The sequence below is a fragment of the Sporofaciens sp. SGI.106 genome (genome assembly GCF_050314255.1).
GTDB lineage: Bacteria > Bacillota > Clostridia > Lachnospirales > Lachnospiraceae > Claveliimonas.
This window is the reverse complement of the sequence record NZ_JBNPMZ010000003.1, coordinates 57,672-173,014: the sequence shown is the minus strand read 5'-3', so window position 1 is coordinate 173,014 and position 115,343 is coordinate 57,672. Positions and strand designations below refer to the sequence as shown.

Genomic DNA, 115,343 nt, shown 5'->3' with positions numbered 1-115,343 from the left:
GTTCTACTATGAAGCCATTTACTGTGGCGGCAGGATTGGAGGATGGAGCACTTACAGGAGAAGAGTATTTTTATTGCGGAGGTATGCTTCATATTGGAGATCATGACATCCATTGTATCAACAGGGATGGACATGGAAATCAGTCTCTTAGTGAAGCAGTCCAGAATTCCTGTAATGTGGCATTGATGCAGATAGCAGAGATGGTCGGGGCGGAAGAATTCTGTAAATATCAGCATATATTTGGATTTGGTGAGCTTACAGGAATTGACCTTCCCGGAGATGCATCTACGGAAGGACTTTTGTATACACCGGAAAATATGGATGCTGCCAGTTTGGCAACCAATGCATTTGGACAGAATTTTAATGTGACCATGACCCAGCTTGCAGCCGGCTTCTGTTCTTTGATCAACGGAGGGGATTATTACCAGCCTCATATCGTTAAGCAGATTCAGGACAGTAATGGAAATGTCATTGAAAATAAAGATCCGGTGCTGGTGAAACGTACGGTTTCCAGGGAAACCAGCGAGCTGGTCAAGCAATATATGCGGGGAGTTGTACAGAATACCAGTGGTAAGCTTGCGAATATCGAAGGATATGAGGTGGGAGGCAAGACCGGTACGGCAGAGAAACTTCCACGTTCGGAAGGAAAGAACCTTGTTTCCTTTATCGGCTATGCTCCACAGGAAAAACCGGAGATTATGGTATACGTGGTAATTGATGAGCCGAATGATTACGATCAGGCACAGAGTTCTTTTGCAGTTCAGATGGCAAGTGACATTATGCAGGAAATTTTCCCGTATCTTGGGATTACAAAGTCTGAAACGGCAGATGCCGGTACAGCGGATACAGAGGATGTTTCTTCAGAAGAATACTACGAGGAATAAAGAATAACCTTGCAGAACCGTTAATAAGTTATAAAAACGGATTCTGTGAGGTTTTTTTTGAAAAATAAAACATATAACAGGAAAAAGATTCTGGTGGTTTTCCTGTGTGCCATGTTCATTATTTTTTTTCTGATCGGCAGGCTGGTATATCTGATGGTGTTTGATGCGGAATACTATCAAAAGAAGGCAGAAGCTCTGCATGAAAGGGAAAGGGAGATTAAGGCGGCGCGTGGAGAAATCATAGATGCCGGCGGAAATGTCCTGGCTACCAATCGGACAGTGTGCACTATTTCCGTGATCCACAGTCAGATTACGGATCCGGAAGGGGTGATAAAGGCTTTGTCAGAGACTCTGGAGATGGACGAAAAGACGGTCAGAAAAAGGGTGGAGAAGGTATCATCCATGGAGAGGATCAAGACAAATGTGGATAAGGAAACAGGAGATGTTATCCGTAACATGGAACTGGATGGTGTGAAGGTGGATGAGGATTTCAAACGTTATTATCCTTATAATGAACTTGCTTCCACAGTATTGGGATTTACCGGGGGAGATAATCAGGGAATTATCGGTCTGGAAGTTCGGTATGAGGATGTGCTTAAAGGCAAGAATGGCAGGATACTTACTACAACGGATGCCAGAGGAGTAGAGCTTGATCAGGTGGCGGAAGACCGGGTGGAGCCTGTAGCGGGAAATACTCTCCAGATCAGTCTGGATTACAATATCCAGATGTATGCACAGCAGATGGCAGAGAAGGTTATGGAGGAAAAACAGGCGGATGGAGTTTCTATTTTGTTGATGAATCCTCAGAATGGAGAAATACTTGCCATGGTAAATGTGCCGGAATTTAATCTGAATGATCCGTTTACCCTGAATACAGGAGTTGATGAATCCACACTGACGGATGAGCAGAAACAGGATGCTCTGAATCAGATGTGGCGCAATCGGTGCATCAATGATACTTATGAACCGGGCTCTACTTTTAAGATTATTACCGCATCTGCCAGTCTGGAGGCGGGGGTGGTGAAGCTGGATGACGGGTTCAGCTGCCCGGGTTACCGGGTGGTAGAAGACAGAAAAATCCGGTGTCACAAGGTGGGAGGTCACGGAGCTGAGACCTTTGTGGAAGGGGTACAAAATTCCTGTAATCCGGTGTTCATAGATATTGGGCTGAGGCTTGGTGTGGACCGGTTTTGTGGGTACTATGATCAGTTTGGCCTGATGGATCTTACTGGAATAGACCTGCCGGGAGAGGCATCTACCATAATGCATAAAAAAGAAAATATAGGGCTTGTGGAGCTGGCGACTATGTCCTTTGGGCAGTCTTTTCAGATTACGCCTGTCCAGCTTGCCACTACCGTGAGCTCTCTGATCAATGGAGGACGGAGAGTGACCCCTCATTTTGGCGTGAGGGTTTTAGATAAAGAGGGGGAGGAAGTGAAAACATTTTCTTATGGGAAGGGAGAGAGAATTCTCTCAGAGGAAACCTCTGCAACCATGAGGACAATACTGGAAAGCGTGGTTTCGGAGGGGTCAGGAAAAAATGCAGCTGTAGAGGGATACCGCATTGGCGGTAAGACGGCTACATCTCAGACACTTCCCAGAAGTGCCAATAAATATATCTCTTCATTTGTTGGATTTGTACCGGCAGATGATCCTCAGATTCTGGGCATGTGTGTGATATATAATCCTCAGGGAGTATATTATGGTGGTACCATAGCAGCCCCCGTAATCGGAAATATTTTCGAGAATATCCTTCCCTATCTTGGCATTGAAAAAGAGTAGAAAATGCAGTATACTATTGTAGGTTAAAAAAGAAAAAACGAAAGAGACGAAGAGGTGTGTTATGGATTATAAAGTGTTTATACCGGTGCTGATATCGTTTACAATCAGTGTGATTCTGGGACCGCTGGTCATTCCGGTTCTGCGCAGGCTTAAGATGGGCCAGACTGAGAGAGAAGAGGGTGTGCAGTCCCATCTGAAGAAAGCGGGAACTCCGACGATGGGCGGAGTGATCATTCTTTTGAGTGTGGTTGTGACATCCGTGTTGTATATTAAGGATTATCCGAAGATTATCCCGATTCTGTTTGTGACTCTCGGATTTGGACTGATCGGATTCCTGGATGATTATCTGAAGGTTGTTCTGAAACGTTCAGACGGACTTTTTCCGAAACAGAAGATGGCGCTTCAGATTCTGGTTACAGCTGTTTTTGCGTTTTATATCGTGAAGTTTACGGATGTGTCACTGGAGATCCTGATACCGTTTTCCGGAGGCAAATTCCTGAATATTGGCTGGCTTGCAATTCCGGTTCTTTTCTTTGCGGTGATCGGAACAGTAAATGGTGTGAATTTTACGGATGGTCTGGATGGTCTTGCTTCCAGTGTGACCGTGCTGGTAGCGACCTTCTTTACAGTGGTTGCAATCGGAACCCAAAGCGGTATTGAGCCTGTCACTTGTGCGGTAGTAGGCGCCCTGCTTGGATTTTTGCTGTTTAATGTGTATCCGGCCAGTGTGTTTATGGGAGATACCGGTTCTCTGGCACTTGGAGGCTTTGTAGCATCTACGGCCTATATGCTGCAGATGCCGCTGTTTATTATGATTGTTGGACTGATTTATCTGGTTGAGGTATTATCTGTAATCATCCAGGTGACCTATTTTAAGAAAACCGGAGGCAAGAGAATCTTTAAGATGGCTCCGATCCATCATCATTTCGAGCTGTGCGGCTGGTCAGAGACAAGGGTAGTGGCTGTATTTTCAATTATTACTGCGATTCTCTGTCTGATTGCACTGATGGCAATGTAGAAGGTATTTTCCCGAAAAAAGGGATAAAATTAGGAGGATGACATGTTAGTGGAAGGAAAAAAAGTTCTGGTATTCGGTTCCGGTATCAGTGGAATCGGGGCTGCAGGACTTCTGGAAGAACGTGGAGCGGATGTTGTACTTTACGATGGAAATGATAAGCTTAACAGGGAAGAACTTCGGGCAAAGCTCGGAGCGGAAAGTAAGGCGGAAATCGTGCTTGGTGAGTGCCCTGAGGAACTGATCAGGAGTCTGGATATAGTGGTTATCAGTCCGGGTGTGCCGACAGATCTTCCGGTGGTTAACCGGATGCGGGAGTGCGGTATTCCGATTATTGGCGAGATTGAGCTCGCTTATGAACTGGGTAAGGGCGAGGTCCTTGCAATCACTGGAACCAATGGAAAGACTACAACGACTGCACTTCTGGGTGAGATTATGAAACGTGCCTCAGACAGTGCATTTGTGGTAGGAAATATCGGGAATCCGTATACTACGGTAGTGGATGAGACCAGAGAGGATTCTGTAATTGTTGCGGAGATGAGCAGTTTCCAGCTGGAAACGATCGTGACATTCCGTCCGAGAGTGTCCGCAATCCTGAATATCACACCGGATCATCTGAACCGTCATCATACGATGGAGGCTTATATTGAGGCGAAGATGAATGTGGCAAAGAATCAGACGAAGGATGATGTCTGTGTCCTGAATTATGAGGATGAGGTTCTGAGAAAATTTGGTGAAGAAGTGACGGCAGAGGTTCTATATTTCAGCAGCCGGCGTAAACTGGAGAAAGGCATTTATCTGGAGGATGGTAATATTATCTATAGGAATCCGGAAGAATGTCTGGTATGTAATGTGGAGGAACTGAAGCTTCTGGGAACCCACAATTATGAAAATGTAATGGCGGCAGTGGCTATGGCAGCTTCCTATGGCGTAGATATGGATGTGATCCGTGAGACCATTCGCGATTTTGCCGGAGTAGAACACCGGATAGAATTTGTGGCAGAAAAGAACGGAGTTGCCTATTATAATGATTCGAAGGGAACGAATCCGGATGCTGCGATTAAGGGGATTCAGGCAATGCGCCGTCCAACCATGCTGATCGGAGGAGGATACGATAAGGATTCCTCTTATAAGGAGTGGATTGAAAGCTTTGACGGCAAGGTAAAGAAGCTCGTACTTCTGGGCCAGACAAAGGAAAAAATAGCTAAAGAGGCCAGAGAATGCGGCTTCTATGATATTATTCTGGTGGACACCTTTGAAGAAGCTGTGATGACATGTGTAAAACTTGCAGAACCAGGAGATGCAGTTCTCCTCTCACCGGCGTGTGCAAGCTGGGGCATGTTTAAGAATTATGAGGAACGCGGGGATAAGTTTAAAGAAATTGTAAATTCCTTATAAGGAGTGGAGGCATATTGCCGGGTTCTAAAAAGAAAAAGTATGATTATACCCTTCTTGCAGCACTGTTTCTGCTTTTGATCCTGGGACTTGTAATTCTTTACAGTACCAGTTCATATAACGGAGAAGTTAAATTTCATGATTCACTTTATTATCTGAAGAAACAGCTGTTTGCTACCAGCCTCGGGATTACGGCAATGTTTGTGATGGCCAACACAGATTATCATGTCTGGCGGCGTTTTGCTGTTCCGGCATATCTGGCGGCAATTCTGTTGTCAGTGGCTGTGATATTTGTGGGTGATGAGTATAATGGGTCCAAAAGATGGCTGTCTTTGGGCCCCTTTTCTTTTCAGCCGTCTGAATTTGCAAAAGTGGCGGTCATTCTGTTTCTTGCCCATTTAGTGACGAAACACGTGAAGAAGATGGGCAGTGTGAAGATGCTTTTTGGGATTATGCTGAGCATTCTGCCAATCGTGGGACTTGTAGGTGCCAGCAATTTAAGTACTGCTATTATAATTCTTGGAATCGGAGTCATCCTCGTATTCATTGCCAGTCCCAAATATGCTCAGTTTATCTGGATGGGAGGTCTGGGTGTCGGATTTATGGGGATTTTTCTGGCGCTTGAGAGCTATCGTCTGGAACGGCTGGCAATCTGGCGTAATCCTGAAGCCTATGAGAAAGGATATCAGACACTTCAGGGGCTGTATGCCATCGGTTCCGGCGGATTATTTGGCAGGGGACTCGGTCAGAGCGTACAGAAGCTGGGCTTTGTGCCGGAGGCGCAAAATGATATGATTTTTTCGATAGTCTGCGAAGAATTGGGGTTGTTTGGCGCGGGATTTGTACTGATCCTGTTTTTGATACTGATCTGGAGATTCTTTGTGATAGCTACCCATGCCAGCGATTTGTTTGGAGCCCTGATTGCGTCCGGAGCGATGGCACATATGATGATTCAGGTAATATTGAATATTGCCGTCGTTACAAATACCATTCCCAATACGGGGATTACCTTACCCTTTATCAGTTATGGAGGTACGTCGGTAGTATTTCTTCTATTAGAAATGGGGCTTGTCTTAAGTGTGTCATCTCTGGTAGAATGAACCCTAGGGAGAAATGGACACAAATCGGATGTTTACATTCGATTTTGTGTCTATGGGGACCGCTAAATCATGAAGAAGTAGCCATTTTTGTAAAAAATGAGCGGATTCTGAATGATTTCATCGATTTTGGGAGTGCGATAGCACGTAAAAATCGATGTTGGGTTCATTCGTTGCCTAATTCATAGTATAAAATTGGAGGAAACCATATGAGTGGTCAGAAAAAAATGAGCCATAAAATATATGCTCTGGTGGTTATCGTACTGGGGATCATTATTTTCGCGCTTTCGTTTTTTCTGCTTTTTTATGTACAGAAGATGGAAGTCAGTGGAAATGAGTATACGGAAAGTCAGGCAATCATCGATGTGGTGAAAAAGGATCCCTGTTCAGTGAATTCTCTGTATCTTTATGGAAAATATCGTCTGAAAAAAGATACGGGTATGCCTGGAAGCCTGGACGCTGTGAAAGTAAGCTTAAAAGCTCCATGGTCTGTTAATATCAAGGTGACAGAAAAGGAAATTGTAGGCTATATATTGGCGGATGAAGGTTATGCATATTTTGACAAAGATGGAACGGTTGTTTTAGAATCTTTGGAAGTGAGAGAGAATGTGCCTTTCATACAGGATCTGGAAGTAGAAGAAGTGACATTATATAAAACACTGAAATGTAAGGATGAAAAGCTTCTGAAGGCTGTTCTGGATGTGACGAAAGAACTTCAGAATTATGAACTGACGCCGGATAAGATTACCTGTACGGATTCAGGTGTATGCCTGTATTTTGAAAATATCTGTGTATCTCTTGGGAAAAAGGTGACTTCCGATAAGATGGCACAGATTGCACCGATTCTTGCAAAACTTTCCGGGCAGACGGGAACCCTTCATCTGGAGCATTATGAGGATGAGGGTAGTGGAACCATTACATTCAAGGTGGGAGAACTTCCGGGAGTGGAACCGCAGGAACCTGCACCAACGGATGAGCAGCAGGTACAGGAAGAAGGTACCGGCGATGAAGAGGATGGATATTATGATGAATCCTATGGAGAATATTATGATGAGTCCTATGATGAATATTATGATGAAAGCTACGATGAGTCCTACAATGACGGTTATGGTTACGATGAAAGCGATGATTATTAAAAGAAATTGAATAAAATGAGTGAAAAACCGTAAAAATAGGTAAAATTCTATTGATATTTCAAACGAAAACTTATATTATATACTATATATGGCGGGTTCTGTAAACCGTGACAGGTGTTGGGCGCGTCAGCGGCATTCGATGAGACGGTTGTCGTTATTGGGATGTATAGATAATAAGGATAACAAAGGAGGAGAAACCCTTGCTAGAAATTAAAACAAACGAATCAGAAGCAGCGGCAAAGATAATTGTTGTTGGAGTGGGCGGAGGCGGAAATAACGCTGTAAACCGAATGATTGATGAACAGATTGCCGGTGTTGAATTTATTGCAATTAATACAGATAAACAGGCTTTGCAGCTGTGTAAGGCTCCAACCCTTATGCAGATCGGTGATAAGATTACCAAAGGACTTGGCGCCGGTGCAAGACCGGAGATTGGTGAGAAAGCAGCAGAAGAGAGCGCAGAGGAAATATCTGCAGCATTGAAAGGTGCAGATATGGTATTTGTTACCTGTGGTATGGGAGGCGGTACCGGTACCGGTGCAACTCCTGTTGTAGCACGTATCGCGAAGGAACAGGGAGCACTCACAGTAGGTGTTGTTACAAAACCTTTCCGTTTTGAGTCCAAAACACGTATGAATAATGCGCTTGCAGGAATTGAAAAGTTAAAAGAGAGTGTAGATACACTGATTGTTATCCCGAATGATAAACTGCTGGAAGTTGTAGACAGAAGAACTACTATGCCGGAAGCATTGAAGAAGGCTGATGAGGTTCTTCAGCAGGGTATTCAGGGTATCACAGACCTGATTAATGTTCCGTCTCTGATTAACCTTGACTTTGCCGATGTTCAGACCGTTATGACGGACAAGGGTATTGCGCATATTGGTATCGGACAGGGCCGAGGCGACGATAAGGCACTTGAAGCAGTAAAACAGGCTGTTGCCAGCCCGCTGCTTGAGACAACTATTGCAGGTGCATCTCATGTTATTATTAATGTATCCGGTGATATCACACTTATGGATGCATCTGATGCGGCAGAGTATGTTCAGGAACTGGCAGGAGAAGATGCTAATATCATCTTTGGTGCTATGTATGACGATTCCAAAGCTGATGAGGCTACTATTACTGTAATTGCCACGGGATTACATAACGTAGGTGGTTCTTCTTCCAAGCTGAAATCCAGACTGGAAGGTGTACAGCGCCAGACTATGGTTCCGCCGGCATCTAATTATGATAGACCTGTACATGCATCTAAAGTAGATATGGGAGCAGCTCCGACTATGGGTGGAGGAACAACGCAGGTTCCGAGAAGACCGGTTGGAGGCACAGTGCCTACATTGGACACACCAAGAACACCGACTGCGAAAGTAAAAGAGCAGTCTATTAAGATACCGGACTTTTTTAAGAAGTAAATAAGGTGATACAAGAGTTCCGCTTGCGGAACTCTTTTTTTGAACTATTTTTGGGAACAATCTCTTTTTCTGTCGAGCGAATCTTTTTTCTTTTCCCCATCTTCTGACAAATTCCTTTTTCTCATTCTCCTATAATAAATCATGCCAGTGGCATTCTTGAATAAGAGAGAAGGTGGAATGTGTACTATGAATTGTATATAGACGTGCTGTTTCTTGTGAATTTTATGATGGATTTTATTCTTTTGCTTCTGGTGCGGCGAATACTGAAATTTTCTGCTTCGTATGGAAATATCTGTCTGGGAGCATTAGCGGGATCCATTCTTACCTGTGCAGCAGTGGCAATTCCGATTCCTTACTCGTTTATTAAATTTATATGGTTTCATGCAGTTGTGAATGTGGTAATGCTTATGACAGCTTTCAGAACAGGATGGAGAAAAAAGCTGTGGAAAGGGCTGGGGGCGCTCTATATCTGTGGATTTATACTGGGAGGAATACTGGAATTTCTGGGTCAGTATATCAGTCCTTATATAAAAGCCGGAAGTCTTTTTTTTGCGGTGGCAGTAGCAGGTTATTACATTTCGTCGGCAGTGCTGAATCTAATGACGTCATTTTTGCATTTTGGCGAATTCCATTGTCCGGTGACGCTTTACGTCGGAAATAAGCGGTGTGAGATTCAGGCGATTGTAGATACAGGGAATCATTTAAAGGATGGTCTGACAGGGAAGGCAGTTAGTGTGATGGGCCGTCAGACTGCCGAAAATCTTTTCGGAGGGAAAATGCCGGAAAAATTTCGCTATATCCCCTATCACTCGATAGGAAAAAAATCCGGAGTAATTCCAGTAGTAACGCTGGACTGGATGTGTATCGGCGGGGAAGAAGAACAGTGGATAGAGAGCCCCCTTGTGGGAATCAGTGAAACAGATATTTCATCAGATGGGGAATATGATCTGATCATAAATCCCGATGTATAAGAAGGAGGATGGAGACATGGTAATTAATATGAGTGCACCAAATCAGTTTAAATTAAAAATGATGCCGGGATTTCGGACAATATTATTTCAGGAAAAAAAGGATGTTCATTATATCGGAGGTTCGGAAATTCTTCCGGCTCCTCTGGAAGTTGAGGAAGAGGTGGAAATGATACATAAGCTCGGGACAAAGGAGGATGAAGATGCGAAGAAAATATTGATTGAGCATAATCTCAGACTGGTCGTGTATATTGCAAAGAAATTTGACAATACGGGCGTAGGTGTGGAGGATCTGATTTCTATTGGGACAATTGGACTGATCAAGGCAATCAATACATTTAATCCCCAGAAAAAGATTAAGCTGGCTACTTACGCATCCCGCTGTATTGAAAATGAAATATTAATGTATCTTCGCAGAAATAATAAGACAAAGATGGAGGTATCTATTGATGAACCTCTGAATGTGGACTGGGATGGAAATGAACTTCTTCTGTCAGATATACTGGGGACGGAAGAAGATACGATTTATAAAGATATGGAAAATGAAGCAGAAAGGAAGATTTTGATAAAGGCTCTTGGGCGCCTTACGGGAAGAGAGCAGACAATTATTAAAATGAGATTTGGAATCGGAATGCCGGATGGGGAAGAGAGAACACAAAAAGAGGTGGCTGATCTTCTGGGAATCTCACAGTCCTATATTTCCAGGCTGGAAAAGAAGATTATGCAGCGCCTGAAGCGGGAGATGGTAAAGTATTCATAAAAGTCCGTAGTCACAGAGTGGGAAAGGTGGTACAATAAAAGAAAAAGGGGTTGTGCGTATGAAACTTGAATTTATTGGTGCTGCCCACGAAGTGACCGGAAGCTGCCATCTTCTGAGGGCGTGTGGAAAAAATATATTGATTGACTGTGGAATGGAGCAGGGGCCGGATCTGTATGAGAATCAGGCAATACCAGTTACTGCCGGGGAGATTGATTATGTGCTGCTTACGCATGCTCATATCGATCATTCCGGAAAAATCCCTCTTCTTTGTAAACAGGGATTTCAAGGAGAAATCGTGACGACATTTGCTACCTCAGATCTGTGTAGTATCATGCTTCGTGACAGTGCGCATATTCAGGAGTTTGAAGCAGAGTGGAGAAACCGGAAGGCGAAGCGAAGCGGAGAACCGGAGTATGAGCCGATGTATACCATGGCAGATGCAGATGCGGCAATCGGGCTTCTTGCCCCCTGTGATTATAATCAGAAGATTGAACTTTGCCCGGGTATTGAGGTTAGATTTAATGATGTAGGTCATTTGCTGGGCTCCGCCAGTATAGAGGTGTGGGTGACAGAGGACGATCTGACGAAAAAGATTGTATTTTCCGGAGATGTAGGCAATGTGAATCAGCCGATCATCCGGGATCCTCAGAGGGTAAAGGAAGCCGATTATGTGGTAATCGAATCTACATACGGAGACCGTACTCACGGAGATGAGATACCGGATTATGTGTCAGAGTTTACCAGGATACTGAGAGAGACATTTCTTCGAGGAGGAAATGTGGTGATTCCATCTTTTGCAGTGGGACGTACTCAGGAAATCCTGTATTTTATCCGGGAAATAAAGGAAAAGAATCTTCTGCCCGAATATCCGAATTTTGAGGTGTATGTGGATAGTCCGCTTGCGATTGAAGCAACGAATGTATTTAATAAGAATGTAAAATCCTGCTTTGATGAGGAAGCAATGGAGCTGGTTGAGAAAGGAATCAATCCGCTGATTTTTCCGGGACTTAAGACGACCATCACAAGTGAGGAATCGAAACTGATTAATTTTGATGATAAGCCGAAGGTGATCGTGTCTGCATCAGGTATGTGTGAGGCGGGCAGGATCCGGCATCATCTGAAGCATAATCTGTGGAGACCGGAATGTACTATATGCTTTGTGGGATATCAGGCTGTGGGAACGCTGGGAAGAAAATTGATTGAAGGTGCGGATTGTGTGAAGCTTTTTGGAGAGAATATTACAGTAAATGCGAAAATTGAATCTCTGAAGGGTATCAGTGGTCATGCGGATATGAATGGACTTCTGAACTGGCTGAAGGGATTTGACAGAAAGCCGGATCGGGTTATGGTAGTGCATGGCGAGGATACGGTGACAGATCATTTCGCAGAACTTGTGCAGGAGACGATTGGTTGCCCGGCATTTGCACCGTATTCCGGAGGCTGCGTAGACCTGGCTGCTAATACGGTGGTAAGCGAAGGAATCCGGATGCCGAAGAAGGCGGTGGAGAAGCCTGCAAAGGCAAGGGCATCCATGGCATTCAACCGTGTTGTTGCGGCTGCAAAACGGTTGATGGCTGTTGTGCTTAAGAATGAAGGGCTTGCCAATAAGGAGCTTGCCAAGTTCGAGACCCAGATTAATAATCTGGCAGATAAATGGGACAGGGAAGATTAGACATGAAGAGATTATTAAAATATTTAGGAGAACACAAAGTGAAGGCGGTGATTGCACCGCTCTTCAAATGTCTGGAGGCGTGTTTTGAATTGTTTGTTCCGCTGGTAGTAGCGAGCATGATTGATGATGGAATACGCCGTTCAGACAATGAGCATATTATAAAGATGGCGGGACTATTGCTTTTGCTGGCACTGATTGGGCTTGCCTGTTCAATTACGGCGCAGTATTTTGCGGCAAAGGTAGCGATTCAGTCCGGAACGGGCATGAGGCGTGATCTGTTCGGACACATTATGAGTCTGGAGTATTCCAATATTGACGAGGTGGGAACATCTACGCTGATTACGAGAATGACGGCAGATATCAATCAGGTGCAGACAGGAATTAACATGTTTCTGCGTCTGTTTATGCGTTCTCCTTTTATTGTATTTGGAGCCATGATCATGGCATTTACGGTGGACAGGGAAGCGGCACTGGTATTTGTGGTAGCTATACCGGTGATGGCAGTCATCGTATTTTCCATTATGTTGTATTCCATGCCTCTTTATAAGAAAGTGCAGAAGCAGCTGGATCGGGTTATGCTGATTACAAGAGAGAATCTGCAGGGGGCCCGGGTGGTGAGAGCTTTTAACCGTCAGAATCAGGAAATGGAGACGTTTAAGGAGGAAAATGATGCGCTGGTATCCTTCCAGGTATTTGTGGGAAAGATTTCTGCGCTGATGAATCCACTGACTTATGTGGTGGTTAATGTGGCTGTCGTTGTTCTGCTCTATATGGGAGGGCAGAGAGTTCAGATTGGCAGTCTGACACAGGGGCAGGTGGTAGCACTGGTGAATTATATGTCGCAGATTCTGGTGGAGCTGATCAAACTGGCCGATTTTATAATTCTTATGTCCAAGGCCTTTGCCTGTCTGTCCAGAATTAATGCTGTGTTCGATATGAAGCCGGCTGTCGATGATGAAGAAGCTGCAACCGGCAAAACGGAAATTCTGTCTTCTGGTAGCAGGAAGCCGATTCTGGAATTCAGTCATGTAGGCTTCACATACAGGGGAAGCGCCCAGCCGGTGCTTCAGGATGTGGATTTTTCTGTGAATCCGGGAGAAATGATTGGTGTCATCGGTGGTACCGGAAGTGGTAAGTCTACGTTGATCAATCTGATTCCCCGTTTTTATGATGTGACAGATGGAGAAATTCGTTTTGGCGGAATGCCGCTCTCGAAAATGAAGATTTCTTCACTCAGAGACAGAATAGGAGTAGTTCCACAGAAGGCGGTTCTTTTTAAAGGAACGCTGCGGGAAAATATGCAGTGGGGAAGAGAAGAGGCGACAGATGGAGAGATTCGGGAAGCACTTGCGGCAGCCCAGGCTTTGGCCTTTGTGGAGGAAAAGCAGGAAGGGCTGGATATGAAGATCGAGCAGAACGGCAGAAATTTAAGCGGAGGCCAGAGACAGAGGCTTACTATAGCAAGAGCACTGGTTCGCAGACCGGAGATCCTGATTCTGGATGATTCGGCGTCTGCTCTGGATTTTGCAACAGACGCAGCCCTCAGAAAGGCAATTCGGGAACAGACCGGACAGATGACGGTATTTGTAGTATCTCAAAGGGTTTCTTCTGTTCAGAGTGCGGATAAGATTATTGTCCTGGATGATGGAAAAGTTGCAGGTGTGGGAAGTCACGAAGAGCTTCTTGAAGATTGCGAGGTTTATAAAGAAATCTGCCTTTCACAGATGTCAAAAGAGGAGGTGGAGTCCCGTGGATAAAACAAAAAAGAACAGGACAACTTTGAGAAGAATACTGCGGTATATCTCCCGATATAAGATACTGGTATTTCTGTCGATCTTTTTTTCTGCAGTTGCAGTGGGACTGACTCTGTACGTACCGATTCTCACCGGTCATGCGGTGGATCAGATTATCGGTCCGGAACAGGTGAATTTCCCGGCGCTTATGAGAATTTTACAGAAAATCCTTATCGTTACAGCGGCGATTGCGGTAGCCCAGTGGCTGAAAAATCATATTAATAATAAAGTGACTTATCACGTGGTGGAAGATATCCGTACCCGTGCTTTTAATCATATTCAGAAGCTGCCTGTAAGCTATGTGGACAACCATCCTTCCGGAGACATTGTCAGCAGGATCATTACTGACACGGATCAGTTCTCGGAGGGACTTCTGATGGGATTTACCCAGCTGTTCAGCGGTGTGGCAACCATTCTGGGGACCCTGCTCTTTATGCTGAGTATTCATCCGATGATTACACTGGTTGTAGTGGCAGTGACTCCTTTATCTTTCTTTGTGGCAAAATTTATTGCAAAAAAGACATTTACCATGTTTAAGTGCCAGTCACAGACCAGAGGAGAGATGACCTCCCTCATTGATGAGATGATTGGAAATCTGAAAGTGGTGAAAGCATTTTCACATGAAAAAGAGGGAAAAGAAGCATTTGAGAAAATCAATGAGAAGCTGGCCGGATATTCCATGAGTGCCACTTTCTTTTCTTCCATCGTGAATCCTTCCACCCGGTTTGTAAATTCCATTGTGTATGCAGCAGTTGGATTCTTTGGAGCGTTGATGGCGGTTAGAGGGCATATTACGGTCGGACAGCTAACCAGTTTTCTGAATTATGCAAATCAGTACACCAAGCCATTTAATGAGATATCCGGGGTGGTCACAGAGCTTCAGAATTCCCTTGCTTCTGCTTCCAGAGTATTTGAACTGATCGATGAACAGAAGATGAAGGAGGATGCTCCGGATGCAAGAGTGCTTACAGATGCCCGGGGCAATGTGGACATAGAGCATGTCTATTTTTCCTATACGGCAGACCGGAAACTGATCGAAGATCTGAACCTGAAAGTGAAGCCGGGACAGAGAGTAGCCATTGTAGGGCCTACCGGATGCGGAAAGTCTACGCTGATCAATCTGCTGATGCGGTTCTATGAGGTGAATCAGGGTGCGATTCGGATTGACGGAACAGACAACCGGGATATTACCAGAGAGAGCCTGAGAGCTAATTTTGGAATGGTGCTGCAGGAAACATGGCTTAAGTCCGGTACTGTGGGAGAAAATATTGCTTATGGCAAGCCGGACGCAACCAGGGAAGAAATCATCCGGGCAGCAAAAGAGGCACACTGTCACAGCTTCATCATGCGAATGCCTGATGGATATGACACGGTGCTGGGAGAGGACGGCGGTATGCTGTCACAGGGGCAGAAACAGCTGCTCTGCATCGCGAGAGTCATGCTTTGCCTGCCGCCGATGCTCATACTGGATGAGGCTACATCCTCCATCGATACCAGAACCGAGCTGAAAATCCAGAACGCCTTCGCCAAGATGATGGAAGGTAGAACATCCTTCATCGTAGCCCACCGGCTCTCCACAATCCGGGAAGCCGATGTCATCCTGGTCATGCGGGACGGCAACATCGTAGAACAGGGAAAACACGAAGACTTGCTCCGCCAAAACGGATTCTACGCAAAACTATATCAGGCCCAGTTTGCACGTTAGACATGAGGCATGCAATAACAGAAAACCGCCACCTGCTGTGTGCTCGCACACAGGCAGGGAGGCGGTTTTCTGTTATTATAGGACGAAGTCCGTGACCGAGATGAAGCGGAGCGGAATCGAGGTGCATGCCGGAGGAGGGTGAAGCCGGTGGCAGTCCTACGTGTCAGAATGCAAAAATTATAAATCCCCACGTAGAAAAAACGCAGTCCTACGTGTAAGAATGCAGAAATTCCAAATCCCCACGTAGAAAAATCGCTGTCCTACGTGCCAGAATGCAGAAATTCCAAATCCCCACGTAGAAAAAACAAAATCCTACGTGTCAGGCAGAAGAAATTGTGATTTCCCGCGTAGTAAGTGTTAAAAAGCTACGTGTCAAATAGAAAAATTTGTGATTTCCCACGTAGGAAACCTCAAAATCTACGTGTCAGATAGAAGAAAAAGGAATTTTCCGCTAAAAAAGTTCCACTGAACTTTTTTGGCGTATGCATGGCAACGTAAAAAGGGGGATGGGCGAGTTTTGAACTTGCCATCCCCCTATATCGACGGGTTAATTCAGATAGATTAATTCATCCCTGCACAGATTTCTGCCAGGTTTCTTGCGTTGTCTCCGATTCGCTCGAAGTCTGTCAAAAGTTCGGAATACAGGATGCCTTCTTCTGCCTTACAATCACCCTTCCGCGCACGTTTTAACTGCCGCTTCAGGAATTTTTTCTGCATATCGTCCATGAGAGTCTCATATCTTATGGTCTCGTAAAGCATGATATGATAATCTGCATTTACAGAGAAATGAATATGTTCCAGTATTTTCATGCTGATATCCTTCATTTTTTCAATCTCAGCCAGGGCACTGTCAGAGAAGCTGACGGACCATTTCTGCATGGAATTCAGATACTCGGCAATGTTCATTGCATGATCTCCGATTCGCTCAATGTTCCCGATAATCATATAAAAGCTGTTGATTCGTTTGGCGTCTTCTTCCGACATTTCCATCGGCATCAGACTGACAATGTATCTGGCAATCTGTTCATTCAGGAAATCGATATAGGCCTCCCGGTCAGTGATTTCTTCCAGAGATTTCATGTTTCTTGTCAGCAGTGCGTCGTAAGCTGATTTTACATTTTCTACTGCCATCTGATACATGCGGGTAACCTCCTGTTCCAGCTGGGAGATAGCGACAGCTCCATGACCCATGACATACATGCCATCAAAGGGAGCGATATACTTAAGAATTCGGTTCGGTGTTTCAGGAACTTCGCTGTCAGGAAGAATCCGCTGGGCGATTTCGGCCATCATGTTTCCAAACGGGAGTAGTAGAAGAGTGGTTACAATATTGAAGGTAGTATGTACATTTGCAACCTGCGCTACCGGGTTTGGATTTAACATTTCCATCCAGCTTACAAATGGAGTTGCCATACAGATAACGGTAAAAATTATGGTTCCGATTATGTTAAACATCAGATGGATAACGGTAGTACGTTTCGCATTTGCTTTTGTTCCGATGGAAGCAAGGACCGCTGTAATACAGGTTCCGATGTTCTGTCCAAACAGGATGAATACGGCGCTGGAGAGTGGAACCATTCCCGTCGCAGCAAGTGCCTGCAGAATTCCGACGGAGGCGGAAGAGGACTGGATAATGGCGGTAAATACAGCACCGACCAGTATGCCAATCAGAGGATTGGATGCACTGGTCATAAAACGCAGAAAAGTCTCTGAATTTTGCAGAGGCTCCATGGCATTACCCATCATTCCCATACCGATAAAGAGGACGCCAAGGCCGGCGAAAATGGAAGCGATATGTCGGGCCTTTTCGTTTTTGGAAAATAGAATGACAGTAACGCTTACAAAAGCAATTAGCGGAGCAATGGATCCGATGTCCAGTGCAATCAGCTGTCCGGTAATGGTAGTACCGATGTTGGCACCCATGATGACCCATACTGCCTGATTCAGAGTCATCAGCCCGGAATTTACAAATCCGACTACCATAACCGTGGTGGCGGAGGAAGACTGAATAACGGCAGTGATCAGAGCACCTGCCAGTACTCCTTTGATGCGGTTCGATGTTAATTTTTCCAGTATTTCTTTCATTTTATTTCCGGCGGTGGTTTCCAGACCATTACTCATCATCTGCATTCCATACAGAAAGAGTGCCAGGCCGCCAAGAAGCAGCAATACATCGCTTGTGTTCATTTTTTATTTATTATCTCCTTAACTTACAATTTCTTCTGCTCTCTGAAGAGCTGCTTCAATATTCGGCCGGAAATTCTCCTGACCGATTCTGTCGGCAAATCCGGCCTTTTTCATAGCCTTCTCCGGCTGTGGATTCACATGAGACAGAATCATGGTGATGCCAAGCTTCTGGCATTTGTTCTGTAATTCCACCAGTGCATTCAGTGACGTGGTATCAATAGAAGGAACTGCACGCATACGCAGTACCAGACATTTGGTGGAATCTTCTACGATAATCTGTTCAATAATATTGGCTGCACCGAAGAAAAGAGGACCGGTGATCTCATAAACCCGTACGCCTTTCGGAAGCTTGCGCAGGTGCTCATTTACTTCTGCGCTGTCGTCATCCACATAAGTCCAGCCGCGCACGGAGGTTTCGTCGCTCATTCGCTTTAAGAATGTCATGCAAGCCAGAACCATACCGAATTCGATTGCGATTACCAGGTCAAACACGATCGTAAGAACAAATGTAATCAGCAATACGGAAATGTCGCTCTTTGGAGAGGTCTTCAGCATATGTACAAAGGTACGCCACTGGCACATGTTGTAGGCAACCATGAAAAGGATGGCTGCGATGGTCGGCATCGGAATCAGACCGGCATAAGGCATCAGAATCACAAGGACCAGCACCAGAGTGACAGAGTGAACGATACCGGCAATCGGGGTACGTCCGCCGTTCTTAATGTTGGCTGCGGTTCTTGCGATAGCCCCCGTTGCCGGGATTCCGCCGAAGAATGCAGAGGCCATGTTGCCGGCACCCTGTGCGACAAGTTCCATGTTGGAGCGGTGTTTGCTGTTGATCATTCCATCTGCCACTACGCAGGAGAGCAGAGATTCAATCGCTGCCAGAAGTGCAATGGTAAATGCATCCGGAAGAGCGGTCTTCACCAGTTCATAGTTCACGGACGGAAGATGAAAGGTGGGAAGACTGTTACTGATGCTGTATAAATCTCCGATGGTATTTACCTGAAGAGGCAGAAGCTTTACCATGGCGATACCGCCGATGACTGCCAGCAGGGAACCGGGGATTTTCTTTGCAATGTATGGGGAAATGATGAGGATTGCAAGACTCACGATTCCCACGATCAGTGCATCCTTATTTACAGTGGAAATGCATTCTCCGAAAAGTTTCAGCTTTTCCATGGTTTCTACCGGTTTCGCCCCTTCCGGATAGGTGACACCGAAGAAATCCTTCAGCTGCCCGATGACGATGGTCACGGCGATACCAGAGGTGAAGCCGGTAGTAATACTGAAGGGGATAAATTTGATCAGGCTTCCAAACCGGCAGAATCCCATAATGATCAGGATGATTCCTGCAAGGATGGTGGCAACCATCAGGCCGTCGGTTCCGCTTTTTGCGACGATTCCCGCAACAATTGTTGCAAATGCTGCCGTCGGTCCGGCAATCTGAACTGCGCTTCCTCCCAGCGCAGAGATCACAAATCCGGCTACGATAGCAGTGAAAATACCTGCCTCCGGACCTACGCCGGAAGCCAGGGCAAGAGCAATGGACAGGGGCAGTGCGATGATGGCTACAATGATTCCTGCGGTTACATCTTTGACGAACTGTTCCCGGCTGTAGCTCTTTAATGTTGTCAGTAACATTGGTTTTAAAGTTTCCATTCCTTTTAAAAACTCCTTTTGAAATAATAGAATTATATCGTTTTTTATTCAGACACGCAAAGTATATCATACTGCCAGTTTATGGAAAAGGGAAAATGCTTGATGTGTGGAAAAAAATGCATGAATGGTATGTCAAGGGATAAAACTTTATTAAATTTTTCTATGGAACGAATACCTGAAGAATACTCGGAGCATCATTTTTACTAGATAAATCATAAATACATCTAGGAGGTTCTGATTATGGCACAGGGAAAAGTAGAAATCTGCGGAGTGAATACTTCAAAGCTTCCGATTCTGAGTGAGGAGGAGAAAGAAGAACTGTTTGCCCGCATTAAAGAGGGGGATGAGGAGGCAAAGGAGCGGTATATTAAAGGCAATCTCAGACTGGTGCTGAGCGTAATCAAGCGTTTTTCAAACAGCAATGAAAATCCGGATGATTTATTTCAGATTGGATGTATCGGTCTGATTAAAGCGATCAATAATTTTAATACAGAGCTGGATGTAAAATTCTCGACTTATGCGGTTCCTATGATCATCGGGGAAATACGCCGGTATATGAGGGATAATAATTCCATCCGGGTCAGCCGGTCTCTTCGGGATACGGCATATAAAGCTATTTACGCAAAAGAAAATTATGTGAAACAGCATCAAAAAGAGCCGACTGTCCAGGAAATTGCAGATGAGATCGGCATTTCCAAGGAGGACATTGTATTTGCACTGGATGCGATCCAGGTGCCTATGAGCCTGCAGGAACCGGTGTACAGTGACGGAGGGGATGCTTTGTATGTGATGGATCAGATCAGTGACAAGAAGAACCGGGAAGAGAAATGGATTGAGGACCTGTCCCTGGAGGCGGCTATGGAGCGACTGGGAGAAAGGGAAAGGTATATCATAAAGCTTCGTTTTTTTGAAGGAAAGACTCAGATGGAGGTTGCACAGGAGGTTCGGATATCTCAGGCTCAGGTGAGCCGGCTGGAAAAGAATGCATTAAAGCAGATGCGGCAGTACCTGTGCTGAAGAAAAATATGGCCGAAGAAAAATATGTGGACATTCCTTTGATTTTCCTGTTCCATATGGTTGCATTTTCTAATCGTTCATAATATGATATATGCATAAAAGAAAAGGAGTGAGCAGGAACGTTATTATGAGAGCTTGTATTTTTGACTTGGATGGAACACTTACAGACACTTTGGAATCCCTGACCTATTCAGTGAATCTCACACTGGAGGAGATGGGATTCCCAAAGATAACCCCGGATCAGTGCAGGAGCTTTGTTGGAAATGGAGCAAAAGTTCTGATTGAAAAGGCGCTGAAGGCATCAGGCGATGAGGGCGCATCACGGCTTAATGAGGGTATGGAAGTGTATCGGCGTATATTCGGTCAGAACTGTACATATCATGTAGCACCTTATGATGGAATCTGTCACATGCTGGAAGATCTGAAGCGTCAGAATGTGATGCTTGGAGTGCTCTCCAATAAGCCTCATGGACAGACGGTAGACGTGGTGAAGACTATTTTTGGCGAAGATGTGTTCACCTGCGTTCAGGGGCAGTGTGACGAGATCCCTAGAAAACCCGATCCGGCAGGCGTGTATCTGCTGATGGAACAGATGGGAGTCTCGAAGGAGGAATGCCTGTACGTGGGAGATTCTGAGGTAGATATCTTTACCGGGAAGGCGGCAGGTGTCAGATGCGTAGGTGTATCATGGGGCTTTCGTTCCAGAGAACTTCTGAAAGATGCCGGTGCAGAATATGTAATTGACAGACCGGAAGAATTACTACAATTCATACTATAAAACACAAGGGAGGATGTCTGAGATGTATGAATATGATGAAGAATGCCTGAAGACATTTCTGGAGAATCAGGGACAGTTATTTGATGAACCTGTGGCGGAGACGCTGGAGGAAGCAGAGGCTTTTCTGGAGGACTGCATGGCTGTTGTAGTGAACAGTATCCAGCAGGTACAGGAATTTCTGGAAGAAGAGGGGCTGGATGTGGATGGAATGTCTCTGGAAGAGATTGAAGAGGCAGCAGAAGTCTTTCCACTCCCGAGCGGACAGTATCTGATCGTGGAAGGGTAGTATACGTTCTTTGAAAATGAGATGAGGGACAATGAAGAAGCCGCAGCTATTTGACTGCGGCTTTTTTCAGGGCATCATCGATGGCATTTATGATGACTTGGGAAGTATAGGGAGTCTGTTCAGAATACTGGACGTCATTCAGGGACTGTTTTTCGCAGATCTGCTGCGCAATTTCTTCCATGGTCGGCTGAATCAGCGGGAACATGGTGGTAACCGTTTCATCCAGATTGGCAAATCGAATAGAGTTAATATGGGATTCGTCCACAGTTACTTCTACTTCAAGGGCCGTGTTGTTTAACGAGACGGTGGAAGTATAGACGCCCGGGGTAAACTTTTCTGTATTTCCTGCATCTTTTTTGGCTCCGGGACGAAACATAAACACCAGAAGCAGAATCAGAATTATAGCCAGCACAGCGAATATGGCTGTGTAAATGATTTCTTTCATATGTAGTACAACAATTTTTGTTTTGGAACCCATAATATCCTCCCATAGGCTGAATCATATTCTTACTTTATATAATGTATGACAGGCCGGAAAGAATTATGCTAAAATGCGTGACAAAAGAATCAGCTTCCTGTAGAATGGGTATGCAAAAGGAAAGGTGGAATAGGTATGTTTATTATTGCTGGACTTGGAAATCCTACACTTCAGTATGAGGGAACACGTCATAATGTGGGGTTTGATGTGATAGATGCGATTGCGGATGCATATAATATTTCTGTGGATTATAGAAAGAACCGTGCATTTATAGGTAAGGGGATCATTGGAGGACAGAAGGTGATCCTTGCAAAGCCGCAGACTTATATGAATCTGAGCGGTGAGAGTATCCGCGGTCTTGTGGATTATTATAAAATAGATGAAGAATCGGAGCTTCTGATCATATACGATGACGTGAGTCTGGATGTGGGACAGCTCCGCATCCGGAAAAAGGGCAGTGCCGGAGGACACAATGGAATTAAAAGTATTATTTCCCATCTTGGTACGGATGTATTTCTTCGTATCAAGGTGGGAGTAGGAGAAAAGCCGAAGCAGTATGATCTGGCAGATTATGTGCTGGGACATTTTTCCAAAGAAGACAGGGAACTGATGGAGGAAGGATACAAACGTGCAGTAAAAGCGGTGGAAATGATGGTCACCGGTGATACGGAGGCTGCCATGAATGTATTCAATAAGAAGATAAAATCAAAGGAGTCATAGAATATGCAAGCCCTAATCAGGCCGTTATACGAACTGGCAGAGTTTGAAGAGATCCGGAAAAAACGCGGGAAACAGTCGGGAATGATACAGATATCCGGCTGCGTGAATTCACAGAAAACACATATGATGTATGCTCTTGGCGATGGCTTTCCTTACAGAGTCATCGCCTGTTCCAGTGAGTCAAAGGCCAGGCAGGTTTATGAGGAATACCGCTTTCTGGATAAGAATGTGTGGCTGTATCCGGCCAAGGATTTCCTGTTTTATCAGGTGGATATCCGGGGAAAGGAGCTTTTGAAGCAGAGAATGGCGGTGGTGCAGGCACTTCTGGAGCTGGAAGAGCTTACGGTAGTTACAAGCTTTGATGGGTTTATGGATGCCCTGCTCCCGAAAGAGGAGATAAAAAGCAGGATGATTTCCATTGAAAATGGAATGGTGATAGATTTTAACGCGATTCAGAAGCGGCTTGCAGTCAATGGGTATGAGAGAGAGGAACAGGTGAATGGTCCGGGGCAGTTTGCTGTCCGGGGTGGCATTCTGGATATTTATCCCCTGACGGAGGAATTGCCGGTTCGAATAGAACTGTGGGGAGATGAGGTGGATTCTATCCGTACCTTCGATGTGGACAGTCAGCGTTCCATAGAGAATCTGGAGGGGGTGGATATCTATCCTGCAGATGATTTCCCGACAGAAGAAGCGAAGAGAGTATCCTTTCTGGATTACTTTCCTGTGGAGGATACGATCCTTTTTCTGGATGAGCCGGTGAGGCTTGTGGAAAAGGGAACAGCGGTAGAGGAAGAATTTGTTGAGGCCCAGGCAAAGCGCCTGGAGAGCGGCTGTGAGATTACAGGAGAAGAGATGAAGCTCTATCACAAGTCGGAAGTCATAAAAAAGATGAACAGATATGGCTCCGTCGGGTTCTCGGCTCTGGATACCCGTTGTGGAGAGTTTCATATCTGTCAGAAATATCAGATTCATGCAAAGAGTGTAAATCCTTATAATAACAGTTTTGAAATGCTGACCAGAGATCTGAAGAGGCTAAAGCGGAACGGAAGCCGCGTGATTCTTTTGTCCGGTTCCAGGACAAGGGCGAAACGGCTGGCGGAGGATTTAAGGGACTATAATCTGAGCAGCTTTTACAGTGACGAGATGGACCGGGAAGTGAAACCCGGAGAGATCATGACTACCTACGGTCATGTAGCGGAAGGATATGAATACCCTCTTTTAAAATTTGTGGTAATATCCGAAACAGATATTTTCGGAAAAGGCAAAAAAAAGAAAAAGAGAAAAACCTATGAGGGGCGGAAGATTCAGAGTTTTTCTGAATTAAAGCCGGGAGACTACGTGGTTCATGAAAATCACGGCCTGGGTATTTATCAGGGAATTGAAAAGATTGAAGTAGATAAAGTAGCCAAGGATTATATGAAGATTTCCTATGATAAAGGAGGAAATCTCTATATTCCGGCGACTCAGCTCGATCTGATCCAGAAATATGCAAGTTCGGATGCGAAGAAGCCGAAGCTGAACCGGCTGGGAACCCAGGAGTGGACCAAGACCAGGAACCGCGTGCGGGGAGCGGTCAGAGCCATTGCGAAAGATCTGGTGGAGCTCTATGCTGCCAGACAGGAAAAAGAAGGATTTGTATACGGAGAAGATACGGTCTGGCAGAAGGAGTTTGAGGAAATGTTTCCGTTTGAGGAGACGGAGGACCAGCTTCTTGCCATTGAGGCAGTGAAGAAGGATATGGAAAGCACGAAGATTATGGACCGTCTGATCTGTGGGGATGTGGGATATGGAAAGACAGAGGTTGCTATCCGCGCGGCCTTTAAGGCAGTGCAGGAAAATAAGCAGGTCGTGTATCTGGTTCCCACAACCATTCTTGCCCAGCAGCATTATAATACCTTCCTCCAGAGAATGAAGGAATTCCCGGTGCGGGTGGATCTGATGTGTAGATTCCGTACGGCTGCCCAGCAGAAAAAGACTATCGAAGATACCAAAAGGGGACTGGTGGATATTATCATCGGAACCCACCGGGTACTGAGCGATGATATCAAATATAAGGATCTTGGTCTTCTGATTATCGATGAAGAGCAGCGGTTTGGCGTGCAGCATAAAGAGAAAATCAAGAAGTTAAAGGAAAATGTGGATGTTCTGACCCTTACGGCTACTCCAATACCAAGAACACTGCATATGAGCCTGATCGGTATTCGTGATATGAGTGTACTGGAAGAGGCGCCGGAGGAACGTATGCCGATCCAGACCTATGTTATGGAATATAATGACGAGATGGTCCGGGAGGCTATTGAACGGGAATGTGCCAGACAGGGACAGGTCTACTACGTATATAACCGGGTGGAGGATATTGATGAAATAACCGACCATATTCAGAAGCTGGTACCGGATGTAAATGTGGCATTTGCCCATGGACAGATGCGGGAAAATCAGCTGGAGAGGATTATGTTTGACTTCATAAACGGCGAGATTGATGTGCTGGTCTCCACGACCATTATTGAGACGGGGCTGGACATTTCCAATGTAAATACAATTATTATCCACGATTCTGACCGGTTGGGACTGTCCCAGCTTTACCAGCTTCGGGGAAGAGTGGGACGCTCAAACCGGATGGCTTACGCATTCCTGCTCTATCGCCGGGATAAGCTCCTGAAAGAAGTGGCGGAAAAACGTCTTGCGGCTATCCGGGAATTTACAGATCTCGGTTCCGGTTTCAAGATTGCCATGAGGGATCTGGAGATCCGTGGAGCGGGAAGTCTTCTGGGAGAGGCACAGCATGGACATATGGAGGCGGTCGGATACGACCTTTATTGCAAGATGCTGAACGAAGCGGTTCGGCATCTGAAAGGGGAGACGGATGAAGAAGCCTTTAATACTACCATGGATCTGAATGTGGATGCTTACATTCCGGATTCTTATATTCCAAATGAATATCAGAAACTGGATGTATATAAACGAATTGCTGTGATTGAAAATGAAGAAGAAATGGATGATATGATCGAAGAGCTGATAGACCGGTTTGGTGATATTCCGCGGAAGGTACAGCAGCTTTTGAATATTGCCAACCTGAAAGCAATGGCACATCAGGCTTATGTGACAGCGGTAGAGCAAAAAGGCGAACAGTACACATTTATTATGTATGAAAAGGCAAAAGTACATCCGGAACGGATTCCGCAGTTGATTGCGCAGTATAAGGGAAGTCTGGTGTTTAAGCCGGAGGAGCCGCCCTGCTTTGTGTACAAAAAACAGGGTAAAAATAAAAAAGAGAAGGATGAGGATGTCCTTGAAGTTGTGAAAAATGTGTTAATTTCTCTGAAAGGATTGCTTGAGTAAGGGAAAAAGGTTATAATAAACAGGTTAAAATACGAAGGAGGGTATGGTAAGACCATGAAGAGAAGATTAGCAGTTCTTGCACTTGCGGGTGCTATGACGGTAACGTCACTGACCGGATGTGCAGGCGGACTGAGTGATAAGGATGTAGTCGCAACGGTAGATGGAGATGAGATTACTGCTGATATTGCGAATTTTTATGCAAGATTTACTCAGGCTCAGTATGAAACCTATTATGCCGGTTATCTGGGTGAAGATATGTGGAGCAGTGAGGCAGAAGAAGGAAAAACCTATGAAGAGTCTGTCAAGGATTCTGTTTTAGAGGCTCTGGAGGATATGTATCTTCTGGAAGACCACATGGAAGAGTATGAGGTTGAGATAACCGAAGAAGATGAAAAATCTATTAAAAATGCAGCTACAGATTTTGATGAGGCAAATGGGCTGGACGAGAAAGACAAGGTTTCCGGTTCTGAGAAGACGGTAGAGCGACTGCTTACACTCTTTACTATTCAGGTAAAGATGGATAATGCAATTAAGGCAACTGCTGACCTGGAAGTATCTGATGAGGAAGCGGCACAGAAGAAGATGCAATATGTGGTATTTCCGTTTACAACAACAGATGAGGATGGAAATTCTGTGGAACTGACAGATGACGAGAAGGCTGAGCTTAAGAAAACAGCAGAGGCATTTGCAAAAGGAGCGAAAACAGCTAAGGATTTTGCAGCATATGCAACGGAACAGGAGCAGGAAGCAAAGGATGCTACCTTCGATGGGGAAGAGACTATGACGATTCCGGAACAGCTTGCCAAAGCGGCAGATGCTCTGAAAGAGGGAGAAATCACAGACGTTGTAGAAGGTGATAACGGTTACTATGTTGCGAAGCTGGTAAGTCTGTTTGATAAAGAAGCGACTGAGACTGAGAAAGAAAATATCCGCTCCCAGCGTAAACAGGAAAAGATGGATGAAGTTCTGGAGCAGTGGCGTAAAGATGCGAAGATTGAAGTGAACGAGAAAGTATGGAAAAAAGTTGATTTCAATGAGCTGAGCGTCACCATGAAGATTGAAGAGTCAGAACCCTATGCAGATGAGGCTCAGACAGATGATGTGGCAGATGCTGCAGGAGAATAAAGTGAGCAAAAAGAGACCCGTTTTTGATACGGGTCTCTTTTTTATTGCATGAAGGTAGTCAGAATCTCGTTGACCAGCTTGCCGTCAGCTTTGCCTTTCACCTTCGGCATCAGGCTCTTCATGATACGTCCCTTGTCTTTGCCGGTAGGAGCATCAATTCCAAGTTCTGCAAGAGTAGCGCTGATGACATCCTTAATCTCGGATTCATCCATCATCTTCGGTGCATACTGTTCCAGAACAGAAAGGCGTTTATTACACTCTTCAATGATCTCAGTGCGGTCTGCCGGAGTCATTTCCAGAGTTTCTTTTGTCTGTTTAATTTCTTTTAAAATTACCTGAATCTCTTCTTCGGGTGTCAGGTCACCACGTTTGTCAATGGCCTTATTCTTAAGAGCAGCCAGAAGCATGGACAGAGTTTCTTTTGTTTCTTTGTCGCCGGACTTCATTGCTGCGACCATGGCACTTCTTACTTCGTCGATTTTACTCATGATGATTCCCTCCATATGATGTTATCTTGATATTTTCCTATTGTAGCAGATGAAAGTGAGGATTTCAACCTTTCAGAAGGCGGGTTGACAAGTTTAAATCCTCCTGCTATAGTCATTTTGTTTGAAAATAAGATATTTTGATATTCAAAATGAATAGGAAAGGTGTGGATACTATGAATACAGGTAGAAAAATATATTGCAGAACATTTCAGATGGCTTTTAAGCTGGCCCTGCCGTTTTTGCCCTATCGAAAACCGGAGATTGTAAAGAGTGTCAAGCTTCTTCCGGAAATTATCCGGAAAAAGAAATGTGACAGTGTTCTGATTATCACGGATGCGGGCGTGCATGGGCTGGGACTTACGGCACGGTTGGAAAGTGCACTCCAGGAAGATGGAATCTCCTATGTAATATATGATAAAACAGTGGCAAATCCTACGACGGATAATGTGGCAGATGCACTGGATATGTATTATGAATACGATTGTAATGCGATTATCGGATTCGGCGGAGGCTCCAGTATGGACTGCGCCAAGGCAGTGGGAGCCCGGGTGGCAAAGCCGCACCAGCCACTTTCCAGGATGAAGGGAATCCTGAAAGTACATAAGAAGCTGCCCCTTCTGATTGCAATTCCGACTACAGCGGGAACGGGAAGTGAGACCACGCTGGCAGCAGTGATTACCGATGCTCAGACCAGACATAAATATGCCATCAATGATTTTCCGCTGATTCCCAGATATGCAGTGCTGGATCCGAAGGTAACAGTGAGCCTTCCGCCACACATTACAGCAACCACCGGAATGGACGCGCTGACTCACGCGGTGGAGGCATATATCGGTAATTCGACTACACCGGGAACCAGGAAGGATGCTTTGATGGCGGTGGAACTGATTTTCGAAAATCTGGATCAGGCATTTGAGGATGGTACGAATATAGAGGCAAGGAGAAATATGCTGAAGGCTTCTTACTTTGCGGGCTGTGCTTTTACGAAATCTTATGTGGGATATGTGCATGCAGTGGCTCATTCCCTGGGAGGAGAGTACAATGTGCCCCATGGTCTTGCCAATGCAGTGCTCCTTCCATTTGTGCTGGAGGCCTACGGGGAGAAGATACATAAAAAGCTGCACAGGCTTGCGGTTGCGGCGAAGCTTGCCGATAAAGATACTCCGGCTGATGAAGCGGCAGAGCTGTTCATTGATGCAATTAAGGATATGAAGGAAAGGTTCGGTATTGGGAATAGGATACCTGAAATCAGAGAAGAGGATATTCCGAAGCTTGCCCACTATGCAGATAAGGAGGCCAATCCCCTGTATCCGGTTCCTGTACTGATGGATGAAAAAGAACTGGAAGAGTTTTATTTTCAATTGAGAGGGTAGTTTTCTTGACAGGAGTATGTGCATATTATATAATTAATTATAGATTATCAATAATTTATAATCTATAATACACAATTTCTAATGAAGTGCCTTGTATCAAGAAGCTGATGGAATGTAATTGAGAAAAGGTACAGGGAAAAAGGAGGATGAGTAAATGAGTACTCAAAAACAAAAATACCCACTTGGGTTCTGGGCATGTTCTACGACAGAAATTTTTGAACGTTTTTCCTATTATCTGGGACGTTCGATTCTTCTGGTATTCGTAGCTACAGCTGTTGCACAGGGAGGACTTGGTCTGTCTGATGGTGTGGCTGCCAATATGCAGTCTAACCTGACCGCATTTTCCTACGGTCTTCCGATTGTGTGTGCGATTGTCTGTGACCGTCTGATTGGTGCAAGATATACGACACCTGTCGGCATGGTTCTCTGTGGTATCGGTTACTGGCTTGGTTCCATGGCAACAGACAGTACAATGATGTATGCTATGATATGGTGTATCAGTATCGGTCTTGCATTTTATAAGACTGGTCCGTTGATCGGACGTATTGTGCCGAGAGAACAGCTCAATGCAGCATATTCTATCCGTTATGGACTGGTTAATATTGGTGCATGTGCCGGACCGTTTCTGGTTGGTATTCTGTATCAGGATGTATTTGCTAAAGGTGAAGTTCTCGGATTCAGACCATGCTTTAAGGTGGCAGCAGTCCTGATGTTCCTGGGAGCAATCTGGTTTGCAGTTGGATCACGCTTCATGGGTGATGCCGGTAAGAAACCATTTAAGAAAGAAAAGACTGCTGAAGAGCTTGCTCAGGAAGCAGAAATGAAAGCAAAGAACAAAGAGGCGAAAAAGATTCCTTACACTGTACTGGAGAAAAAGAGAATTGCAGCAATCGTTCTGGTATCTGCGTTCGCGATTATTTTCTGGATCTTCTGGTATCTGGCTTACCTGCCGGTATACTATCACTGGGGCGAGAATGCGAACTGGGTAGTTGCAGGATATAATGTGCCGCTTACATGGTTTGATGCATCTAATGCTCTGTTCTGTGTACTGGTTGGTACATTCGTTACACCGAAACTCTGGAACTATCTGCAGAACAGACCAAAGGGAGATATCAGTATTTATAAGAAATGTGCACTGGGTATTGGTACTCTTGGTGTTGGTTATCTGTTCTTCGCATTGCTTGATGTTATGCGTGGCGATGGTCAGATCAGCTGTCTGTGGCTGTTAATCTTTTCATTACTGATTACCTTTGGTGAGATGTTCTTCTCTCCTCTGGGTAATGCGTTTATTGCAAAATATGCACCGAGCCGTATTTATTCAACCATGCAGTCTGTATGGGGACTTGCAATCTTCTTTGCAGCGAAGGGCTATGGATACCTGTACAATGGATTGTTTGCAGGATCACTGAAATTTACGACTGGATGCTTCATTGTTGCAGTAGTTTCAGCTGTTGCGGTAGTTCTTTTGATCGTTTTGGATAAGCCATTATCAGCTTTGGTAGAGAAAAAAGAAGAAAAGTAGAAAAATCATGTGGATTATTGGATTATAATCATGTAAAATAGTATTAGGATTGCGGGGAGACATAAGGAGTACCTGTCAATCCTAATATTAATTGGAGAAAAATTTATTTTTAGAAATGGAATTAGGAGGCGTAGGATAATGAGTATTCCTGAGAGATTGGCAAATTTACGTGCAAAAATGGCAGAGAAAGGAATCGACGTTTATATCGTTCCGACGGCAGACTTTCATCAGAGCGAATATGTTGGGGAATATTTTAAGGCAAGAAAATACATTACAGGATTTTCCGGTTCAGCCGGAACCGCTGTGATTACAAAGGATGAGGCTCGTCTCTGGACGGATGGCCGTTACTTTATTCAGGCGGCAAAACAGCTGGAAGGTACCACTGTAGAATTGATGAAAATGGGTGAGCCGGGCGTGCCGGAGCTTACAGCATATCTGGAGGAAACTCTGAAAGCCGGAGAGACTCTTGGATTTGACGGACGTGTGGTATCTGTTGGAGAAGGACAGGAATATGCAGATATTGCAGAGAAAAAGGGCGCAAAAGTTGCTTATCATGATGATCTGATTGATCTGATCTGGACAGACCGTCCGGAGCTTTCCAAAGCACCTGCATTTTCGCTGGGAATTGAATATGCGGGAGAATCTGCCGAAGATAAGTTAAAGAGAATCCGTGAAGAGATGTCAAAAGCAGGGGCCAACACACATGTACTTACGACACTGGATGATATCTGCTGGACACTTAACATCCGTGGAGATGATATTGAGTTCTTCCCGCTGGTTCTGTCCTATGCAATCATCACAATGGACGGCATGGAGCTTTACATTGATGAGAGCAAACTGAATGAAGAGATGAAAGCGCAGATGGCAGATCTGAATGTCATCCTTCATCCATATAATGATATCTATGAAGATATCACAAAGCTGGGTGAGGATGCTGTAGTGATGATGGATCCGGATAAACTGAATTATGCCCTTTACAATAATATACCTGAGAATGTGAAGAAGGTAGAAGAGAGAAACCCGTCTATTCTTATGAAAGCGATTAAGAATCCGGTAGAGATTGAAAATATTCGTAAGGCACAGATTAAGGACAGTGTTGCACATGTAAGATTCATGAAATGGCTGAAGGAAAATGTAGGCAAAATGAAGATTACCGAGATGAGTGCTACAGAGAAACTGGATGAACTCCGTGCAGAGATGGGGAACTTTATCCGGCCGAGCTTTGAGCCTATTGCTTCCTATGGTGAACATGGAGCAATCGTTCATTATACCTCTTCCCCGGAGACGGATGTAGAGCTGAAAGAAGGAAACTTCTTCCTGACCGATACAGGTGCAGGATTCTGGGAAGGCTCTACAGATGTTACGAGAACTTATGCACTTGGCGAAGTTACACAGCAGATGAAAGATGACTTTACACTTGTTGCTATCAGTAATCTTCAGCTCGGAAATGCAAAATTCCTGGAAGGATGCACCGGTATGGTACTGGATATTCTCTCCAGAAAACCGTTCTGGGATCGGAATATGAACTTTAATCACGGAACCGGACATGGTGTCGGATATCTTCTGAATATTCATGAAGGGCCTGCAGGTTTCCGTTGGAAATACCGCAAAGGTGAGACAGAGGTTCTCAGAGAAGGTATGATTATTACTGACGAACCGGGAATTTATATTGAAGGTTCTCATGGTGTTCGTCTTGAAAATGAGATTCTTTGCCGCAAGGGTGAGAAGAATGAATATGGACAGTTCATGTACTTTGAGGCGATTACTTTGATTCCGATGGATCTGGATGCAATCAATCCGGATATTATGACAGCGGAAGATAAGATGCTTCTGAATGATTATCACAAGAAAGTATATGAAACAATTTCTCCTTATCTGAATGAGGAAGAGAAAGAATGGCTTGAAAAATATACAAGAGCCATTTAATACCAGATAAAAAGTACCGGGGTGCGTATCGGTGGGATGATGCACTCCGGTATTTTTTATGTAACAGGAAATTCCTCCTACTCGATTCTTATGGTTTAAGAATATCAAAAGAAAATGGAAAATCATTTTCCGACATATGGTTGTCCGACAGCATCTTTGCGATGGAGGCATGATAATGTGTATAAATCGTATCGCATATTGCCTGGCAGTCTTTAGTGAGATAAATGTCATAGAGCTTTTTATGAACTCCATATTGCTTTCCAGCCACAGTGGAACAGTCATCTTTCTGCCGGTAAAATGAAAAGAAAGTGGCAAAGTCCAACGCGTCCCAGGCATTGACCAGATAAGGCATATGGGCTTCCCGAATCAGTATTTTGTGGAATTCGTTATCATTGATAATGGATTCGGTGTAGTCTGAGTCGTCAATCTGTTTCATGGATTCCAGTACATCTGACATCTCCTGAAGGGCATTATCTGAGATATTACCGTTGCATGCCCGGGCGGCGGTAAGTTCGTAGGTCCCGCGAATCAGCAGGGCTTCAATAATATCGTTCAGCGAGAGGTTCCGAACGGAACAGCCTACATTCCGCGTGTATTCTACCAGTCCCTCCTGCTCTAACTGACGAAGCGCTTCCCGAATAGGACCATGACTGACACCAAATTCGGAGCAAAGATCTGATTCGGTAATCCTCATGCCGGGCTCAAGCTCATGGTGTAATATTTTTTTCCGTACGGCATCTGCAACCTGTTCCCGCAGTGTCTTACGATGAATGATGTTTTTCATAGCAATAAATCCTTTTCAAAGAGTATATGATTAATCATACCACAAAATAAAATGAAAGTGTGAAAAAGAATTATAAAAGACGAAAAACCTGTTCAACCGTTTCTCTCATGTTTGATTTTGCATGTTCAGGTTCCATTGCCTCTTCTAACGTTGTGATTCCACGCACAATTGGGAAGAATGCGTCAATTCCGGCCCGATTACATGCGGATGCCTCCGAAGTGACGCTTCCGGCAAATGCAATGACTTTGATTCCGTATTTTTTGGCAAGTCTGGCAATGCCAACAGGTGCCTTTCCCATGATTGTCTGGTAATCCAGTCGTCCTTCACCGGTTACGACGATATCTGCGTCTCTCAGTTCATTTTCCAGTCCGGAAACCTGCATGATCAGGTCGATGCCTGGAATAAGCTCAGCGTGAAGGAAGCCAAGCAGTGCAAACCCAAGGCCTCCTGCCGCCCCGGCTCCCTTGACGTCGGAATAATCACTGCCAAGTGTTTTACTGGCGATTCGGGCATAGTGAGCCATATCCTGATCCAGCTTTTCCTTCAAATCTTCAGTGACGCCCTTTTGAGACCCGTAAATATAGGTGGCACCATTTTTTCCACAAAGGGGGTTGGCTACATCGCAGGCTACCTGAAAGTGGCAGTCTGCCAGAAGAGGATTCTGATTATCGGTTTTTATGACATGGATTTTCCCAAGTGCCTGTCCGCCTTCTCCAACGTCATTCCCGTTTTTGTCCAGAAATTCAAAGCCAAGAGCTTTCAGCATTCCGATACCGCCGTCGTTAGTGGCACTTCCTCCAATTCCGATGATGAAATTCCGGCAGCCTTTTTCGACGGCATCGTTTATCATTTCTCCGACCCCATATGTAGTTGCCAGAAGCGGATTCTTCTTATTAATCAGCGTAATTCCGGCAGCAGATGCCATTTCGATGATGGCAGTCTTCGTTTCCTTCAGATATCCGTAATAGCAGGAGACCGGATCGCCGAGGGGGCCGGTAACGGTGACATTTACCCGTTCACCATGCAGTCCTTCGATAAGAGCATCGACGGTGCCTTCACCTCCGTCAGCAAGAGGTTTAATAACTACTTCCGCATCCGGCTTTGCAGCCAGAATCCCTTCCCGTATGGCTTTTCCGGCGTCCATAGAAGAAAGACAGCCCTTTAGTGAATCTATTGCAACAACAACTTTCATTTCCTTTTAAATTCCTCCCATAATATTGATTAATCAGTAGTATACCATATGAATTATTGTTGGAAAATATGGAAAAAGGTCTTGTTGCTTGAATGTACAGGATTATGATGATATAATGTTACGAAATGAACAGTGGGATAAAAAGAGAGGTATAAACGGTATGGATAAAAATATTTTTCTGGAAGAGCTTCCGGAGATTACATTTGAGGATTATATGAAATATGATAAAGACTCCAGAGGAAATATGGGGGAGATGATTCCGGTATCCGTGTATCGTCTGTTGGAGTATTCTCTCAAGGAAGAACTGGCGGAGTGTTTTGGAAAGGAAAAACAGGTTGAAATTTTCCGAAAAGCCGGGTATCGTGCCGGAAAATATTTTACTGACCATATGCTGGACCGGACGCTTCCTCTGAACGAATTTGTTTCACAGCTTCAGACGCGCATGGAAGAGATGAAGATTGGTATTCTTCGTCTGGAAAGAATAGAGGAGACAGGAAAGATGATCCTTACTGTTTCTGAGGATGCAGATTGTTCCGGCCTTCCACTTTTGGGAGAGACGGTATGCAATTATGATGAAGGTTTTATCGCGGGCATATTGTCTACATATACAGGAAAGGAATATACGGCTACTGAAATAGATTGCTGGGCAACCGGTGACAGGGTGTGCCGTTTCCGTGCGGAAATGAATGAATAAAGGAATTGTTGCTAAAATGGAAGAAAAAAATTGTGAGATTCTTTTCGAGTACCTTAGAAGTATTCTGTATGATTCGGAACCGGAGGAACTGAATATAGCGTTGCTGGATGAGCCTTTCAGAAAACTGGGGATAGGGATGCAGTATCTGGATAAGGCAGTCCGTGAGATGAAGAGTTATTCGGCAGATTTATCCACTGGTAATTTGTCAGGTCCCTGCCCGGGGCGGGATAATTTCCTGTGTGAGAATCTGAAAAATCTTCATGCAAATCTGAATCACCTGACCTGGCAGGCCAAGCAGGTGGCAGCCGGAGATTATTCGCAGCATGTATCTTATCTGGGAGAGTTTTCAGAAGCATTCAATACCATGACGGAACAATTGCGAGAGAGAGAGAAACTTCTGAAACGGGAGGCTGAGAGGCTTTCAGATCAGGCATATACGGATTTTCTTACCCATATCGGCAATCGATTATATTTTATAAAGCAGATGGAAACGCTGCTGGAAGAGAAAAGACCCTTTGTTTTTTGTTATTTTGATCTGGATCATCTAAAATATGTGAATGATAATTACGGACATGCGGAAGGCGATCACTATATCAGAAAATTTGTCTGTCTGGTGAAGAATAGAATCCGGAAGGATGACATTTTTGCCAGAGTCGGGGGAGATGAATTCTGTATTGTTTTCTGTGAAAGCAGACAGGATGTAATTCGGGAAAAAATAGAAAGGATTTTTCAGGAATTTGTCAGCGATGACGGACGGGATTATCCATCCAGCTTCAGCTGCGGTATTATTTCGGTTGATGGAACAGAGGGATTTACCATTAATGAAATTCTGGACCGTGCAGATGAGGCTATGTATGAACAGAAGAGAATGCATAAGAAAAAATATGAAGAGATTCTTATAAACGTATAAAAATCCTCCATTTACAGATACTATTTCCAGATACGGAAAGTTTAGTTGAAAGGTACAGTAAATGGAGGAATAATTATATGAAAGCAACAGGAATTGTGCGCCGTATCGATGACCTGGGAAGAGTAGTGATCCCAAAGGAAATCCGGCGTACCTTAAGAATACGGGAGGGTGATCCTCTGGAAATATTTACAGACCGTGAGGGAGAGATCATCCTGAAAAAATACTCCCCCATCGGTGAATTGTCTGCATTTGCAAGGCAGTATGCAGACAGCCTGTCCCAGACGCTGGGCTGCCTGGTATGTGTCTGCGATATGGACCAGATTATTGCGGCGTCGGGAAGCGGGAAAAAAGATATGCAGGACCGATATATTACAAAACAGATGGAGAGTATCATTGACGGAAGAGAATGCGTACTTGCTGCCTCCGGTGACAAGAACTATACGAAAATTGTGAATGATCAGGAAGAAGAGTTTGCTTTTGAAGTCATTCATCCGATTCTGTGTGAAGGAGATGTGATAGGAGCAGTTATTTTCCTGACCAGAGAGGAAAAAAAGAAATTTGGGGAACTGGAACGGAAGGTGGCAGCCTGTGCCGCCGGCTTTCTGGGACGTCAGATGGAACAGTAGAGATTGTGTGTATGCGCAATTTCTACTGTTTTGATAATGATTCGCAATCTATTTCATGGGTATAATCCGGGACACAGCTACATATGCATTAGATATGATATGATGGGACGGGAGGAAGAGTGCATATGGACAGGAATGTGGAGAAAAACGGGAAAGTATTCTGGATCTTGAAGGCGCTTTTGATTGCGTATGCCGTGACGGGAGCTTTACTGCTTGTACTGGCAATGCTTCTGTATAAGCTGGAACTGGATGAAAAAGCTGTTTCGGCAGGTATCATTGCTATTTATATTACATCGACTCTGGTGGGAGGAATCGTTATTGGGAAAATGGCAAAGATGAGGAGGTTTTTCTGGGGGCTGTGTCTTGGAATAATTTATTTTTTGCTTTTGCTCCTGATTACACTCGGTGTATACCGCACATTAGACAGCAGTGGAGTGAATATGCTGACTACATTTGTTTTATGTGCGGGCGGAGGAATGATAGGTGGAATGATTTCCTGAAAAAACACTTTCCAAACCCTAATGCGTGTGATATAATGTAGTGCAAGCAATAAGCCGTCTGTTTTGATACATATGACGGGACGCAGATAAAATAATAGGAGGGTGTTCAAGATGAAACACGTAAAGACATTAAATACACAGACACTGAACAATACAATGAAAAAGGGCGGATGCGGAGAGTGCCAGACATCCTGTCAGTCAGCATGTAAGACTTCCTGTACAGTAGGAAATCAGACTTGCGAACAGAAAAAATAAGGATTGAAATTAAAAAAGAATTACGTGGAGCAGCGGCTTTACCGGTCGCTGTTTCTTATTGTATAAGGAAAAACTGAAAGGAAAGGGGTACGTGAAAGTGATTCATCAGTACCGTAATAATGGATATAATATCGTGCTGGATGTATACAGCGGGGCAGTACATGTTGTAGATGATCTGTGTTACGATGTGATTGAAAGACTGAATGGACAGAATGAGAACCATACGGCAGATACCCTGAAGGAACCGGCGGTTCTCGAAGATCTGCGCAGTACGCTGGGAGACAAATACACGGCAGAGGATCTGGAAGATGCGCTGGCGGATGTAATTGAGCTTACTGAAGAAGGAAGGCTTTTCGTTCAGGATGCCTATGAAGCCTATATAGGAGAAGTAAAGAAGAGAAAGACGGTTGTGAAAGCACTTTGTCTTCATATCGCCCATGATTGTAATCTGGCATGCAAATACTGCTTTGCGGAAGAAGGAGAATATCATGGAAGAAGAGCGCTCATGAGTTATGAAGTGGGCAAAAAGGCTCTGGATTTTTTGATTGCCAATTCGGGAAGCAGACGCAATCTGGAAGTGGATTTCTTTGGTGGTGAGCCGTTGATGAACTGGCAGGTGGTCAAAGATCTGGTGGCATACGGAAGAGAGCAGGAGAAGCTGCACGATAAACATTTCCGGTTCACGGTTACAACGAATGGAGTACTTCTGAATGACGAGATTCAGGAGTTTGTGAATAAAGAGATGGACAATGTGGTCCTGAGTCTGGACGGAAGAAAAGAAGTGAATGACAATATGCGGCCATTTCGTAACGGTGCAGGCAGCTATGATCTGATCGTTCCGAAGTTCCAGAAGCTTGCCGAGAGCAGGAATCAGGAAAAGTATTACGTCCGGGGAACATTTACCAGAAATAATCTGGATTTTTCCAAGGATATCCTTCACTTTGCAGATCTGGGCTTCAAGCAGATGTCCATTGAGCCTGTAGTGGGAGAAGAGACAGACCCATATGCGATCCGTGAGGAGGATCTTCCACAGATATTTGAGGAGTATGACAAGCTGGCGAAGATCATGATCGAGCGGGAGAAAGAGGGAAAAGGTTTCAATTTCTTCCATTTTATGATCGACCTGGAAGGCGGACCGTGTGTGGCTAAAAGATTGTCCGGATGTGGTTCCGGAACGGAATATCTGGCTGTGACTCCGTGGGGAGATCTGTATCCCTGCCATCAGTTCGTGGGTAAAGAAGAATTTCTCATGGGAAATGTTGATGAAGGAATTGTGAAGCCGGAGATTGCAGATGAATTCAGGGGCTGCAGTGTATATTCCAAAGAAAAATGTAAAAAGTGTTTTGCAAAATTTTATTGCAGCGGAGGCTGTATGGCGAATGCGTATAATTTCCATGGCACGATTCATGATGCTTATGATATTGGATGTGAGATGCAGCGCAAACGCGTGGAATGTGCAATTATGATGAAGGCGGCATTGGCCGAGTAAATATAGCGAAAGGGAAGAAAGGAAGTTAAGCGATGAACAAGAAAAAAGGCATAATCAGCCTTGTTGTCACCGTTCTTCTGGCTGTTGTCCTTGGATTTACGACAATTCAGGGATTTGGAGCAGGTCAGACCGGTGCGGCAAAGAATATTACACTTGGTCTGGATCTGGCAGGCGGTGTAAGTATTACCTATAAGGTAAAGGACAAGAATCCTACCAGTGAAGAGATGAGTGATACCATCTATAAGCTGCAGAAACGTGTGGAAAATTACAGCACAGAGGCAACTGTTTATCAGGAAGGCGATGACCGGATCAGTATCGAGATCCCGGGTGTGACAGATGCCAATACCATTCTGGAAGATCTTGGTAAACCGGGTTCTCTGGAGTTCCAGACAGAGGATGGAACTACCGTTCTTACCGGATCTGATGTAAAGACAGCATCTGCAAGATCCGGTCAGGATGACATGGGTAATAACAAGTATTCCGTGGAGCTGGATCTGACAGAAGAGGGAACAGAAAAGTTTGCTGAGGCAACGACTGCAAATGTGGGAAAACAGATCGCCATTATTTATGACGGTGAGACCATCAGTGCGCCGAGCGTTGATGAGGCAATCACAGGCGGTCAGGCATATATTACCGGTAGTTTTACATTTGAAGAGGCGGAAAATCTTGCATCTACCATCCGAATCGGTGGTCTGAAGCTGGAGCTTGAGGAACTGCGTTCTAACGTGGTTGGAGCCCAGCTTGGAGAACAGGCAATCAGCACCAGTGTGAAAGCAGGTGCCATTGGACTTGCTCTGGTGATTCTCTTTATGATCGCAGTCTATATGCTGCCGGGACTTGCTTCCGGAATTGCCCTGATTATTTATATTGAAATTGTACTGGTAATTCTGAATGCATTTAATGTAACACTGACCCTTCCGGGACTTGCCGGTATTATCCTGGGTATTGGTATGGCAGTAGATGCCAATGTCATCATTTTCGCCCGTGTGCGCGAAGAAATGACAAAAGGAAAGAGCGTGAGAAATTCCCTGAAGACAGGTTTTCAGAAGGCAATGTCTGCTATTGTTGATGGTAACGTTACAACTCTGATTGCGGCAGCCGTTCTGTGGTTGATGGGAACCGGAAGTGTGAAAGGATTTGCCCAGACACTTGCAATCGGTATTCTGGTGTCCATGTTCACAGCTCTGGTTATTACCAGAATGATCGTATATGCATTCTATGCAGTGGGCTTCAGAAAAGAAAAATTATATTACAAGCCGAAGAAAGAGAGAACACCAATCGATTTCCTTGGAAAGAAGAAAATCTGTTTCCTCCTTTCCGCAGTGGTTATCCTTGGAGGAATTGCTGTGATGGGCGTACATTCCGTGGGTGGAAAGGGAGCATTTGCATACAGCCTGGAATTTGAAGGCGGTACTTCTACCAATGTGACATTTAACGAGGATTACTCTATTGAAGAAATCGATTCCAGGATCGTTCCAATTGTTGAGGAAGTAACTGGTGACCATAATGTTCAGACACAAAAGGTTGCAGGAACCAATCAGGTTATTATTAAGACAACCACATTGGATCTGGATACCAGAGAAGCTCTCAATCAGGCAATGGCAGATAATTTCGGTGTAGACGAGGCGACGATTACAGCTGAAAATATCAGTTCTACCGTAAGTAAAGAGATGCGCCAGGATGCGATTATCGCGGTAATCGTGGCTACCATCTGTATGCTGATCTACATCTGGTTCCGGTTCAAGGATATCCGTTTTGCGGCAAGTGCAGTAATCGCACTTCTGCACGACGTATTTGTTGTTCTGGCATTCTATGCAGTGGCACGTATTTCTGTTGGTAATACCTTCATTGCATGTATGCTGACGATCGTAGGTTACTCCATCAATGCGACCATCGTCATCTTTGACCGTATCCGTGAGGAGATGCGTCTGAAGACGAAAGAGGCAGAACTTGCAGAGGTTGTAAATAAGAGTATTACACAGACCCTTACCAGAAGTATCTATACTTCTCTGACAACATTTGTAATGGTTGCAGTTCTGTTTATCCTGGGTGTAAGCTCTATCCGTGAGTTTGCCCTTCCGCTGATGGTTGGTATTATATGCGGTGCTTATTCTTCTGTATGTATTACCGGTGCATTATGGTATGTAATGAAGACGAAATTAGGAAAGAAAAAATAAGAAGAAACAGGCAAATAAAACAGCCGCGCCATGATAAATGGCTGTGGCTGTTTTTTGCTCTGTAGAAAACTTTGTCTCTACAGGGCAGCCTGAAGGTAAAAGGGAGATTAGGATGGAACAGTGGGTTTTGTTGAGAAAGGGTGCAGATTTTGCGGCTATAGGTGAAAAGTTCCATATCAGTCCCAGACTTGCCTGCCTGATCCGCAACAGAGATATTGTGGGAGATGCGGAGATTCAAAATTATCTTTACGGAACGATTTCCGATCTTCATGACGGAATGCTGATGCGCGATATGGACCGTGCGGTGGAGATACTGATGGAGAAAATACAGTCGGGTGATAGAATCCGTGTCATCGGAGATTATGATATTGACGGCGTATGTGCGACCTACATTTTGCTGGAAGGACTGGAAGGGCTTGGGGCAGTTGTGGATATGGACATCCCTGACCGGATTGCGGACGGATATGGTCTGAACCGGAATCTGATTGACCGTGCGATTTCGGATGAGATTGATACGATTGTAACCTGTGACAACGGAATTGCAGCAGCAGAGGAGATTTCTTACGGGAAGGATCTGGGGATGACGATTGTGATAACGGATCATCATGAGATTCCTTTTGAAGAAAATGGGGATGGAGAAAAACACTATATCCTTCCTCCGGCAGACGCCGCGGTTGACCCAAAGCATCCTCAGTGTGCATATCCGTTTAAGGGACTTTGCGGGGCTGCGGTGGCTTATAAACTGGTGGAGGCTCTTTATGAAGCAATGGGAAGAGATTCTTCGGATATGGACTATTTGCTGGAAGAGGTGGCCATTGCCACAGTGGGAGATGTTATGGATCTGGTGGGAGAGAACCGGATCTTTGTAAAGCAGGGCCTGGAGATGCTTAAGCGTACCGGAAATCTGGGACTCAGGGCACTGATTGCATGCAATGAACTTGGCGGGAAAGAAATTACAGCTTATCACATCGGGTTTGTGCTGGGACCGTGTCTCAATGCCAGCGGAAGACTGGATACAGCCAAACGGGCACTTTCTCTTCTGCGTGCGAAAACAAAGCGGGAAGCGGATATAATTGCCGGAGATTTGAAGGCTTTGAATGACAGCCGGAAAGAGATGACGGAAAAAGCAGTAGAAGATGCAGTGAAATTGGTAGAAGAGACCGGGATAGGAAAGGACCGGGTTCTGATTGTTTATCTGCCGGATTGTCATGAGAGTCTGGCGGGAATTGTGGCAGGAAGAATCAGAGAACGGTATTTTAAACCGACCTTTGTGCTGACAGATGCGGAGGATGGTGTTAAGGGATCCGGGCGTTCGATTGATGCCTATCACATGTATGAAGAATTGAATAAATGCAGGCATTTGCTGACCAGGTTCGGCGGTCATAAGCTGGCAGCGGGATTGTCAATGAGAGCCGGGAATGTGGAAGAATTTCGCAGAGCTATCAATGAAGTCTGTACTCTGGAAGAAAAGGATCTGAGAGAAAAGGTATCTATCGATATGCAGATGCCATTTTCCTGTGTGACCGGGAAACTGGTTGGAGAGCTTAGACTTCTGGAGCCTTTTGGAAAAGGAAATCCCAAACCTGTATTTGCAGAGAAAAATGTGGCAATCCTATCTGCAAGAGTGATTGGAAAGAACAGAAATATGCTGAAGCTTCTGGTCATGGATGCGCAGGGGACAACCATAGATGCACTGTATTTCGGAGACGGGCAAAGATTTATGGAAAAGATTGCAGAGAAATACGGGAAACTCCAGGCCGAGAGCCTTTTGCGCGGGCGGGGGAGCGGTATTTATCTGTCAATTACCTATTATCCGGGAATTAATGAGTATATGGGACATCTGACGCCTCAGATTGTGATTACTCATGTACAGTAAAAATATTTGAAAAACTACTCAGTGAGTGGTATACTGAAAAATAGATTTTATACAGCTTGATAGAATGGAGAAAAACGATGAAAAAGATAGAAGATTATGTGGTTAGTATTCCGGATTTTCCGGAAAAAGGGATTATTTTCCGGGATGTGACCAGTGTTCTGCAGGATGCAGATGGACTTCATCTGGCGATTGATCTTATGCAGGAAAAACTGGAAGGTGTAGATTATGACCTGGTGGCAGGATCGGAGGCCAGAGGGTTTATTTTCGGCATGCCGATTGCCTATAATCAGAAAAAAGCTTTTGTACCGGTGCGCAAGAAAGGAAAACTTCCGAGAAAGACTATTTCAACAGAATATGATCTGGAATACGGAAGCGCAGTAATCGAAGTTCATGAGGATGCAATAAAGCCGGGCCAGAAAGTGGTCATTGTTGATGATCTGATGGCAACAGGAGGAACCACGGAAGCAATTATCCGACTGATAGAGGAGCTTGGCGGTGAAGTAGTGAAAATTATTTTCCTTATGGAGCTTGCAGGATTGAATGGAAGAGAGAAACTGAAGGGATATGATGTAGATTCGGTTATCATTTATCCCGGAAAATAATTGTTACCAAGGAAGAGAGAAAGGAGGGCGATGATATGGCAGATGTAACGACCTATGAATCAGATGTGCTTAACAGAATTGCACCGGAGTCCATTATGACAAATTCGGCAGAGGGGCTGAAGATAGAAGATGGTCATGCGGTGAAGGCACCTGCGGATTATCAAAACCCGGAAGAACTTTATAACTTATTGATTGCCCGTATCCGCAAGTACCATCCGTCTGCGGATGTATCGATGATTGAAAAAGCGTTTTCTATAGCGAACGAGGCTCACAAAGATCAAAAAAGAAAGTCCGGGGAGCCATATATTATTCACCCTCTTTGGGTTGCTATTATTCTGGCCGATCTGGAGATGGATAAGGAGACTATCACGGCGGGAATCCTGCATGACGTGGTAGAAGACACAGTGATGACAGATGAGGAGATTCGGCAGGAGTTTGGTGAAGAGGTAGAACTTCTGGTGGACGGAGTCACCAAATTGGGACGCCTGTCCTATTCCTCCGATAAGCTGGAGCTTCAGGCAGAAAACCTGCGTAAGATGTTTCTTGCAATGGCAAAGGATATCAGGGTAATCATTATCAAGCTTGCAGACCGCCTTCATAATATGAGGACACTTCAGTTCATGAAGCCTGAAAAGCAGAAGGAAAAGGCAAAGGAGACCATGGATATTTATGCGCCTATCGCTCAGCGGCTTGGTATTTCCAAGATTAAGACAGAGCTGGATGACCTGGCACTTAAATATTCCCAGCCGGAAGTATTCTATGATCTGGTAAATCAGATTAATGCAAGGAAAACAGAGAGAGAAGAATTTGTACAACAGATTGTGGAGGAAGTTTCAGCCCATATTAAACGAGCGGGAATCGAGGCAGACGTAAACGGCCGTGTAAAGCATTTCTTCAGTATTTATAAAAAGATGGTCAATCAGGATAAGACGGTGGATCAGATTTATGATCTGTTTGCAGTCCGGATTATTGTGGATTCTGTAAAAGACTGTTATGCGGCGCTCGGTGTGATCCATGAGATGTACACGCCGATTCCGGGACGTTTTAAGGATTATATTGCCATGCCAAAGGCAAATATGTATCAGTCTTTGCATACAACTCTTATGAGTTCAGTGGGTCAGCCTTTTGAGATTCAGATCCGTACTCATGAGATGCATAAAACCGCGGAATATGGTATCGCTGCGCACTGGAAGTATAAAGAGTCTAACGACGGAAAGAAGAGCGTGGCTGCGCAGGAAGAGGAAAAACTGAACTGGCTGCGTCAGATTCTGGAGTGGCAGAGGGATATGTCGGATAACCGGGAGTTCTTGAATATGCTCAAGGGTGATCTGGATCTTTTCGCGGAAGATGTCTATTGTTTTACACCGAATGGCGACGTGAAGAATCTGCCGAACGGTTCTACTCCGGTGGACTTTGCCTATGCGATCCACAGTGCGGTAGGAAATAAAATGGTTGGGGCCAGAGTCAATGGAAAGCTGGTGAATATTGATTATAAAATTCAGAATGGTGACAGGATCGAGATCCTGACCTCACAGAATTCCAGAGGACCCAGCCGTGACTGGCTGAATATAGTGAAGAGTACTCAGGCGAAGAATAAAATCAACCAGTGGTTTAAAAAGGAATTTAAGGAAGATAATATTATTCGCGGAAAAGAAATGATCTCTGCTTACTGTAAGGCAAAGTCAATCGTGCTCAGCAACATTCTGAAGACGAAGTATCAGGAGGTTGTTCAGAGAAAGTATGGTTTCCGTGACTGGGATGCCGTTCTTGCAGCTATCGGGCACGGTGGACTGAAGGAAGGTCAGGTAGTTAACCGTCTGGTGGAAGAGTATGGCAAAGAGCATAAACAGGAGCTTACGGATGAAGTAGTACTTGAGAAGGTGGCGGAGGCTGCGAAGAATAAAGTGCATATTGCCAAGTCCAAGAGCGGAATTGTGGTGAAGGGAATCGATGATGTGGCTGTGAGATTCTCCAGATGCTGTAATCCGGTACCCGGAGATGAGATTGTCGGTTTCGTAACCAGAGGTCGGGGACTTTCCATTCATCGAACGGATTGTGTGAATATGATCCATCTGACCGAGGCAGAGAGAGCCAGACTTATCGATGCTGAGTGGGAAAGCGATGTAACTGAAAAAGACGGAGGCCAGTATCTTGCAGAGATTAAGATGTTTGCAGATGATCGTCAGGGACTCCTGATGGAGATGTCCAAGATCTTTACGGAATCCAAGATTGATGTGAAATCTTTGAATGTGCGTACCAGCAAACAGGGAACCGCAACGATTGAGGCGGGATTTATTGTACATGGAAGAGAAGAGCTTGCCCATATAATTGAAAAATTCCGTCAGCTGGATGGGGTGCTTGATATTGAACGTGCAGTCGGTTAACCGATTATGGGAATGGATTCGAGTACTTCTCGGCAGACGCAGAACGTTTATAGGAGAAAACATGAAGGTAGAAAAATTTGTAACGGGGATTATCAGTACGAATTGTTATCTGGTAATCAATGAGGATACGAAGCAGGCAGTGATCATTGATCCGGCTGCCTGCCCGAAATATCTGTTGAATCATATAAAGAGTGAAGGGCTGGAGATTCAGGCAATTCTTCTGACCCACGGACATTTCGATCATATTATGGGAATTGACGGATTCCTGGCGGAATTTGATGTACCGGTTTATGTACATGAGGGAGACCGGGAAACCATGGTTGATATTTCCCTGAATCAGTCCGGAACCTATACCTCCGGCTATACATTTGCCGGAGCCAGATATCTGAAGGATGGCCAGAAGCTGAATTTTGCAGGACTGGAATTTCAGGTATTGCATACACCGGGTCATACACCGGGAGGTGTGTGCTATTATATTGAATCAGAAAAGGTGCTGTTCAGCGGAGATACTCTGTTCCAGAATTCTGTGGGACGTACGGACTTTGTGAACAGCAGTATGTCGGATCTGATAAGAGGAATCCGGGAAAAATTATTCGTGTTGCCGGATGATGTTCTGGTTTATCCGGGACATATGGGTGAGACAACGATTGGGCATGAAAAAGTCCATAACGTTTATGTGGGGACGTAGTAAAGGATGCTTTACTACGTCTTTCGTTGCAAAAGCAAAGTCGAATAAAAAGAGAGGTAGAAGAAGCGGGTATGATTACGATAATCTGTAGAGACGAACTGTATACTTATAATGTTTATCACCTTGTGAAGGCCTTTTTCCCGGGAGAGGAAGTACGACAGCAGGTGGATGCGGAAGCTGACAGGCTTTTGAAAATTACGCTTCCGGATGGACAGCAGATGGAAGTAAATATAGAGGATCTGGAACAAAACAGGGAAATACGGCAGGAAGAGCCTGGGGCTGAACGTTCAGAGAATCTGCGCAGACAGCGTAAATATCTGATCGATACCTGGCTGTATCAGAATTTGGAGGAGAAGACCGGCCGTTCTCTTGCATGGGGAATTCTGACCGGCGTCCGTCCCACCAAAATTGCCATGCAGAAGGTGGAAGAGGGGATGGATCGGGAATCCTTTATCAAATGGTTCCAGAGTGATTCGCTGGTCAGTGAAAAAAAGGCAAAGCTGGCTTACGAGATTGCCCTCAGAGAACGGGAAATTCTCCGGCCTCTAGATTATCAGAACGGCTACAGCCTCTACGTCGGGATCCCTTTCTGCCCGACCGTGTGCAGCTATTGTTCATTCAGTTCCGGTGCCATTTCCGAATGGAAGGATTATGTGGATGCATATCTGGATGCATTGTGTAAGGAGATTGCCTTTATCGGAAGTGTATCTGAAAATAAGAAACTGAATACGATTTATATCGGAGGCGGTACTCCGACGACGCTGACTGAAAAACAGCTGGACAGACTTCTATCCTGCATCGACCGGACATTTTCCAGAGAGCATCTTCTGGAATATACGGTGGAGGCGGGGCGTCCTGACAGTATTACGGAAGCAAAGCTCCGGGTTCTGAGAGAGCATGATATTACCCGTATTTCCATCAATCCGCAGACCATGCAGCAGAAAACGCTGGATGTGATCGGAAGGAAACACACGGTGGAGGACATCAGAAGAGTCTATGAGATGGCCCGTTCGCTGGGCTTTGATAATATTAACATGGATCTGATTGCCGGGCTTCCGGGAGAGAATGTCACGGATATGGCTGATACGCTGCGCCAGATTAAAGAAATGAGGCCGGATAGCCTGACGGTTCACTCTTTAGCTATCAAACGGGCGGCGAAGATGGGGCAGGAGCAGACGGTCAGAGGATTTGTAGAAGGAATGGAAGAACTTAAGAGGCAACCGCAGAAAATGGCCCGTTCGCTGTCTGATATGATCGAGCTTGCGTATGAAGCGGCCGGGGATCTGGGACTGGTGCCCTACTACCTGTATCGTCAGAAAAATATTGCCGGTAATTTTGAAAATGTTGGTTATGCAAAGGTTGACAAAGCCGGAATATACAATATACTTATTATGGAAGAAAAGCAATCCATTGCTGCGGCAGGAGCAGGGGCCTCTACGAAGATCGTGCTGGATGAGCCGATGGAAGTTCCGGGCAGCAAAAATAAGCGAAAGACAACATTAATGCGTGTGGAGAATGTGAAGGATATCAGATCCTATATTTCCCGTATTGATGAAATGATAGAGCGAAAAGGAGAATGGTTATGGCGTTAAAGAAAAAACCGGTCACAGGAATGAAGGACATCCTTCCAAAGGAGATGGAGATTCGCGATTATGTAATTCACCTGATTAAGGAAACTTACAAAACATACGGATTTTCTTCTATGGAGACCCCTTGCGTAGAGCATATTGAGAATCTCTGCAGCAAGCAGGGCGGTGACAATGAGAAGTTAATTTTCAAGATCTTAAAGCGTGGAGAGAAGCTTAAGATTGCTGAGGCAAAAGAGGAAAATGATCTGGTGGACGGCGGACTTCGCTATGACCTGACCGTTCCGCTTGCAAGATATTATTCCAATCATGCCAATGAACTTCCTTCACCATTTAAGGCGATGCAGATCGGAAGCGTATGGCGCGCAGACCGTCCGCAGAGAGGAAGATTCCGCCAGTTTACCCAGTGCGATATCGACATTCTGGGTGAGGCAGGAAATCTTGCGGAGATCGAGCTGATCCTGGCAACGACTGCCATGCTTGGTAAATTGAATTTCAGGAACTTTACTGTGAACATCAATGACAGAAATATCCTGAAGGCAATGGCAGCATACTGTGGATTCAGGGAAGAGGATTATGATGAAGTATTCATTATCCTGGACAAGATGGACAAGATCGGCAAAGACGGCGTTGCTGCAGAACTGGAAGAAATGGGTTATGCAAAAGCCAGTGTGGATGCATATCTCGGACTGTTCGATGAGGTAACTCCGGATATAGCCGGTATCCGTTATCTGAAGGAGAAGCTCGGCGACTGCCTGAAGGATGAGACCGCAGATGGTATGGAGATGATCATTTCCAGTGTTGAGGCGGCAAAAGAGGCAGAATTCCAGATTCGTTTTGATCCGACCCTTGTACGCGGTCAGTCCTACTATACAGGAACTATTTTCGAGATTACCATGGACGACTTCGGAGGCTCCGTTGCCGGAGGCGGACGATACGATAAGATGATCGGCAAATTTACCGGACAGGATACGCCGGCATGTGGATTCTCCATTGGATTTGAGCGTATTGTCATGCTGCTTCTGGAAAATGGATACGAGGTGCCAAGTGCAGGTAAGAAGAAAGCATATCTGATTGAGAAGAAGATGCCGAAGGAAGGCATGCTGAAGGTGCTTTCACTGGCAAAGGCAGACCGTGAAGCAGGATGTCAGACTCTGATCGCAAATATGAAGAAGAATAAGAAATTCCAGAAGGAACAGCTGGAAGCAGAAGGATATACAGAGATCGTTGACTGTTATGCAGATTCCGTGGATCGTCTGTAGAATAGAAGAGAGAAGAAAGAGGAGAAAATCATGGCTGAAACAATGCAGGGATTAAAGAGAACTCACCGCTGTGGCGAATTATCTGCAGCAAATGTGGGTGAGACTGTAACCATTATGGGATGGGTGCAGAAGAATCGTAACAAAGGTGGACTGGTCTTTGTAGATGTAAGAGACCGTTCCGGTATTATACAGGCAGTATTCGAGGAGGGAAGCTGCGATGCCGCATTAATTGAGAAAGCGGCAGGCCTCCGTTCTGAATATGTTGTGGCAATGGTGGGAAAAATAGAAAAGCGCTCCGGTGCAGTGAATACGAATCTGGCAACCGGTGAGATCGAGATTCTGCCGACAGAGCTTCGTGTTTTGTCCGAGTCCGAGACACCACCGTTCCCGATTGAGGAGAATTCCAAGACAAAGGAAGAACTTCGACTGAAATATCGTTTCCTGGACCTTAGAAGACCTGACATTCAGAGAAATCTGATGATGAGAAGTCAGGTGGCAACTCTTACCCGTCAGTTCCTGGCAGAGGAAGGATTCCTGGAGATCGAGACTCCTTTCCTGATTAAGAGTACACCGGAAGGCGCAAGAGACTATCTTGTGCCGAGCCGTGTTCATCCGGGGAATTTCTATGCGCTTCCGCAGTCACCTCAGATTTTCAAACAGCTTCTGATGTGCTCCGGATATGACCGTTATTTCCAGATTGTAAAATGTTTCCGTGACGAGGATCTGCGTGCAGACCGTCAGCCGGAATTTACCCAGATTGATATGGAGCTGTCCTTCGTAGATGTGGACGATGTTATTGATGTAAATGAAAGACTTCTTGCAAAATTATTTAACGAGGTTCTCGGTCTGGAAATCGAGCTGCCGATTCCGAGAATGACCTGGCAGGAGGCAATGGATCGTTACGGTTCTGATAAACCGGATGTCCGTTTTGGAATGGAGCTTCAGAACGTAACGGAAACAGTAAAAGACTGTGAGTTTGTTGTATTTAAAAATGCAATTGAAAATGGAGGAACTGTCCGTGGTATTAACGCGAAGGGCCAGGGCGCAATGCCAAGAAAGAAAATTGACAAGCTGGTTGATTTTGCTAAGGATTACGGTGCAAAGGGTCTTGCTTATATCGCAATTCAGGAAGACGGTACTGTGAAATCTTCTTTTGCAAAATTTATGACAGAGGAAGGCATGAAGGCGCTGATCGAGGCCATGGGCGGAGAAAATGGAGACCTTCTGTTATTTGCAGCTGATAAAAATAAAGTAGTATGGGATGTGCTGGGAGCACTTCGTCTGGAGCTGGCACGCCAGATGGATCTTCTTGATAAGAATGAATACAAGTTCCTGTGGATTACCGAATTCCCGCTTCTGGAGTGGAGTGAAGAGCAGAACCGTTTCACCGCAATGCATCATCCGTTTACCATGCCGATGGAAGAGGATTTACAGTATATTGACAGTGATCCGGGACGTGTCCGCGCAAAGGCTTATGATATTACATTAAATGGAAATGAGATTGGCGGAGGAAGTGTGCGTATCTTCAATCCGGAGGTTCAAAGCAAGATGTTCGAGGTGCTTGGATTTACACCGGAACAGGCACAGGAGCAGTTCGGATTCCTTCTGACGGCGTTCAAATATGGCGTACCGCCACATGCAGGACTGGCTTATGGACTGGATCGTCTGGTTATGCTGATGGCAAAAGAGGACAGTATCCGTGATGTCATTGCGTTCCCGAAGGTAAAGGATGCATCTGACCTGATGACGGAAGCACCTGCCAGAGTGGATCAGAAGCAGTTGGATGAACTGGGACTTACAGTTGTACCAGAGGAAGAGTAAAAGGAGAAAAATATGAAGAGAAGCAGAATACTATCTATTATTCTGGTCCTGGGGCTTGCGCTTACAGGCTGTTCCACGACAAAGGCACAGAAGGTTACCATTGAACTGGAGTCAAATCCGACAACGGGGTACGAGTGGGATGACGAACAGAAAGAGGTATCCGGTGAAGAGATTTTCGAGATTGAGGATGAGATGATTCCGTCAGAGTCCGATGAACTCGGTGCTCCGGGAGTGCAGAAATTCGTTCTTTCCCCGGAACATGCCGGCAGCACGGTTGTGGATTTTTATTACGGCAGAGAGTGGGAAGAAAATGAGTATCTTTATGCTGTGTCCTATGAGTTTGAAGTCAGTGAGGATATGCAGGTCACTTTTGTACAGAAGACAGTTACACCGGGACCTGATATGGATGAAAGTGATATGCCGGAATTCCCTGATCCGGTTATAGAATAGCAGGAAAATAATAAAAGCAAAAAAAATAAAAAAAGTTTAAAAAAGATGTTGACAAACATGAGCCACTGTAGTATAGTATGTATTGTTCTGAGGAACACAAAATAAGAAATGCGACAGTGGCTCAGTTGGTAGAGTACGACCTTGCCAAGGTCGGGGTCGCGGGTTCGAACCCCGTCTGTCGCTCTTGGTAAAGACTTCTTGAGAAATCAAGAAGTCTTTTGTTTTTGTCGTACATTCGACAAAACCTTCCGGGGGATACGCACTCCGGCGTGAGCAGAAGATGTCGCAGGCTACCGCCGGAGGCGCGAGAGTTCCGCGAGCGGAACTCTTTGTTCATGTAACGGGAAAGTTGAGAAAAGAAAGAGAGATTGTTATGGAGATGAAAAACGGGCAGACGACGAATCCACTTGCCACAGAGAGGATTAGCCGCCTGATTGCAAAATTTGCCATACCGGCAATTATCAGTATGCTGGTTAGTTCATTGTATAATATAGTGGATCAGATTTTTATCGGTCAGGGAGTCGGAATGCTGGGAAATGCGGCAACAAATATTGCATTTCCGATTTCCATTATCTGTACGGCAACAGCTCTGCTTCTGGGAATCGGAAGTGCATCTAATTTTAATCTTGAGTCGGGGGCAGGCAGAAAGGAAGAGGCGGTCCGCATTGCCGGAACAGGGCTTTCCATGCTGGTGATCTGTGGATGTATTATCGCTGTAATCGTACTTCTTTTTTTGAATCCGCTGTTACAGCTGTTCGGAGTAACGCCGGAGGTGCTTCCTTTTGCGCAGGATTATACGGGGATTACGGCATGGGGAATTCCCTTTCTGGTGCTGACTACCGGTGGGAATCATCTGATCCGCGCGGACAGAAGCCCAACCTATTCCATGACATGTATGCTCACGGGCGCTATTATCAATACCATACTGGATCCCCTGTTTATATTTGGATTTCATTGGGGAATTCAAGGTGCAGCATGGGCGACGGTGATCGGACAGGTGATATCCGGCATGATGGTCATATTTTATTTTGCAAAACGCTGTAATATGGAATTGAAGGCAGAGATGCTGATCCCCAGGGGACATGCCCTGAAAGCAATTGTATCTTTGGGAATGGCATCCTGCATCAATCAGATTTCAATGGCTGTGGTTCAGATTGTGATGAATAATACGCTTCGGCATTACGGAGCTATGTCCATGTACGGCACGGATATCCCTCTCGCCTGCGTCGGCGTAATTTCCAAGGTAAATATGGTGTTCATGGCAATCTGCATTGGAATATCGCAGGGATGCCAGCCTATATGGGGGTTCAATTACGGGGCGGAGAATTATGGAAGAGTAAGAGAAACCTACCGGAAGGCAGCAACGGTATCCCTTATGGTGGGAATAGTCTTTTTCGGGTGTTTTCAGACATTTCCAAGGCAATTGGTGAGCATCTTCGGAACAGGAAGCGAAGCCTATTTTTATTTTGCAGAGCGGTATTTTAAAATTTACATGTTCATGACGTTCATCAATGGAATTCAGCCCATGTCTTCCGGATTTTTCACTTCTATCGGTAAGGCGAGACTGGGAATCGTTGTTTCACTTACAAGACAGGTGCTGTTTCTGCTTCCGCTGATTGTGATATTTCCAATATTTATGGGAATTGACGGTGTGATGTATGCGGGACCTATTGCAGATGGTGCATCGGCAGCAGTTGCTGTTGGATTTGCGCTGCGGGAACTGAAAATAATGCGGACGGCAGAAGATTGAAAAATCTTCTGTTCCCACTTGTTTTTTTGATAAAAATATAGCATACTATCTTTTAACAGGGGACTATTAAATGAGAGTGGTGGGGCGTCAGATGTTCCTGATAATAAGGGAAGGGTGAGAAATATGCAGGAGAGACTGCCAATAGGATTTCTGTTCAAGCAGATTAATAATGTATATGAGAAGGATTTCAACAATCGACTGCGGAGGCTGGGAATCACGTCATCCCAGTGCGAAGTGCTGGATTATCTCTTCAACTGCCAGAAAGAGGAAGTGAATCAGAGAGACATCGAGAAGGCATTAAGCCTGAAGAATCCTACGGTAACCGGAATCCTGAAAAGGCTGGATGAGAAAGGGTTCATACTGATCGTTCCAAATGCTAAGGACAAGAGACGCAAGAATGTGTATCTGACAGAGAAAGCCTACGACATTCAGAAACGTATGGAGTCTGACCGCAGGAAAATCGATAAGAATCTGACGATTGGAATGACCAAAAAAGAAATACAGGCATTGCAGAAAATGCTTAATAAAGTGCTTTATAATGTGGCTGAGCCTTGAGATTGTCAATTGGGTACAGGGTGTGATACAATTGGGTACAGGGCAAAATGCAACTGGGGACGTAGCAAAATGCGTTTTGCTACGTCCCCAAGGAGGTTAAATATGAGTTATGCAGATAAAATATTTATAGACATGTGCCGCGACATTATCGACAACGGCACGGACACCAGAGGTGAAAAGGTGCGCCCGGTCTGGGAAGACGGCACACCTGCCTATACGATTAAGAAATTCGGTGTGGTGAATCGCTACGATCTGAGCCAAGAATTCCCGGCGCTGACACTTAGAAGAACTGCTATTAAGAGCTGTACGGACGAGCTTTTGTGGATATGGCAGAAAAAATCGAATAATATCCATGATCTGAACAGCCATATCTGGGACAGCTGGGCCGACGAGGAAGGTTCAATCGGAAAAGCCTACGGGTATCAGATGGGAGTCAAGCATCAGTATAAAGAAGGAATGTATGACCAGGTGGATCGTGTGATCTATGACCTGAAAAATAATCCTTACAGTCGGCGGATTATGACCAATATATATGTGCATCAGGATCTTCATGAGATGAATCTGTATCCCTGCGCATACAGTATGACATTTAATGTGACGAAGAAGCCGGGACATGAGAAGCTGACCTTAAACGGAATCCTGAATCAGCGTTCCAATGATGTGCTGGCGGCAAACAGCTGGAATGTATGCCAGTACTCTGTGCTGATGCATATGCTGGCGCAGGTGTGTGACATGGAGGTGGGTGAATTTGTTCATGTGATTGCAGATGCCCATATTTATGACAGGCACGTTCCTTTGATTGAGGAATTGATCAGTAGAGAGCCGCTTCCGGCACCGAAGTTCTGGCTGAATCCGGAAGTGAAGGATTTCTATGATTTTACGCCGGATGATGTGAAACTTATCGACTATCAGACGCATGAGCAGATTCGGAATATTCCGGTAGCAATATAGAACAGAATGGAGAATTTTTATGAAATTAATCGTTGCAGTAGATAAAAACTGGGCAATTGGAAAGGACAATAAACTGATGTGGAGTATCCCGGCGGATATGAAGTATTTCCGGGAGACGACAAAGGGAAATATCGTGATCATGGGTCGAAAGACTCTGGAGAGCTTTCCGCAGGGGCAGCCGCTGGCAAACCGGGTGAATATTGTTATTACGAAGAATCCGGACTATAAAGTAAAAGGAGCGGTTCTGGTACACAGTATCGAAGAGGCTATTGAAGAAAGTAAAAAATATGAAGGAGAAGTGTTTGTAATCGGTGGCGAGAGTGTTTACCGGGCAATGCTTCCGTATTGCGATACGGCTCTGGTGACGAAGATTGATCACGCTTATGATGCAGATACCTATTTTCCGAATCTGGATGAGGATGAGGGATGGAGGATGACAAAAATCAGTGAGGAGCAGACCTGCTTTAATCTGGAGTATTATTTTACGGTATATGAGAGGATAGTTAAATAGCATGAAAATATTAAGCATTACAGCTCAGAAGCCGAACAGCACGGGGAGCGGGGTATATCTGACAGAGCTCGTAAAAGAGTTTGCCGGGCTTGGACATGAACAGGCAGTGATCGCAGGTATTTATCAGGAGGACACAGTGGAATCCCCGGAAGGAGTGAAGCTGTATCCTGTTTATTTTAAGACAGACGAGCTTCCATTTCCAATAGCCGGAATGTCGGATGAGATGCCCTATGAAAGCACGGTGTATGGCCAGATGACACCGGAGATGACAGAGGCTTTTGTGAGAGCATTCAGACGGGTAATCCGCAAGGCGGCGGAGGAGTTCGGACCGGATCTTGTTATCTGCCATCATCTGTATCTGGTAACGGCACTTGCCAGAGAGGAGTTGGAGGGATACCGGGTATTTGGATTCTGCCATAATACAGATCTTCGCCAGATGCAGAAGACGGATTTTCAGCGGAAATATATCCGTTCCCAAATTCCGAAGCTGGATGCAGTTTTTGCAATTCATGAAGAGCAGAAAGAGGAAATCTGTCAGATATATGACATGAGCGGAGAGAAAATTTTCACAGTCGGAACGGGATATAATCACCATTTATTCCGAATGGCGGAGAAAAATGAGACCGCAGAAGAAAATAAGAATCAGTCGGAGAAGAAAAAGCTTCGTCTCATTTTTGCAGGTAAGCTGTCAGAGAAGAAGGGAGTCATAAGCCTTCTTCGGAGCCTTTCCTATCTTCCATGGAAGACGGACGAGGCAGAGTTGGTTCTTGCAGGCGGATATGGAAATGAGGAAGAGTACGCACAGATTCGAAGTCTGGCAGCAGAAGCACCTTATCCTGTGAGATTCACAGGGCGGATCTCACAGGAAGAGCTGGCTGAAGAATATCGAAGCAGTGACATCTTTGTGCTCCCGTCTTTCTTCGATGGGATGCCTCTTACGATGATCGAGGCCATGGCCTGTGGAGACAGGGTAGTGATCACTGCTCTCCCGGGAATCCCATCCTGGGTAGAAGAGCATGTGCCGGATGCACCGATCGTCTACGTGCAGCCGCCAAAGATGTATAATACAGATGAGCCGGTACCGGAGAGCCTCCCGGGGTTTGAGCGGGAACTGGCAGAGAAAATTCAGGAATGTGCACAGATGAGAGTGACGGAAAGTCCGGATCTCACACAGATATCATGGGGAAATATCTGTAGCATCGTTCTGAGGGAAAATGACAGATGTCAGAATCAGATGGATACAGAAAAGAAAAATTGAGAGGGTAAGGAGGACACCAATGTTTATCGACTTACATATGCATGAGATGCGTTACTCAGGGGACAGCTTTCTTCCTCTGGAAGAAATCGTAGAGATTGCGAAAGAAAAAGGGCTGGATGGAATTTGCATCACAGACCATGACAGTATGGGACTCAGGGAATTTGCGGCGTCTTATTCGAAAAAAGTAAATTTCCCGATTTTTGTTGGGATTGAATTTTTCTCTCTTCAGGGAGACATTATTGCATTTGGTATTGATTCCTATCCGGATCACAGGATCAGCGCACAGGAATTTATCGATTTTGTGAAAGCACAGGGCGGCGTCTGTTACAGCGCTCATCCATTCCGTAATAACCGGCGTGGTCTGGAAGAGCACTTAAATGAAGTGCGTGGGCTGGATGGCATTGAGGTCCTGAATGGAAGTACGCTGAAAGCCGCATGCCAGAAAGCGGCAGAATATGCCCGGGCACTGGATCTGGTTCCGGTAGGGGCAAGCGACTGCCATGTGCCGGAAAAAGTGGGCGTCTATGCGACTTATTTTCCGGAAGAGGTGCATACGGTGGAAGAACTGGTTGCTGCCTTTACGAAGAAAAATCTAAAACCGGCATATTATAAAGATGGAAAATATCATGTCCTGGATGTGGATAAATTTCTGAAAGATATATAGAAATAGGTATCGGACAAATTTCTAACAATGGTTGACAGAGAGGTACTTCATCAACTATAATATTTACAATTATCAGAGAAATGCTATGACAAGGAGGAGTACATAAGTATTCGGAAGCAAAGAGAGAGGATGGCCGGTGAGAATCCTTATGAAGTGCTTATGGAAGTAGCCTTTGAGCAGTGAACCGAACACATCTGCCTGTAGAATCGTAGTGGATGCCAGTAGACTTCAACGCAGTCCCAGCGTTAAAGGGGAGCAGTATCGGAGTGGCAGCTGTATAAGGAAAGAACAGCAGGCAGATTCCCGTATTGGCAGAGTGCAGAGAAGACATTCTCTGAATTTAGGTGGTAACACGGATTGTAAGATTCGCCCTAAGCTATATCTGGCTTAGGGCTTTTTATGTAGCAGGAAATTCTTCTGGAATTTCCTGCTACATAAAAAAGCACTTCGTGCGATGATGCGCAGCTTGCGGAGATGAAAACACTGCTTTGCAGTCCGCTCGCGCGCAAAGATTGCGCATTCACGCAATCTATATACGTAATAAGGAGGTTTTTGCATGAAAAAGATTTCAGGAAACAAATTGTTGGTAAAAGCGCTGAAAGAAGAAGGTGTTGATACAATCTTCGGTTATCCGGGTGCATGTACCATTGATATCAGCGATGAGCTTTATAAGCAGGACTATACGAAGGTCATTCTTCCGAGACAGGAAGTGGCACTGGTGCATGAGGCGGATGCCTATGCACGGTCTACGGGAAAGGTGGGCGTTTGTCTGGTAACCAGCGGTCCGGGAGCGACCAATCTGGTAACAGGACTTGCGACTGCATATTATGACAGTGTGCCGCTGGTGTGCTTTACCGGTCAGGTGGCAAGACATCTGATCGGAAATGATGCTTTCCAGGAGGTTGATATCGTAGGAATTACGAGAAGCATTACCAAATATGGTGTAACCGTCCGCAGGAGAGAGGATCTGGGAAGAATTATAAAGGAAGCATTTTACATTGCCAGAACAGGACGTCCGGGACCGGTTCTTGTGGACCTTCCAAAAGATATGATGGCGGAGATGGGAAGCAATGAGTATCCGGAGGATGTAAATATCCGCGGTTACAAACCGAATACCAGCGTCCATATCGGACAGCTGAAGCGTGCCATCAAGATGCTGAATAAGGCAGAGCGTCCGGTATTTCTTGCAGGAGGCGGCGTAAATATTTCCGGTGCAAATGCAGAATTTAAGAAGCTGGTAGAGCTTACCAATGTTCCGGTTATTACAACCGTCATGGGACGTGGGGCAATTCCTACTAACCATCCGCTGTTCATTGGAAATCTGGGTATGCATGGTGCCTATGCGGCAAATATGTCTGTGGGAGAATGCGATCTTCTGTTCTCCATCGGTACCAGATTTAATGACCGTATTACCGGTAAGCTTCATTCATTTGCACCAAATGCGCAGATTGTACATATTGATATTGATACAGCTGCAATTTCCAAAAATGTACAGGTAGATGTACCGATCGTTGCCGATGCAAAAGAGGCCATTACCAAAATGCTGGAATATGTGGAAGCGTGTGATACAAAGAAATGGCTGGATGAGATCGGAGAGTGGAAACACAGATATCCTCTGACCATGAAGAAAAAACCGATCATGACACCACAGGATATAATTGAGACGATTAATACAATGTTTGATAAAGCAATTGTGGTAACGGATGTAGGTCAGCATCAGATGTTTACAGCTCAGTTCCTGGAGCTGGATGAGAATAAGAAGCTTCTGATGTCCGGTGGACTGGGAACCATGGGATACGGCCTGCCGGGAGCAATCGGAGCCAGGATCGGCAATCCGGATACTCCGGTTATCTCTATTTCCGGTGACGGTGGTATGCAGATGAATATCCAGGAGCTGGCAACAGCGGTACTTGAGGAATTGCCGATCATTTGCTGTATTTTTAATAACAGTAATCTGGGAATGGTTCGTCAGTGGCAGAAACTTTTCTATGGAAAGAGATATTCCATGACCTGTCTTCGTTCCGGTGCAGCCTGCAGAGGAAAATGTGGAGAAGTCCCATGTCCTCCGTACACTCCTGATTTTATCAAACTCGCAGAAAGCTATGGCGCGAAGGGAATCCGGGTAACACAGAAGGAAGAAATCGTACCGGCATTTGAAGAGGCAAGAAAGAGTACAAAGGTGCCGACCATTATAGAATTTGAGATCGATCCGGAAGATCTGGTTTATCCGATGATTCAGCCAGGTGGAACACTGGAAGACATGATTATGGATTGTTAGGAAGGAGCGGGAGAAGATGAGTAACGGAATGAAAAAAAGATGGATATCCCTGTATGTGGAGAACCAGGTGGGTGTTCTCTCGAAGATTTCCGGATTATTTTCCGGCAAATGTTATAACCTGGACAGTCTGACTGTTGGAACAACAGAAGACCCGACTGTATCCAGAATGACCATTGCTACAGTCAGTGACGATGAGACATTTGAACAGATTAAAAAGCAGCTGAATCGATTGGTGGAGGTAATCAAAGTTATCGACTTCACAGATGTGTTTGTAAGAATGAAGGAGATTCTCTATGTAAAGGTACGTAAATGTACACCGGAGGATAAGGTGGAGCTGTTCCAGATCGCAGAGACATTCAAGGCCAAGGTTATTGATTACGGAAAAGACAGCCTGCTCCTGGAATTTGTTCAGACAGCAACGAAAAATGACGCGGTTATCAAGTTGATGAAGGAAGAATTCCGCAGTATTGAGGTTGTAAGAGGCGGAAGCGTGGGAATCGAGTCTATCAGCATGATGGAACGATAGAGAGACATGAAGAGGGCTTCCATGTTTTTACAGAAAAAACAGAGCGCACTCTTGAATTTTAAAAATAATCGTATTATAATGACACTAGAATGAAAAAGTCATCAAAGAACGGAGGAATTTTCGATGGAAAAGAAGAATATTGACTGGAAGAACCTTGGGTTCGGTTATGTACAGACAGATAAGAGATACGTTTCCAATTATAAAGATGGAGCGTGGGACGAAGGCGTGCTGACCTCCGATGCAAATGTAGTAATTAACGAATGTGCAGGCGTGCTTCAGTATGCACAGACCTGTTTTGAGGGATTGAAGGCATATACAACAGAAGATGGACATATCGTAATGTTCCGTCCGGATCTGAATGCATCCAGAATGGCAAGTTCTGCAGAAAGACTGGAAATGCCGGTATTTCCGGAGGACAGATTTGTAGAGGCAGTTCATAAAGTAGTAGAGGCTAATGCAGCGTATGTTCCGCCGTTTGGTTCCGGAGCAACACTTTATGTTCGTCCGTACATGTTTGGTTCCAATCCGGTTATCGGTGTAAAACCTGCAGATGAGTACCAGTTCCGTGTATTCACCACACCGGTAGGACCATATTTCAAGGGCGGCGCAAAGCCGATTACCATTAGAGTGTGTGATTTTGACCGTGCAGCTCCGCATGGTACCGGCCATGTAAAGGCAGGACTTAATTATGCTATGAGCCTTCATGCAATCGTAGATGCTCACAAGCAGGGATATGATGAGAATATGTATCTGGATGCAGCTACCAGAACAAAGGTAGAAGAGACAGGCGGAGCAAACTTTATCTTTATTACAAAAGACAATAAAGTGGTAACACCGAAGTCCAGCACAATTCTTCCATCTATTACCAGACGTTCTCTGATGTATGTGGCAGAGAAATATCTTGGGCTGGAAGTGGAAGAGAGAGAAGTATACCTGGATGAAGTGAAAGACTTCGCAGAGTGCGGCCTGTGTGGTACAGCAGCCGTTATCTCACCGGTAGGAAAGATTGTTGATCATGGTACAGATATCTGCTTCCCAAGCGGAATGGAAGAGATGGGACCGACAATTAAGAAATTATATGATACACTGACCGGAATCCAGATGGGACGTATCGAAGCTCCAGAAGGATGGATTCATGTAGTTTGCTAGGATATGGAAGCAGGAAAACAGGAGCAGATGAAATACCGGCTGGCGGAAGCCATGAAGAAGTGTATGAAGGATACACCGGTGGAGCGAATCACGGTAAAGGAAATTGTTGAAACATGTGGGACAACGAGACAGACCTTTTACCGGAATTTTCAGGATAAATATGATCTGATCAACTGGTATTTTGATAAGATCCTCCAGGAATCCTTTGAGCATATGGGAGAGGGAAGAACCGTCTACGAGGGGCTTGTAAAGAAGTTTGAATTTATTTCGCAGGAGAGACTGTTCTTCCGTGCGGCTTTCAAATCTGATGAACAGAATTGTCTGAAGGATCATGATTTTCAGCTGATCACAGAATTCTACACGAATAAGATAGAATCGAAGTCCGGAAAGAAGATGACGGAAGAACTGAAATTTCTTCTGGAAATGTATTGTCAGGGATCGATTTATATGACAGTACAGTGGGTGCTTGGAAGAAAGAAGGCAACGCCTCAGGAGCTGGCCAGGTCGCTGGTGGAAGCGATGCCCATGGAGCTTGCCGGTGTTTTTCGAAGTTTGCATTTAATATAATGATGTCGCAGGCAACCGCCGAAGGCGCGAGGGAGTATCGCAAAATCACCAGTGATGATGTGACACTCTCTTTTTTATTATGCAAGTGACAGATTTGCTGTTTTGTAACTTTCCATTTACATGTGAGATTGTTAAAATATAGACATAGAAACTGATCGATATTAAAAAAAGGAGAGAACAAAAATGGCAAACAGAATTATGTTGAATGAAACTTCTTACCATGGTGCCGGAGCAATCAAGGAGATTGCTGCAGAAGCGAAAGCAAGAGCATTTCGCAAAGCGTTCGTATGCTCTGACCCTGATCTGATTAAGTTCGGAGTAACAGGTAAGGTAACAGATGTGTTGGACGAGGCAGGTCTTGCTTATGAGATTTATTCCGATATCAAGGCAAATCCGACTATCGAGAATGTACAGAATGGTGTTGCAGCATTCAAAAAAGCTGAGGCAGATTATATTATTGCAATCGGCGGCGGTTCTTCCATGGATACAGCAAAAGCAGTAGGAATCATTATTGCAAATCCGGAATTTGAAGATGTAAGAAGTCTCGAGGGTGTTGCACCGACAAAGAACCCATGTGTACCGATTATTGCAGTGCCGACAACAGCCGGAACAGCAGCAGAGGTTACGATTAATTACGTTATCACTGATGTTGAGAAGAAAAGAAAATTTGTGTGCGTAGACCCGCATGATATGCCGGTTATCGCAGTGGTTGACCCGGATATGATGTCTTCTATGCCAAAGGGACTGACAGCTTCTACAGGAATGGATGCTCTGACTCATGCGATCGAAGGATATACAACTAAGGGAGCATGGGAGATGACAGATATGTTCCATATCAAAGCAATTGAGATCATTTCCAAGTCCTTAAGCGGAGCAGTTGCCAACGAGAAAGAAGGTCGCGAGGGAATGGCATTGGGACAGTACATTGCAGGTATGGGATTCTCTAACGTAGGTCTTGGAATCGCACATTCCATGGCACATACTCTGGGAGCTGTTTATGATACACCACACGGTGTGGCATGTGCAATGATGCTTCCAATCGTAATGGAGTATAACGCTGAGTGCACCGGTGAGAAATATCGTGAGATTGCCAGAGCGATGGGAGTAAAAGGTGTGGACGAGATGTCTGTAGAAGAATACAGAAAGGCAGCAGTAGATGCTGTTCAGCAGCTTTCTGTTGATGTAGGAATCCCGACAAAACTGGAAGCATTAAAGGAGGAGGATTTACAGTTCCTTGCAGAATCCGCATTTGCAGATGCCTGTGCACCGGGAAATCCGAAAGACACAAGCGTAGAAGATTTGAAAGATTTATTTAGAAAACTGATGTAAAAATATATGAAAGGCGCAGCTTCGGTTGCGCTTTTTTCACTTATCTATTTTGCAATGCCCTTTTTACGTGGGATAATTACTTTTCTTACATTTAGCACGTATATTTTGGAGTTCCTTACGTGGAAAATCTCATTTTCTTCCATCTGACACGTAGTTTTCGGCTAACTCTACATGGAAAATTACTATTTTTTTTCTTTCACACGTAGCGTTTGTTATTTTTTACGTGGAAAAATGGCCTTTTTCTCATCTGACATGTATATACTAGTTTTTTCTACATGTAAATAATGAAAAATAAAACTTTGACACGTAATTATTGTGTAAAAGCTCGCTTTTTCAGCAAGCACAATACCACTTTTTAAAAAAATCAAATAAACACCATATAACAGTTGACAACAGTTATAAACTGTTATATACTGTTTACAACGAAGGAGGGGTAACATGAAGTTGATTATCAATAATTCTTCCATGCAGCCGATCTATGAACAGATTGTTACGCAGATGAAGTCGAAGATCATGCATGGGGAATTGCGGGAAGAAGAGATGCTCCCATCAGTTCGTACTTTAGCTAAAGAATTAAAGGTCAGTGCCCTGACCGTGAAGAAGGCATATGATGCTCTGGAGACGGAAGGATTTGTCGTTACCGTCCATGGCAAGGGAAGCTTTGTTACTCTGGCCAATCAGGAGTTGATGCTGGAGGAGAAGAAAAAGGAAGTAGAAGCTGATTTGGAAATGGCCATCCGAAAAGGCAGAAGCTGCGGAATGAGTAATCAGGAGATTACAGAGTTGTTTCAGATTGTTTTGGAGGATTGAGAGCAATGTTAAAATTGAAGAACGTTAAAAAGAATTATAAAAATTTTACACTGGATTGTACGATGGAAGTTCAGGAAGGTTCTGTAACCGGATTGATCGGTAAGAATGGAGCTGGCAAGAGTACGACTTTTAAGGCACTGCTTGGATTGATTTCCACTGATGGCGGTGAGATTGAGATGTTTGGAAAGCCTGTATCACAGCTGAAATCCAAAGATAAGGAAAATATTGGTGTGGTACTTGCGGATTCCGGGTTCAGCGGCTATCTGACGATTAAGGATCTGATTCCGGTTATGGATAGTCTGTATAGCCGGTTTGTGAAAGAAGATTTTGTGAGAAAATGTGAACAGTTCGGTCTTCCTCTGGATAAGAAAATCAAGGATTTCTCAACAGGAATGAAACGGAAGCTTCAGGTGCTGGCGGCTCTTTCCCACGATGCGAAGCTACTGGTTCTGGATGAGCCAACAGCGGGATTAGATGTGATTGCCAGAGATGAACTTCTGGAGATGCTGCGGGAATATATGGAGCAGGGAGACAGATCCATTCTTGTCAGTTCTCATATTTCCAGTGATCTGGAGAGTTTCTGTGATGATATCTACATGATAGATGACGGAAAAATCGTGCTCTATGAGGAAACAGATGTACTGCTTTCCGAATATGCAATTCTGAAAGTGACGGCAGAACAGTATCAGACACTGGATAAAGAATATCTTCTGCGCCATAAGAAAGAAGAATACGGATACAGCTGCCTGACCAATCAAAAGCAGTTCTATCTGGAAAATTACCCGGGTATTGTGGTGGAAAAAGGAAATGTTGATGAATTGATTATGATGATGATTCGAGGTGAAAAGTAATGAAGGGTATGTTGATTAAAGATGTAAAATTAATGAAGAATCAGATGATGTTTTTTATTGCGATTATTTTTATGAGCATTGCATTTTCTGCCATGTGGGAAAACCCGTTCTTTGCTATAGGATATGCTACCTCTCTGGTTTCCATATTTACAATTAGCACGATCAGTTATGATGATTATGAAAATGGAATGGCTTATCTTTTTACGCTTCCCATCAGCCGCAGGGAATATGTGATGGAAAAGTATCTTTTTGGAGTCTTGTCTACGTTTCTGGCTCTTGTGGCGGCAGCAGCAATTGCTTTCGGAATCGGAGCTGTCCAGAAGATTGAATTTAGCATGGATGAGTTCGTATCGGTAGCAGCAATGAGTCTTGTGATGGCAAGCTTTATCCTCGCGTTTTCTTTACCTGTTCAGCTGAAATTCGGGGCAGAAAGAAGCAGAGTTGCCCTTTTACTGGTGATGGGTATTGCCGTGCTGATCGGATTTCTGACAGTGAAAGCTACGGAAGCTGCAGGTGTGAATCTGGAGGCTGTCTTAGATGGTCTCTTTCAGGATAGCCTGGCAAGAACATTTATCATACTTGTTCTTATTGGGATAGCCTTGCTGGTAATTTCCTATCAGGTATCTGTCCGTATCATGGAGAAAAAAGAACTTTGAAGTAAAGGGGACGGTTCTTGGTCCTGGCTTGTCGGCAGCCGGGACAGAGAACCGTCCCCTTTTTATCAACGGCGGTGGCTTTCTATTATGAGTCGTACTGTCCGATACAGAAATGGCTTGTACTCTTCGATGGGAAGGGGCTCGGAGTATATGATGGAATTGTAGGCGGTTGAACCGGCCAGTTCTACGATGGTAAAAAGCATGACATCTACATCGTTATACTCGTGTTCGTCCTGGCTGACCATGGTGAGAAAGCGGTCGTAAATATCTCTGTCGGAATTTTCACCGGTTAACAGGGCTGATTTCAAAGCGCCCATTACCAGATTTTTGGAAATAAAATTCAGAAGTTCTTTATTTTCCATCAGTGTCTGTATAATTTGATCAATAATAAAGATAAGCTGGTCCTCCAGACCCCTGATGCCGGATGCGTCCAAAGCAGTCCAGGCAGCGTCAAAGAGTTCATGGGTCTTGTGAGCGACCAGTTTATTTTTTATATCATATTTATCTTTAAAATACAGATAGAAGGTTCCCTTGGCAACTCCGGCTTTCTGTACAATATCGGAGATTGCGGTAGAATTCAGTCCCTTGGTGGTAAATAATTCGTATGCCGTATTGAAGAGGGCTTCTTTCTTTTTTTTCTTATTATCATCTACTTTTCCCATAACCACAATTCCCTTCTTTATTCAAGATTGATTAGTTGTAATTATAACGGATTTTAATGGAAATGCAAGTACCTGGAAATAAAAAATGACCAAAAGTCATAAAATATATTGACTAATAGTCATTTATGGTGTATAGTGCCTAATGTGATAAATGACTAATAGTCATTAAATGAATTAGATAAAAGAAAAGGAGCTGAAATTATGGTTGCATTCGGAAAGAAAGTGGTGAAATACAGGATACCGATTCTGATCATCAGCATTCTGCTTTTGATTCCTTCGGTATTCGGCTATGTGAACACCAGAGTAAACTACGATGTACTGACCTACCTCCCGGAAGATATTGAGACAATGAAGGGGCAGGAGATCATGATAGACGACTTCGGAACAGGAGCATTTTCCATGTTCATCGTTGATGGTATGGAGGATAAAAATGTCGCGAAACTAAAAGCAGAGATTGAGCAGGTGGATCATGTGACGAAGGTGCTCTGGTATGATTCTGTTGCAGACATTTCTGTTCCGGAGAGTATGCTGCCGGATGAAATTTACAAAGTATTTAATTCAGATACCGGAACGATGATGGCAATCTTTTTTGATGAGGGAACATCCGCGGATGCTACCATGGATGCCATTGCCGATATCAGAAAGCTGGCAGGGAAGCAGTGCTTTTTAAGCGGGATGTCGGCAATCGTTACAGATACCAGAGACCTGGCAGAAAAGGAGACACCGATTTATGTACTGATTGCGGTAGCGCTTTCCACACTGGTGCTTGGCCTTACCATGGATTCCTTTTTTGTACCGATCTTATTCCTGCTGAGTATCGGTATGGCAATTTTATATAATCTGGGAAGCAATTATTTCCTGGGAGAGATTTCCTATATTACAAAAGCGCTGACGGCGGTTCTTCAGCTTGGAGTTACCATGGACTATTCCATTTTCCTGATGCACAGCTATGAGGAACAGCAGGTTCGCTATGACGGAGATAAGAAAAGAGCAATGGCACATGCCATCTCCCAGACATTTTCATCGGTAATCGGAAGTTCGGTTACCACAGTGGCAGGCTTTATCGCCCTTTGCTTCATGAGCTTTACATTGGGAAAAGATATCGGAGTTGTTATGGCGAAGGGAGTTATTTTCGGAGTCATTACCTGTGTGACTATTCTCCCGTCCATGATCCTCTGCTGTGATAAGCTGATCGAGAAGACAAAGCACAAACCATTGCTTCCGGATATCAGCAAGATATCGGAAAAGGTTACCAAACGGTATCTGGTGTATGTTGTGATATTCCTGGTTCTTCTGGTTCCGGCAATCTACGGAAACAGTCATACGAAAGTATATTACAACCTGGATGAGACGCTTCCAAAAGATCTGCCCAGTATCATTGCAAATGAGAAGCTGAAGGAAGATTATGATATGAATACCACTCATATGCTTTTGATAGACAGCGCTGTTCCGTCTTCGGATGTCAATAAAATGCTGAAGAAGATTGAGAATGTAGATGGTGTGAAATGGGCTCTTGGTCTGGATAAACTGGTAGGACCGGGAATCCCCTCGGATATGATTCCGGATTCTGTGACAAAGATGCTGAAAAATGATAAATATCAGATGGTCCTGATCAATTCGGAATACAAGGTGGCAAGTGATGAGGTCAATGCACAAATTGCAGAGATTAACGATATTATGGATCAGTATGACGAAAATGCCATGCTGGTAGGAGAAGGACCGCTGACCAGCGATCTGATTTCCATCACAGATAGAGATTTTAAGACAGTCAGTGCCGTATCCATCGGAATTATATTTGTGATTATTATGATTCTGTTCGGTTCGGTTACCATTCCGGTGATTCTGGTAGGAGTCATTGAATTTGCCATATTTGTAAATATGGGTATTCCGTTTTATACAGGAACGACGCTGCCATTTGTGGCATCTATTGTAATTGGAACCATACAGCTTGGAGCAACGGTGGATTACGCGATTCTGATGACGACCCGGTACAAACGGGAGCGGAGTAGAGGTGCAGATAAATTCCACGCGATCACAACGGCGCATCAGGCATCAGCCCAGTCCATTATCGTAAGTGCGCTGAGTTTTTTTGCAGCAACCGTAGGTGTAGGACTTTATTCGAATATTGATATGATCAGTTCTCTCTGCATTCTGATGGCGAGAGGAGCAATTGTCAGTATGGTAGTGGTTGTGCTGGTTCTGCCATCCATGTTCATGGTATTTGACAAAGTAATTGTGAAGACAAGTAAGGATTTTCTGCCAAAAGGGGCAGCAGTAAAATAACGGGAGGTTCGTGTGATGAAGAAGAATATAAGAAAAAAAGTAGTAGCAGGCTCCATGGCATTCATTCTGACGATGGGAATGACAGGAACTTATGGTTATCAGAGATATCTGAATCAGGTGTATGCGGCTGAGACAACCGAGCTTCAGCAGATGGCTCAGGATGCACTGGGAGATTCTACCGGACTTAACGGTAATGAAACGGGAAAGGAAGAATCTGTGTATGTAAAGGCGGATACGACGGGAAATGTAACTTTGACTACTGTTACAGAGTGGCTTAGGAATCCGGGAAGCGGAGAGCTTTCCGATGTATCAGAGCTATCCGATATCAAAAATATCAAAGGCGATGAGACATTTACAGAGGGAAGCAATGGCAGCCTCAGCTGGAAATCAGAAGGACAGGACATTTATTATCAGGGAACGACGAAGAAAGAACTGCCGGTGGAGGTGAAGCTGTCCTACAAACTGGATGGAAAAGAGATCACTCCGGAAGATTTAAAGGGAAAAAGCGGTAAAGTGGAAATTCATATCGAATATCTGAATCATTCCAAAGAGATCGTTTCTGTAAATGGAAATGAGGAGGAGATGTTCACACCATTTACCATGATCACGGCAATGATGCTTCCAACGGATGAGTATACGAATGTGACGATAGACAGTGGAAAAATCGTTTCCGATGCGGATAAAAATATTGTGGTGGGACTTGGTTTTCCGGGACTTACGGAAAACCTGAATCTGGAAGACCTGGATATTGATATTCCGGAGAGTGTTACGATTACTGCGGATGTGAAAAATGCTTCCGTAGGTCCGACAATTACAGTGGCATCTTCCGATATTATGGAGAAATTCGGACTCAGCGATGTGACAGATTTCGACAGCTTTGGAGGTTCCATCGATGAGCTTGTCAATGCTGCACAGCAGCTGAAAGATGGTTCAGAAGAGGCAGCCAAGGGAGCCGCAACCTTATCAGAAGGTGCCGATACACTGGCAGAGGGAGCCGGAACGCTGGCTGCCGGTAACCAGTCTCTGGCCTCGGGTGTCAACACTCTGAATGAGAAATCCGGAGACCTGATCAGTGGCGTAAATGATCTGGCAGATGGCATTACTGCCTACACCGGAGGTGTGAGTGAACTGGCATCTAAGAGTGCTTTTCTGGCAGATGGCGCTCAGGGGATATCCGATGGAGCAGCAAGACTTCAAGTGGGTGTTGCAAGTGCAAAATCCGGTGCAGATGCTCTGGCAGCAGGACTTGGAGCAGCGAAGAATGGTGTGGACAGTCTTCCGGAAGGATTGGACAGTGTGGCTGGTGCGGTTGGAGCAGCGAAGAATAGCCTGGGTAGTATTACAGGAAGTTCTGTGATCACAGAGGATTCAAAAACTGCAATTGTAGCTTCGGCAACACAGAATGTAATCAGTTCCCTTCCGGCAGATCTGACAGAAGAACAGAGAGCCGCCATTGAATCCAGTGTTCGGGAAGCAATCAGCGGTGCAGTGGACAGCACACTGAATAACCAGACAGTAACAGTCAGCGGTACCGAGGCGGCAAATGCATATTTAAGCGGTGCTCTGGATGGAATCGGTCAGATTAATGGTAAAATCACAGATCCTCAGCAGGGTCTGCAGTCAGCAATGAATCAGCTGTATGCGGGAGCACTCAGTCTCCAGACCGGTCTTGGAGATGGACCGACCGGTAATGACGGATTAAGCAATGGAAGTGCTGCTCTTGCGGAAGGTGCCGGAACTCTGGCAGCCGGTACGAAAGCTCTGGCACAGGGCGCCGAAGGGCTGAATCAGAACAGCAGTCTTCTGAACATCGGCGGATCAAAGCTGAAAGAAGGCGGAGCTGCTCTGGCCTCCGGTGTGAGCCAGCTGGCAGAGGGAGCCGATACGGCAGCCAAAGGAGCCGGAACCCTGGCGGGCGGTGCGTCTGAACTGGCCAAAGGAGCATCGGCTTTGGCTGAAGGTAACCGTACTCTCGCAGATGGAATGGCAGAATTCAAAGCCGAAGGTGTGGATAAACTGGCAGAAATATTTGACGGAGATATCAGTAAAGTGACTGCAAGGATTCAGGCGATGAGTGATCTGGGATCATCCTACCGTTCATTCGCAGGAATCAAAGATGGTATGCAGGGAAGCACCAAATTCATCATAGAGACGGTAGGAGTGGAAGATTAATAGGGACGGTTCTCTGTCCTGGCTTGTCAGCAGACAGGAGAGAGAACCGTCCCCTTTTTGTCTCTTTCGTTATTTTGGTGGCAAATATCCATTTGTCGTGTTATAATTAGCACGAAGTGCTGGTTGAGTAAAGGATGTGAATATCATGGAGGCGTATACCGGTTTTGCGGAAGTTTACGACATTTTCATGGATAATGTGCCTTACGAAGAGTGGGCTGACTATATAGAGGATATACTGAAGGAGTACGGTATCGAAGATGGGCTGGTGCTGGATCTTGGCTGTGGCACCGGAAGCATGACTCAGGAGCTGGCAGGTCGTGGATATGACATGATCGGCGTGGATTATTCCGGCGAAATGCTGGAGATTGCCATGGATAAAAGAGAAAAGAGCGGAGCTGACATCCTGTATCTTCTTCAGGATATGCGTGAATTCGAGCTTTATGGTACGGTACGGGCGGTAGTCAGTGCCTGTGATTCCGTCAATTATATTACGGAAGAGGAGGAGCTTGTGCAGGTATTTCGCCTGGTGAATAATTATCTGGATCCGAAGGGCATTTTTCTCTTTGATTTCAATACGGAATACAAGTACCGGGAAGTTCTGGGAGAGAGTACGATTGCGGAGGATCGGGAAGAGTGTAGCTTTATCTGGGATAATTATTATGATGAAGAGGATCAGATCAATGAATATGAACTGACTCTGTTTATCCGGGAGAAGGAAGGTCTGTACCGCAAATATCAGGAGCAGCATTTCCAAAAGGCCTATACACTGGATACCATGAAGCGTCTGATAGAAGAATCCGGGCTTGTGTTTGAGACGGCCTATGATGCCTATACAAGAAACGCGCCGGGTGAGGATAGCGAACGTATCTGTGTGATTGCCCGGGAGCATGGAAAATAAATGAAAACGAGGGATAATAGATTTATGACAGATTATATAGTGAGAGCAACGGCTGCAAATAATCAGATTCGTGCATTTGCAGCTACAACGAGAGAAATGGTGGAGACTGCCAGAGAGCACCATGGGACAAGTCCTGTGGCTACGGCGGCACTGGGCCGGCTACTGACGGCAGGTGCCATGATGGGAAGCATGATGAAGAATGATACGGATATGCTGACCCTTCAGGTGCGTGGTGACGGTCCGCTCGGGGGGATTACGGTCACGGCAGACAGTCAGGGAAATGCCAAAGGCTATGTGCTGAATCCGGAGGCAATGATGCCGCCGAAGAATGGAAAGCTGGATGTAGGCGGTGCTGTGGGTATTGGGCTTCTGAACGTTATAAAAGATATGGGACTGAAAGAGCCTTATGTAGGACAGACCATACTGGTGACCAGTGAGATTGCGGAAGACCTGACTTATTATTTCGCTAATTCTGAGCAGGTGCCTTCTTCCGTAGGGCTGGGAGTTCTGATGGAAAAGGACAATAAGGTAAAGTGTGCAGGCGGATTTATCATTCAGCTTATGCCATTTGCTGAGGATAAGACCATTGACCAGCTGGAGGAGAATTTAAAAAGGGTAACTTCCGTAACAGAGCTTCTTGACAAAGGCTATACACCGGAACAGCTTCTGGAGGAGCTTCTGGGCAATCTGGGGCTTGAGATTACGGATACCATGCCGACCCGGTTTTACTGTAACTGTTCCAAAGAGCGTGTGGAGCAGGCTGTTGTCAGTATCGGAAGAAAAGAAATCCAGGAAATGATTGATGAAGGTAAGGATATAGAAGTGAAATGCCATTTCTGTAATACCGCATACACCTATACCATCGAGGAGTTAAAAGATATCATTAAACGCAGCAAATAAACAAAAATAATGCAGGAGGATAACTATGAAACAGGGATTTATAAAAGTGGCTGCTGTGACGCCGGATATCCGTGTGGCAGATGTTCAGTATAACACAGAGCAGATTTGCCGGATGATTGATGAGACCGTAGCAGAGGGAGCTAAGATAGTGGTATTTCCGGAGCTTTGTATTACCGGTTATACCTGCAGCGATTTATTTACACAGGAGGTTCTCCTGGATCACGCCAGAGAGGCACTCCGGGAAATTACAGCGTATACGGCAGAAAAGGACGCGTTGATTTTCGTAGGTGTACCGTTATCCGTGGAAGGAGAACTCTATAATGTGGCAGCTGCGCTGAACCATGGAGAAATCCTGGGACTTACCACCAAGACATTTCTGCCAAACTACGGCGAATTCTACGAGATGCGTCAGTTCAGTGCCGGCCCGGATGTGGCAAGAGAGATAGAATTTGACGGGAAGAAGGTACCTTTCGGTCCTCAGATCCTGTTTACGGCAAAAGGGATGGAGCAGCTGATCGTGTCCGCAGAAATCTGTGAGGATGTCTGGTCTCCGATTCCGCCAAGCATCAAGGCTGCCCGCGAGGGAGCAACAATTATTGTAAACTGTTCCGCCAGTGATGAGACGATCGGAAAGGCGGATTATCGCAAGAGCCTGATTGCGGGACAGTCTGCAAGACTGATTGCGGGATACGTGTATGCCAATGCCGGTGATGGAGAGTCTACCACTGACCTGGTATTTGGAGGGCACAATATTATTGCGGAGAATGGAGCAATACTCGGTGCGACAAAGAGATATCAGAACGGAGTAGTTTATTCCGAAATTGACGTGAAACGTCTCGTAAGCGAGAGAAGGAGAAATACCACTTTCCAGACTGCGAAGGAGCGCACGCTGATTCGGGTTCCATTTTCTGTAAAGATTGAGGAAACAGTCCTGACCAGATATTTTGCATCCAGACCATTTGTTCCGAGTCAGGAGGCAGAAAGGGCAAAAAGATGTGAAGAAATCCTGACCATTCAGGCAATGGGTCTGAAGAAGAGACTTGCTCATACTCATGCAAAGAGCGCAGTTGTAGGTATCTCCGGAGGACTGGATTCAACTCTGGCACTTCTGGTGATGGTAAAGGCTTTCGATGCACTTGAGATCAGCAGAGATCACATTATAGCAGTGACCATGCCCTGTTTTGGAACAACGGGAAGAACTTACAATAACGCCTGCAAGATGACGAGAAAACTGGGTGCCACTCTTCGGGAGGTACCGATCGCAGATTCTGTGACACAGCATTTTAAAGATATCGGACATGATATGGAAGATCACAGTGTAACATTTGAAAATGCACAGGCCAGAGAGAGAACCCAGGTGCTGATGGATATTGCCAATCAGGAAAATGGTATGGTTATCGGTACAGGTGACATGTCTGAGCTGGCACTGGGATGGGCAACCTATAATGGAGACCATATGTCCATGTACGGTGTAAATGGTTCTATTCCGAAGACACTGGTGCGCCATCTGGTACGTTATTATGCAGATACTACAGAGGATCAGGAACTTCGGGAGGTTCTGTACGATGTGCTGGATACTCCGGTAAGTCCGGAGCTGCTTCCACCGAAGGATGGAGAGATCGCACAGAAGACAGAGGATCTGGTAGGACCATATGAGCTGCACGATTTCTATCTGTATTACATGCTTCGTTTCGGATACGAACCGACAAAAATATTCCGGCTCGCAAAGAGAGCATTTGCAGGAGAATATGACGATGCTACTATTCTGAAATGGCTTCGTACCTTCTGCTGGAGATTCTTCAGTCAGCAGTTCAAGCGATCCTGTCTGCCGGATGGTCCGAAGGTAGGTAGTGTTGCTCTGTCACCGAGAGGTGACTGGAGAATGCCAAGTGACGCGTGTGTGGCAAGCTGGATCCGGGATCTGGAGAAGATTCAGCCTGAGGCAGATGCATAGTCGGTAATGCCAGAAAGGGGAAACCGGGATGGAACAGAGAAAAGAAATAGCAGTAGAGAAGTTTAAAAAAGGATATAACTGCTGTCAGGCAGTGGCATGTACTTACTGTGAATCCTTTGGTGTAAAAGAAGAGGATGTTTTCCGTATGACGGAGGGATTTGGTTCCGGAATGGGAGGGCTTAAAGATACCTGCGGTGCGGTGACAGGCATGTTTCTGACATTAAGTCTTGCCAACAGTGCGGGAGATATGACTCAGCCGAAGCTTACAAAGATGGATACTTATGCTAAATTCCAGGCAGCAGCGGCAAAATTCAAAGAAAAGCATCCATCAATTTATTGCAGGGATCTTCTAACAGATAAAGGTCAGCAGCCGGTACATTGCTGTATCCGGTGTGTGGAAGATGCGGCAGAGATCGTGGATGAATTTCTGAAGGATATGTAATTATCCCACGTAAAAGGGGCATTGCAAAATAGATGAGTAGTCATCTTTTTGTAACGCCCCTTTATATACTGCTTTTATGAAAGCTTCAGCCCTTTGAATAAGTCACCGAGGCTCGTGCCGATGTTTTCGGATTTTGGTATCTCTACCTTTTCTTCCGGTTCCTCGACTACTTCCTCCAGTGCTTTCATGCTGAGGCTGATCTTGCCGTCTTTGACGCCGATAACCTTTACGGTAACCTCATCACCGGTATTTAATACATCTTTCGGTGATTTTACACGCTTCTGGCTGATCTGGGATACGTGTACCAAACCGGATAATCCGTTCTCCAGACGTACGAACGCGCCGTAATTCTGAAGGCTCTCTACTGTTCCGTTAAGAACACTTCCTACTTTGACGCTGGCAAGCTTTGCTTCCATTTCCTGTTTTTCCTTTTCCTTCAGAATCTCCCGTGCGGATAATACCAGACGGTTCTCAGCCTGGTCTACATCAATAACCCGAACCTCGATATCTTTAAGAAGATAGGATTCCAGATCCTCGATATAGGAGAGAGACAGTTTGGAAGCAGGGATAAAGCCGCGCAGACCTTCTACCATTGCAATGGCACCGCCATTTACGATACCCTCTACCTTGACCGGAAGATTGGTGCCTTTTTCCATATAATCCTGTACAACATTCCATGGATTGGCGTCATCAAAGTGTGCTTCATAATCGGCCATGGATTCTTCTGTCTGGTTTTCCTGTAACAATTCTTCGCTCATAGTGAATAGTCCTTTCTCATTCCGTAATTTTTTCATAAGGATAGTATAGCACATAAGGAGGTGTATTTGAAAGAAAAAAAGAGGAAAGTCTTATTTTCAGGTTGAGGGGGGCTTAAAAAAATGTTAATCTTACTTTGAGAGGTTTTGGTGCCTTAATTGTGAAAGGAAGAAAAGTATGGAAAAAAAATCAGGGAAAATATACGTAGTGGGACACAAGAATCCGGATACAGATTCCATTTGTTCCGCCATTGCATATGCACATTTGAAGAGAGAAATGACCGGAGGAGACTATATCGCAAAGCGGGCCGGTCAGATTAATGAGGAGACACAGTATGTGCTCCGCAGATTTAAGGTGGATGCGCCAAGATATCTTGCAGATGTAAAGCTGCAGGTAAAGGATATGGATATTCATAAGATCAAAGGTGTTGCACCGAATGTGTCCATCAAAGATACCTGGGAATTAATGAAAAAAGAAGGGGTAAAGACGATTCCGGTACTGAAGGATGGAGAGCTGATGGGTGTTATTTCTACAGGAGATATTGCTACATCTTATATGGATGTGTATGGAAGTACGATTCTTGCAGAGGCAAGAACCCAGTATAAGAATATTATTGAAACTCTGGATGGAACTCTGGTGACGGGAAACGAGCATGGATATTTTGTAAAAGGAAAGGTAACCATCGGTGCGTCCAGCCCGGATATGATGCAGGAATTTATACAGAAGGATGACCTGGTAATTCTGGGAAACCGTTATGAATCTCAGGCCTGCGCGGTTAATATCGATGCCAGCTGTATGGTCATCTGCCAGAATGCAGAGGTTTCGGAGGAATTGATCCGTAAGGCAGAGGAGCAGAGTATTGTTATTATACGAACTCCTTATGATACATTTACGGCAGCCCGGCTTATTAATCAGAGTATTCCGGTGAAATATTTTATGAGTAAGGGACCGCTGGTGACTTTCCGGATGAATGATTATGTAGATGACATTAAGGAAGTTATGACTCAGAAGAAATACCGTGATTTCCCGATCCTGGATCGTCATGGCAATTTCAAGGGATTTATTTCCAGACGCCGTTTCATGAGTGTGAGCAAGAAGCGGGTGATTCTGGTGGATCATAATGAGAAATCTCAGGCGGTGGACGGTATTGAAGAAGCAGAGATCATGGAGATCATCGATCACCACAGACTGGGAAATATTGAAACAATGGGACCGGTATTTTTCCGGAATCAGCCGGTGGGATGTACGGCTACGATTGTCTATCAGATGTATCAGGAATCAGGTGTGGAGATTACACCGACGATAGCCGGACTGCTTTGCTCCGCTATTGTGTCAGATACACTGTTATTCCGCTCCCCAACCTGTACGGTGGTAGATGAACTGGCTGCACAGACGCTTGCGAAGATTGCAGATGTCAATCTGGATGAGCTGGCTGCAGAGATGTTCAATGCGGGAAGCAATCTTAAGGGAAAGACACCGGAGGAAATCTGTTTCCAGGATTTCAAGCAGTTTACGGTGGGAGAAAAGGTCTTTGGTGTGGGCCAGATCAATTCCATGAGTAAGGATGAATTGAAAGAAATCAAGGAAATGCTGACACCGCATCTTCCAAAAGCATTGAAAGAGCATAATCTGAATATGATTTATTTTATGCTGACGGACATTCTGGATGAATCGACAGAGCTTCTCTGCTGTGGTCAGGGAGCAAAAGCACCGATCATTGACGCCTTCAATCTGCCGGAAGATGGATCTCACATGATATTAAAGGGTGTGGTATCCCGTAAGAAGCAGCTGATACCAACGCTGGTGGGAGCGCTGCAACAGTAAGAGAGGAAAATAAAGTTATGGCAAAGCAAACATGGAAACCAGGCAATATGCTTTATCCGCTTCCGGCGGTTATGGTAAGTGCTGCAGACCGGGAAGGAAATCAGAATATTATCACAGTAGCATGGACGGGGACGGTGTGTACCAACCCGCCCATGCTCTATATATCTGTGAGACCGGAGAGGTATTCCTACCGTATGATACGCGAAACAAAAGAATTTGTGGTGAATCTTACGACGGAGAAGCTGGCGCGGGCAACGGACTGGTGCGGAGTGAAATCCGGAAGAGATGGTGATAAGTGGAAGGAAATGAAGCTGACACCGGAGAAGGCCAAGAAGCTTCAGTATGCTCCGCTTATAAAAGAAAGCCCGGTAAATATTGAGTGCCGTGTGGTGGAAATAAAAGAGCTTGGAAGTCATCATATGTTTCTGGCGGAGGTTGTGGCAGTTCATGTAGATGAGGCATATATGAAGGAAAACGGAAAGTTCGAACTGAACGATACGGGCCTTCTGGCTTATTCCCACGGGACATATCTTGGCCTTGGCAGGAAGATAGGGACATTTGGGTACAGTGTTGTGAAAAAGAAGAAAACCGGAAGACCTGAGAAACGGAAAAATTCCGGAAAAGTAAAAACGAAAGGAAGATAAGATATGGGACTTATTAAAGCAGGAATGGGAGCTCTTGGCGGTTCAATGGCAGATCAGTGGAAGGAGTTTTTCTACTGCGAGGCAATGGACAAAGAAGTGATGGTGAAAAAGGGACAAAAGCGTATTACCGGTCGTTCTTCCAATACGAAAGGGAATGACAATATTATTTCCAGCGGATCGGGAATTGCGGTGGCAGATGGCCAGTGTATGATGATTGTAGAGCAGGGAAAGATTGTAGAGGTATGTGCAGAACCGGGAGAATATACCTACAATACATCTACAGAGCCCAGTATTTTTGCGGGAAATCTCGGAGACAGCATTAAAGCAACCTTCCGGACCATTGGAAAACGTTTCACGTATGGTGGAGATACGGGAAAAGATCAGCGCGTTTATTATTTTAACACGAAAGAATTGATGGATAATAAATTCGGCACACCGAATCCGATCCCGTTCCGGGTGGTTGACCGCAATATTGGATTGGATATTGATGTATCTGTCAGATGTTCCGGTGTTTATTCTTATAAAATCACTAATCCGCTTCTGTTTTATACAAATGTGTGTGGAAATGTGGAACAGGAATATGATCGCGAAGAGATTGAAAGCCAGTTAAAAACAGAATTTATCAGTGCTCTTCAACCGGCATTTGCAAAAATTTCCGAACTGCAGATTCGGCCGAATGCACTTCCGGGTCATGCAGAGGAGCTGTCAGAGGCAATGAATCAGGCTCTTACAAAAAAATGGGCAGAGCTTCGCGGGCTTTCTGTTATATCCATAGCTATGAATACCATTTCGCTTCCGGAAGAAGATGCTGAGATGATCAAGCAGGCACAGAAAGCTGCAATCATGCGTGATCCTACTATGGCAGCTGCAACACTTACAGGAGCACAGGCTGATGCTATGAAAGCAGCGGCAAATAATCCCAATGGTGCCATGATGGGATTCATGGGAATGGGCATGGCTCAGCAGGCAGGTGGCATAAATGCACAGAATTTGTTTGCCATGGGACAGCAGCAACAGGGAGGCTGGACCTGTACATGTGGAACGGTAAATAAAGGCAAATTCTGTACAGAGTGTGGGGCGAAGAAACCTGCAGCAGCTCCGTTATATCGCTGTGATAAATGTGGCTGGGAGCCTGCAGATCCGAAGAATCCTCCGAAATTCTGTCCGGAATGTGGTGATCCCTTTAATGAAAATGACATCCGTTAGGAGAGGAGAAATCTATGTCAGATATAATAGAATATAAATGTCCTGCCTGTGGCGGAGCCATGGAATTTGACAGTAAGAGCCAGCAGATGAAATGCCCGTATTGTGATACACAGATGAGTATTGAAGAGTATCAGCAGATGCAGCAACAGCAGGCAGACTGGCAGGCAAAAGGTGACGGAAACTGGCAGGAGGGTGAGACGGATGGAATGCACATCTATGTCTGCGAATCCTGCGGTGGGGAAATTATTGCAGATGACAGTACCGGTGCAACTACCTGTCCTTTCTGTGGTAACCGTGTAGTAATGAAAGGTCAGTTTGCCGGAGACTTAAAGCCAGACTATATTATTCCATTTAAACTGGATAAGAAGGATGCGAAAGAAGCCTATCACAGGCATTTATCTGGAAAGAAGTTTCTGCCTGCTATTTTCAAAGAGGAAAACCATATTGATGAAATCAAAGGAGTCTATGTTCCGTTCTGGCTGTTTGACGCGGATGTGGAAGCAGATATTACATATAATGCCCAGAAGACGCGGGTATGGAGAACCGGTGATGTGGAATATACGGAACATTCCTTTTATCAGGCACAAAGAGCCGGTGGAATCAGCTTTCAGCACATTCCGGCGGATGGGTCAGTAAAAATGGACGATACGCTGATGGAATCCATAGAGCCTTATGATTTCTCGGAGGCTGTTCCGTTTCAGACGGCATATCTGGCCGGATATGTGGCCGACCGCTATGATGTGGATAAAGATGAACGGATGAAGCGTGCCGAAGAAAGAATGAAACGCAGTGCAGAGGATTCATTTGCAAATACAGTAACAGGATATCATTCCGTGATGACGGCACAGAGTCATGTAAATATCTGTAATGCAAAATATAGTTATGCGCTATATCCTGTATGGATTCTGAATACTACATGGAATGGTGAAAAATATACTTTTGCCATGAATGGACAGACCGGAAAGATGGTAGGTGATCTTCCTGCAGACAAAGGAGCTTTCTGGCGATTTGTTGCAACATGGGGAGTAATTACAGGGGCAATCCTGTATGCTCTCACGTGGGTAATCATGCTGATATAGAATGGAAGGGCGGACAGGAAAATGAAGAAACGGTTATTTACGATATTATTTACAGTTATTTTGATTTTCTCCACAGTACTTCCGGTATCAGCAGCAGTGGAAGAAATGCCACCCGAGCGGCTTTTGCCGCGTCTTGTAGATGAAGCGGATCTCCTGACAGATGAGGAAGAGGCAGATATTTTGGAGCAGCTCGATGAGATCAGTGAACGGCAGGAATGTGATGTTGCAGTAGTGACGGTCGACGGGTTGGATGGTAAGAGTGCCATGGAATATGCCGATGATTTCTATGATTATAATGGTTATGGGTTCGGCGAGGAAAAAGACGGTATCCTGCTTCTGGTCAGTATGGAGGAAAGAGATTGGTATATTTCTACCTGTGGTTTCGGAATTACAGCACTGACTGATGCAGGTATAGAGTATGTGGCAGATGAATTCTTACCAATGCTCAGTGACGGAGATTACAGTGACGCATTTGAAAAATATGCAGAGCTTTGCGACAATTTTATTACACAGGCAAGGACCGGGGAGCCATATGATGTGGGAAATCTTCCCAAAGGAACGGTTCCGGCTTTCTGGATATTCGTGGATCTGTTGATTGGATTTGTGATTGCGCTTATTATTGGTATGATAAAAAAATCAGCTTTGAAATCAGTGGTTAAAAATACACAGGCGCAGGACTATATGGTTTCGGGAAGTATGGTTCTTACAAAAAACTGGGATCATCTGGTGAATAAGACCGTCACAACCAGGAAGATTGAGAGAAATGAAAACAGTGGAGGAAGCAGCACTCACACCAGTTCATCAGGAAGAACACACGGAGGCGGAGGCGGAAAATTCTGACGGGGAATATGTTAAATTATGCTGGAAGTAAAGAAACGAAAATTCTGAATACAGTCTGTATTATGCTGGTGTTGTTTTCCGGCGTGGCACGTCTTTTGCTGTACGGAACAGAGATTACTCATAATATTATTATTTATGCATTTTATTCGACAGCAGCGTTTATCTGGATCTCGCAGATCAGAAGGCGTGTTCTTCAGCCGGAAGTGCGAAGGAATCTAATTGCGGCTGCATATCTGATGGTTTTTTGGATGGGGCTTCGGACTGTAAAGTATATGTTCCTTTTGAGGGGACATTTTACAGAGCGATATGCCTGGTATCTGTACTACATTCCTCAGACATTTTGTGTGCTTCTGATGTTTTTTTCAGTACTTTATATTGGGCGTCCGTATGACCGTCCCATCAGTCGGTTGTGGAAACTGCTTTACATACCTGCGATTATTATTACAGCCGGAATTCTGACCAACGATATGCACCAGCTGGCATTTCGGTTCCCGGAGGGTATGATAAACTCGAGTGATACACCATATATACATGGTCCATTTTATTTTGCAGCTCTGCTGTGGATTTTTGTGCTTTTCACTGCCATATTGGCGATTGTACTGATTCGGTGTGCCGTACCGGGAAGGCGCAGAAAGGTCTGGATATCACTGGTGCCGTTAGGTGTTGGAATCTGTTATCTTGTGATGTTTTTTGTTGATCCGGATAATATTCTGCAATTTATGTTCAGGGTACCGGAAATGGTCTGCGTGATATTTGCCGCATTTATGGAGGGACTTATCGCGACACATCTTCTTCCTTCGAATGACGGATACGGTGACTTCTGGAATGCGTCGTCAATAGGTGCAGGGATTATGGATAAAGATGGAGTGATCCGCTATCGCTCGGAACAGAATGTGTCACCATCCCCGGAACAGATCCTGGAAGCGCAGGAACATGAAGTATTGCTTAAGGATGGCAATGTCAGTCTGAGAAGCCATGCAGTACAGGGAGGTTATGGGTACTGGACCAGAGATATTTCAGAGATTAATCATCTGAATCGGGAGCTTGAAGAACTGGGAGATGTACTGGCTGAAGAAAATGCTATGCTGGATGCGGAAAATAAACTGGCGGAGAGCCGGTTTCGTATTGAGCAGCAGAACAAATTATATGACAGTATTACAGAGAGTGTCCGTCTTCAGATTGACAGACTGAGCAGTTTGCTGGATGGTCTTTCGTCTGAAGAAGAGCAGTTTGAGCAGACAATGAAATTTGCCTGTATTCTGAATGCATACATTAAACGCCATTCGAATCTTTTGCTTCTTTGTCATCAGGGGCGGGAGATTCATGGCGAAGAGCTTCATCTGGCGATTGCAGAATCACTGGAATATGTGCGACTGTACGGAATTAAGACTTATGGGTCCTATCGTGTGAAAGGAACCCTTCCGGGAGAGAGTATCCTGACAGCATATGAACTGGTTGAGGCGGTACTGGAAGCGGGGATTCCCGGTACAGATGCGGTACTTGTTAATCTGAATATATCGGAAGACGTACTTGCTTTAAGAATGGAACTGAACAATCCGAGGAAGGTGCTGTCAAATCGCAGTATTCAGGATAAGATTGAAAAATTACATGGAACGCTGGAGATAGAAAAGGATCAGCAGACAGAGTATATTTCTCTTGCTTTGCCATTGGGAGGTGAATGGTTATGACGATATGCCGTGAGCTTTCCAGTATGCAGATATTGCCGCTTGGAATATGTGGGGTGCTGGTTTTAACAGCGGCTTTGCTGATTTTTGTAAATTCCTATGTAATGCAGCTTCAATGGAAATACCGGGGGATTTCCGGTATGTTGGCGCTGTCAGCCTTGTTTTTATTGCAGGGACTTGCGGATACAGGCATAAGTTTGGAATGTGGGTTTTCGTTTTCATTTTTTGCTATTGTGGTGGGAAATCTCCCGTGGTTAGGGATTGTCTTCCTTATGACGGTGATAAGTATTGCTGAAGTGAAATTTATTATCCAGATTAAGCAGAAACGTAAAAATATGCTGACACCTGATGCTATTAAAGAGAGTCTTGATGCACTGCCGGACGGAATCTGTTTTTTTGCTGAAGATGGACAGCCACTTCTGGTTAATGAACAGATGCAAAAACTTAGTGGAGAATTGGTTGACACGGAGATTTTGAATGGTGAGTTGTTTTTTGACAGACTGAAAAGAAAAACAGTCGGAGAAGACAGTGAGATCATTCGTACAGAGCCAACTGTAATTGCCCGGACCGGAGACGAAAAGGTCTGGGATTTTCACAGGAACATACTGAAGGTAGGACATCAGAGATTACAGGAGCTGGTGGCTTACGATGTGACAAAGCAGTATGGGCTTAGGAGAGAGCTGGAGGAACGAAATGAGGCGCTTAGTTGCGTAAATGAGAGACTGCGCAGGTACAGCCGGGAGGTAGAACATATCACAAGAGAGAAGGAGATTTTGGCTGCAAAGATGCGGGTGCATGACGATGTGGGGCGGTCATTGCTTGCATTTCGTTCTTACCTTGCTCAGTCAGGAAAGATGAGGGACCGCGATAAACTGCTGATTTTATGGAGACATACTATTTCTGTGATGAAGAATGAGGCTGCGCTGCCAGCGCAGAATAATGACTGGGAGATGCTTTTGGAGGCGGCAGAATCTGTGGATGTGGCTCTTGTTCGAGACGGGGAATTTCCGGAAGATAAGAAGAACAGAGCCGTTCTGATGGCTGCAATCCATGAATGCCTGACAAATACAGTTAAGCATGCAGACGGTAACCGATTGATTATTGCAGTCAGACAAAGTGACAGGAATATTATGGCAGAGCTTTCCAACAACGGGCACTCTCCGGCTGGCGAGATCAGAGAGACCGGAGGTTTAAAAAATCTTCGTCATATGGTAGAATCGGCAGGTGGAGACATGAAGATAGAGAGTATGCCCCGTTTTGTACTGCGGGTGTTACTTCCGAAAGGGGATGAAGAGGAATGGGCAGAACAAGAGTAATGATTGTAGATGATCAATATATCTCACGACAGCTTTTTGAGATGTATGTAAAGTCATCAGAAAACTATGAGTTGGTATATGCAATAGAATCGGCGGCCTTTGCTGATACCTTTGTACTGAAGAACTCGATTGACCTTGTGCTTATGGATATTTTAATGAATGATGGATCCAATGGATTGGAAGCTGCTGCAAGAATCAAGAAGAACCGTCCGAATATAAAAATCATTGCTGTTACGTCTATGCCGGAAGCATCCTGGCTTAACAGGGCGCGGAAAATAGGCATCGAAAGCTTCTGGTTTAAGGAGGCATCCAGTGAGACCATTCTCGAAGTGATGGACCGGACAATGGCTGGAGAATCGGTTTATCCGGATCATGTGCCAATGGTAAAATTAGGTCTTAGCAACAGCGGGGAGTTTACCGAGCGGGAGCTGGAAGTGCTTCGTGTAATGACGACAGGGGTGTCCAATGCCATCATTGCACAGAAGCTTGGAATCACAGAAAATACTGTGAAGAATCACATTCGTCATATGATGGAAAAAACCGGATGTGGAAGCAGGACGGAACTTGCTATTGAGGCAAGGGTCAGCGGAATTGTAGTAAATATTGATTAGAGATTGCAGTGTCTGAGATTGCGCCTGGTGCGCAATCTTTTTTGCTCTATAGGAAACTGCGTTTCCATAAAGCAAAAACCCTCCATGGGCGGAACTCTTTGTTCCTTTATAGTACTTTCGTGTCATGTACAATTTTCAGAATCTCATATAATGGTATATAGAATAGACTGAAAATAATATGAGGAATAAAGTGTGTCTAAAGTAAGAAGTTTTATGGAAAGGGGAAAAGAAAGTGAAGAAAATTGCAATCAGTATCTCTAATCGTGTTTTTGCGGAAAGTGTTTATTTGATGCTGAAACAGACCGGCGATTTTCATCCGCTATATGTTCCGCCACGGCAGCAGGAGATGATCCTGATTGAATGCCAGGCTGCCGGACCAGACATATTATTAATGGATGTGACACCCTCGTCATTGGAGACCAGACTGGAGGGACGGTTAGCATTGATTGATAAAATGCGCAGAGAGCTGTCTGCGTGTAAGATGGTGCTGCTCTGTGATGAGATAGCATATCCGGAGCTGGCACGTGATGTAATGCGGGCGAAGCAGGCAGGAAAGATTGACGCATTTTTCTATGCTTCTGTGACAGCCGAGTATCTTGCGGCGGCGCTGGATTCATTATAAGTAAGGATGCAGATTCACGGAATAAGAGTACGGGAAATACGGATAAAACGAACAAAGTGAAATCGAAAGGAGGATAAGTTATGGGACTTATCAAAGCAGGAATGGGAGCATTTGGCGGTGCAATGGCAGATCAGTGGAAAGAATTTTTCTACTGCGAAGCGCTGGACAAAGATGTAATGGTGAAAAAAGGGCAGAAACGGATCACAGGACGTTCGTCCAATACGAAAGGGAATGACAATATTATCTCCAACGGTTCCGGCATTGCTGTGGCAGACGGACAGTGCATGATGATCGTAGAACAGGGAAAGATTGTTGAAGTGTGTGCTGAACCCGGTGAATATACATATAACACATCTACAGAACCAAGTATCTTTGCAGGAGACCTGGGAGACAGTATTAAAGCAACTTTTAGGACCATAGGTAAGCGTTTTACGTATGGAGGAGATACCGGGAAAGATCAGCGGGTGTATTACTTTAATACAAAGGAACTGATCGATAATAAATTCGGCACACCGAATCCGATTCCGTTCCGGGTAGTAGACCGCAATATCGGTCTGGATATTGATGTATCTGTAAGGTGTTCCGGCGTTTATTCCTACAAAATTACCAACCCGCTTCTGTTCTATACGAACGTGTGCGGAAATGTGGAGCAGGAATATAATCGGGAAGAGATTGAGAGTCAGTTAAAGACGGAATTTATCAGTGCTCTCCAGCCGGCATTTGCAAAAATTTCTGAGCTTCAGATCCGCCCGAGTGCACTTCCGGGACATGCGGAAGAGCTTTCAGAGGCAATGAACGAGGCACTGACAAAAAAATGGGTAGAACTTAGAGGACTTTCTGTTGTGTCTATTGCGATGAATCCGATCACACTTCCGGAAGAGGATGCAGAGATGATCAAGCAGGCACAGAGGGCAGCCATCATGCGAGATCCTACTATGGCAGCAGCAACACTGGTTGGAGCACAGTCTGAGGCAATGAAATCAGCGGCAAATAATCCAAACGGAGCTATGATGGGATTTATGGGAATGGGAATGGCTCAGCAGGCAGGCGGCATAAATGCACAGAATCTGTTTGCCATGGGTCAGCAGCAACAGATGCAGCAGGCACAGCAGATGAAGCAACAGGCTGCACCTGCAGCAGCGGTTCCGGCAGGGTGGAAGTGTTCCTGTGGGGCAACAGCAACCGGCAAATTCTGTCCGGAGTGTGGGGCTAAAAAGCCGGAACCAGTGAAGGCAGATGCATGGAAATGCTCCTGCGGTGCAACGGTTACCGGTAAATTCTGTCCGGAGTGTGGTTCTCCGAAACCGACTGAGGAAGGCTGGACCTGTTCCTGTGGAGCAGTCAATAAAGGAAAGTTCTGCACGGAATGCGGAGCAAAGAAACCGGCAGGAGCGCCATTATACCGCTGTGACAAGTGCGGATGGGAGCCTGCAGATCCGAAGAATCCACCGAGATTCTGTCCGGAGTGCGGAGATCCTTTTAATGAGAACGACATAGTATAAGCAAAAGGAGGAAAAGAATATGGGATTATTTGATAAGAAATACTGTGATATTTGTGGAGAAAAGATAGGAATGCTTGGTAACCGGAAGCTGGATGACGGTAACCTCTGTAAAGAATGTGCAAAGAAGCTTTCCCCGTGGTTTGAAGAGCGCCGCCACAGCACCGTCGCATCTATTAAAGAGCAGTTGGCTTACCGTGAAGCCAACAAAGCAAAGGTAAAAAATTTCCAGATTACCAGGGATCTGGCAGGAGAACGCTATCATGTTTTTGTTGACGATACAAAGGGACAGTTCGCAATTGCTACCAGAATGAGTGTTGATACCAATCCGGATATTGTTTCACTTTCCCAGATAACCAGCTGCAGACTGGAGATTAAGCAGGATTGTGATGAAGAGCAGTATGAGGACAATGACGGTAATATGAGAAGCTACAATCCGCCGAGATACAAATATTCCTATGATTACTGGATCAAGATCGGAGTAAACTCTCCGTGGTTTGACGACATGGACTTCCAGCTCAATACATTTTCTATTGAGGATAGTGACCGTAACAAGATGATGATGATGGAAAATACAGGAAATCAGATCGTGGCAGCTCTTACCGGCTGTGCTCAGCCCATGGGCGGAATGAATCAGGGAATGCAGGGCAGTATGATGAATAACGGAATGTATGGCCAGCAGATGAATGGGATGAATCAGGGAATGCAGGGCGGCATGATGAATGGCGGAATGTACGGTCAGCAGATGAATGGAATGAATCAGGGAATGCAGGGCGGCATGATGAATAACGGAATGTACGGTCAGCAGATGAATGGGATGAACCAGGGAATGCAGCAGGGCATGCAGCAACAAAGAAGAATGGTTCGATGTGACAAGTGCGGGTGGGTTCCGGAAGATCCTAATAATATTCCGAAATTCTGCCCACAGTGCGGAGATCCTTTTGATATAAATGATATCTGCTAGCATGCAGGAAAGGAGAAAGCTATGTCTGACATAATGGAATATAAATGTCCGGCCTGTGGTGGTGCCATGGAATTTGACAGTAAGAGCCAGAAGATGAAATGTCCGTACTGTGATACAGAGATGAGCATTGAAGAATTCCAGCAGACGCAGCAGGGAAAACAGGACGGTGCAGAAAATGCACCGGGCGGAAGTGCTTCGGATGATGTGAACTGGCAGGCAGCCAGTGATGGACAGTGGAGTGAAGGCGAGACAAACGGCATGAGGGTATATGCCTGCGAATCCTGTGGCGGCGAGATCGTGGCAGATGAGAATACCGGAGCTACAAGCTGTCCGTTCTGCGGGAACCGTGTGGTTATGAAGGGACAGTTCTCAGGAGATCTGAAGCCGGACTATATCATCCCCTTCAAGCTGGATAAGAAGGCTGCAAAGGAGGCTTATCATAAGCACCTGCATGGAAAGAAGTTCCTGCCGAAGGTGTTTAAGCAGGAGAACCATATTGATGAGATCAAGGGTGTGTATGTGCCGTTCTGGTTGTTTGATGCAGATACAAAGGCAGATATTACATATAGTGCGGAGCGTGTGCAGGTATGGGAAAGCGGAGATATTGAATACACGGAGCATGAACATTATCAGGTGAAGAGATCCGGAGGCATCCGTTTTGAGCATATCCCCGCAGATGGTTCCAGAAAGATGGATGATGATCTGATGGAATCTATTGAGCCGTATGACTTTTCGGAAGCAGTACCGTTCCAGCCAGCCTATCTGGCAGGATACGTGGCTGACCGCTACGATGTGGACATGGAAGAACGACTGGTGCGGGCAAAGGAGCGGATCAAAAAAAGTGCGCAGCAGTCATTTGAAGATACAGTGACGGGATATCATTCTGTGACACCGGTAGAGAGTAATGTGAACATCTACAATGCGCGGTACCTGTATGCGCTGTATCCGGTATGGATCCTGAATACTACATGGAAGGGTGAGAAATATATCTTTGCCATGAATGGACAGACCGGTAAGATGGTAGGAGACCTTCCGGCGGATAACGGAGCATTCTGGAAATATGTTACGGCAAGAGGCGTAATCATCGGAGCACTTATCTATGCTCTGCTGTGGATAAGGCTGCTGCTGTTTTAGGAGGGACATATAGATGAAGAAACGGATCGTATCAATATTTTTAACAGTTCTCCTGGCGCTCCTTATGGTGCTTCCGGTATCAGCCGTTGACAGTATGCTCTATATAATCGATCAGCGGGGATGTGTGACCGGTTTTATACCGGAATTGAATGCGAAGGCATCTGTGATTTCAGATACTTATGGGTTCACTGTGAGCATCCTGCTGACAGAGTCAACCGGAGGACAGGGAACAGTGGCTTATTCTGAGCAGATCTATCAGGGATGCTTCGGAGAAGCGGACGGAATCATGCTGATCGAGAGTACGGAGGATCAGGAGTGGTACTTGTATAAGTCCGGAAGTGCGGTAGATCTTATTACGGTTGAAGATGAGGACGCACTGTGGGCGGAATATGATTATTACGGATATTATGATGAGGCTGTAGACGCTTATCTGGATAAGGCACAGGAGATACTGGAAGTAAAAACAGGAATCGTCATGGATAAAGCTGCATTGGAGGCTGCTCAGGCTGAGGCTCAGGCAGAGGCTGAAGAGCCGGAGGCAGGCGGCATTCCTACTGAACGACTTCAGTCGCGTCTGGTGGATAACGGAGACCTTCTGACCGATTCCGAAGAAGAAGAGCTTCTGGCAATGCTTGACGAGATCAGTGAGCGGCAGCAGTGTGATGTCGTGGTGGTGACGACGGACAGTTTACAAGGCAGAACAGCCATGGAATACGCCGATGATTTCTATGATTATAACGGTTATGGATTCGGAGAAAACAGGGACGGTATCCTGTTGCTTATCAGCATGGAGGAACGTGACTGGCATATGAGTACCTGTGGCTATGGAATTACCGCATTCACCGATGCAGGCATGGACTACATGGCTGACAAATTTACCCCGTTGCTCAGTGACGGGTTTTACAGCGAGGCATTTACAAAATATGCTACGCTCTGTGATGAATTTATTACACAGGCAAAGTCCGGAGAACCTTATGATAAGGGAAATCTCCCCAAAGGTACCATTTCTCCGGTTATGATTCCCATCTCTGTGCTGATCGGAATTGTGATTGCATTTATTCTCGGCACGAAGAAGAAGGCAAGCCTGAAATCAGTCGTAAGAAAGACGAATGCGCGTGATTATGCTGTGCCGGGAAGCATGATCTTGACTGCTAACTGGGATCGCTTGGTGAATAAGACCGTGACACAAAGAAAAATTGTAAAAGAGGACAGCGGAGGAAGCAGTACTCATACCAGCTCTTCCGGAACGACGCATGGAGGAAGTGGAGGAAAATTCTGACAGAAGGGAGGAAGTTGTTTATGAAAAGAAAACTGTTGACAGTATTATTGGTATTGTCGATGGTGCTTGGCCTGTGTGCCTGCGGTTCTGACAAGAAAGAAGCACCGAAGGAAGATACGGCAAAGGAAGAAAAGGAATCAGAAGAGGAGGCTGAGCCGGAGAAACCGGCACATGAGGCGGGCGACATCGTAGGTCAGTGGAAGTGTACGTCTATGACAACGGATGATCTGGGAACGCTGACCAGTGAGGACTGTAAGGAACTGCTGGGATACGACATGCTTGCTACGATCTCTTTCACAGGATGGGAGACAGGGAACTGTGCTTTTTCTGTGATAGAGGAGGACGAAGAAGGGGAAGAAAGAACAGCGGAACTGGCGATGTTGTGGACAGAAGAGAATGACAGCTATACGCTTACCCTTGAGAATCCGGAGGTGACAGAATCCTACAGCGGCGCGGCGGCAGCCTTTGACGGCGAGATCCTCATCCTGACTCTAAAATCAGCAGCAGGAGAGGGTGACGAGGCGTACCAGTTTGAGTATGCGGGTGAGCCCAAGGTCAGCATTTACAACTTTGCTCCGGAATTTACCGAGGAAGATGTGAGAAAAATGAGTGCCTTTTCCAGTGGCGGCTACGCCATTGTTGCAGATGACATGGCATATGGCTATGAAGCCCATGGAAAGCTTGCCTGTGCCAAGATCAGCAAAGACGGTTCAGATGTAGTCCTGGATGATGTGCAGGCTCTTCTTGACGGCGAGATTTGTAATCCGGCTAACTTCCAGTATGAGGAAGGATATGTATATGCTACGGTAAACGGAGAGAAAAATCTGGGTATTGTCAAAATTAATGTAAAGAACAACAAGACGGAGTTTCTGTATGATAAGGCTGTAGAGTATCAGCAGGTCTACGACGGGAAACTATATTTTACGGATGAAAACCATCATTACTGTTCTATGGATCTGGATGGTAAGAATATCACACCGATCATTGATGACAGGGAAGTGTACTACCCGTATCAGGTGGGAGACGGATGGATCGTATTTCAGGATGATGCGGATGGAGAGACGCTTCACGTTTACCATGTGGGAGAGAAGATCGAGAAGAAGATCACAGAGGTACGTTCTTATAATCCTGTGATCTGCGGAGAATATCTGTATTTTGATACAACAGAGGATTTTGAACAGTATCATTTGGGCAGAGTGAATCTTCGCACATGGGAGACAGAGATGTCTGAATATGTCAATAATGGAGCAAAATTTATTGATGGGGATTACCTTTTCATGGAGTCAACTTATTATACGCTGGATGAGTGGAACCAGAATCTGGATAAGGATCTTAACAGCTGTGAATACAGGTATTATTATTCCGACGGAAATTACCGGTTCTATAACACATCCTTCGAGTGCTGGTTCTCACCGGGTGAGAATTTCGGTGGCTATAGCGCACAGCTCTGGTTGGATGAATAAAAGACAGTAAGAATAATCAGGAGAAAATGCTTGAAAATGAGGAAGCAAAGGCTCCTGTTTCTGTAAAATCCGCTCACGGGGTGATTGAGGTGACTCCGTTAGAAGGGTATACAGTAACGGTATCTGAAAGTCAGGAGGTACTTACCATCGCACCGGAAGGCAGCAAGAGCACGAACAGTGATTATATAGAGATTGCCGGTCCTAACGATGTTGGAAATATCTTTGCTGAAACCTTTGGCTATGTATCGGGAGAAGAATATACGATGGATGCTTTGAAAGAGGATATTAATACAGATATCGAAGAACGTCCGAATGTATTTTCCAATCCGACAGAAGTGACAGTGGGGTCCTATGATTATATGCGTATGGATGTTACAACTAACGCAGAAGCTTCCTATCACTATATTACCCTTGTAAATGGTATTCCTCATGTGGTTTGTGTGGTCGGCGGAGATGTGCTGGATATTGATTCGGAGGATGTGACAACCATGATGGAAAGCATCGTGTTTGGCGAGTACACGGAGGAAGAAGAGACTGAGGAAGAAGAGGTTGAAGAGAAAGAAGCAGAGGAAAAGGGAAAACTCTATGACGGATATTATTCCTTTGATGTGCCGGATGGATTTACACTGCAGGATGAAAAATTTCAGGAAAACTTTGATGGCTCTGATGATCAGCGAATCGGTTTCTATATGAAAAAAGGAACGGTGGACGAAGCGGTGGAATCTCAATTAGGAAGAGATACAGGGTATGAAGATGTGGGAGAAGTGACCTATGGAGATTATACCTGGAGAGCTTTGACATTCACCTGGTCTGATCTGCCAAGCGCTCAGTTCCTTATGGATGTGGACGGTGGAGATCACTATCTGTCTATTACCATGTTCTGTATCGCGATAGACAGTGATATTGCAAAACAGGTCATGGAATCTCTGGAGCTGGAAGAAGACACCTATGACGCGTTCATGGATTATAGAAATGAAGTAAATAATTAATGGTGTAAATGAAATATATGGCTCAAAGACTGGCATCACGCGGAATCTGCGTGATGCCTTTCACTATGCCTATGAACACTCCGGATACTGGAAGGTGTATGTGGATGTGCAGAAAGCAAAGAGGATATTTGGACAGCATAAAAGTTGACATATAACAAAATTTTTGATATAATTTCTTTAATTCATCTGAGGATTTGATAAGACCATTCTGGTTAATAATACTCATAAATCTTATTTTCTAATCGACTGTACAGTCGGTCAGAGTATCGAGAGCATCTCTCATATGTATCCAATTTTTTACATTTCAGATAAGAAAAGTTGTAAATTGTTGCGATTTTTCGTATAATGAAAGGAGACACAGGATGGAAAAAAGAAAAAATTTAAGGGATTTGAATCTTCTGGACAGATTTCTTTTTGCTGAGGCTATGGAAGATCCGGTAATTGTAAAATCTGTGCTTGAAATTGTTTTGGGGAAAGAAATTGCATTAAAGTATCTTCCGCATACGGAGAAGGAGCAACGCACGTCACCACTCAAACGATTTGTAAAACTGGATGTGTGGGCATGGGATACAGACGACGTCGTGTATGATACTGAGGTTCAAAAAGAGGATACGAAGAACCTTCCGAAGAGAAGCCGTCTGTATCAGGCGATGATCGATGTTAAGCTGCTGGAACCAGGTGAGATTGATTTCAACAGGTTGAATAAAGTCTTTGTTATTATGATTACGCCGTTTGATTTATTCGGCAAAGGACTTTATAAGTATACTTTTGAGATGAAATGTAAAGAAAGACCGGAAATATCACTGGAAGACGATGCGACAAGGATTTTCTTAAATACACGCGGTACGAATGCTGGAGAAGTCAGTGAGGAACTTGTTGAATTGCTGCATTACATAGAACATACCTCGGAAGAAGTAAGCAATCGTTGTCAGAGTAACCGGATTAAGGACATGCAGAGGCGAATAGAAGCAATCAAATCCAGTGAAGAGGTAGGTGTAAGATATATGCAGGCGTGGGAAGAAAAGATATTGGTTCAGCGGAAAGCAAGGGAAGAAGGAATAGAGCAGGGCAGAACAGAAGGAATAGAGCAGGGCAGAACAGAAGGAATAGAGCAGGGTAGAGTTGAGGGTACAATCATGACTCTGGTAGAAACTTATAGAGAATTTGGGATGTCTAAAGAGGATACAGTAACAAAGGTGATAAATAAATGTCAGATATCCAGTGAAGATGCGTGGAAATATGTTAAGCAATACTGGAAGTAAAGAAAATTGTACTCTTTTTTCACACTGACAGCAGGGTATAATCTGTACATCATTTGGACACCAATATCTCACAGGAGGTATGGTTATGCTGGATGAAATGATGGTAAGGTATTGTGCTCCGACGCTCGCGGGAATAAAAACAGGAAATCTGATGAACTGTACCTGTGCAGACAGAGAATCTTTTTTAGAAACAGTGAATAATATGGCTCAAAGACTGGCATCACGTGGAATCTGCGTGATGCCTTTCACTATGTCTGAGAACAGGATTTTAATCTATATTTTCCGTCCGGAGAAGCTTAAGGCTGACTTAAGCTCAGAAAAGGTAGCCGGGATTCTGAGGAGATGTGGTTATTCTGTGGATAATATGAGAAAATGCATTGAGAGGCTTCAAATGCGTCTGTGTCAATCCGGGGAATTTCCGCATGAGATTGGGCTTTTTCTGGGATATCCGCCGGAGGATGTGAGGGGATTCATTGAGAATCATGCAAAAAACTATAAATTCGCCGGATACTGGAAGGTGTATGGGGATGTGCAGGCGGCAAAGAGGACATTTGAACAGTATAAAAAGTGTTCGGACATATGCTATAAGCAATGGAAAGAGGGAAAAGAGATTGAAGAGTTAATTAAAATATGAAAATCTTTGTAACGAAGTGTGAGCAGAGGAGTCTAATAGGTGTACGAAAGAGAAAAGAGGGAGGTGAGATGCTTGCAATTCGAAGATGTATATAAGCTGTATTATCGTGATGTATATTATTTTCTCCTGTCTTTAAGTGGGAATCCCCAGACTGCAGAAGAGCTTACGCAGGAGACATTTTACAGGGCTCTGCAAAATATACACAGATTTAAGGGAAACTGCCATTTGAAGACCTGGCTCTGTCAGATTGCAAAAAATACATATCTGTCCTGGATAAAGAAGCAGAAGCATCTCTCGAATGGGGAAATTCAGGAGGAGCGTATCATGGATGCAGGAGAAGCAGGACATGCAGAAAGAAATGTGCCGGAGGCCATGTACATCCGAAAAGAAGAAACTCTGTCCATCTATAAGATTCTTCACATTTTGGACGAGCCGTATAAAGAAGTATTTACGCTGAGAACGCTGGGAGATCTTTCCTACCGGGAAATCGGTGAGATATTCGGACACGGGGAAGGATGGGCGAGAGTGACTTATCACAGAGCAAAATTAAAGATTCAGGAACTGATAAAGGAGGTGCCATAGATGAAAAATAGAGAGTGTGCTATCGTGCAGGATCTTCTTGTGCTTTATGAAGATGGGATGCTGCAGGAAGAGAGTATGCAGATGATTGAGGAGCATATCCGGGGGTGTGAGGAGTGCATGAAGATTTATGAAAACACCGGAAAAGAATTATCGATAAGCTGTGAAGTGACAGAACAAACTGAGGCAGAACAGGAGGATGCAGCTGTTGCAATAATGAAAAAGTTGAAAAAGAGAATTACCCGCAAAAATAAGATCATTTTGAGTGTTATACTTACTTTGCTCCTCGTAGCGGTTCTTGCGGCCGATTCAATCTGTCAGCATCTGTCCGGAGGGTATTGGGGAATCGTGGACATGATTTACAGAATCCCGAGTGACCGGGTAGAGGTGACACAGATCTATCAGCTGAAAAATGGTGATATTTATTGTGAGCTGAGATCGGATAAGAAGATAGGGATTCAATCTGCCAGTGACTGGATTATACCGGATTATGCGTATGAGAAGTCTACAGAAGATGTCCGGCTTGAGATCAGTTTTCGGCAAGTGACTCCGTGGGAGAGTGGAAATGTACCTGAAATGTATCGACTGGCAGCTGTATTTGCAACTCAGAGAAAGGGTACTGTGGTGGAAACTGATAAAGAGATTACGCAATATTGCCGGGAAATCATTTACCGTGGAAAGACAGAAAAGGATTGTCTGGTTATATGGGAAAGAGGTCAAAAAGTAGAAGAGGCACCGGAAGACATTGAACGGAAGGTGATTGTAGAATATATCCGTGACAGGCAGATTGATAAAGCAATTCAGGAATGTGAAAGTCTTGGATGGGACAGCAATAAGATGATTGCAGAGATTTGCGGTGAGTCACAGGGATATATTCAGTATGGTTCAGCGGATGGAGAGGAAAGTGTTAATTTTCTTCTTAATTATGATACGATTTTGATTAATAATATAGATATTCAGTATTAAATATCAAGAAGGACTAAGATTCCTCTGCTTCTTCAGAAATGAAGAGGCAGGGGAATGAATAATAATTGACATAAAATAAAATTTTTGATATAATCGTTTCAATTCATTTGAGAATTTGATAAGACCATTCAGGTTAATAATACTCAGATATCTTATTTTCTAATCGACTGTGTAGTCGGTCAGAGTATCGAGAGTATCTCTCATGTGTATCCAATTTTTTACATTTCAGATAAGAAAAGTTGTAAATTGTTGCGATTTTTCGTATAATGAAAGAAGTAAGCAGTCATTGTAAGAACAACCGGATTAAAGACATGCAGAGGCGTATAGAAGCAATCAAATCCAGTGAAGACGCGTGGAAATATGTTGAGCAATACTGGAATCAGGTGTGATCTGCGTGGTGTCATTAGTGAGGAGTGAAGCTATATGATAGTTGATATTCTGAAACAAAAAAAAGAAGAAAAGGGGATTACTACAGAAGAACTTGCGGAGCTTTCCGGGGTGCCGGTGGAAACGATTAAAAAAATATTGAGCGGAGAGATAAAATCACCACAATACGATACGAAAATGGCACTGGAGAGAGTTTTGCTGGACAATGAAACCGAAGAATTGAATAAAACCCGTGAAACAAGTATGGCTTACGAAAAGAAAAACACGTATACCATAGGAGATTATCGGGGATTGCCGGAGGATGTGAGGGCTGAACTGATAGACGGGGAACTTATTTTCATGGAAGCGCCACAGACCGGTCATCAGATTCTTGTGATGAAACTGGCGTTTTTGTTTGAATTGTTCATCAGGGAAAATCAGGGAGGTTGTTTGGTGATCCCGGCGCCCTTTGACGTACAGCTGGACTGTGATGACAGGACGATAGTTCAGCCGGATCTTGTTGTGACATGCAGAAAAGAACGGTTGCTAAAGCAGGGACTTTATGGAGCACCTGACCTGGTGATAGAGATTACTTCAACATCAACAAGAAAGATGGATTATACAAAGAAAATGATAAAATACATGGAAGCAGGTGTGAGAGAATACTGGATAGTTGATCTGCAGAAGAGGAAAGTAGTAACTTACTTCTTTGAAGAAGATCCGATTCCACTCATTTATTCCTTTCATGATAAAGTGCCGGTTCGTATCTATGATGGAAGACTTGAGATTAACTTTGCCGAGTTGTCACAGGTACTGGAATCAATACCGGTATAAAAGAAAACCAGGAGGCTACTGCCATCGGATAGCAGTAGTCGCCTGGTTTTTATGATAACTTTGAGTTTATGGCAATGGTTTTATTTTCTTTACATATATCCTGCGAAGCAGAAGTGAGGAGAATGTCAGGGAGACAATCTCTGCGATGGCAATGGACCACCATACCATGTGAAGTCCGAATACCCGGGCAAAGATGTATGCTACCGGAAGGATAACAAATAATTGTCTTGCCGCAGATACGATCAGACTGTAAACTCCATTTCCCAAAGCCTGGAATACGGAACCTGCCACGATACAGAATCCGGCAAATAAAAAGCTTAAGGAAATGATGCGCAGTGCCGGGACTCCGATCTCTACCATGTGATCTGAGGCATCGAATAGAGTGCGAAGCAGGAATTCCGGCATGGTCTGGAAGATGACCAGCCCTACCAGCATCAGGCTTACGGCAATCACTACACTCAGCCAGATCGTTTGTGTGATCCTTTTTTTGTTTCTCGCACCGTAGTTATAGGCGATGATCGGAATCATACCATTATTCAGTCCGAATACCGGCATGAAAATGAAGCTCTGCAGCTTGAAATATACACCGAATACGGCTGCCGCAGTGGAAGAGAACATCAGGAGTATTTTGTTCATACCAAAGGTCATGACGGAACCGATTGCCTGCATGATGATGGATGGAACGCCCACTGCATAAATGGCTGCGATCGTCCTGGCGTGAGGACGAAAATGCATCATGTTAATGTTGATCTCTTTATTTCTTGTCAGATTAAAATAAAAGGAAATGCTGACAGCAACCAGCTGACCGATAATGGTAGCGATAGCTGCACCGGCGACTTCCAGCCTGGGAAGACCGAATAATCCAAAGATAAGAATCGGATCCAGGATAATGTTCACAATGGCTCCGGTTCCCTGGCTGATCATATTGTAAATGGTCTTTCCGGTAGACTGCATCAGCCGCTCAAAAGTAACCTGCATAAAAATTCCGACGGATATCACGCAGATGATGGTCATATACTGCGTTCCATAGGTTAAGATTACCGGGTTATCGGTCTGCGCCCGGAAAAATGTATGAGCGCTCAATCCGCCGATTAGGGCAAATAGCAGACAGCTCATTAATCCTAGAAAAATACCGTTTTTCGCAGCATTATTCGCTCCCTCAAAGTTCTTTTCACCCAAATTGCGGGACAATAACGCATTGATACCTACTCCGGTGCCGGCAGCTACAGCAATCATCAGGTTCTGAACAGGGAAAGCCAGAGATACCGCTGTCAGGGCTTCTTCGCTTAGTTTGGCAACGAACATACTGTCTACGATATTATAAAGAGCCTGTACCAGCATGGAAATCATCATGGGAAGTGACATGGTGATTAAAAGTTTGGGGACAGGCATTACCCCCATCTTATTTTCCTGCATTGTCGTTTCGGTCATCAGAATTCCTCCATTGATTTCATTTGTCTTTCGTAGTTTTACATTTTATTTTTCGTTTTCACACAACGTTTTTCATTATAACATTCCCCAATTTATAATGCAACGTGCAACATATGAGATTTGTTATTTTCATATAATAGGATACCAGGATTGTGGGAGTGCAAAGCACGGAACAATCCGTAGGTATCATAGTTGATTGAGCGTATAGGGTATGAAAAAATGTGGCATTTGGAAAGAACCTGTAAAAATAGAACAAAATGGATACGAATATTTGCTTTGGGAATACTGGTCGTTTTGTCTGCGAAAATACAGGGAGGAATCGGGGACGGTGGATTTTTCAGGCAGGATATAGTAAAAAAGGAAAAACAGCTTACTCCGGCTCAGACCAGGGAGGCGGTTTCTTATGTGAGTGCCTCGGTGACAATGGAAAAGCCTCAGATTGCGCTGACTTTCGACGATGGACCCAGTGCTGCCTGTACCCCCAGACTTTTGGACGGACTCAAAGAACGGGGAGTGAAGGCTACTTTTTTCCTGATCGGAGAAAATGCAGAAAGGTATCCGGAAATTGTGAAGCGCATTGACGAGGAAGGACATCTGATCGGCAACCATACTTATCATCATGTGGAAATATCCAGGGTGAGTAATGAGACAGCATACAGGGAAATAGAAGAGGCAAACCAGGTGATAGAAAAGATTACCGGAACATGTCCGGAGTTTATGCGTCCTCCTTTTGGATCCTGGCAGAGAGAATTGGAGATGGAGATGGATGTGCTTCCGGTCATGTGGAGCGTGGATCCTCTGGACTGGACAACAAAGAATGCGGATGAAATTGTGAATAAAGTAGTGACGGAAACCGGGGAAAATGATATTATTTTATTGCATGACTGCTATGACAGCTCGGTGGATGCCGCTCTTCGGGTTATTGATATTCTGCAGGAAAAAGGATATGAATTTGTAACCGTGGATGAGCTGATTTTAAATTGAACTGTTACATAATTTGTAAGAAAGAAGTTTGTATGATGATAAATGAATTTTCAAGAACAGAGCTTTTATTGGAGGAAGAAGGAATTGAAAAATTAAAAAGTGCCACAGTGATGGTGCTGGGAGTGGGTGGTGTCGGCTCACACTGTATCGAGGCGCTGGCCCGCTGCGGCGTTGGAAGGCTGATACTGGTGGATAACGACACGGTATCACTTACCAATATTAACCGCCAGTCTATCGCCTATCACAGTACGGTAGGCCAGTATAAAACAAAGGTAATGGAGAAGCGGATTGCGGACATTTGTCCGGAAATTCAGGTGAAAACCTATGAGATGTTCGTGCTGCCGGATAATGTGGAACAGTTATTTGAAGAGAAAATAGATTATATTATTGATGCAATCGATACCGTCACAGCCAAACTGGTTGTGGTGGAGGAGGCGAAAAAGCGGGGGATTCCCATGATCAGCAGCATGGGAACCGGCAATAAGCTTCACGGAGAATTATTTGAAATTACGGATATCAGCAAAACCTCGGTCTGCCCTTTGTGCAAGGTTATGCGCAGGGAGCTGAAGGCAAGAGGGATTTATCATTTGAAAGTATTATATTCTAAGGAAAAACCTGTGGATATTTCCGGGAGAGATACAGGAGAAGACAAGGGAAGCCGCAGATCGGTCCCGGGAAGTATTTCTTTCGTGCCTCCGGTGGCAGGTCTTCTTATTGCAGGAGAAACAGTGCGGGATCTTCTGAAATAGTTTTGGACAGATGTGATTTTGAAAAGAAACAGGACAGGTGAGGAAATGGATTTATTTGATTATATGCGGGAACAGAATATGGAGAAGGAGTCGCCTTTGGCTTCCAGACTCCGTCCGACCACGCTGGATGAAGTGGTGGGGCAGCAGCATATTATAGGAAAGGACAAGCTTTTATATCGTGCCATAAAAGCAGATAAAATAAGCTCGATCATTTTCTACGGTCCTCCGGGAACAGGAAAGACCACTTTGGCGAAGGTGATTGCCAATACCACCAGCGCGGAATTTACACAGATCAATGCGACGGTGGCGGGCAAGAAGGATATGGAAGAAGTGGTGAAAAAGGCAAAAGAACTGCAGGGAATGTATGGAAAGAAGACGATCCTCTTTGTAGATGAGATTCACCGTTTCAATAAGGGGCAGCAGGATTATCTTCTGCCGTTTGTGGAAGACGGAACGATTATCCTGATTGGAGCAACCACGGAAAATCCATATTTTGAGGTGAATGGGGCTCTCATTTCCCGTTCCAGCATTTTTGAGCTGCATCCTCTGGATAAAGAGGATATTAAAGTGCTTTTGAAGCGCGCGGTTTATGATACAGAGAAAGGGATGGGAAGCTACCGGGCGGTAATCGATGAGGATGCGCTGGAATTTCTGGCCGACATTGCCGGTGGAGATGCCAGAAATGCATTGAACGCAGTGGAACTTGGCATTCTCACTACGGAGAGGAGTGCAGATGGAAAGATACACCTGACGCTGGATGTGGCCAGCGAATGTATCCAGAAGCGGGTAGTCCGTTACGACAAAACAGGTGACAACCATTATGATACCATTTCCGCATTTATCAAAAGCATGCGGGGATCCGATCCGGATGCTGCGGTGTACTATCTGGCAAAAATGCTGTATGCCGGGGAGGATATCAAGTTCATCGCCCGCAGGATTATGATCTGTGCCTCAGAGGATGTGGGAAATGCAGATCCCATGGCGCTTACAGTAGCTGTGTCGGCAGCTCAGGCCGTTGAGCGGGTAGGAATGCCCGAAGCCCAGATTATACTGTCGCAGGCAGTGCTCTACGTAGCAACGGCACCCAAGAGCAACTCGGCAGTAAATGCCATTTCAGCGGCCATGGAAAATGTAAAAAACTATAAGACAACGGTTCCCGCTCACCTTCAGGACGCTCATTACGGCGGATCAAAAAATCTGGGACATGGAATCGGATATAAATATGCTCATGACTATCCAAATCATTTTGTAGAGCAGCAGTATCTTCCTGAAGAAATAAAAGATACGCGGTTCTATGAGGCGAGTGACAACGGAAAAGAAAAAGAAATCAAGGCGTGGATGAAGTTTATCCGGAATCACTAATAGAGGTTTCGGATGGTAAATACAAAAAAGGAGGAAGATACAATGGGACTTGGTGTAGAAGATGGAAAACTTCAGATGGAGGAATATGATCCGAATTGGGCAGTTCTCGGTCAGGAGATGGTAGACGTTTTGAAAAGTGTGATGAAGGATGCGGTGGATGTACAGCATGTGGGCAGCACTGCTATTCCGGGGATGTACTCAAAACCGTTGATCGATATAGCGGTTGCTGTGAACAATCTGGAAGATGTGCTTCCATATGTGGATGACCTGGAAAAACTTGGTATCCATTATTCAGGAGAGGTTATTACAGGGCAGAGAGAGTTTTATAAGGATAATCCGGGAACGACAGAACGCGCATGTCATATCCATGTGGTATTAAAGGATACGAAGAAATGGAATGACTATATTAATTTAAGGGATTACTGTACAGCGAACGCTGAAGCCAGGGAGGCATATATTGCGCTTAAGCGGAAACTGATTTCCCAATATGCAGATGAGCCGTCCAAGTACGGACCGGCAAAGGCTCAGTTTATGGAGGAGCTGAAAGATGCAGCCCGGGAATGGAGAAAAGAACAGAAATAGGAGACGGGAAATGATGGAGAATTTTCTTGAAGTACTTACGAAAACCGCAGACAGAATCCCGAATACGATCGCTATTGTGGATCAGAACGGGAAAAGAAGCATAAGCTACAAAGACTTTGATATACTGGTTGGCCGTGTTGCGTCCAAGCTGAGAAGTTTAGATTTCCCTGCAGGAAGCTTTATTGTTATCCGCATGGGAAGATGTGCGGAATACGTCGCCGCTTATTATGGAGTCATCCGGGCCGGGCTGGCTCTGGTGCCTGCAGTTTTAGAATACCCGGAGGATCGGATACAGTATATTATGAATGACTGTGGCTCACCGCTGGTAATCACAGAATCCTTTTTTGAGGATATTGAAGAATTCGAACCTTATATGGAAAACGATATTCCCTGGGATCAGATTGTCTGTATGAATTATACTTCCGGTTCTACAGGACATCCCAAAGGGGTATATTACAGCATGAAGTGTGTGGATGAAAATATTAAGCGTTCTGCTATGCTGTTTGAGGGACTTGACGAAATCATTGCAGCTGCGGCAGTATCCATGTCTTTTGCGGCTTTTTCTCATGACTGCCTGGGGCCGCTCTATCTTGGAGGAACGGTTCATTTACTGAGTGAAGAGGTTCGCAAGGATGTGAATCTTATGACGGACTACTTTAATAAGCATAACATCGTATGCAGTGGCATCAATCCCGGTATGCTCCGCTTTTTCGGACACACCAGAGGGTTGAAGAGAGTGCTTACTTTCGGGCAGAGAGTTGTAGGAATACATTCGGACGAGCACGAGATTTACAATATTTATGGTATGACAGAAGCATTTACCGCTCTGACATATTTCATTATTGATAAGAAATACGACAATACACCGGTAGGAAAAGCATTTGGAGGATTTACAGTGGAAATTCTGGATGAAGAAGGACATGAGGTTCCGAATCTTACAGAAGGGGAAATCTGTGTGACCGGTTATATGGCAGAGGGATATTATCATAAGCCCGAAGAAACGGCAAAAGCCTTTGAGAAGCTTGAAAACGGAATGACCAGGCTTCGAACCAACGATATGGGATATAAGGATGAGAATGGAAATGTTGTGTATGTCAACCGCAAAGACTGGATGATTAAAATCAACGGGCAGAGAGTGGAGCCTTTTGAAGTAGAAGCTGCAATCTGCAACGTTCCTGGTGTAAAAGCAAGTATTGTAAAAGGATTCCGGGATGCATCCGGTAAGCCATATCTTTGTGCATACTATATTACGGACCGGAAAGATGTGACACGGGAAGTCATTGAGACGAACATAAGAGAGAAGCTGCCGCCTTTCATGATTCCTGCCTATTTTGTGGAAATGGATGAATTCCCGTTGACTGTCAGTGGAAAATATGACAGAAAGAGGCTGGAAGCGCCGCAACAGAAGACGTATCAGCGCGACTATGAGGCACCGGCAGATGAGAAGGAAAAAAAGATCTGTGCTGCGATGGAGAAAATACTGAATCTTCCGAAAATTGGACGCAACGATGATTTCTTCGATATCGGAGGAGATTCTTTGTCGGTCATGGAGCTGATTGCAATGCTGGATGATGACGGACTTCTTGTAAAGGATATCGTAAACAGCAGGACACCGAAGAAGATTGCATTGAAATTGAATAAAGGTAAGTATATCGATTGGAAAAATGATGCCGCTTACAGACAGAAAACCTACGAGCTGAGTGAATATCAGAAGCATTATTTTGGATACTGGGAATCCTTTCCGGGGATTGTTCTGGCCAATACACCACAGCTGATTAGCATCCCATCCGGTACAGTGGATCCGGAGAAGCTGGCAGAAGCCGTGTATCAGGTCCTCAGATATCATCCTTCCTACAGTCTGGTCCTGAGCAGACAGGAAGACGGAAGTGTTGTTCAGAGGATAGCGCCTGAAGTGGTAACGGTACCTGAGATTATATATTTTTCGGAAGAAGAATTTGAGGAAGAAAAACAGAAAATGGTACAGCCATTTCATCTGTTAGACGGTCCTTTGTATCGAAGCAGGATTTACTGTACGCCGGAAACGATTTATCTGTTTTTGGACATGCAGCATATTATTTCGGATAAAAGCTCTATGGATATCACGGTAAGAGATATTTTTTCTGTTCTGAAGGGCGAAGAGCTGGCTCCGGATTATTATTGCTCCTATTTACAATATTTATCCGATATCAGAAGTAATATAAAAAATATAGTGAAACCGGATGAAACCTTTGATCGTCATCCTGAATTTGATTATGATGAAGACTCCTGTGAGATAGAGACAATTGCAGTTACGCTGGATGTTTCAGCAGAGGAATTTAAGGCGAAGCTGTCCGGAATTGATGCTACGCCATTAGAGTTTCTTATCGCGCTGACCCTCAGAACCATGGGACGCTACAATGGAAGCAGCAGGGAAGTGGTAAACTGGCTGTACGGCGGCAGAAATACGAGGCTGAAACAGGATATGACAGGACTTTTGATCACTGCCCTGCCGGTGGCAATGGATCTGTCCGAATTTGAAAGTATGGAGTCCATCATTCAGGAAGTACGCCGCATTAATCAGGAAAATATGGAATACAGCGATCTGTCACCGGGAGATTTTGATACCCGTCCTGTTTTGGATGACACAATTACCGTAAATTATATTCCATGTGACGAGAAGGCAGAACATCAGTGGATACCGGATGGTGTCAGATCAGAGTCTCTGATCAACAATAATAAAGCAAATACGAATGTATTTTACGTCATCATGCTGGAAGGAGACAGGGATGAGAAGCCTGTGATACTGTTCAAATATCATGCGTCTCTTTATAAGAAAGAAAACGTGGAACATTTTATCAATCTGTATCTTGATGAATTCAGGAAGTATGTATAATGAAAAGAATTAAATTATTATGGAATTATTCAGGTAAATATAAATATGCTCTGGCACTTCTGCCATTTGCCATTCTGGTAGATGTGGCACTGGAAATTCTGATTCCATATCTTATGAGTGATATGCTGGATCTGGGAATCAACAGGAAGGACATGAGTATTATCATAAGTAAAGGTGTGCTCATGATCGGTGCTTCTGTCATACTTGTATTTGTGGGGATGCTGGAAAGCTATCTGATTGCGACCTGGTCATCGGGGATTACCAGAAATCTTCGAAACGCCCTGTTTGAGAAGGTTCAGGAGCTTCCCTTTTCTGATACTGACAAATATGGGCCTGCGACGATTCTTACCAGAATGTCCACAGACATGAATTTTATAAAAAAAGCTCTGGGAATGTATCATTCCATGATTCGATGTCCGATTATGATCGCATGTACCATTTTTATGACGGTCCGTGTCTATGCAAATGTGTCATGGATATTTATTGTTGCTGCCGTGTTGTTTGTAGTTATCCTCTTCTTTATTGTTCGGGTAGCCTTAAAGCATTATCGCCAGATGTTTGTGCGGTATGATGAATTGAGTAACATATTGGAGGAGGCTGTGACGGCAGAGAGAACGGTCAAGGCCTTTTCCAGAGAGCAGTATGAAAATGAAAAGTTTATAAGAAAAGCTAACGAGCTTAAGGAAGAATCATTTGCGGCAGAAAGCATTACGGTATTAAATGACCCGCTTCTTCACATGGTAATGAATATCTGCATCCTCCTGATCATGTATGTGGGGGGCCGCTCAATTATTGCCGGCAACATGCAGGCGGGAGACCTTTTCTGTGTGATCAGTTACACGAATCAGATTCTTTTGCAGATTTATATTGTTGCACTGATTATGGTTCCGGTGCTGAGTGCACAGATTTCTCTGGATAGAGTTTTCGAGATTATCAATACAGAACCCGCCTTTGAAGATATGGAAAATGCTGACATTTTACCGGAAGATGGCTCGGTCATTTTTGAAAATGTAAAATTCAGTTACTATAATGATGAGACAAAACGGGTTTTGAAGAATATTAGTATTCACATCAAATCAGGAGAATTTGTAGGGATTACCGGTTCTTCCGGCTCGGGAAAAACTTCTTTGATTAATCTCATTCCCAGATTTTATGAGTGTATGAGTGGAACGATTGAGGTTGGCGGCAGGAATATACGGGATTACAGTTTTGGAACGCTGCGGCAGACAATCGGACTGGTTCCCCAGCATTGTGTTCTTTTTTCCGGGACGATAAAAGAGAATCTTCTGTGGGGAAATGAAGACGCATCCCCTCAGGAAATTGTAAAGGCCTGCTGCGCAGCTGATGCCAATGATTTTATCATGTCGTTTCCGGACGGATATGACACGCAGATTGGACAGGGAGGATTGACCGTTTCCGGCGGGCAAAGGCAGAGACTCTGTATTGCCCGTGCATTGTTGAAAAGGCCGAAAATCCTCATCTTTGATGATAGCCTGAGTGCTGTGGACAATGCTACAGAAGGAAGAATCATCAATTCTCTGTTAAAAGAGTATAAGGATACAACGATTGTTATGATTTCGCAGCGTTTGTCTTCTATACAGAATGCCGATAAAATTGTGGTGCTCAATGACGGAGAAATAGACGCTGTCGGAAGTCATGAGGAACTGTTGGCCAAGAGCAGGATATATGGTGAGATTTATGAAAGTCAGCGGAGGTCAGTGTAATATGGGCGGTAAGAAAAGAAACAAACCGAATAATGCTAAACAGGTCTTTTTCAGGTTGTTCAAATACATGGCTTCCTACAGGGTGCGCCTGTTCATTGTTTTTATATGTGTAATTATCAGTTCCATAAGCGGTGTACGTGCAACCTATTATCTAAAACCGGCTATCAATGATTATATTGTGCCTCTGATTGGGCAGAAAAATCCGGATATGTCCGGATTCTTGCGGATACTGTCTATCATGGCGGTGCTTTATCTTTGCTCGGTAACAACGTTATTTATACAGAATGGTATTATGGCCGGAATCAGTAATAATATTATGTGTCAGGTCAGAAGCGAAATGTTTGAGGCAATGGAAAAGCTTCCTGTTTCGTATTTCAGTACGAACAATAATGGAAGGATTATGAGCTATTATTCTAATGACGTGGATGCATTAAGCAATATGTTAAGACAGAGCTTTCCAAGAATTATTGAAGGAGTGGTTACGTGCCTATCCATTTTGCTGACCATTTTCTTCGTAAATATTCCGTTGGCAATAGTAGTTGTTCTATGTGTGTCACTTCTTGCCCTGACTTTAAAGTTTCTGGTTGGTAACAAAGCAGTGTATTTTATCGGTCAGCAGCGTTCTCTTGGTGAGCTGAATGCTTACGGGGAGGAAATGATCAATGGTAAAATGGAGATAAAGGCATTTACACGGGAAGAAAAAGTAAAGAAGAAATTCGGTGATATCAATAAAGAGCTTTTTCAGACAGCCGGTAAGTCGGATTTTTTTGCTGACAGCATGTTCAGTCTCACAAAGGGACTTACGAATATCGGATATACGATCGTGGCAGCCTGCGGTTGTGCCTTGTCCCTGTATGGCGCGGCGGATGTGGGCACGGTCGGAGCCTTTCTTGTGTATTACCGGAACCTGATCTCACCGGTAACCAGAATTTCCAAGCAGGTAAATAATCTGTTTTCAGCACTGGCAGGAGCAGAGAGAGTATTTGATTTTCTGAATCAGGAACCGGAAATCGATGAAGGAAAGGTGTCACTTGTCAACTGCACAATGGATGGCGAACACGTACAGGAGTGTGAAACGTACACAGGAAAATATGCATGGAAACTGGAAGATGGAACCTGCATACCCTGTGAGGGAAAGATTTCCTTTGAACATGTTGTATTCGGTTATACGGAAAATCAGACCGTGCTTCGGGATTTTAATCTGCATGCCCAACCGGGACAGAAGATTGCTATTGTGGGCACTACAGGAGCGGGAAAAACGACAATCATTAACCTGCTGAACAGGCTTTATGAAATCCGTTCGGGAGAAATATATTTTGATGACATCAATATCCGGGATATTAAGAAGTCGGATTTGAGGCGTGCTGCAGGTATGGTTCCTCAGGAAACACATTTATTTACCGACACTGTTGCAGAAAATATCAGATATGGACGTCTGGATGCCTCAGATGAGGATGTCAGAAAGGCTGCACAGCTGGCCAATGCCGATTATTTTATTGGCAATCTCCCTGATGGATATGATACGGTTCTGACACATGCCGGTGCAGCTCTGAGCCAGGGAGAGCGACAGCTTCTTGCCATTGCCAGAGCTTCTGTCGGACAATTCCCGGTGCTGATACTGGATGAGGCGACAAGCTCTATCGATACAAGAACGGAGATGCTTATCGACTGCGGGCTGGATACATTGATGAAGGGCAGAACCGTTTTCGTGATTGCACACAGACTTTCTACAATTAAAAATGCGGATAAAATCGTAGTTCTTGATCAGGGGCGTGTGGTAGAGACCGGTACACATGAGGAGCTTATTGATAAAAGAGGTATATATTACAATCTTTATGCCGGTGTGCTGGAGCAGGCATAGTATGCGCTGTGCGAAGATGTGCAGGGATTCGGATTAGTAAAGGCCCGAATCCCTCTCAAGACTCGCGAGCAAGTCTTGAAAGGCTGAGTCCTGCAAATGGTTGATAAAGGATTGAAGAAGAAAAAGAGGTTAAGAATGAAGGAAAAAAGAACATATAAACACAACTGTGAACTTCCGGACTATGTCGTGACGATACATAATCTGATGAAAAGAAGGGGATATGAAATATACTTAGTAGGAGGATGCGTCAGAGATATGTTATTGGAACGCACGCCGGATGATTATGATTTCTGCTGCTCAGCATCACCGGAAGAAATTGTTCAGGTATTGAAGGAGAACAACATTGAATACGATGCATCCGGCAGTATCGTCGGATATGTGATCGCTATCATTAATAATGAAAAAATTGATCTTGTCAAATTCAAAGGAAATAGTCTGGAAGAAGATCTATGTAATCGGGATTTCACCATGAATGCTATGGCTTATGATATTGACAGTCGGGAAATCGTGGATTACATGGGTGGAAAAGAGGATATGGAAAATAAAATCATCAGATGCTGCGATGAAAGAAGTATCGAGAAAAATCCAAGAACAATATTCCGCGCAATCCGCTTTGCAATCCAGTTTGGATTTCGTATCGATGAGAAGACCTATGATTCCATGAAGAATAATGTTCCGGCACTTGAGCATATCAGAATATCTGCATTGATGAAGGATACGGCGAAGCTTCTTAAATATAGTGAAAAGCTATTGCTCGCGGAGCGGGACTCTTTACATTAGCAGGTAAAAAAGGTATAATTCTTAGTATCAGAATTTTCAAAAATGCATTGGAGGGAATAAGCATGAAAGTGTACGATTCAGTAAAAAAAGAAGAGTTAGAAGTGGATGGAACCAAAGGTCTCATTGAGTTGATGAGAAACGGCCGCCAGGTAGACTTGTATCTGGGAGAGAAAAAATCAGATGCAGACGGATACATGAGCTGGGATGTAGAGCACTGGTCCAGCATCGATGTGAAGAGATTTATCCGCTGCTATTCTCTGGAGGGAAGAGTTCTGGGAGAATCTACAGGACACAATATCTATGATCTGGAGAATGAGTTTAAGCCGGAAGAGGCAGTAAAAGTTGAACTTAGCTAAAAAAAGGGGACGTAGCAAAATGCATTTTGCTACGTCCTGAATTAACATTTGTGGTGTACCCAATTGTATTTGTACCTGTCCCTAATTGCATAAAAAGGAGGGATAAGGTGGCAACACACAGAAGAAAGAAGAGTACAACCGGTATTTATCACGTTGTAGTAAAAGGTATCAATAAAGAGAAAATATTTAATATGCAGCGTGAAAAAATATTCTTGAAGAGTATTATTCTAAAGACTTTAGGAAAAATCAAGGTTGAAATATATTCATATTGTATTATGTCTAATCATGCTCATTTTATTATCAGGGCAGAAATCGAAACGTTATCTTTATTCATGGCTAGAGTTTTGGCCGAATACGCATCTTATTATAATTATAAACACCACCGTAATGGACATGTGTTCCAGAATCGCTTCATGAGTGAATGTATCGAAAATGAGAGGTATTTCTGGACGTGTTTGAGATATATTCATTTAAATCCGGTAAAAGCGGGGATGATAAAGAATCCTGTTCGCTATAAATATAGCAGTATGGCAGATTATATGACAGAAACTACAGGAATACTGGACGAAAAGGCAGTTTTGATGTACAAGAAACATTTCGAAGATTTCCAGGCTTTTGACGCATTTCATAAAGAACGTCAGTCTGAGATATTCATAGATTATCCGGATGATATGAATAAACAATATTGTGAAATAGCGCTCCAGATTGCAGAGGAGATGTTCGAAGAAAAGCAATTGAGTTTGTTGGTGCAGGTGTTTGAGGAAAATAGAGAAGAATACATTAAGAAATTAGCGGAAACCTTAAAGATAGGTAAGCGAAGGGCACAGAAAATATGTGTGGAAACTTATAATTTAGTGGACAGCCAATAAATGGGTACAGGGGAATTGGCGGTTGGGTACACCACGAATGTCAATTGGGGACGTAGCAAAATGCATTTTGCTACGTCCCCAATATAAAAAAACTATAAACTGTGTTGACAAATGAAACCAGTAGTGCTACATTAATAATCGTAAAGATTAGCACTCGAATTTAATGAGTGCTAACAGCTAGGGAGGAGGCGGAAAGATGCAGGTCAGTGAACAGCTGGGTGAACGAAAGCTCAAAATCTTACATGCAATTATCCAGACATACTTAGAAACCGGAGAGCCGGTTGGCTCGAGAACTATTTCCAAATATACGGACCTGAATTTAAGTTCTGCTACCATTCGTAACGAGATGGCGGATCTGGAAGAGCTGGGATACATTTTACAGCCGCACACATCCGCAGGACGGATTCCTTCCGACAAAGGCTATCGGCTTTACGTAGATATGCTGATGCAGGAGAAGGAGCAGGAGTTAAATGAAATGCAGGAGCAGATGCTGGAGAAGGCAGACAAGATGGATCAGCTTCTGAAACAGGCAGCGAAAGTTCTTGCTACGAATACAAATTATGCGACAATGGTTTCTACTCCGGTGAACAGCGCTAACAAGATTAAATTCATTCAGTTATCACAGGTAGATGATGAACAGATCATTGCAGTAATCGTCCTTGGTGGTAACGTGATTAAGAATAAGATCATCAGCGTTGACGAACCGCTCAGCAATGAAAATCTTCTGAAGCTGAATATGCTTCTGAACACTACACTGAATGGAATGTCCATTGAAGAAATTAATCTGGGACTGATCGCCAGATTAAAAGAACAGGCAGGAATACACAGCGAGGTCATCAGTAACGTGCTGGACGCAGTGGCAGATGCCATTCAGGTTGATGAAGATATGCAGATTTACACCAGCGGTGCCACGAATATTTTCAAATATCCGGAGCTTTCCGATAAACAGAGTGCACAGGAAATCATCAGTGCCTTTGAGGAAAAGCAGCAGCTCACCGAACTGGTAACCCAGACTTTATCCCAGGAGGAAAATACAGGAATTCAGGTGTATATCGGTGATGAGACGCCGGTTCAGACCATGAAGGACTGCAGTGTTGTGACAGCAACCTATGAATTGGGAGAAGGAATGAAGGGAACAATCGGTATTATCGGACCGAAACGTATGGATTATGAACATGTATTAAAATCACTGAAGCGTTTGCAGAGTGAACTGGATGCGATTTTCCATAAACAGTAAAAAGTGTTAAGAAAGGTGGATTAACCCTTGGATAAGAATCAGGAAATGAATCAGGAAAAGAGCCAGGAAGAAATGGTAAAAGAAGCTGTCGAGGAAGCAAAAAAAGCAGCTGAACAGGCAGCGGTTGCAGAGGAAACTTCTGATGCCGGTGATTCTAAAGAAAAACCTCTTGATGCAAAAGCATCTGAAGAGACAGAGGCAGCAGGAGAGGCAGAAGAAACCGAAGCTTCCGAAGAGGCAGAAGCCGGAGAAAAGAAAGGAAAGTTCTTTGGCAAGAAAAATAAAAAAGACAAAAAAGACGAGAAAATTGAAGAGCTTACCGATAAGCTGACTCGTCAGATGGCAGAGTTTGATAACTTCCGCAAACGTACCGAGAGAGAAAAATCTCAGATGTACGAAATAGGAGCGAAAGATATCATAGAAAAAATCCTTCCGGTAGTAGACAATTTCGAGAGAGGTCTCGGAGCTGTCAGTGAGGAAGAAAAGGCAGATCCGTTCATTCAGGGAATGGATAAGATTTATAAGCAGCTGATGACCACACTGGAAGAGGCAGGAGTGAAACCGATCGAGGCAGTAGGTCAGGAATTCAATCCGGATTTCCACAACGCAGTGATGCATGTGGAGGACGAAAACTTCGGTGAAAACATCGTAGCAGAAGAATTCCAGAAAGGTTACATGTACCGTGAATCTGTAGTGAGACACAGTATGGTAAAGGTTGCAAATTAACAGCCAAAACATTTTTTAAGAATAAAATAGTAAAACAGGAGGAATAAATCATGGGAAAAATCATTGGTATTGACTTAGGTACAACAAATAGCTGTGTAGCCGTTATGGAAGGCGGACAGCCGGTAGTTATCGCAAATACAGAAGGCGCAAGAACAACACCATCTGTTGTTGCATTTACAAAAACAGGAGAGCGTCTAGTAGGTGAGCCTGCAAAACGTCAGGCAGTTACAAATGCTGAGAAGACGATTTCATCCATCAAAAGAGAAATGGGAACTGATTACAAAGTAACCATCGATGGAAAGAAATATTCTCCACAGGAAATTTCTGCAATGATTCTTCAGAAGCTGAAAGCAGACGCAGAAGGATATCTGGGCGAGAAGGTTACAGAGGCAGTTATTACAGTTCCTGCATATTTTAATGACGCACAGCGTCAGGCAACCAAGGATGCAGGTAAGATTGCCGGTCTGGATGTAAAGCGTATTATCAACGAGCCTACAGCAGCAGCTCTGGCTTATGGTCTTGATAATGAAAGAGAGCAGAAGATCATGGTATATGACCTTGGTGGTGGTACATTCGATGTATCTGTTATCGAGATTGGTGACGGCGTTATCGAAGTATTATCTACAGCAGGTAATAACAGACTTGGTGGAGATGACTTCGACCAGAAGATTACAGATTATATGCTTTCCGAGTTCAAGAGAATGGAAGGTGTAGACTTATCCACAGATAAGATGGCACTTCAGAGATTGAAAGAAGCTGCAGAGAAAGCTAAGAAAGAGTTATCATCTGCAACAACAACCAATATCAACCTGCCATTCATCACAGCAACCGCTGAAGGACCGAAGCATTTTGATATGAACCTTACAAGAGCAAAATTCAACGAACTGACACATGATCTGGTTGAAAAGACAGCAGAGCCTGTAACAAGAGCACTGTCTGACGCCGGAATCACAGCATCTGAGCTTGGTCAGGTACTTCTGGTTGGTGGTTCTACACGTATCCCGGCTGTACAGGATAAGGTAAAACAGCTGACAGGAAAAGAGCCTAGCAAATCTCTGAACCCGGATGAGTGTGTAGCACTTGGTGCATCCGTACAGGGTGGTAAATTAGCAGGAGATGCAGGTGCAGGAGATATCCTTCTTCTGGATGTTACTCCACTGTCACTGTCTATCGAGACAATGGGTGGTGTAGCTACAAGACTGATTGAGAGAAATACAACAATTCCTACAAAGAAGAGCCAGATTTTCTCAACAGCAGCAGATAACCAGACAGCAGTAGATATCAATGTTGTACAGGGTGAGAGACAGTTCGCAAGAGATAACAAATCTCTCGGCCAGTTCAGACTGGATGGAATTCCGCCGGCACCACGTGGAATCCCGCAGATTGAAGTAACCTTCGATATTGATGCAAATGGTATTGTAAATGTATCCGCAAAAGACCTTGGAACAGGAAAAGAACAGCACATTACAATCACAGCAGGTTCCAACATGTCCGATGAGGATATCGAGAAAGCAGTAAAAGAGGCAGCAGCATTCGAAGCACAGGATAAGAAGCGTAAAGAAGGAATCGACGCAAAGAACGATGCAGACGCAATGGTATTCCAGACCAAGAAGGCAATGGAAGAAGTTGGCGACAAGATTGATGCAGCTGACAAGGCAGCAGTAGAAGCAGACTGCAAGGCTCTGGAGGAATTACTTGCAAAGGTTAACATGGACAGCATGTCTGATGCAGAAGTTGCAGAGATCAAAGCAGGTAAAGAGAAACTGATGGCAAGCGCTCAGAAATTATTTACAAAGGTTTATGAGCAGGCAGGAGCTGCAGCAGGAGCACAGGGAGCAGGCCCGAATCCGGGAGCAGGAGCAGGTCCGGCACCGGAAGGATTCTCTGGCGACGATGTAGTAGACGGAGACTACAAAGAAGTCTAAAAAGTATATCATAAAATGTATTCCGGGGAACCTGGCAGGATTGCCGGGCCTCCCGGAATTTCCTCATGTAAAAATGACTACTTTGTGAAGGAGAGAAAGAACCATGGCAGAAGCAAAAAGAGACTACTATGAAGTGCTTGGTGTCAGCAAAGATGCTGATGAAGCAACTTTGAAGAAAGCATATAGAAAAGTAGCCAAGAAGTACCATCCGGATATGAATCCCGGAGATGCGGAGGCAGAGAAGAAATTCAAAGAAGCATCAGAAGCTTATGCGGTGCTCAGTGATCCGGAAAAACGTCGTCAGTACGATCAGTTCGGTCATGCGGCATTTGAAGGCGGTGCAGGCGGTGC

Annotated in this window: 98 protein-coding genes, 1 tRNA gene, 1 pseudogene and 1 other annotated feature (2 of these 101 cut by a window edge); of the genes and pseudogenes, 91 read left to right on the top strand and 9 right to left on the bottom strand. The window is 44.7% G+C overall.

The window, feature by feature from the left end:
• The 12 genes from ACQRCC_RS03870 to ACQRCC_RS03815 all read left to right on the top strand — a co-directional run.
• Window positions 1-884 carry the end of a peptidoglycan D,D-transpeptidase FtsI family protein gene (locus ACQRCC_RS03870; protein ID WP_427849482.1) on the top strand. Its footprint begins 961 nt before the window's first position, so only the last 884 of its 1,845 coding nucleotides appear in the window; the start codon falls outside the window, past its left edge; the stop codon is at window positions 882-884.
• 57 nt (window positions 885-941) lie between these two features.
• On the top strand, window positions 942-2,666 hold the full coding sequence (locus ACQRCC_RS03865) for a peptidoglycan D,D-transpeptidase FtsI family protein (RefSeq protein WP_427849481.1): 1,725 nt from the start codon (window positions 942-944) through the stop codon (window positions 2,664-2,666).
• A gap of 61 nt (window positions 2,667-2,727) precedes the next feature.
• The gene (mraY, locus tag ACQRCC_RS03860) at window positions 2,728-3,684 is read left to right on the top strand and encodes a phospho-N-acetylmuramoyl-pentapeptide-transferase (protein WP_427849480.1); all 957 of its coding nucleotides are present in this window, start codon (window positions 2,728-2,730) and stop codon (window positions 3,682-3,684) included.
• Window positions 3,685-3,726: 42 nt separating this feature from the next.
• On the top strand, window positions 3,727-5,079 hold the full coding sequence (murD, locus tag ACQRCC_RS03855; RefSeq protein WP_427849479.1) for a UDP-N-acetylmuramoyl-L-alanine--D-glutamate ligase: 1,353 nt from the start codon (window positions 3,727-3,729) through the stop codon (window positions 5,077-5,079).
• 14 nt (window positions 5,080-5,093) lie between these two features.
• Window positions 5,094-6,176, top strand: a complete 1,083-nt coding sequence (locus ACQRCC_RS03850) for an FtsW/RodA/SpoVE family cell cycle protein (RefSeq protein ID WP_427849478.1) — start codon at window positions 5,094-5,096, stop codon at window positions 6,174-6,176.
• 206 nt (window positions 6,177-6,382) lie between these two features.
• Window positions 6,383-7,309 carry a cell division protein FtsQ/DivIB gene (locus ACQRCC_RS03845; RefSeq protein ID WP_427849477.1) on the top strand — a complete coding sequence of 309 codons (927 nt, stop codon included), beginning with the start codon at window positions 6,383-6,385 and terminating at the stop codon, window positions 7,307-7,309.
• 200 nt (window positions 7,310-7,509) lie between these two features.
• Window positions 7,510-8,718, top strand: coding sequence for a cell division protein FtsZ (gene ftsZ / locus ACQRCC_RS03840; RefSeq protein ID WP_427849476.1), 1,209 nt, complete (start codon window positions 7,510-7,512; stop codon window positions 8,716-8,718).
• Window positions 8,719-8,897: 179 nt separating this feature from the next.
• Window positions 8,898-9,689, top strand: coding sequence for a sigma-E processing peptidase SpoIIGA (locus tag ACQRCC_RS03835; RefSeq protein ID WP_427849475.1), 792 nt, complete (start codon window positions 8,898-8,900; stop codon window positions 9,687-9,689).
• A 16-nt stretch (window positions 9,690-9,705) separates the two neighbouring features.
• Window positions 9,706-10,446 (top strand): RNA polymerase sporulation sigma factor SigE, encoded by a 741-nt coding sequence (gene sigE / locus ACQRCC_RS03830; protein ID WP_427849474.1) that lies wholly within the window; start codon window positions 9,706-9,708, stop codon window positions 10,444-10,446.
• Window positions 10,447-10,504: 58 nt separating this feature from the next.
• Window positions 10,505-12,118 (top strand): MBL fold metallo-hydrolase RNA specificity domain-containing protein, encoded by a 1,614-nt coding sequence (locus ACQRCC_RS03825; RefSeq protein WP_427849473.1) that lies wholly within the window; start codon window positions 10,505-10,507, stop codon window positions 12,116-12,118.
• A 2-nt stretch (window positions 12,119-12,120) separates the two neighbouring features.
• Entirely contained in the window at window positions 12,121-13,875 is a 1,755-nt protein-coding gene (locus ACQRCC_RS03820) for an ABC transporter ATP-binding protein (protein WP_427849472.1), read from the top strand.
• Window positions 13,763-15,616: an ABC transporter ATP-binding protein gene (locus tag ACQRCC_RS03815; RefSeq protein ID WP_427849562.1), complete on the top strand. Its 1,854-nt coding sequence runs from the start codon at window positions 13,763-13,765 to the stop codon at window positions 15,614-15,616. The genes ACQRCC_RS03820 and ACQRCC_RS03815 overlap by 113 nt, the downstream gene beginning before the upstream one ends.
• Window positions 15,617-16,177: 561 nt before the next feature.
• Here the strand turns inward: ACQRCC_RS03815 and ACQRCC_RS03810 are convergent.
• Together ACQRCC_RS03810 and ACQRCC_RS03805 are read right to left on the bottom strand one after the other, a co-directional pair.
• Window positions 16,178-17,803 carry a Na/Pi cotransporter family protein gene (locus ACQRCC_RS03810; RefSeq protein WP_427849471.1) on the bottom strand — a complete coding sequence of 542 codons (1,626 nt, stop codon included), beginning with the start codon at window positions 17,801-17,803 and terminating at the stop codon, window positions 16,178-16,180.
• A gap of 18 nt (window positions 17,804-17,821) precedes the next feature.
• Complete coding sequence (locus tag ACQRCC_RS03805; RefSeq protein ID WP_427849470.1) at window positions 17,822-19,465, bottom strand: SulP family inorganic anion transporter; 1,644 nt, start codon at window positions 19,463-19,465, stop codon at window positions 17,822-17,824.
• A 240-nt stretch (window positions 19,466-19,705) separates the two neighbouring features.
• On the opposite strand from ACQRCC_RS03805, the gene sigG reads away from it, so the two are divergent.
• The 3 genes from sigG to ACQRCC_RS03790 all read left to right on the top strand — a co-directional run bounded on the left by sigG (window position 19,706) and on the right by ACQRCC_RS03790 (window position 21,546).
• Window positions 19,706-20,482, top strand: coding sequence for an RNA polymerase sporulation sigma factor SigG (gene sigG, locus ACQRCC_RS03800; RefSeq protein WP_427849469.1), 777 nt, complete (start codon window positions 19,706-19,708; stop codon window positions 20,480-20,482).
• A gap of 127 nt (window positions 20,483-20,609) precedes the next feature.
• A complete protein-coding gene (locus ACQRCC_RS03795; RefSeq protein ID WP_427849468.1) occupies window positions 20,610-21,260 on the top strand; it encodes an HAD family hydrolase in 651 nt (216 codons plus the stop codon).
• Window positions 21,261-21,282: 22 nt separating this feature from the next.
• A complete protein-coding gene (locus ACQRCC_RS03790) occupies window positions 21,283-21,546 on the top strand; it encodes a glyoxalase (protein ID WP_427849467.1) in 264 nt (87 codons plus the stop codon).
• Between the two features lie 46 nt (window positions 21,547-21,592).
• Here the strand turns inward: ACQRCC_RS03790 and ACQRCC_RS03785 are convergent, their stop codons facing one another.
• On the bottom strand, window positions 21,593-22,024 hold the full coding sequence (locus ACQRCC_RS03785) for an FMN-binding protein (RefSeq protein WP_427849466.1): 432 nt from the start codon (window positions 22,022-22,024) through the stop codon (window positions 21,593-21,595).
• A 135-nt stretch (window positions 22,025-22,159) separates the two neighbouring features.
• Between ACQRCC_RS03785 and pth the strand changes: the two genes are divergently transcribed.
• From pth to ACQRCC_RS03770, 3 genes are read left to right on the top strand one after another with little or no spacing between them, the layout of a single operon-like run.
• Window positions 22,160-22,744, top strand: coding sequence for an aminoacyl-tRNA hydrolase (gene pth / locus ACQRCC_RS03780; protein ID WP_427849465.1), 585 nt, complete (start codon window positions 22,160-22,162; stop codon window positions 22,742-22,744).
• Between the two features lie 3 nt (window positions 22,745-22,747).
• The gene (gene mfd / locus ACQRCC_RS03775; RefSeq protein WP_427849464.1) at window positions 22,748-26,086 is read left to right on the top strand and encodes a transcription-repair coupling factor; all 3,339 of its coding nucleotides are present in this window, start codon (window positions 22,748-22,750) and stop codon (window positions 26,084-26,086) included.
• A 54-nt stretch (window positions 26,087-26,140) separates the two neighbouring features.
• Window positions 26,141-27,211, top strand: a complete 1,071-nt coding sequence (locus tag ACQRCC_RS03770) for a peptidylprolyl isomerase (RefSeq protein ID WP_427849463.1) — start codon at window positions 26,141-26,143, stop codon at window positions 27,209-27,211.
• A gap of 41 nt (window positions 27,212-27,252) precedes the next feature.
• Here the strand turns inward: ACQRCC_RS03770 and ACQRCC_RS03765 are convergent, their stop codons facing one another.
• Window positions 27,253-27,699, bottom strand: a complete 447-nt coding sequence (locus ACQRCC_RS03765; RefSeq protein ID WP_427849462.1) for a GatB/YqeY domain-containing protein — start codon at window positions 27,697-27,699, stop codon at window positions 27,253-27,255.
• Between the two features lie 173 nt (window positions 27,700-27,872).
• Between ACQRCC_RS03765 and ACQRCC_RS03760 the strand changes: the two genes are divergently transcribed.
• The 3 genes from ACQRCC_RS03760 to ACQRCC_RS03750 all read left to right on the top strand — a co-directional run bounded on the left by ACQRCC_RS03760 (window position 27,873) and on the right by ACQRCC_RS03750 (window position 32,520).
• The gene (locus tag ACQRCC_RS03760) at window positions 27,873-29,072 is read left to right on the top strand and encodes an iron-containing alcohol dehydrogenase (RefSeq protein ID WP_427849461.1); all 1,200 of its coding nucleotides are present in this window, start codon (window positions 27,873-27,875) and stop codon (window positions 29,070-29,072) included.
• A 154-nt stretch (window positions 29,073-29,226) separates the two neighbouring features.
• Window positions 29,227-30,594, top strand: a complete 1,368-nt coding sequence (locus tag ACQRCC_RS03755; RefSeq protein WP_427849460.1) for a peptide MFS transporter — start codon at window positions 29,227-29,229, stop codon at window positions 30,592-30,594.
• Between the two features lie 138 nt (window positions 30,595-30,732).
• Window positions 30,733-32,520 carry an aminopeptidase P family N-terminal domain-containing protein gene (locus ACQRCC_RS03750; protein WP_427849459.1) on the top strand — a complete coding sequence of 596 codons (1,788 nt, stop codon included), beginning with the start codon at window positions 30,733-30,735 and terminating at the stop codon, window positions 32,518-32,520.
• A gap of 88 nt (window positions 32,521-32,608) precedes the next feature.
• Here ACQRCC_RS03750 and ACQRCC_RS03745 read toward each other — a convergent pair whose 3' ends face one another.
• A complete protein-coding gene (locus ACQRCC_RS03745) occupies window positions 32,609-33,304 on the bottom strand; it encodes a GntR family transcriptional regulator (RefSeq protein ID WP_427849458.1) in 696 nt (231 codons plus the stop codon).
• Window positions 33,305-33,374: 70 nt separating this feature from the next.
• Window positions 33,375-34,496, bottom strand: coding sequence for a glycerate kinase (locus ACQRCC_RS03740; protein WP_427849457.1), 1,122 nt, complete (start codon window positions 34,494-34,496; stop codon window positions 33,375-33,377).
• A gap of 160 nt (window positions 34,497-34,656) precedes the next feature.
• Here ACQRCC_RS03740 and ACQRCC_RS03735 point away from each other — a divergent pair, with 160 nt between their 5' ends.
• The 30 genes and pseudogenes from ACQRCC_RS03735 (at window position 34,657) to ACQRCC_RS03590 (ending at window position 65,671) form a co-directional block, all read left to right on the top strand.
• Window positions 34,657-35,190 carry a V4R domain-containing protein gene (locus ACQRCC_RS03735; RefSeq protein ID WP_427849456.1) on the top strand — a complete coding sequence of 178 codons (534 nt, stop codon included), beginning with the start codon at window positions 34,657-34,659 and terminating at the stop codon, window positions 35,188-35,190.
• Between the two features lie 16 nt (window positions 35,191-35,206).
• Window positions 35,207-36,100, top strand: coding sequence for a GGDEF domain-containing protein (locus ACQRCC_RS03730; RefSeq protein WP_427849455.1), 894 nt, complete (start codon window positions 35,207-35,209; stop codon window positions 36,098-36,100).
• A 77-nt stretch (window positions 36,101-36,177) separates the two neighbouring features.
• Entirely contained in the window at window positions 36,178-36,726 is a 549-nt protein-coding gene (gene spoVT / locus ACQRCC_RS03725; protein ID WP_427849454.1) for a stage V sporulation protein T, read from the top strand.
• Window positions 36,727-36,851: 125 nt separating this feature from the next.
• The gene (locus ACQRCC_RS03720) at window positions 36,852-37,226 is read left to right on the top strand and encodes a TIGR04086 family membrane protein (protein ID WP_427849453.1); all 375 of its coding nucleotides are present in this window, start codon (window positions 36,852-36,854) and stop codon (window positions 37,224-37,226) included.
• A gap of 111 nt (window positions 37,227-37,337) precedes the next feature.
• On the top strand, window positions 37,338-37,481 hold the full coding sequence (scfA, locus tag ACQRCC_RS03715) for a six-cysteine ranthipeptide SCIFF (protein ID WP_158367707.1): 144 nt from the start codon (window positions 37,338-37,340) through the stop codon (window positions 37,479-37,481).
• 97 nt (window positions 37,482-37,578) lie between these two features.
• Complete coding sequence (gene scfB, locus ACQRCC_RS03710) at window positions 37,579-38,970, top strand: thioether cross-link-forming SCIFF peptide maturase (protein WP_427849561.1); 1,392 nt, start codon at window positions 37,579-37,581, stop codon at window positions 38,968-38,970.
• A 32-nt stretch (window positions 38,971-39,002) separates the two neighbouring features.
• Window positions 39,003-41,147 carry a protein translocase subunit SecD gene (gene secD / locus ACQRCC_RS03705; RefSeq protein WP_427849452.1) on the top strand — a complete coding sequence of 715 codons (2,145 nt, stop codon included), beginning with the start codon at window positions 39,003-39,005 and terminating at the stop codon, window positions 41,145-41,147.
• Between the two features lie 112 nt (window positions 41,148-41,259).
• Window positions 41,260-43,023 (top strand): single-stranded-DNA-specific exonuclease RecJ, encoded by a 1,764-nt coding sequence (gene recJ / locus ACQRCC_RS03700; protein ID WP_427849451.1) that lies wholly within the window; start codon window positions 41,260-41,262, stop codon window positions 43,021-43,023.
• Window positions 43,024-43,100: 77 nt separating this feature from the next.
• Window positions 43,101-43,625 carry an adenine phosphoribosyltransferase gene (locus ACQRCC_RS03695; RefSeq protein WP_427849450.1) on the top strand — a complete coding sequence of 175 codons (525 nt, stop codon included), beginning with the start codon at window positions 43,101-43,103 and terminating at the stop codon, window positions 43,623-43,625.
• A gap of 95 nt (window positions 43,626-43,720) precedes the next feature.
• A complete protein-coding gene (locus ACQRCC_RS03690; protein WP_427849560.1) occupies window positions 43,721-46,009 on the top strand; it encodes a RelA/SpoT family protein in 2,289 nt (762 codons plus the stop codon).
• Window positions 46,010-46,070: 61 nt separating this feature from the next.
• On the top strand, window positions 46,071-46,697 hold the full coding sequence (locus tag ACQRCC_RS03685) for an MBL fold metallo-hydrolase (RefSeq protein ID WP_427849449.1): 627 nt from the start codon (window positions 46,071-46,073) through the stop codon (window positions 46,695-46,697).
• 71 nt (window positions 46,698-46,768) lie between these two features.
• Entirely contained in the window at window positions 46,769-48,289 is a 1,521-nt protein-coding gene (gene hemZ, locus ACQRCC_RS03680) for a coproporphyrinogen dehydrogenase HemZ (RefSeq protein WP_427849448.1), read from the top strand.
• Window positions 48,274-49,545 carry a histidine--tRNA ligase gene (gene hisS / locus ACQRCC_RS03675; protein WP_427849447.1) on the top strand — a complete coding sequence of 424 codons (1,272 nt, stop codon included), beginning with the start codon at window positions 48,274-48,276 and terminating at the stop codon, window positions 49,543-49,545. The genes hemZ and hisS overlap by 16 nt, the downstream gene beginning before the upstream one ends.
• 30 nt (window positions 49,546-49,575) lie before the next feature.
• Window positions 49,576-51,366 (top strand): aspartate--tRNA ligase, encoded by a 1,791-nt coding sequence (gene aspS / locus ACQRCC_RS03670; RefSeq protein ID WP_427849446.1) that lies wholly within the window; start codon window positions 49,576-49,578, stop codon window positions 51,364-51,366.
• A gap of 12 nt (window positions 51,367-51,378) precedes the next feature.
• Window positions 51,379-51,816, top strand: coding sequence for a protease inhibitor I42 family protein (locus ACQRCC_RS03665; protein ID WP_427849445.1), 438 nt, complete (start codon window positions 51,379-51,381; stop codon window positions 51,814-51,816).
• Window positions 51,817-51,926: 110 nt separating this feature from the next.
• Window positions 51,927-51,999: transfer RNA gene (locus tag ACQRCC_RS03660), tRNA-Gly, on the top strand.
• 196 nt (window positions 52,000-52,195) lie between these two features.
• Window positions 52,196-53,566 (top strand): MATE family efflux transporter, encoded by a 1,371-nt coding sequence (locus ACQRCC_RS03655; RefSeq protein WP_427849559.1) that lies wholly within the window; start codon window positions 52,196-52,198, stop codon window positions 53,564-53,566.
• Between the two features lie 123 nt (window positions 53,567-53,689).
• Complete coding sequence (locus tag ACQRCC_RS03650; protein WP_427849444.1) at window positions 53,690-54,121, top strand: MarR family winged helix-turn-helix transcriptional regulator; 432 nt, start codon at window positions 53,690-53,692, stop codon at window positions 54,119-54,121.
• Between the two features lie 102 nt (window positions 54,122-54,223).
• Complete coding sequence (gene thyA, locus ACQRCC_RS03645) at window positions 54,224-55,072, top strand: thymidylate synthase (protein ID WP_427849443.1); 849 nt, start codon at window positions 54,224-54,226, stop codon at window positions 55,070-55,072.
• Window positions 55,073-55,091: 19 nt separating this feature from the next.
• Window positions 55,092-55,583 carry a dihydrofolate reductase gene (locus tag ACQRCC_RS03640; protein ID WP_427849442.1) on the top strand — a complete coding sequence of 164 codons (492 nt, stop codon included), beginning with the start codon at window positions 55,092-55,094 and terminating at the stop codon, window positions 55,581-55,583.
• Window position 55,584: 1 nt separating this feature from the next.
• Window positions 55,585-56,841 carry a glycosyltransferase family 4 protein gene (locus tag ACQRCC_RS03635; RefSeq protein WP_427849441.1) on the top strand — a complete coding sequence of 419 codons (1,257 nt, stop codon included), beginning with the start codon at window positions 55,585-55,587 and terminating at the stop codon, window positions 56,839-56,841.
• Between the two features lie 19 nt (window positions 56,842-56,860).
• Entirely contained in the window at window positions 56,861-57,505 is a 645-nt protein-coding gene (locus tag ACQRCC_RS03630) for a PHP domain-containing protein (RefSeq protein ID WP_427849440.1), read from the top strand.
• Window positions 57,506-57,581: 76 nt separating this feature from the next.
• Window positions 57,582-57,882 (top strand) — a binding site (T-box leader).
• 179 nt (window positions 57,883-58,061) lie between these two features.
• Complete coding sequence (ilvB, locus tag ACQRCC_RS03625; RefSeq protein ID WP_427849439.1) at window positions 58,062-59,783, top strand: biosynthetic-type acetolactate synthase large subunit; 1,722 nt, start codon at window positions 58,062-58,064, stop codon at window positions 59,781-59,783.
• Between the two features lie 16 nt (window positions 59,784-59,799).
• Entirely contained in the window at window positions 59,800-60,309 is a 510-nt protein-coding gene (gene ilvN / locus ACQRCC_RS03620; protein ID WP_427849438.1) for an acetolactate synthase small subunit, read from the top strand.
• Between the two features lie 111 nt (window positions 60,310-60,420).
• Window positions 60,421-61,458 (top strand): annotated as a pseudogene (locus tag ACQRCC_RS03615) (branched-chain amino acid aminotransferase); the annotation flags it as partial.
• 3 nt (window positions 61,459-61,461) lie between these two features.
• Complete coding sequence (locus tag ACQRCC_RS03610) at window positions 61,462-62,025, top strand: TetR/AcrR family transcriptional regulator C-terminal domain-containing protein (RefSeq protein ID WP_427849437.1); 564 nt, start codon at window positions 61,462-61,464, stop codon at window positions 62,023-62,025.
• Window positions 62,026-62,208: 183 nt separating this feature from the next.
• A complete protein-coding gene (gene fucO, locus ACQRCC_RS03605) occupies window positions 62,209-63,354 on the top strand; it encodes a lactaldehyde reductase (RefSeq protein WP_427849436.1) in 1,146 nt (381 codons plus the stop codon).
• A gap of 438 nt (window positions 63,355-63,792) precedes the next feature.
• Window positions 63,793-64,164: a GntR family transcriptional regulator gene (locus ACQRCC_RS03600; protein WP_427849435.1), complete on the top strand. Its 372-nt coding sequence runs from the start codon at window positions 63,793-63,795 to the stop codon at window positions 64,162-64,164.
• Window positions 64,165-64,169: 5 nt separating this feature from the next.
• On the top strand, window positions 64,170-65,015 hold the full coding sequence (locus ACQRCC_RS03595) for an ABC transporter ATP-binding protein (protein ID WP_427849434.1): 846 nt from the start codon (window positions 64,170-64,172) through the stop codon (window positions 65,013-65,015).
• On the top strand, window positions 65,015-65,671 hold the full coding sequence (locus ACQRCC_RS03590) for an ABC-2 transporter permease (RefSeq protein ID WP_427849433.1): 657 nt from the start codon (window positions 65,015-65,017) through the stop codon (window positions 65,669-65,671). The genes ACQRCC_RS03595 and ACQRCC_RS03590 overlap by 1 nt, the downstream gene beginning before the upstream one ends.
• Before the next feature lie 65 nt (window positions 65,672-65,736).
• Here the strand turns inward: ACQRCC_RS03590 and ACQRCC_RS03585 are convergent, their stop codons facing one another.
• The gene (locus ACQRCC_RS03585; RefSeq protein WP_427849432.1) at window positions 65,737-66,333 is read right to left on the bottom strand and encodes a TetR/AcrR family transcriptional regulator; all 597 of its coding nucleotides are present in this window, start codon (window positions 66,331-66,333) and stop codon (window positions 65,737-65,739) included.
• Window positions 66,334-66,534: 201 nt separating this feature from the next.
• On the opposite strand from ACQRCC_RS03585, the gene ACQRCC_RS03580 reads away from it, so the two are divergent.
• The 6 genes from ACQRCC_RS03580 to ACQRCC_RS03555 all read left to right on the top strand — a co-directional run bounded on the left by ACQRCC_RS03580 (window position 66,535) and on the right by ACQRCC_RS03555 (window position 74,982).
• A complete protein-coding gene (locus tag ACQRCC_RS03580) occupies window positions 66,535-68,616 on the top strand; it encodes an efflux RND transporter permease subunit (protein ID WP_427849431.1) in 2,082 nt (693 codons plus the stop codon).
• 15 nt (window positions 68,617-68,631) lie between these two features.
• Complete coding sequence (locus ACQRCC_RS03575; RefSeq protein ID WP_427849430.1) at window positions 68,632-70,788, top strand: hypothetical protein; 2,157 nt, start codon at window positions 68,632-68,634, stop codon at window positions 70,786-70,788.
• A 145-nt stretch (window positions 70,789-70,933) separates the two neighbouring features.
• Window positions 70,934-71,686: a class I SAM-dependent DNA methyltransferase gene (locus ACQRCC_RS03570; RefSeq protein ID WP_427849429.1), complete on the top strand. Its 753-nt coding sequence runs from the start codon at window positions 70,934-70,936 to the stop codon at window positions 71,684-71,686.
• A 24-nt stretch (window positions 71,687-71,710) separates the two neighbouring features.
• The gene (gene hslO, locus ACQRCC_RS03565) at window positions 71,711-72,586 is read left to right on the top strand and encodes an Hsp33 family molecular chaperone HslO (protein WP_427849428.1); all 876 of its coding nucleotides are present in this window, start codon (window positions 71,711-71,713) and stop codon (window positions 72,584-72,586) included.
• A 25-nt stretch (window positions 72,587-72,611) separates the two neighbouring features.
• Window positions 72,612-74,540, top strand: a complete 1,929-nt coding sequence (locus ACQRCC_RS03560; RefSeq protein WP_427849427.1) for an NAD(+) synthase — start codon at window positions 72,612-72,614, stop codon at window positions 74,538-74,540.
• 28 nt (window positions 74,541-74,568) lie between these two features.
• The gene (locus ACQRCC_RS03555; RefSeq protein ID WP_427849426.1) at window positions 74,569-74,982 is read left to right on the top strand and encodes a C-GCAxxG-C-C family protein; all 414 of its coding nucleotides are present in this window, start codon (window positions 74,569-74,571) and stop codon (window positions 74,980-74,982) included.
• A 74-nt stretch (window positions 74,983-75,056) separates the two neighbouring features.
• Here ACQRCC_RS03555 and ACQRCC_RS03550 read toward each other — a convergent pair whose 3' ends face one another.
• Window positions 75,057-75,740, bottom strand: a complete 684-nt coding sequence (locus ACQRCC_RS03550; protein ID WP_427849425.1) for a S1 RNA-binding domain-containing protein — start codon at window positions 75,738-75,740, stop codon at window positions 75,057-75,059.
• Window positions 75,741-75,915: 175 nt separating this feature from the next.
• Here ACQRCC_RS03550 and ACQRCC_RS03545 point away from each other — a divergent pair, with 175 nt between their 5' ends.
• The 20 genes from ACQRCC_RS03545 (at window position 75,916) to ACQRCC_RS03450 (ending at window position 97,534) form a co-directional block, all read left to right on the top strand.
• On the top strand, window positions 75,916-77,562 hold the full coding sequence (locus ACQRCC_RS03545) for a putative manganese-dependent inorganic diphosphatase (RefSeq protein WP_427849424.1): 1,647 nt from the start codon (window positions 75,916-75,918) through the stop codon (window positions 77,560-77,562).
• Between the two features lie 17 nt (window positions 77,563-77,579).
• The gene (locus ACQRCC_RS03540; protein WP_427849423.1) at window positions 77,580-78,206 is read left to right on the top strand and encodes a flavin reductase family protein; all 627 of its coding nucleotides are present in this window, start codon (window positions 77,580-77,582) and stop codon (window positions 78,204-78,206) included.
• 3 nt (window positions 78,207-78,209) lie between these two features.
• Window positions 78,210-79,412, top strand: coding sequence for an SPFH domain-containing protein (locus ACQRCC_RS03535; protein ID WP_427849422.1), 1,203 nt, complete (start codon window positions 78,210-78,212; stop codon window positions 79,410-79,412).
• 14 nt (window positions 79,413-79,426) lie between these two features.
• Window positions 79,427-80,491: a hypothetical protein gene (locus ACQRCC_RS03530; protein ID WP_427849421.1), complete on the top strand. Its 1,065-nt coding sequence runs from the start codon at window positions 79,427-79,429 to the stop codon at window positions 80,489-80,491.
• Between the two features lie 21 nt (window positions 80,492-80,512).
• Window positions 80,513-81,331 carry a TPM domain-containing protein gene (locus ACQRCC_RS03525; RefSeq protein WP_427849420.1) on the top strand — a complete coding sequence of 273 codons (819 nt, stop codon included), beginning with the start codon at window positions 80,513-80,515 and terminating at the stop codon, window positions 81,329-81,331.
• An 8-nt stretch (window positions 81,332-81,339) separates the two neighbouring features.
• Window positions 81,340-83,019: a histidine kinase N-terminal 7TM domain-containing protein gene (locus ACQRCC_RS03520; protein ID WP_427849419.1), complete on the top strand. Its 1,680-nt coding sequence runs from the start codon at window positions 81,340-81,342 to the stop codon at window positions 83,017-83,019.
• Window positions 83,016-84,332 carry a hypothetical protein gene (locus tag ACQRCC_RS03515; protein WP_427849418.1) on the top strand — a complete coding sequence of 439 codons (1,317 nt, stop codon included), beginning with the start codon at window positions 83,016-83,018 and terminating at the stop codon, window positions 84,330-84,332. Before ACQRCC_RS03520 ends, ACQRCC_RS03515 begins: the two co-directional genes overlap by 4 nt.
• Window positions 84,314-84,943, top strand: coding sequence for a LuxR C-terminal-related transcriptional regulator (locus ACQRCC_RS03510; protein WP_427849417.1), 630 nt, complete (start codon window positions 84,314-84,316; stop codon window positions 84,941-84,943). Before ACQRCC_RS03515 ends, ACQRCC_RS03510 begins: the two co-directional genes overlap by 19 nt.
• 232 nt (window positions 84,944-85,175) lie before the next feature.
• Entirely contained in the window at window positions 85,176-85,565 is a 390-nt protein-coding gene (locus tag ACQRCC_RS03505; protein WP_427849416.1) for a hypothetical protein, read from the top strand.
• Between the two features lie 80 nt (window positions 85,566-85,645).
• Complete coding sequence (locus tag ACQRCC_RS03500) at window positions 85,646-87,067, top strand: SPFH domain-containing protein (RefSeq protein WP_427849415.1); 1,422 nt, start codon at window positions 85,646-85,648, stop codon at window positions 87,065-87,067.
• Between the two features lie 19 nt (window positions 87,068-87,086).
• Window positions 87,087-88,028, top strand: a complete 942-nt coding sequence (locus ACQRCC_RS03495) for a DUF4428 domain-containing protein (RefSeq protein WP_427849414.1) — start codon at window positions 87,087-87,089, stop codon at window positions 88,026-88,028.
• A 21-nt stretch (window positions 88,029-88,049) separates the two neighbouring features.
• On the top strand, window positions 88,050-89,162 hold the full coding sequence (locus tag ACQRCC_RS03490; protein WP_427849413.1) for a hypothetical protein: 1,113 nt from the start codon (window positions 88,050-88,052) through the stop codon (window positions 89,160-89,162).
• 13 nt (window positions 89,163-89,175) lie between these two features.
• Window positions 89,176-90,441 carry a TPM domain-containing protein gene (locus tag ACQRCC_RS03485; RefSeq protein WP_427849412.1) on the top strand — a complete coding sequence of 422 codons (1,266 nt, stop codon included), beginning with the start codon at window positions 89,176-89,178 and terminating at the stop codon, window positions 90,439-90,441.
• Window positions 90,442-90,461: 20 nt separating this feature from the next.
• Entirely contained in the window at window positions 90,462-91,904 is a 1,443-nt protein-coding gene (locus ACQRCC_RS03480; RefSeq protein WP_427849411.1) for a DUF5050 domain-containing protein, read from the top strand.
• Window positions 91,905-91,930: 26 nt separating this feature from the next.
• Window positions 91,931-92,893, top strand: coding sequence for a hypothetical protein (locus ACQRCC_RS03475; protein WP_427849410.1), 963 nt, complete (start codon window positions 91,931-91,933; stop codon window positions 92,891-92,893).
• 362 nt (window positions 92,894-93,255) lie between these two features.
• The gene (locus ACQRCC_RS03470) at window positions 93,256-94,155 is read left to right on the top strand and encodes an Rpn family recombination-promoting nuclease/putative transposase (RefSeq protein WP_427849409.1); all 900 of its coding nucleotides are present in this window, start codon (window positions 93,256-93,258) and stop codon (window positions 94,153-94,155) included.
• Between the two features lie 85 nt (window positions 94,156-94,240).
• Entirely contained in the window at window positions 94,241-94,789 is a 549-nt protein-coding gene (locus ACQRCC_RS03465; protein WP_427849408.1) for a DUF3793 family protein, read from the top strand.
• A gap of 63 nt (window positions 94,790-94,852) precedes the next feature.
• Window positions 94,853-95,371: an RNA polymerase sigma factor gene (locus tag ACQRCC_RS03460; RefSeq protein ID WP_427849558.1), complete on the top strand. Its 519-nt coding sequence runs from the start codon at window positions 94,853-94,855 to the stop codon at window positions 95,369-95,371.
• Window positions 95,372-96,334 carry a zf-HC2 domain-containing protein gene (locus ACQRCC_RS03455; protein ID WP_427849407.1) on the top strand — a complete coding sequence of 321 codons (963 nt, stop codon included), beginning with the start codon at window positions 95,372-95,374 and terminating at the stop codon, window positions 96,332-96,334. It abuts the gene before it with no gap.
• Window positions 96,335-96,757: 423 nt separating this feature from the next.
• The gene (locus ACQRCC_RS03450) at window positions 96,758-97,534 is read left to right on the top strand and encodes a Uma2 family endonuclease (protein WP_427849406.1); all 777 of its coding nucleotides are present in this window, start codon (window positions 96,758-96,760) and stop codon (window positions 97,532-97,534) included.
• Between the two features lie 66 nt (window positions 97,535-97,600).
• On the opposite strand, the gene ACQRCC_RS03445 is transcribed toward ACQRCC_RS03450, so the two are convergent.
• On the bottom strand, window positions 97,601-98,965 hold the full coding sequence (locus ACQRCC_RS03445; protein WP_427849405.1) for an MATE family efflux transporter: 1,365 nt from the start codon (window positions 98,963-98,965) through the stop codon (window positions 97,601-97,603).
• A 219-nt stretch (window positions 98,966-99,184) separates the two neighbouring features.
• Here ACQRCC_RS03445 and ACQRCC_RS03440 point away from each other — a divergent pair, with 219 nt between their 5' ends.
• From ACQRCC_RS03440 to dnaJ, 14 genes are all read left to right on the top strand, one after another.
• A complete protein-coding gene (locus ACQRCC_RS03440; protein WP_427849404.1) occupies window positions 99,185-99,949 on the top strand; it encodes a polysaccharide deacetylase family protein in 765 nt (254 codons plus the stop codon).
• 35 nt (window positions 99,950-99,984) lie between these two features.
• Complete coding sequence (locus ACQRCC_RS03435) at window positions 99,985-100,698, top strand: tRNA threonylcarbamoyladenosine dehydratase (protein WP_427849557.1); 714 nt, start codon at window positions 99,985-99,987, stop codon at window positions 100,696-100,698.
• A gap of 45 nt (window positions 100,699-100,743) precedes the next feature.
• Window positions 100,744-102,060 (top strand): replication-associated recombination protein A, encoded by a 1,317-nt coding sequence (locus ACQRCC_RS03430; protein WP_427849403.1) that lies wholly within the window; start codon window positions 100,744-100,746, stop codon window positions 102,058-102,060.
• A gap of 12 nt (window positions 102,061-102,072) precedes the next feature.
• A complete protein-coding gene (locus ACQRCC_RS03425) occupies window positions 102,073-102,642 on the top strand; it encodes a GrpB family protein (protein ID WP_427849402.1) in 570 nt (189 codons plus the stop codon).
• 10 nt (window positions 102,643-102,652) lie between these two features.
• On the top strand, window positions 102,653-105,514 hold the full coding sequence (locus ACQRCC_RS03420) for an AMP-binding protein (RefSeq protein WP_427849401.1): 2,862 nt from the start codon (window positions 102,653-102,655) through the stop codon (window positions 105,512-105,514).
• Entirely contained in the window at window positions 105,514-107,238 is a 1,725-nt protein-coding gene (locus tag ACQRCC_RS03415) for an ABC transporter ATP-binding protein (protein WP_427849400.1), read from the top strand. Before ACQRCC_RS03420 ends, ACQRCC_RS03415 begins: the two co-directional genes overlap by 1 nt.
• Entirely contained in the window at window positions 107,201-109,099 is a 1,899-nt protein-coding gene (locus ACQRCC_RS03410) for an ABC transporter ATP-binding protein (RefSeq protein ID WP_427849399.1), read from the top strand. The genes ACQRCC_RS03415 and ACQRCC_RS03410 overlap by 38 nt, the downstream gene beginning before the upstream one ends.
• Window positions 109,100-109,234: 135 nt before the next feature.
• The gene (locus ACQRCC_RS03405; RefSeq protein ID WP_427849398.1) at window positions 109,235-109,879 is read left to right on the top strand and encodes a hypothetical protein; all 645 of its coding nucleotides are present in this window, start codon (window positions 109,235-109,237) and stop codon (window positions 109,877-109,879) included.
• Between the two features lie 62 nt (window positions 109,880-109,941).
• On the top strand, window positions 109,942-110,235 hold the full coding sequence (locus ACQRCC_RS03400) for a hypothetical protein (protein ID WP_427849397.1): 294 nt from the start codon (window positions 109,942-109,944) through the stop codon (window positions 110,233-110,235).
• Between the two features lie 107 nt (window positions 110,236-110,342).
• Window positions 110,343-111,104 carry a transposase gene (locus ACQRCC_RS03395; protein ID WP_427849396.1) on the top strand — a complete coding sequence of 254 codons (762 nt, stop codon included), beginning with the start codon at window positions 110,343-110,345 and terminating at the stop codon, window positions 111,102-111,104.
• Window positions 111,105-111,300: 196 nt separating this feature from the next.
• Window positions 111,301-112,341 carry a heat-inducible transcriptional repressor HrcA gene (gene hrcA, locus ACQRCC_RS03390; protein WP_427849395.1) on the top strand — a complete coding sequence of 347 codons (1,041 nt, stop codon included), beginning with the start codon at window positions 111,301-111,303 and terminating at the stop codon, window positions 112,339-112,341.
• 45 nt (window positions 112,342-112,386) lie between these two features.
• Window positions 112,387-113,067, top strand: a complete 681-nt coding sequence (gene grpE, locus ACQRCC_RS03385) for a nucleotide exchange factor GrpE (RefSeq protein ID WP_427849556.1) — start codon at window positions 112,387-112,389, stop codon at window positions 113,065-113,067.
• 50 nt (window positions 113,068-113,117) lie between these two features.
• Window positions 113,118-114,992 (top strand): molecular chaperone DnaK, encoded by a 1,875-nt coding sequence (dnaK, locus tag ACQRCC_RS03380; RefSeq protein WP_427849394.1) that lies wholly within the window; start codon window positions 113,118-113,120, stop codon window positions 114,990-114,992.
• 103 nt (window positions 114,993-115,095) lie between these two features.
• Window positions 115,096-115,343: the 5' portion of a molecular chaperone DnaJ gene (gene dnaJ, locus ACQRCC_RS03375; RefSeq protein WP_427849393.1), read on the top strand. It continues 937 nt past the right edge of the window; the window shows 248 of its 1,185 coding nt (coding positions 1-248); the start codon lies at window positions 115,096-115,098; its stop codon lies beyond the right edge, outside the window.

Coding starts and splice junctions, on each gene's coding strand:
- ACQRCC_RS03820 (WP_427849472.1), top strand. CDS start 12,121: ATGAAGAGATTATTAAAATATTTAGGAGAACACAAAGTGAAGGCGGTG.
- ACQRCC_RS03750 (WP_427849459.1), top strand. CDS start 30,733: ATGAGTATTCCTGAGAGATTGGCAAATTTACGTGCAAAAATGGCAGAG.
- ACQRCC_RS03770 (WP_427849463.1), top strand. CDS start 26,141: ATGAAGAGAAGATTAGCAGTTCTTGCACTTGCGGGTGCTATGACGGTA.
- hisS (WP_427849447.1), top strand. CDS start 48,274: ATGGTTATGGCGTTAAAGAAAAAACCGGTCACAGGAATGAAGGACATC.
- ACQRCC_RS03630 (WP_427849440.1), top strand. CDS start 56,861: ATGTTTATCGACTTACATATGCATGAGATGCGTTACTCAGGGGACAGC.
- ACQRCC_RS03420 (WP_427849401.1), top strand. CDS start 102,653: ATGATGGAGAATTTTCTTGAAGTACTTACGAAAACCGCAGACAGAATC.
- dnaK (WP_427849394.1), top strand. CDS start 113,118: ATGGGAAAAATCATTGGTATTGACTTAGGTACAACAAATAGCTGTGTA.
- ACQRCC_RS03410 (WP_427849399.1), top strand. CDS start 107,201: ATGGTGAGATTTATGAAAGTCAGCGGAGGTCAGTGTAATATGGGCGGT.
- ACQRCC_RS03440 (WP_427849404.1), top strand. CDS start 99,185: ATGTGGCATTTGGAAAGAACCTGTAAAAATAGAACAAAATGGATACGA.
- ACQRCC_RS03815 (WP_427849562.1), top strand. CDS start 13,763: ATGGAAAAGTTGCAGGTGTGGGAAGTCACGAAGAGCTTCTTGAAGATT.
- ACQRCC_RS03545 (WP_427849424.1), top strand. CDS start 75,916: ATGGAAAAAAAATCAGGGAAAATATACGTAGTGGGACACAAGAATCCG.
- ACQRCC_RS03685 (WP_427849449.1), top strand. CDS start 46,071: ATGAAGGTAGAAAAATTTGTAACGGGGATTATCAGTACGAATTGTTAT.
- ACQRCC_RS03595 (WP_427849434.1), top strand. CDS start 64,170: ATGTTAAAATTGAAGAACGTTAAAAAGAATTATAAAAATTTTACACTG.
- ACQRCC_RS03585 (WP_427849432.1), bottom strand. CDS start 66,333: ATGGGAAAAGTAGATGATAATAAGAAAAAAAAGAAAGAAGCCCTCTTC.
- ACQRCC_RS03600 (WP_427849435.1), top strand. CDS start 63,793: ATGAAGTTGATTATCAATAATTCTTCCATGCAGCCGATCTATGAACAG.
- ACQRCC_RS03510 (WP_427849417.1), top strand. CDS start 84,314: ATGGGCAGAACAAGAGTAATGATTGTAGATGATCAATATATCTCACGA.
- ACQRCC_RS03610 (WP_427849437.1), top strand. CDS start 61,462: ATGGAAGCAGGAAAACAGGAGCAGATGAAATACCGGCTGGCGGAAGCC.
- ACQRCC_RS03405 (WP_427849398.1), top strand. CDS start 109,235: ATGAAGGAAAAAAGAACATATAAACACAACTGTGAACTTCCGGACTAT.
- ACQRCC_RS03485 (WP_427849412.1), top strand. CDS start 89,176: ATGAAGAAACGGATCGTATCAATATTTTTAACAGTTCTCCTGGCGCTC.
- ACQRCC_RS03475 (WP_427849410.1), top strand. CDS start 91,931: ATGCTTGAAAATGAGGAAGCAAAGGCTCCTGTTTCTGTAAAATCCGCT.
- ACQRCC_RS03425 (WP_427849402.1), top strand. CDS start 102,073: ATGGTAAATACAAAAAAGGAGGAAGATACAATGGGACTTGGTGTAGAA.
- ACQRCC_RS03755 (WP_427849460.1), top strand. CDS start 29,227: ATGAGTACTCAAAAACAAAAATACCCACTTGGGTTCTGGGCATGTTCT.
- sigG (WP_427849469.1), top strand. CDS start 19,706: ATGGCACAGGGAAAAGTAGAAATCTGCGGAGTGAATACTTCAAAGCTT.
- ACQRCC_RS03560 (WP_427849427.1), top strand. CDS start 72,612: ATGAAACAGGGATTTATAAAAGTGGCTGCTGTGACGCCGGATATCCGT.
- ACQRCC_RS03650 (WP_427849444.1), top strand. CDS start 53,690: ATGCAGGAGAGACTGCCAATAGGATTTCTGTTCAAGCAGATTAATAAT.
- ACQRCC_RS03430 (WP_427849403.1), top strand. CDS start 100,744: ATGGATTTATTTGATTATATGCGGGAACAGAATATGGAGAAGGAGTCG.
- ACQRCC_RS03745 (WP_427849458.1), bottom strand. CDS start 33,304: ATGAAAAACATCATTCATCGTAAGACACTGCGGGAACAGGTTGCAGAT.
- ilvB (WP_427849439.1), top strand. CDS start 58,062: ATGAAAAAGATTTCAGGAAACAAATTGTTGGTAAAAGCGCTGAAAGAA.
- murD (WP_427849479.1), top strand. CDS start 3,727: ATGTTAGTGGAAGGAAAAAAAGTTCTGGTATTCGGTTCCGGTATCAGT.
- ACQRCC_RS03540 (WP_427849423.1), top strand. CDS start 77,580: ATGGCAAAGCAAACATGGAAACCAGGCAATATGCTTTATCCGCTTCCG.
- ACQRCC_RS03845 (WP_427849477.1), top strand. CDS start 6,383: ATGAGTGGTCAGAAAAAAATGAGCCATAAAATATATGCTCTGGTGGTT.
- ACQRCC_RS03490 (WP_427849413.1), top strand. CDS start 88,050: ATGTCTGACATAATGGAATATAAATGTCCGGCCTGTGGTGGTGCCATG.
- ACQRCC_RS03805 (WP_427849470.1), bottom strand. CDS start 19,465: ATGGAAACTTTAAAACCAATGTTACTGACAACATTAAAGAGCTACAGC.
- hemZ (WP_427849448.1), top strand. CDS start 46,769: ATGATTACGATAATCTGTAGAGACGAACTGTATACTTATAATGTTTAT.
- ACQRCC_RS03695 (WP_427849450.1), top strand. CDS start 43,101: ATGAAAAAGATAGAAGATTATGTGGTTAGTATTCCGGATTTTCCGGAA.
- ACQRCC_RS03720 (WP_427849453.1), top strand. CDS start 36,852: ATGGACAGGAATGTGGAGAAAAACGGGAAAGTATTCTGGATCTTGAAG.
- ACQRCC_RS03500 (WP_427849415.1), top strand. CDS start 85,646: ATGGGACTTATCAAAGCAGGAATGGGAGCATTTGGCGGTGCAATGGCA.
- grpE (WP_427849556.1), top strand. CDS start 112,387: ATGAATCAGGAAAAGAGCCAGGAAGAAATGGTAAAAGAAGCTGTCGAG.
- ACQRCC_RS03480 (WP_427849411.1), top strand. CDS start 90,462: ATGAAAAGAAAACTGTTGACAGTATTATTGGTATTGTCGATGGTGCTT.
- ACQRCC_RS03495 (WP_427849414.1), top strand. CDS start 87,087: ATGGGATTATTTGATAAGAAATACTGTGATATTTGTGGAGAAAAGATA.
- ACQRCC_RS03415 (WP_427849400.1), top strand. CDS start 105,514: ATGAAAAGAATTAAATTATTATGGAATTATTCAGGTAAATATAAATAT.
- ACQRCC_RS03550 (WP_427849425.1), bottom strand. CDS start 75,740: ATGAGCGAAGAATTGTTACAGGAAAACCAGACAGAAGAATCCATGGCC.
- ACQRCC_RS03445 (WP_427849405.1), bottom strand. CDS start 98,965: ATGACCGAAACGACAATGCAGGAAAATAAGATGGGGGTAATGCCTGTC.
- thyA (WP_427849443.1), top strand. CDS start 54,224: ATGAGTTATGCAGATAAAATATTTATAGACATGTGCCGCGACATTATC.
- ACQRCC_RS03575 (WP_427849430.1), top strand. CDS start 68,632: ATGAAGAAGAATATAAGAAAAAAAGTAGTAGCAGGCTCCATGGCATTC.
- spoVT (WP_427849454.1), top strand. CDS start 36,178: ATGAAAGCAACAGGAATTGTGCGCCGTATCGATGACCTGGGAAGAGTA.
- scfA (WP_158367707.1), top strand. CDS start 37,338: ATGAAACACGTAAAGACATTAAATACACAGACACTGAACAATACAATG.
- ACQRCC_RS03450 (WP_427849406.1), top strand. CDS start 96,758: ATGATAGTTGATATTCTGAAACAAAAAAAAGAAGAAAAGGGGATTACT.
- ACQRCC_RS03520 (WP_427849419.1), top strand. CDS start 81,340: ATGTTAAATTATGCTGGAAGTAAAGAAACGAAAATTCTGAATACAGTC.
- pth (WP_427849465.1), top strand. CDS start 22,160: ATGTTTATTATTGCTGGACTTGGAAATCCTACACTTCAGTATGAGGGA.
- ACQRCC_RS03400 (WP_427849397.1), top strand. CDS start 109,942: ATGAAAGTGTACGATTCAGTAAAAAAAGAAGAGTTAGAAGTGGATGGA.
- ACQRCC_RS03640 (WP_427849442.1), top strand. CDS start 55,092: ATGAAATTAATCGTTGCAGTAGATAAAAACTGGGCAATTGGAAAGGAC.
- ACQRCC_RS03570 (WP_427849429.1), top strand. CDS start 70,934: ATGGAGGCGTATACCGGTTTTGCGGAAGTTTACGACATTTTCATGGAT.
- ACQRCC_RS03515 (WP_427849418.1), top strand. CDS start 83,016: ATGACGATATGCCGTGAGCTTTCCAGTATGCAGATATTGCCGCTTGGA.
- ACQRCC_RS03795 (WP_427849468.1), top strand. CDS start 20,610: ATGAGAGCTTGTATTTTTGACTTGGATGGAACACTTACAGACACTTTG.
- ACQRCC_RS03760 (WP_427849461.1), top strand. CDS start 27,873: ATGAATACAGGTAGAAAAATATATTGCAGAACATTTCAGATGGCTTTT.
- ACQRCC_RS03825 (WP_427849473.1), top strand. CDS start 10,505: ATGAAACTTGAATTTATTGGTGCTGCCCACGAAGTGACCGGAAGCTGC.
- ACQRCC_RS03530 (WP_427849421.1), top strand. CDS start 79,427: ATGTCAGATATAATAGAATATAAATGTCCTGCCTGTGGCGGAGCCATG.
- ACQRCC_RS03690 (WP_427849560.1), top strand. CDS start 43,721: ATGACAAATTCGGCAGAGGGGCTGAAGATAGAAGATGGTCATGCGGTG.
- secD (WP_427849452.1), top strand. CDS start 39,003: ATGAACAAGAAAAAAGGCATAATCAGCCTTGTTGTCACCGTTCTTCTG.
- hrcA (WP_427849395.1), top strand. CDS start 111,301: ATGCAGGTCAGTGAACAGCTGGGTGAACGAAAGCTCAAAATCTTACAT.
- ACQRCC_RS03665 (WP_427849445.1), top strand. CDS start 51,379: ATGAAGAGAAGCAGAATACTATCTATTATTCTGGTCCTGGGGCTTGCG.
- ACQRCC_RS03635 (WP_427849441.1), top strand. CDS start 55,585: ATGAAAATATTAAGCATTACAGCTCAGAAGCCGAACAGCACGGGGAGC.
- ACQRCC_RS03790 (WP_427849467.1), top strand. CDS start 21,283: ATGTATGAATATGATGAAGAATGCCTGAAGACATTTCTGGAGAATCAG.
- ilvN (WP_427849438.1), top strand. CDS start 59,800: ATGAGTAACGGAATGAAAAAAAGATGGATATCCCTGTATGTGGAGAAC.
- ACQRCC_RS03590 (WP_427849433.1), top strand. CDS start 65,015: ATGAAGGGTATGTTGATTAAAGATGTAAAATTAATGAAGAATCAGATG.
- ACQRCC_RS03535 (WP_427849422.1), top strand. CDS start 78,210: ATGGGACTTATTAAAGCAGGAATGGGAGCTCTTGGCGGTTCAATGGCA.
- ACQRCC_RS03655 (WP_427849559.1), top strand. CDS start 52,196: ATGAAAAACGGGCAGACGACGAATCCACTTGCCACAGAGAGGATTAGC.
- mfd (WP_427849464.1), top strand. CDS start 22,748: ATGCAAGCCCTAATCAGGCCGTTATACGAACTGGCAGAGTTTGAAGAG.
- recJ (WP_427849451.1), top strand. CDS start 41,260: ATGGAACAGTGGGTTTTGTTGAGAAAGGGTGCAGATTTTGCGGCTATA.
- fucO (WP_427849436.1), top strand. CDS start 62,209: ATGGCAAACAGAATTATGTTGAATGAAACTTCTTACCATGGTGCCGGA.
- ACQRCC_RS03555 (WP_427849426.1), top strand. CDS start 74,569: ATGGAACAGAGAAAAGAAATAGCAGTAGAGAAGTTTAAAAAAGGATAT.
- ACQRCC_RS03730 (WP_427849455.1), top strand. CDS start 35,207: ATGGAAGAAAAAAATTGTGAGATTCTTTTCGAGTACCTTAGAAGTATT.
- aspS (WP_427849446.1), top strand. CDS start 49,576: ATGGCTGAAACAATGCAGGGATTAAAGAGAACTCACCGCTGTGGCGAA.
- ACQRCC_RS03525 (WP_427849420.1), top strand. CDS start 80,513: ATGAAGAAACGGTTATTTACGATATTATTTACAGTTATTTTGATTTTC.
- ACQRCC_RS03470 (WP_427849409.1), top strand. CDS start 93,256: ATGGAAAAAAGAAAAAATTTAAGGGATTTGAATCTTCTGGACAGATTT.
- ACQRCC_RS03455 (WP_427849407.1), top strand. CDS start 95,372: ATGAAAAATAGAGAGTGTGCTATCGTGCAGGATCTTCTTGTGCTTTAT.
- ACQRCC_RS03580 (WP_427849431.1), top strand. CDS start 66,535: ATGGTTGCATTCGGAAAGAAAGTGGTGAAATACAGGATACCGATTCTG.
- ACQRCC_RS03785 (WP_427849466.1), bottom strand. CDS start 22,024: ATGGGTTCCAAAACAAAAATTGTTGTACTACATATGAAAGAAATCATT.
- hslO (WP_427849428.1), top strand. CDS start 71,711: ATGACAGATTATATAGTGAGAGCAACGGCTGCAAATAATCAGATTCGT.
- ACQRCC_RS03435 (WP_427849557.1), top strand. CDS start 99,985: ATGATAAATGAATTTTCAAGAACAGAGCTTTTATTGGAGGAAGAAGGA.
- ACQRCC_RS03810 (WP_427849471.1), bottom strand. CDS start 17,803: ATGAACACAAGCGATGTATTGCTGCTTCTTGGCGGCCTGGCACTCTTT.
- ACQRCC_RS03735 (WP_427849456.1), top strand. CDS start 34,657: ATGGATAAAAATATTTTTCTGGAAGAGCTTCCGGAGATTACATTTGAG.
- ACQRCC_RS03465 (WP_427849408.1), top strand. CDS start 94,241: ATGCTGGATGAAATGATGGTAAGGTATTGTGCTCCGACGCTCGCGGGA.
- mraY (WP_427849480.1), top strand. CDS start 2,728: ATGGATTATAAAGTGTTTATACCGGTGCTGATATCGTTTACAATCAGT.
- ACQRCC_RS03765 (WP_427849462.1), bottom strand. CDS start 27,699: ATGAGTAAAATCGACGAAGTAAGAAGTGCCATGGTCGCAGCAATGAAG.
- ACQRCC_RS03740 (WP_427849457.1), bottom strand. CDS start 34,496: ATGAAAGTTGTTGTTGCAATAGATTCACTAAAGGGCTGTCTTTCTTCT.
- sigE (WP_427849474.1), top strand. CDS start 9,706: ATGGTAATTAATATGAGTGCACCAAATCAGTTTAAATTAAAAATGATG.